This is a genomic window from Sphingobacterium faecium, from assembly GCF_003054045.1.
Lineage (GTDB): Bacteria > Bacteroidota > Bacteroidia > Sphingobacteriales > Sphingobacteriaceae > Sphingobacterium > Sphingobacterium faecium.
On the sequence record NZ_QBKH01000001.1, the window covers coordinates 922,742 to 1,038,084 of the forward strand.

Genomic DNA, 115,343 nt, shown 5'->3' on the forward strand with positions numbered 1-115,343 from the left:
AATCCAACCGTTAAGTTGTACGTATTTTGAGGTGTAGAAGGGTAGGCATAAGGTATATTATCCTTGGAATCGATCAATCCATCGCCATTGTAATCCAGTATGTGATAGTTACCAGGTAGTTTATTCCCGTCATTATTATCATGTATGGTACTGGCATATAATTCATCCCAAGTGTTATAGTATCCACTACCGACATAGGTATAGGTTTGACTTATTTGTTTGTCATCGAGCTTTTGATAATCGGGTAGTAATGCCGGGCTGTCCCCTTCTATCACTTTATCTTTAGCATGTGTAAAGTTCATATCGCCCCATAAACGCCAGTGTTGATTAATTGCTTTACTCACCTTTAATTCTACTTCATATCCTTTATTGGTCACGATTCCCAAGTTAGCTGCTGGTGCTGCCACACCAAAGTAATCGGGAACTGCACGGTTATTTCCCGTGATCAAGACATCGGTCCGCTTGTCGCTGAATACATTGACCTGACCTGAAATCACCCCATTAAAAAAGGAGAAATCAGTACCGAAATTTAGCTTTCTTACTTTTTCCCAGCGTACATTTGGGTTGCCGAGTTCATTTTCTTTATACCAAGTGTAAGTACTGCGTTCTGGTGCTTCTCCAACAGTTCCCATATGCGACTGACCGCCATAAGACCATTGTGTCAAGTATAAATAACGACCATTGACATTGTCATCTCCTATATCACCATAGGAAGCACGAAGTTTCAACATGTCTAAAAAGGAAATATTTTTCATGAAATTTTCTTCAGACAGTAACCATCCTATACCCCCAGAATTGAAAAATCCAAATCGGTAACCGCGAGCAAATTTTTCAGATCCAGTATAAGCTCCACTGTAATCAAGCATATATTTTCCTTTGTAATTGTAGGTCGTACGAAATACCCAGTCTTCACGATAAAAGGGCTGTATACTTCCAGTAGCATATTGATTGCGGTTGAACAAACCCATAGCTGTGATGTTATGATCATTGGCTATTTGAGTTGCATAATCCAATTGCAATTGGTAGAATAGACGTCTATAAGTCAGTCCATTATTTACTGCTCCAGACTGTTGAGCCCAGTTGATCCCTTCCACAAAGTCAAAACGGCTATTATCTATGTTTTGTCCGTAAACGGCCAATCCTGTTTCTGGATCAATCCATTTACTTTGTACACTATTGTACAGATCGTTAACTCCTCTCCCTGCTTCTACAAAAGTATTATCGAGCGATATGCTTCCTCTGACTTTTAAACCATCGACAAACATTTTGAGATCTTGCTCTAATATAAAATCTGACGTTATTTTACTCGTAGTTGTCAATTCTACTCCAGATGTAGCCAGTGCTTGTGCAGAGTTGATACCTACTTGTGAATCAGGTTTGTAAAATCCCCATGTACCGTCTGCATACCTTGGGTAAATAACGTCTGGAGGTACCGTATAAGCTGCTATCCAATAGTTGTAATTATCTCCTCCACCCCAAGGGCTTTTTCTTCTTCCATGCGATCCTGCGAGATTTGCTGAAAATTTGGTGGTTGGTGTGAGCTGAAAATCCAAGTTAGATCGCATGTTTAAGCGGTTAAAACCGTAACCGGCTTTGTAGCCGCGATTGTTATCATTTTCGCGAAACATATCACCTTCGTATAAATAATCGGCACTTGCAAAGTATTTTACAAAATTGGTACCTCCCGCAATATTCAGATTGCTATTTTGCGAGAAAGCATGTCCCTTGAATAGTTCCTCTGCCCAATTGGTGTTGACATAACGCTCTCTTTCTTCTTGATTGGCGGGGAAACGGTATTTGTTGATCAGGTTTTGAGGTTGGTAGGAAACCCAACTATTGGGAGAGAGTGCCAATTCGTTTTCGATGACACGGTTGCGCAGCATCATGGCATCATATGAATCCATTTTTCCCGGCAATTGGGATACTGTTTTTATGATATTATTCACTGTACCGCGCACGGAAGCTCTACCTTCTTTACCTCTTTTAGTGGTGATGAGAATAACTCCGTTGGCTCCACGTACACCATATACGGCAGTAGCGGTTGCATCTTTTAGTACCGATACGGTTTCAATCGAACTGATATCGACACTGCTCAATGGACGTTCTACACCATCCACCATCGTTAGGGGATCTGTATTATTCCATGTACTGCGTCCACGAATCACAATACGTGGATCCTCTTCTCCAGGCATACCTGTACTTGCGGTGGTGACTACTCCAGGAACGTTACCCGTCAGAGCAGCTCCTACACTTGCTACACCTCCCGCTCTTTCTAACACTTTGCCAGTAGTTTGTGTCACTGCTCCCACGACAGTTTCTTTTTTCTGTGTTCCGTAACCAACTACAACAATCTCATCGATATCGATATTGGAACTATTGAGTACAATCTGTAATTCAGTCTTATTATTAATATTTACTTCTGTTTTCGTATATCCTATTTTAGATATCACCAGTGTATTTCGATTTTTAGGTACTTGAATGGAAAACGAACCATTGATATCTGTCGATATTCCAGTGGTTCCGTCTTTGACTTTAACAGAAGCACTTTCAACAGCTTGGTTTTTCTGGTCAACGACCGTACCCCGTACTTGTCTTAATTCTTGTGCATATACTGGAGTTATTCCGAGCAATAGGATAAGAAATGATATAATATGAAGGAGGAGAATACCCCATAGTCTTTTCTCATACCAAATAAGTGTCATGGTATATTTCATCATAATATTTTAATTGATTAGATAAATTGGTTTAAAATCATTAATTGGCTTGCCCTATGTAAGGGCATTGATTAGCGTGGATAGCTACTTTTCATCATGGGGTGCTAAGTACTGTTTTTTGTGCTCATAATCATGCGTTCATCTAAATGGTTTATAAATGCCAAGCATATTGTTTTCAATTGTTTATTAGTTTGGTTAGATCTAATAACATATAGTGAAAATTATCCTTGGGGGTTGGTTTATAATTATTAATCCAAAACTAGCTGATGTAACATTCTTGTTGAGGTAAGAATGTTCAAATGATGAGTAAGTATGTTAAAATTGTACTTAAATGATCAAATAATCTATTTTTTTTGATAGTTTAGGAGTATTGTGATACTTATTAAAAGTGTTGCTGTAAACCTTTAACCAGTTAACTTATTAAACATAAATATGTTGAATTTATTCAAGTGCAAATTTTTAATAATCATTACATTTATTTTTTGCACTGTTTCTAATGCGCAAGAGTTACCTCATTCATTTGAACATTATACAATAAAAGACGGCTTATCTTCTAATACCGTGTTTAGTACCTATAGAGATAGTTATGGTTTTTTATGGATTGGAACTGAAGATGGGTTAAATCGATTTGATGGTTATACGTTTAAAGTTTATCGTTATAACGCAGATGTTGAAGCTGGTTTAAAATCCAATCACATCACGGCATTATGTGAAGATGAGATGGGAAGGGTTTGGATAGGGACTAATGGCGGAAGCTTAAGCTATTATGATCGTAAATTGGACAAAATAGTAAGCTATGATCGGAATGCTAAAGGTGACTGGTTAAGTACGGCGATAACAGCAATTCATACCGATGTCGCAGGTAATATCTGGGTGACCTCATATGGTGGGCTCTTTGTCATTAATGTTCAAGATATTCACAAGCCACTTGGAACACTATATGCAGATATTGAAAAGAAGTTTACAAAGATGACATCCCGCTATGTTTTTAGGGACAGTCAGGGACGGATGTGGGTAGCGGCTGAAAATAAAATCTTTCAGTTTAGCGCTAATCTAAAAGATAGTAAAAGTTATGCTGTGCAACACCTCCTCGCATCTCATGGTCAACTACTGGAATTGACTTGTATGGAGGAGGATGAGCATAAGCGTATTTGGGTTTCTTCTCTGGAAGGCATTGTGTATAAAGGTAATCATGAAGATCAATTTTCTGTATTTCAGCCAACATCAGGTGCTAAATTAGGGAGTAAGCGTATTTATAGTATTGCCAAAGATCTAAAAGGGGGGCTGTGGATCGGGACTGATAATGGTTTAGGGGTATTAAATACCAATAATTTTGAACTTAAATTTTTTAATCGTGATGTCAGAAATGCCAGAAGTATCAGTCATAAATCGATTCGTTCTATCTATCTCGATAAATTTGGAATATATTGGGTAGGTACAGTGCAGGGGGGGCTGAATAAGTTTGATGTCAATTTAAATCAATTTAACCTGAAAACTATAGACAGCTATGGCAATGGAAATAAGGAGATTAATATGATCACTTCATTTCTGCAGTATAAAAACAATGTGGTGGTGGGTACAGATGGTGGTGGATTGTATCTGTACGAACGTACTTCTGATCGATTATCGGCTATTCCGACGGGAGATAAAGAGCTGACCGTTTTGGCATTAAAAAGTGGTGATCATGCTGGAGAAATATGGTTGGGAACTTTTGGTAAGGGGGTGATCAAGTTTGATTTAGAAACTAAATCTCGTACACAATACCTGACCGGCTCAGGTAAAAATCAATTGAATAATAGCGAAGTTTTCAGTTTAGAGAAAGATATTTATGGTGATATATGGGTCGGCACTAATGGTGGTGGAATAAATGTGATACAGGCTAAAGATGGTATTGTCAAAAAATTTCGTCGTTCTGACAATCCGAAAGCAGATGAGATGAGTCCCTCGGCAGATTTTATTCGTGCTTTGCGAAGAGATCATGAGGGACAGATGTGGGTAGGTACGTATGGCGCTGGTATTTGTGTTTATAATCCATATACGCGTAAAACATCATACTATAATAAGAGTGTAAACGCTTTGCCTAATAATTATGTTTTATCGATCTATACGGATCGAGCTGGAAATCTGTATGCTGGTACCAATGGGAATGGAGTAGGATTGTTGCAAAAAGGTGATCAACAATTTAAAACCTTATCTGAACGTGATGGCTTGATCAATGATGTGGTTCAGAGTATCGTAGAGGATCAGGCAGGGAAAATATGGTTTAGTACTAATAAAGGACTAAGCTGTTATGATCCCACGCAAAAAACATTTAAAAATTATGCTTATTCGGTCGGGTTACAAGAAGGGGCTTTCATGTTGGGAGCTGGGCTCACGCTAACCGATGGAGAAGTATATTTTGGTGGTCAAGAAGGATTTAATCATTTTTATCCCAATAATCTGAAAGTTAATAATAACCGATCTAAACCGGTATTAACAGAATTAAAGATTGATAATAAAGTAATAAGTCCTGCTCAAGGTGGTATCCTATCCGAATCATTATTAACTGCTCAAAAGATCTCCCTGAAGTATAAGCAGAACTTTTCGATCGCATTTGCTGCTTTAAACATGACGGTATCCGAGGACAATCAATATGAATATCGATTACTGGGGTTTGATAAAAACTGGATTAAAGCGGGTAAGGAACATATTGCTTATTACACCAATTTGGATCCTGGAACCTATACTTTTGAGGTAAGGGCGAGCAATAATGATGAGGTCTGGGATGAAGAAATTAAATCTATTATTATTTATGTTGCTCCACCAATATGGTTAAAAGGTTATGCCTTTGTATTTTATGCGATCGTGTTTTTAGTTGGATTATATTGGTTGAGGAGTAGAGGCGTGCGTCAACTCAAACAAAAGTTTGCTTTAGAGCAAGAACGTCGAAATGCGGATAATCTCCATCAGCTGGATCAAATGAAAATTAAATTCTTGACAAATTTGAGCCATGAGTTTCGGACTCCAATTTCGTTAATTACAGGACCAATTGATATTTTATTGCTTAAGGAAAAAGATAAGGAAACTTCTCAACAGATTGCGCTTATAAAACGAAATGCGCATCGCCTGCTCAATCTGGTCAACCAATTGCTTGATTTTAGAAAAATGGAGGAGAATGAACTGAAGCTCCATAATACGAAAGGGGATTTAGTGGCATTTGTGAAAGATATGTATGATTCCTTTAGTGACATGGCTATCCAAAAGGAAATCAACTATCGTTTTATGACTTGTGAAGACCATATATTAACCGCTTTTGACCATAATAAAATAGAACGTATCATATTTAACTTATTGTCGAATGCCTTCAAATTTACTGAAAAAGGAGGGAATATTTCTGTCCAAATTCAGTCCGTTGAAGTACAAGAGGTCGGCAATATGATAAAAGTAAAAATTGTAATCAAGGATGATGGAATCGGAATTCCAAAAGATTCTCATCAAGCTATTTTTGATAGTTTTTATCAACACGATACGCAAGCTAATATTTTGAATCAAGGATCTGGTATCGGTTTGTCAATTGCAGATTCATTTGTTAAGATGTATGGCGGCAAGATGTATGTGGAGAGTGAGCCCGGATTTGGGAGTTCCTTTTCTTTTGATCTTCTTTTGGAAAAAATGGAGATTGTGCATGATGAGATTTCGGAGTCTGTTATCCATCAAGAACATGATCTTGCTGATCCCCACATCCGTCTTCGGCCAGTGGTGCTGATTGTAGAGGATGATGACGATTTTCGAGGTTTTCTAAAAAGCCGGCTGGATTCTTTATATCAAATTTTCGAAGCTTCAAATGGGCAAGAGGGATGGCAGAAAGCCCTCTTTCATCATCCCGATCTGATCATTTCGGATGTACAGATGCCCATCATGAATGGTATGGAATTGACTCAGAAATTGGTGCGGGATAAACGGACTAAACATATTCCAATTATATTGTTGACAGCTTCTAGAGTAGAAAATGGATTGGTCTGCGGTTTAGAGTCTGGTGCAGTAGATTATATTTCAAAACCCTTTGATACGGCAGTATTATTGGCAAAAGTTAATAGTTTATTGCTCCTAAATCAAGCTTTTAAAGATGCTTACAGCAAACAGTTATCATTTGTCTCCCCTGAAGTGGAGGTCTTATCGGAGAAAGAAAAGTTTTTGCAGAACGTATTTGAATATGTTCATGAAAATCTGGATAACCCGCAATTGTCTGTGGAACTATTGAGCAACCACTTATCTATAAGCAGAACATCATTGTACAATAGATTACTTGAATTTTCGGGAATGAGTCCTGTGGATTTTATACGTTCCGTCAGGTTAGAGCGCGCTGCTAATTTATTAGAAAAAAGCAGTAATTCGATTTCTGAGATCGCTTATGAAACCGGTTTTTCAAATCCTAATTATTTCACTAAAGTATTTAAGGCGAAGTATAAAATGACACCATCCGAGTATATTCAAGCACAAAAGAATAATGTCATTTAATGCTTTATATACCTTACTGCGGGAGGTTTATTACGGTTGATTAATTACGATTCGGGTCTTTTTTAGATAAATTTTGCGCATGTTAACGCTGGATTTGACTTCATTGTTTGTTGTGGTCAAATCAATGGGAGATTCTGGTTGTAACAGCTTTATAAGTGATTTGAACTGTTTTTAATAATTTTTACGTTTAAGTGTTATTTGTTTTTTTAGATTTACCTCCCAATTTATGTGCCATATAGGAGGGGATTTTGAAGACATTAAAAATAAAAGATAATCAACAAAAAAAGGAAGATCAAGATTTGTCATTTAGAGTTTTTGATTTGACTTCCGAAAATTTGAACGTATATACAGTTCCTCATAAAAAAGATCATTTTTGCCTATTCGTGATTGAAGAAGGGACTATGCAAGTGAGTATAGAAGATAAAATACATAACCTTAAAGCGGGGAAAATCGCGGTTATTTTTCCCGAACAGGTTAGCTTGGTTTCCACTATAAGTGTTGATTTAAAGGGTAAAATCATTCTTTTTGAAGAAATATTATTTTGCTCTGATATTCTGAAAAATGAATTGAGCACTTATAATGTTCACCTTTCGACTCAGTTGAACTGTATTGTTCTGTCTGCAATCGATTTTCAGCATAGTATCGGGATGATCAATACCATTCAAGATATTTATCAGTATCCAAGTCTAGTTAAAAAAGAACAAGCTAGATTTTACATCAAAATTCTGCTACTTGGATTGATCGAGTCTGTACATGGCCTTCATCCTGTATTATATCAAGAAACGGTCGATAAGCCTATTTATATCAAGTATAAAAAGCTTTTGAATATACATTACAAGCAGCATCGGACCGTTCAGTATTATGCAGAACAATTGATGGTCAGCAGTAAAAAGCTAAATTCAATCACCAAACGCCATTGTGGAAAAACAGCAATAGAAACCATCCATCATCGTATTTTAATGGAAATTAAACGGCAATTGACGTTTTCTGATTTATCACATAAAGAGATTGCTTTTGATCTGGGTTTCAATTCGCCTTCAGCATTAAACAAATTTGTGCGCTCCAAATTGAAAGAAACACCTACTCAACTCCAGCAGGAACTGTCTCAAATGTATAACGGATAGTCCCATTTGTATAACAGTAATGCCTCCTTCTCCTGTACTTTTGTTGAGTACAAAAAATAGAAAAATGAGTAAATTATTTATTGCAGGAGAGGTGTTCCATGGCGCTGGAAGTCTTGAAGAATTGAAAAATATCCAAGGTAAGAAGGCTTTAATTGTAACTGGAGGAGGTTCTATGAAAAAAAGTGGAACCTTGGATAGAGCAATTTCATTTCTTATCGAAGCAGGAATAGAAGTTCGTGTATTTGAAGGAGTAGAAGAAGATCCCTCTTCTACAACTTGTCTAAAAGGAGCAGAACAGATTAAAGCGTTTGAACCAGATTGGATTATCGGATTAGGGGGATGTTCGGCTATCGATGCTGCAAAGATCATGTGGGTTTTCTATGAATATCCAGATATAGATTTTGATACTATAATCAAACCTTTTACTGTTCCTGTATTACGTCAAAAAGCCAAATTTATAGCGATTCCTTCTACAAGTGGCACTGGAACTGAAACAACTGGGCTGGCTGTAATTACTGATCGTGAAAAGGGAGTTAAATATCCGGTGGTTTCATATGAACTTACGCCTGATATTGCCATTGTTGATGGAGAAATTTGTGCCTCTATGCCTGCCCACGTGACATCCAATACTGGTCTTGATGTATTGACACATTGTGTGGAAGCATATGTATCCAATATCGAAAACAATTATGCTGATGCATTATCAAAAGGTGGTTTAGCATTGGTTTTCGATAATCTAAAAGAAGTGGTCGCCCATCCTGACAACATTAAAGCTCGTCAAAATATGCACGATGCTTCATTTATGGCAGGTCTGGCTTTTAATAATGCTTGGTTAGGAATTGTCCACTCTTTATCTCATCAAGTTGGGGCATTATATGGTATTCCACATGGAGCGTCAAACGCGATTTTTCTGCCGAATGTGATTCGTTACAATGCACAGGAAACAGCACGTTATCCCGAATTAGCAAAGGTAATCGGTCAGGAAACAGCCGAAGATCTGGCACAGGCTATTGAAGTTTTACGTTCAGAAGTAAATAACAAATCTTCGATCAAAGATTTTGGAATAACCCAAGAGGTCTGGGATAAAAATCTGGACTTTATTGCAAATAATGCGCTTATAGATCCATGTACAGGTTTCAATCCCCGAGTACCTTCACTTGAAGATTTAAAAGCAATTTATAATGCCTGCTATGAAGGTGTTGTGTTTTCTGAAGACGTAGTCTCTTTATAAATTTTCAAATCGAAAGTATTCAGCAGTGAGTTTAGATAATGAGCAAGATGCAATTTGTTAAACGCCTATAAAGAAAACTAGGAGTCAATTAACTCCTAGTTTTCTTTATATCATGTTGAACTATGATCGACTTAAATAAGGAACAACTTTCATAGAAGTCTAGCGCTGCCCATAATGTTAATGGATTAACAAAGAAAGGAGATGATTGCTTGATTTTCTTGCGTTGCTACTTGTAAAAATGCTTTCAATTTTTTGAATTCCTCTATCAAATAATTTAATGCTTCAGGATCTTCCCAAAAATCAGGGTAGACACCTTCTTCGTTCATTTTGTTTGCGTCAAACCTATCTGATAATGACTGTTCGGCGATTACTTTGACCGCTTCAAATAATTCTTGAGTTTGCGTAGGAGTGAGATATGTTGCTGGACCATATCCCATATCCTGCTCCAAGTCCAAGATATTTGGTCCGTATATCAGCCACTTTAAAGGTGGGGTAACTGCTTTGTGATTGGTTAGAGGTTCACCTGTTATCACATAAAACAAACCATCCCAACTTTTCCCTATATCTAGAAGATAGTTCTTTTCAGAATGCGGTGTAGAGAAAAGATCGTCTTGAAGAAGTTGGCTATTTTCAACATAACGATCTAAAGTATCCTGATCTATGCGTACGTATTGTTGTATTATTCCCATAAATTGAATTTAGGGAAAAATTTAATTTTATGCAATTTAAGTGAACGTATTATTATTCTTTATCTGACGATCTCTCATTCTAGAGATACTATTTGAATACGTGGTAAAATATTAAAATAGCTGCTTTAAAAATTGTGTGTGAATGAGTAGTCATCAGCTCCGTATTTCACCCCTTGTAAAACATCCTAAAAAACGGAGTGTCCATGTCGGCAGAATAATTTTTTTCTTTTTCTGTAATATTAATATGATAAATTTATGATCTATAATAGCTATTTTTGAAGCCACAGCCAATAGTTATGAAATATATTACCGTATTGTTTTTAATTTTTATTTCAATCGCATCTTATTCAAATTTCTGCTATGCCAAAAAAGGTGAAAATCTCGGCTTACATGAACATGATCTGGATACCTCTTATACTTACTATAATAGTAATGGAGAAATTATAGATTCTAAGATCGGATCGTATTCCTATCAACAGATAATTCCATACGGAAGTGATTCATTAGATTTATATAATATTGTTCATTATTATAGCGAAACAGATTCTTTAAAATCAAATGGCTATAGCTATAAATTTAATCATCCATTTGAATTTGGTATGAAATATACGGGCGAATTTGTATCTTATTTTCCTAATGGGAACTTAGAAAGTTTGCAACATTTTGATGAATACTCGGAACCGATTGATTCCTCTTACTATTATTATCCAAATGGTAAATTAAAAATGATCGTTGTCCATCAGGAAATTGGCAAAAAAATGTTTTCTGGAACGACAGATACCCATCCTTTTTATTTATTGTATCTCGACTCTGTTGGTAATTATCTGGTAAAGAGAGGAAATGGATTTTTAAGAATTTCGGGTCCAGGAGATTCTTATATAGAAGGTGAATTGAAGAATAATAAGAGAGAAGGTAAATGGTCAGGATGGAATATGGGTACTTTTTATGAAGAATTGTACCATGATGATATATTGTTTCAAGGAAAGAGGTTTAAAAAAAATGGAGATATTGTGCTATACTTTCAAGAAGATATGCAAAGTATAGCGACATATCCTAGGGGTATGCAGGTATTCATGAAGGGGCTCTATAAAAATCTGATCATTTCTCACGATCTCATAAAGGGTATATCAAGTGAATCTATTTCGGTTACCTTTACGATTGATCGGGATGGGCGAACGAAAAATTTTCGGACGACTGAAAAAGTTGCTCTAAAATTAAGAGAGCAGATTGTCAATGCGATACAAAAAATGGGGAATTGGATTCCAGCTAAGTTACAAGGAATGGAAGTAAATGTTAATTATACAATACCCATTCGCATCAAGTAAAAGATGGATTGATGGTTCGAGCGCAGAATTTATTATTGTTCGGAATAAAGGGTAATCCGTGGAAAAACTAATATCCTTGCAGATATAACAATAAACTATTAGAAATGAAAATATGCACGCACAACTTATCGAACTGATTACACAACATGTTCCGCTTTCTGCTCAGCACCAAGAGCTGTGCAGACGTTTTATGGAACCGGTGTTTTATCCTAAAAACAGCATCATAGAAGAAGAAGGGAAGGTTCCTGCTTATCTCTATTATGTGGTGTCAGGTTTTTTGCGTTTGTTCCACTATAATGATAGGGGTGATGAAGTGACGACACATATCAACTGTCCCCCAGGATTTATTACCTCCTATACCCATTTTAACAATGGCTCTTGTTCTGAAGAAAATCTTGAATGTATTACTGAATGTGAACTTTTGCGTATAACCAAAGTAGATCTTGATCTATTAATAAAGCAAATACCATCGTTTAAAGATTTCAGCATCTATGTGTTTCAGCAATCCCTTTCTTATAATGAAAAGCGTTCCAAAGGGTTGGCTACATTCACCGCTGAACAAAGGTATTTGAGACTGATGGATGTACAGCCGGAGTTGCTGCAAAACGTTCCGATGCAATATATCGCTTCTTTTCTGGGGATGAATCCTAAAAGTTTGAGCCGTATCCGTAAACAGATCATTAGGTAACATTTGTGAAGTGGTTTGACATGTATAAGGTTGAACTTTGACCTATCATTTAAAATCAACGAACATGACAACTAAAAAATTGGTATTGGTATCCGGAGCCAACGGGCATTTGGGCAATAACTTAGTACGATTATTAATAAAAAAAGGTTTTGTAGTACGGGCATCTGTCCGTAATATGAAAAATAAAGCGTATTTCAAGGATCTGAATTGTGAGGTCGTTCAGGCAGATATCACCGATAAGGAATCTTTTAAGAGTGCGCTGCAAGGTGTGGAAACGTTCTATGCAGTAGGGGCGGCTTTCAAATTATGGGCTAAAGATCCACAAAAGGAGATTTACGATGTGAATATGCTGGGAACTCGCCAAACTATAGAAGCTGCCGCAGAAGCTGGAGTCAAAAAAATTGTCTATGTAAGTTCTATAGCAGCATTAGACTATAGCCATCTACCAACAAAAGAAAGCAACGGCTACAATCCTGATCGGCGGGATACCTATTACAACTCCAAAAATGATGGCGAAAAATTAGCTTTTCAACTGGCAAAGGAATTGGGTATAGAATTGGTTTCGGTGATGCCTGGAGCAATGATTGGTAGCGAAGCCATTCAACCTCTGAATGTTTCCTATCGTATTTTAAGATTGATTTTAAACAAACAGATTCCAGTAGACACCCGTATCGCACTTAATTGGGTAGATGTCAAAGATGTCGCAGAAGGTTGCTATCTAGCGGCAGAGAAAGGAAGATCGGGAGAGCGTTATATCCTTGCCAATGAAAGGTGTATGAGCATAACTGATACCACCAAACTGGCACAAAAACTTTATCCCGAACTTAAACTCCATATTCCAGCATCTGTCCCAAAGTTTGTGCTCTATAGTATTGCTGGATTGATGCAGTTTTCGGCAAAATTAAAGGGCGAAGCCCCCATTATTACCACCAAAGATATCGCTATGTTCTCTGGTCTTCAACAGGACTTTGATATTTCCAAGGCAAGAAACGAATTAGGTTTCTATCCGAAAAGTAGTGAACAAGCAGTCAAAGAGGCTTTGGCTTACCTGATGGAACATCAGGATCTGCTGTAGCTCTTTGATATGGAAGATGCCAAGCTTAGATAAAAGTAATAAAACGTTTATAACATGCTTCAATACGTGGCTATATTAGCATTTCTCTTTTCAATTTGAAACAATTTATTGCATCAAAGGCATAGTATTTGTTATCTAATTGTTTAAAACTGAAAATTATCACATATGAAAAAGACTCTTTTACTTTTTGTATTGCTCTTTACTGCTTTCTTTTCAAGAGCAGACCAACTCCAAGCTTTATCACAGAAACAAGCAGAGAAAGCAGTTGCTTATCTTAAAAAAGAACCTATAGTTATTTTGTGGTGTAGCTGTTGCGATAATGAGATACCCATGAAAGTTACTGTCAATGAGGTGTTTTACAAAAAAGATAGTGATGGGAAATATTATTCTGTCATATTAAAAGGCAGAGACGAAAGCGGAAAGGAAGTTGAAGAATATTTGGATTTGGCTTATGTTTTTGTGAAAAAAGGTCAAAAAGCGAAAAGTTTAGGTAAGGTGTTGAAATTTGAGTGCGACCCTTGTACACAACCCTTTAACTGGTCTAGGTAAGTGCCATCAACCTTTTAACTATAAAAGAAAAGTTTGTTGCAGCCGAAAATGTAAAGTGATCTGCAACTCTATCACTTCTTCTTTGGTGGGCGGTCAATGAACATCCACCTGAGAAGAAGTTTTATTTTTCAAGTATTTTTCTGATCGTCTCTCTTTCCTTATCTGATAGCGCAATTGCATTCTCAAATAGAGGAAGTATATCCTGTTTACGCTCTGTTTGTAGGATCAGGTCTAGAAGCCCGAGGTATGTGCGTATCAGATCAGCTTTAATACCTACAAAAGCTCGCGGATCGGCAATATATAGTTCCTGTATGAGGGTCAATAAAACCTTTTTCCGTTTCAAATCTATATCTGAAGAATGATAATGGGGTAGGAGGTTTTTCTTTTCCAGCTCTTCTAATTTTACCGTAACGGCTTGTTCGCGGATATACTTTTTCTGTTTGCGATCCAAGAAATCGCGCAATTCGGCCAATAGCTTACGGTATATGATCTGCTGCTCCTTTTCACTGAAAAGGTTGCTGTCTGAAGATACAGCGATATCATCTTGTTCGAAATGATCGAAAAAAGCCGACTCGATATATACCGAGTGGTGAAAGTCTATCGCATTATTATTAAAGCTACTCAGTAGTTTAGCGACTTCGGTTTTGTTGCTGTTTAAGAAATAGTAATAGTATCGGTCCCCGATCTGTTGTTTCCAGCGGATATAATTGACCTGAAAACGATAAGAATTTTCTTGAATACTGTAAAGGGTAAACGTGGTGCTATCCGTTTCTTGGATCAAGTTATCATAATTGAGCAGCTTTCCATTTAAGAGGATGCGGTAACCCCAGTCCCGATTGAGATGTAAATACCATCCAAATTCCTGCGCTAGGAAATCTGTGAACTCTCCAGAGTCGAGTGTTGCAGCTGTCAAACCAAATATGCCTTCCAATGTTACGGTTGTACCTGTTCCTTTGTCCTTAGCAGATGATTTGATGTCGCCGATATCGTATTGTTCTTTAGTATCACGATCTATGCGTATGCGGTAAGAAATCAGTTGATCATCTACTTTTACAATAGTATTCCACGTTGCCCGGGTGGCAAATAGAGAAAAAGAAAAACGACCTTTCCCTTTTTTTCCTCGTGTATAGGAACTGCGTTTTAACTTGTTTTTTTTCAGAGAATCTAGGAAATTACCGAATGAATAGTCCAATGTTTCCTGTTGTATTCCTTCTCCGTTATCACGGATGCTGATACTCGTTATAAATCCGAGTTGGTTACTTGCTATCTCTACTGATACTGTTGTGGCTTTCGCATCAAATCCATTCCAGATATACTCCGCTATAACATGTTTAGCATCTTTTGGCAAACCGGCGGATTCTATACTCGCGTTGGTGATCTTGGTGTTATTCTTCATAATGGTTTGATCTAGTTAAAAGTACAACAATAAATGAGTAAATCAAAACTTTGAACTAATAATATTAGTATTGTGTCTGGTTTTTTTTAATTCTCCTACAAACAATTTTTGGTGGGTCAAGCCTTGTTTATAACGATCTGCTATCTACTTCAAGCTTACAGTATAACGTTAACCTGCCTATTTTAAGTTAGATATTTTCATTGTTGCCTCTATGTTGTCAATTTGTTTTAAATGCCTGATGATATGATTCAGGTAAAACTGAAAAGTGTCACCCAATTTTAATTTGATCAAACTTGAAATTGACGTTTCAATTTTCACTTTATTTAAGCTTACATTTCTCGATTGATTGAGTAAGTCTAACAATTTGATTTGTTGATCTATGAATTTGTCAATAACAGTTTTATCTAGATTTGCATTTAATGGATTTTTGCTTTTAAAGGTTTTTATTTTGTTCAGTTTTTCGGTGGGCAGCATACTTTTTGCAAAGTAATTTCCTAAAAGCCCGCTTCTAAATTCAAGTTCATTTTTACTACTCGAATTTTTTATTTTACTTTCTATTTGCGCTAAGTAAAAGTTGCCGTACAAATTTAAATGCTCTAAACATTCTAACATATTCCACGAAAATTCATGTTCTCTCCACATTAGCTTATCAGTATCATAAGACTTAAGTCTTTCTACTTGATTTATAATGTGTCTAGTCTGCTCTAGAAGTGTTTGTATTAATTTTTCTGATTGCATAGTTTTATTTTTATGCGAAGTTCAAAAAAGCATTTTTCATAAATCTTGATTGAAATCAAGATTTTTTTAGTCTTGATAATGTTTCAGCACTCATTCTTAAATAATTTGCGATGTGTCTATTCGGGATTTCCTGAAAAAGTTGCGGACTTCGTTTTAAAACCCTATCGTATCGTTCTTTTGGGGAATTGGTTAGGAGGTCAATTTCACGTTCCATTTGCTGAATGATCAAGGTTTCTAAAATTTTTGTCCAGATAGCTCTGTTTTTTTCTGTTTCCAGAAATTGTTCAATTTGGGGTTTGGTTATAACTTTTACGACCGTTTTTTTAATTGCTTGAATAAATAAGTTAGAAGGTTTATTTGTTAAAAATGAATCTAACGAAACAACTAGATTTTCTTTGTAACCCAATCTAATGGTTTGTTCTTCGTATTCGTCTAAAACAAAAATTCGCAAACTTCCACTTGCTATATAATACAAATTTGTATCTATGCTACCTTTTACTTTCAGAAATTCGTTTCTGTTGATGGTTATTTCTTTGGCTGAAAGTTCAATTAATTCTTTCATTTTCTGTGTGATGATGAGTTTTGCTATGGTTATAACCTACTGAAATTCGCCTAACATATAGATAAACTAAATTAAACATTTAATTTAGTCATATTTATCGATATGATTAGAAAGTATAGGTAATTTATACTTCTGCTCAAGATCTAATAATCAATTTTTATGAAATAGGAGAGTGCTTAATCCCTGTGTCTATTCAAAAAGCAATTGAAAATTAATTTATCAGTCTAAAATATAGCTGATAACTGGGATAGTATTCATCTTTGATTTTCACTACTATTGATTTATAAAACGAATAAAATTTTAAGCACGAAAATAATAGCCTATACATCCATTAATTCGGATGGATTAGTGCATGTTAAAATTAATTCGGAGCAAAGTATTTAGTAGTATATTCATATTTATTCTGGTACAGAATACATAGAGAATTAAATCATTCATTAAAAATACGATAACTATGGTTTTCAGAATTCTATTACCTGTTGTTGCTTGTCTGTTAAGTTTATCGTCTTTTGCACAGATACAAACAGCAGCATATTTTTCTTCAGATCGAAAATTCGATGAAATTATTGAAGATCTGGGGAATCCATTGCCAGGAAATCCGGTGATGATTGTTCAATCATTTGTTCCCAACTACGGAAGTTATGTTTGGTTTTTGAACGAAAGCAAAGCGGCACAACCCGCTTATCTTGACGATAATCCAAAGGATCTACACGCGGGTATTTTTCTGGAAGATCATGGCGGATTAATTTCAAAAATAACTTTTAAAGACTTTGCAAAAGGACTGGCACAACCAAAATATCTAATAAACTACTGTGAAGTTGATGATGCCAATATGGATGGCTTTCCTGAGTTTTACCTCACTTATTTTGAAGAATCAGACGGATTAGATGCTAAGCCACTGAAAGTGATTGTTTATACCAATAGGGGTGGTAAAACATTTTCAAAATCAAAAATTACTTGTTGGATTCCGTTTCAGGAAGAAGATCAATATCGGGAAGTAAAAGATGCGAATTTCAATCTATTGCCAAAACAGATCAGATTGAAGGCCGAAAAATTGTTGCAAGATGCCAAAAATCAAATGAACTAAAAGACATATGAAACGACCCGATAATTGGTTAAGCTGGATAAAAACATTTCGGAATAAATTTGATTTAATAATCTAAAGCTTATCACTCAACAGACTTTTAATTTCTTTGCAAAAACTAAATATCTGAAAATAAAACTATGAACTTATTGAGTCAACATCTACAGTTTATTACCAAGAAATCGGATCATGAAACTTTAAATAAAATATTTCAGACACGATACTCGCACCTGCCTGATGATTATCTAGCTTTTTTAAAAACATATTCCCTGCTTACGAATCAATCGGATACAACATGGTTTAACAGTATTGCAGATTTTAATGAGACAAACGATGAAAATGATTTTAAATGGAATGAATTTGAAATTCAATCCTTAGACGCCTTTGATGGAGATGTTGAAAATCAACAAGAGGTAAAAAATTTCTGGAATAAACATATACCAATTATTCTATCTGTTAAAAAAGGTTATAGCTATTTTGCGATCAATGTTTCAGAAGAAAATTTTGGAAAAATCTATTATGGTGATGAACCTGAATTTGAAGAAGCAGTACTTGTATCGAACAGTTTTACTTCTTTCATTGAAGCGATACAAAATAAATCATTGAAGAAAGAATATCTTGATTTGTTCTAGGGATAAAAAAATTTATCCTGCGTAGGCAGCTTAGTTGATAAACATTGGCCTGAATGCAATTAATGATTTTGATGAAAGGCTTTTGTTGAAGAATTTTATGTTATAAATAGGAGTAAAAAACCTTCGTAAAGTAGAAGCTATAAAAATAATCGTTGATCTTGATCAGATTGTGGTTTAATTCGATAAAATAAAAAGTAATTTGGTGCAAAATATGCATCAAAAGTCATGTCATTTGATATGGTGAAAACAGGTGATCTACTACAGCTAATTAGAAAATAGTGTTTCTAAAACAGGTATTTCGATTCTATTGCCAGGACTGCCAGTTGTTGTAGTATAATGTACAGAAAATTCGTTTTTATTATAGTGATTGATGGCTATTAGCTCCTAAAACAGACAACAAAATCACGGTTATTGGGGATTTTATAATCTATATAATGGCGTAAATTCAATCCATGGCACATCGAATATATTTATACAATTACGATCAAAAAACCAATCAAAATTTTGATACATATCTTGGTGAGTGGAATTACGAAATTCCATTATTGCTCTATCCACTTCTGGCCGAAGATGTAAAAGTGCAGGGTGTTGAGCTGATCGCAAACAAAGAACAAGGCATTGTGCAGTTGCGTTACTTTTTTAACTTGCTTGCAGACTCTTATCAGTTGCATTATAAAAAAAACTACTACGAATCGGTCAACCGTATGTTCGAATTTTTGGAAGCTTTACCTTATGATTCTTTTGTCTTAAATGCGACAGATGTTTTTAATATGAACGAAGAAAAGCATAAAGTGCAAGCGAAAGAGTGGTTGCTGGACATACAACAGAAAGGTAAATTATACAAAAAGGCGATAAAGACTCAAAACCTTTCTATGTTGGACAGTTTGTTTTCAGCATGTGGTTACGCCTCATTTCTCGATATTTTACAAACCGATTGGATCAATTACGGACTTGGTTATTTTGAGGAATTGGCTTATCAGAAAGCTACATCCTTCATTTTTGAAGAAGAGGGTAAATTTGGCTTACGCGATGCAAAGGGTGTTATTTTGGCTCCAGCCCGGTATGATGAAATTTTTGAATCAGATGTTAACTATCAGATAGCGCTTGTTGAAAAGGAGGGTTTGTACGGTTACTTGCAGGGTGATGGGAAAGAATTAGTTGCTCCAATTTATGAGGAAGCCCTGGATGTGTTTGATTTTGCACTTGAACCTTTAGGTGAAGTGAAAGTGGATGGGAAATGGGGGATTTTAAAAGTATATTCTAATACTTGGTTGGTTCCTCCTGATTATGATGCTATTGAAAGAGTGGCTTATGGATTTATAGGTGTCGAGTCAGCTGGAAGATTTGGAGTTTATCAGGATGGAAATGGGCTTATTCTTCCTGTTGAGAGCGCAACACCTTACGTGTATGACTATGATACGGATCTTTTTTTTAACGAACTAAACGGAACTCATAAACGTAGATATTATACAAAAGAAGGATATTATCTGGGAGACTATCTAGAAGGGGATCTGGTCAGAGTATCTAATTGCTTTTGGATCAAACCGAATAAATTGAACAAGCAAGGTAGATTAATAGATCAAAAGGGCAGTCTTATACTGGCGGATGCAGATCAACTTATCTGCTTGGACAATTTTGATGCATTGGCTGTCCGTAAAGAAAAAAGCTGGAAAATCTATCATACTTCAAATCATCAGTTCTTACTGGAAAATGAGTGTATCACTCAGGTTAAAGCAGAAACTAATAGTGGAACTAAAAAGAACGTTTTTGTACTTGAATCTAAGACCGGATTGGGACTTTTTGATGCCGATCATGATATTTGGTTGATTGCGCCCCAAGCAGCAATTACTCAGATTCATTATTTGGAATATGGCTTTTTAGCTATTCAAAAAAAAGATGTTTATCAACTTTTTGATTTCGAAAATGGGCTTTCAGTCGAGTTGTATGACTATATTTCTAATCCTTTAAATTATAGAACAGACGAAGGTTTATTATTTCTATATCAAGGAACAAACTTGTTTCGGGTGCAGGAAGATAAAAGCATCCATCAAGTGGAAGTTAAGGAATACGGTAACATCTATGTGAATCGCTATTCGTTTAGGGGAAAAGATTTAGAATACTTTATTTTCTTTTATAATCGTTGGAATGCGCAAGCTGGGAACAAGGGTGAGCAATTGATGGATGTTGAAACCATTAACAATATGGCTTTCGCAGCAAAAGAGAATCAAAATTATCAAGAGGCACTTCGTCTATTTGAAATATCTGCTCATAAAAATGATGTAGACAGTTGGACAGAAATAGGGTTATTGCTCACCGATCCTGAAATTGAGTCCCTGTTTGATCCGCAAAGAGGTATCAGGTATTACGAAAAAGCAGCACAACAAAATCATCCCGTAGCATGGAATAATATTGGGTTCTTATACCAAAATGGGATCGGGTATCTTGTTAATATAAAGAAAGCAATTCAAGCCTACGAAAAAGCAGCAAAGCTAGGGGATGGAATGGCACTTAGCAATTTGGGTGACTTGTACTACTTTGGGGTATATGTCAAGCAGCATTATGGTAAGTCTTTGGATTTTTATCAGCAAGCTGAAAAAAAATACTACTACAACTACGATAAAATTTCAGAAATCTATTATCAATTAAGAGATTATCAAAATCTGTTGATTTACCTCAAGAATGATTATGATCGTTCTTATTCGGGGATCTATTATGGTATCTTATACGAAAATAGTTTGGGAGTAAAAGCAGATTTAAAGAAAGCTATCAAGTATTTTGAACAAGCTAACGCATATAGTGCTTACGAATATGCCACACAACGTTTGTTGTATTACTATGGGGAAGATCCAACCTTTAAAAACGAACAGAAATTCCAGAAATGGAAATCATTTGCCGAAGAACAGGGCTTTGAAATCGGTTAGCACATCGGGTATTTGCATGCTATCATATCTTACAGAAATGAATAAACCCCTGGTTGTAGGGGTTTATCTTACCATAACAAACCATAATGCTCTTTACTCAAGTAGATTAGCCTTCAATTGAATTTTTATGTAAGCTGCCTTTTGTTTTTTTCCCTTTGAAGGAGCTGAATTTGTAGGATAAACTTCGGTATAAAAAGTCTCGTTCTCTGTCCAAAAAGCTTTTGTCTGATCTGCAATTTTGAAGTTGGTAAAGTTAATATACAACAGATTTTCTTGATCAGCAACTTGCTCCGCGTATTTGCTGATAGCAAAATCACTTCCTACATCATGGTTCGAATTGACATAAGAAATCCATTTTTTACTCGGGATAATTTGCGGATACCCACCAGTAAAGGTTTTAAATTTAACTTCGGGTTTGACACTATAAAACGAATAGTACAAATCGTATACTTCTGGCGAGTTTTCTTTGAAAACTTCTAAATTCAGGTAAGGTGACTGTCCAATATATTCATTTGATAAAATTCCGTCTTCTGTCGTGACATTCTCATGCTGCACGATCATGATTTCTTTTGCATTTTCCGTATATATCCAGTTACCATCTTTGAGTTTAACTTGTGGATTTTTCACTAAAACTTCATCGATCCGATTTTTAGTAGCTTTTTTAAATTCCTGCTCAGACACTTCTGTTATTGTCCCGAATTTACGGAATGATTTATTTTTAAAATCTTGTGACTTCTTCAATAAACTGCTTCTGATCTCATCCAGATTTACACCTTTTAAAGTCATGTCAAATGAGGCTGTGAATTCTGACTTCAGAACAAAAGCTTCAATGCTATTTGAAATATTGTTATTTATGCTAAAATGAATGGCGTAGAAGTCATCAAACTCTTCAAAGCCGTAGTAATTATCCAGGTTCTTGCAAGCTACTTTCAGGTGATCTGCATCTTTACTCGGAGCTACAAAAAAATGGATAGAATCGAGCTTGGTGAATAATTGAAAGGGTACATCTTGTACATTATCTACACCTTTTATCTTTTTGAAATGATCAAATGTTATGATTTTCTGCGTAACTTCAGCTTGGTGTTGCTTCGTTTCCGTGGTTTTATTTTGCGGATTGCATCCTACAAAAGTAACAACTATGGATGAAAGCAAGAATGGATATAAAGTTTTCATTTTTTATCTTTTAACAAAGATATCACTATTCCAAGTGGCTGAATATGGCTGAAAGTAGGGATTTATTGTCGCTCATATTTTACACAATTTTAAAAACGATAAATTGAGGACTAAAAATTATTATATACATATGAAAAATGTAATGATCAACTTTTCCGTGATGCTGGCTTTGCTCACTTCCTGTTCACCTGTTCCAGAAAAGAACGCAGATAAAGGAGTGGTCCCAGATGCCCAAGCGGATACAGTTTCTAGATCTCTATCAGAAAAGAGTATGAGAACAAAAATAAAGCTGCCGAATGATCTTTCTGCATTGATACCTATTGATCTACTGGATAGTATCAGTACGAATGTGCATGAAAAATACGGAATAGAGTTCTCTGGTAATTGCTATGCCTGCGACTTAGCGCGTTTATCGATGACGGAGAATAAAATGATATGGACCAATGTCTGTGATGAAAAAGATACTTTTGAAATTGATGCTTTCTCAACCGCTATTGAAGAAAATAAAACCATTTTCAAAACAGCAGAGCACACTTATATTTTAACCAAGATCGATCCAGCTCCTGTCTATGAATTGGTGATTGGTGGTCAAAAACTAGCATTAAAAAATAAAAGAATAGCGAGATATTTTACTACTAAAGAAGCTTTACCTCTTTTTAAAGAACATGACTGTGGTGATTTTGACGGATAATCTCGTCATATTCATGGATTTTAACAGATTAGGAGTTGATGAGGTATGCATGCACCGATAGAAATTTAAGTGCCGCAATATAAACGAACAACGTTTTACTTCACCTGTTGTTGATACCTAATAGATACCAATTTTATAGCAAATAACCTTTCTTGACCGCGTTGATCAACGTGTTTCCTGCTCTGTCTTACGAGCGTTTTCTCTATGCTCTTTTAAGTGTAAAATTCTTACTTTTATTATCTCATTAGGGATTATAGTTTTACAAGATAGATTTATTTCTAGCCTTGTTCTTTTTCCAATAGCTCTAATCAAATCAATATCATAAACATTCGTCTCCCATTTGCTTTTCTTTAATGCGAGAAGAGCCGTGAACTATAGGGGCCTTTATTTGTAATATATATACATGATACCAAATTTTAGATTTATGGCTAACAGTGAAAAACATTCCATTACACTTCAAGTAAATGGTCATCCTTATCAGCTGGAACTTTTACCTTGGGTTTCACTTTTAGATGCACTTCGGGAAAATATCTCCCTGACAGGAACTAAAAAAGGATGTGATCATGGCCAGTGCGGCGCATGCACCGTTTTGATTGATGGTAAACGCAAGTTGAGTTGTCTTACACTAGCGGTGATGCAGGAAGATGTAGCAATAACAACAATAGAGGGTATCGCAGCAGAAGGAAATTTACATCCTCTACAACAAGCTTTTATTGATAAGGATGCTTTTCAATGTGGATATTGTACTCCTGGTCAGATCTGCAGTGCTATTGGACTGTTAAATGAAAATAAAGCTAACACCCGTGAGGAGGTACAGGATCTCATGAGTGGAAATCTCTGTCGCTGTGGCGCTAATAAAGGAATTATAAATGCTGTAATGGCCGTAAAACAAAGCATATCTCATGAATAATTTCTCCTTTACCAAAGCCTTAGATATGGATACTGCCATTTCCCTGACAAGTGGAAATGATCATAATAAACTTATTGCAGGAGGAACGAATATTATTGATCTTTTGAAATATTTTATAACTGAGGCAGATACTTTGGTGGATATCAATTCCATTCCAGGAATTAGTAAGATTGCTGAAAATGAAACTGGTGGCATTCGTATTGGTGCGTTAGTTACCAATGCTGATACTGCCTATCACGCGATTATTGAAGAAAAATATCCCTTATTATCAAAAGCAATTCTGGCAGGTGCGTCTGCGCAAATTCGAAATATGGCGACCAATGGAGGGAATTTACTGCAACGTACTCGCTGTTATTATTTTTATGATATTCACACGCCATGCAATAAAAGAGAACCTGGCTCAGGTTGTTCTGCGATCCAAGGATATAATCGTATCCATGCGATTTTAGGACATAGTGAAAGCTGCATTGCTGTTTTCCCCTCTGATATGTGCGTTGCACTTTCGGTATTGGATGCAGTAGTTCATATATCTGGACCGGAAGAAGAGAGAAATGTGGCGTTTTCAGATTTTCACAGATTACCTGGAGATACTCCCGAAAGCGACAATAATCTTAAAAGAGGAGAGCTCATAACGGCTATCGATTTGCCAGAGAAAGGGTTTTCAAAATATTACTCTTATCTCAAACTCAGAGATCGAGCGTCCTATTCTTTTGCCTTGGTTTCAGTAGCAACAGGTTTGGATCTTGAAAATGGCCTGATTAAAGAGGCTAGAATTGCACTTGGGGGTGTCTCGCCCAAACCTTGGCGTGTAAAAGAAGCGGAAGATTTTCTGAAGGGAAAAGAACCCAAAATAGCCAACTTTGAAGCAACTGCCCAAATGATTTTAAAGGGAGCAAAAGGATTTGAACATAACCGTTTTAAAATTGAGCTTGCTAAAAAAGCAATTGTCAGAAACTGTATGATGGCACTGGATCCCACATCTCAACGAGCTGGAGCAAAACCTTCTTTATAATTTTTTATTAATGCCAAATCAACAGTCTATGAGTAATGAACCATCAATCGGACAACCGATCAGTCGTTTGGAAGGATATCATAAGGTAACCGGAACAGCTAAATATGCAGGAGAATATAATGCCCCTGATTTGTTATACGGTTATATTGTCAACAGCAGTATCACAAAAGGTAAAATCAAATCAATTGATACGACAGAAGCAAAGAAAATGAGCGGAGTGGTTGAAGTGTTTACCCACGAAAATAGACCTTCAACAGCTTGGTTTGATTTTCAATATGCTGATATGGATGCACCTCCAGGTACGGTTTTTAAACCATTAAAGGACAATGATATTCAATATAACGGCCAGCCCATCGCTCTGGTCATAGCAGAGACTTTTGAAATGGCCCGCTATGCAGCGACAAAGATGCAGATCGTTTATGAAGAGGAAGAATTTGAAACTGATTTAAACGCTAGTTTGGACCTTGTACGTAAACCTAAAAAGGGCTTAGCTTCGCTGCTGAAGCCACCACCGCCAAAACCAACTGGTGATTTTGAGAAAGTATATCAGGATTCATTTGTTCGGGTAGACAATCATTTTAGCCACGGAACTGAGCACCACAATCCATTGGAAATGTATGCATCGACCGTCATTTATGAAGGAAATGGCAAATTGAAGATCTACGATAAAACCCAAGGGACGATTAACTCTCAGCTCTATGTGGCCAATGTGTTTGGCCTTAAAATGAAAAATGTGCAGGTCATCTCACCTTTTGTGGGAGGTGCTTTTGGTTCTGGCTTACGTCCACAGCATCAGCTTTTCATGGCGGTGATGGCTTCTTTGGCGTTAAAGCGTCATGTACGGGTGACTCTAGACCGCGCTCAGATGTATCTGATAGGACATCGACCGCCAACATTGCAACATCTTAAATTTGGGGCGGATCAAAGGGGTAAACTAAATGCTATTTATCATAAAGCAATCGGCGAGACTTCACAGTTTGAAGATTATGTCGAAATTGTTGTCAACTGGTCTAACATGCTTTATCCTGCTGAAAATGTACGATTAGAACATGAAATTGTTCCCCTTGATGTATACAGTCCTTTGGACATGAGGGCACCTGGCGGTAGTACCGGAATGCATGCCATAGAAGTCACGATGGACGAAATTGCTTATAAGCTCCAGATCGATCCTTTAGAACTCAGGCTTATCAATTATTCAGAGATTGATAAAAGCAGCGATAAAACATATTCCAGCAAAGAACTTCGAAGCTGCTACCTTCAAGGTGCCGAAAAATTCGGTTGGGATAAAAGAAATCCAGCCCCCCGAAGTATGAGGCGAGGGCATAAACTAGTCGGTTATGGGATGGCAACAGGGATATGGGATGCCAATCGAATTTTTGGCCGCGCTCAAGCGATCATGACACCTGATGGAAAAGTCGAAATAAAAAGTGCAGTTACAGACATCGGTACGGGAACGTTAACGATTATGACCCAGATTGCAGCAGACACACTGGGAATGTCGATTGAGGATATTACCTTTTCATATGCAGACAGTAAAATGCCATTTGCACCCATTCAAGGAGGATCATTTACCACAGCCACTATTGGTCCTGCAGTACAGAATGCCTGTCATGCCTTAAATAAAAAATTGTTTAAACTTGCGAAAAATATAAAAGGTTCTGTTTTAAGCAGTAGTAAATTACAAGATGTTATTTTTAAAGATGGCTTTATCAGTCTTAAAAATAATCTGGATCAGAAAATAAGTATTCTAGAAATATTTCAGGAGCATGGGGGAGAAGCAATCAAAACGACTAATTCTGCTATGCCCAATCCGCTAACTTATGGAAAAAAAGCAAAAGCAGTCCATAGTGCCGTTTTTGTAGAGGTTGAAGTCGACGAAGAACTGGGGACTATAGAAGTTAAAAGGGCTGTTACAGCAGTTGCTGCTGGTAAGATCATCAATCCTAAAACTGCAGAAAGCCAGATCCTCGGGGGAATGATTTGGGGTATCAGTAAAGCTCTTCACGAAGAAACGATTTTGGATCATCAGTTTGGTCGGTACATGAACGCCAATTTAGCAGAATATCACATTCCAGTGCATGCAGATATTCAAGATCTGGAAGTACTTTTTGTCGATGAAGAAGATCATTTTGTTAATGATCTTGGGGTGAAAGGAGTAGGGGAAATCGGAGGAGTAGGAATACCTCCAGCTATTACGAACGCCATTTTTCATGCAACCGGTAGGCGGATTTATGAGCTCCCCATTCATTTTGACAAGCTGCTGTAAAGATCATTTATTCCGATCGTAAATAGAATACCGATGGACTGTGCTTATGTCACTGCATTTGTCTTTTTGATAAATAGTGATGTAAAGCATTTGGAAACCCATTTAAAACAAGTATCATTGTATTCTATTTATTTTCCGTTATTTAAATGATCAGTACCTTAACATGAAACGAATTATTTTGCTCTTATGCTGTGTGTTTATTTCCCAGTTTATATATGGACAGACGACCTCCATTTATTCTAAAGCATACGGCGAAAGTAAAAATCCAACCCTTATTTTCATTCATGGAGGTCCAAGAGGAAATTCAACACTGTTTGAAGGAACAACTGCTTGTAAAATAGCAGATAGAGGATTTTATGTTATTGTTTATGACAGGCGTGGAGAAGGGCGTTCTATTGATACAACTGCAACTTTTACGTTTCAAGAGGCGATTACCGATTTAAATAATCTGTACCAAAAGTACCACATCAAAAAAGCTACTCTTATTGCACACAGTTTTGGCGGTTTAGTAGGAACGCTTTTTACAGAGCAAAATCCGGAAAAAGTAACATCGCTTATACTTGCCGGAGCTTTATTTTCTCAACAAGAAACGTATGACCATATTTTAGGAACTACCCAAAAATATTATCTAGCAAAAAAAGACAGTTTGATGCTTTTAAAAATTTCAGAAATAGAGAAATTGCCTAAAAATTCTGCTGAGTATAGGAAGCAATGTTATGAAATTGCAAGTAAGAATAATTATTTCAAAATGCAATTTCCAACAAAAGAAGCAAATGAAATTAGAGAAGCATATGAACTAAGTGAGTATGGTAGAAATAACATCAGAAATGATCGTGCACCCATTTTATTCTATCGAAATGAGAACAAAAATAATATGGATACAAAATCCATTTTAAAGAAGCTAAAAAAACAGGTTCCGTTATTTGCGATTTACGGACAGCAGGATCATATATTCTCAGAAAAACAGTTCAGTGATATGAAACAAATCGTACAGGATCAGCATTTCAAAATTATTGATAATTGTTCTCATTATTTGTTTGTTGACCAACAAGAAGAATTTATAGACACGGTTGTTAAGTGGATCAAATAATAAGTACTAACAACACGCATTTTTCTTTGACCAATCTTAATGATACAACCCAAAGACTATTTTTTCTATTAAACTAAGATCATAAAATCGACATAGCCACTCGGATTCTAAGTGCGCATGCACAGTTTGAAGACATTCATGACTACATTATTGGCCATAACCCTCATATAGACATTAAAATTAAATAATTTCCAAAACCTAAAATGAATCAAATTTTTAAACTTATCCTAGCTATATTCACCATCATCTTTTCGGGATGCAATTCTTTCGGACAGCAAAAAGATGACTATTCTGCTAAAATTGACAGCTTAATCGGCGCTAAAAGCCCAAGAGATTTTAACGGGGTTGTTTTTATACAGCAAAATGGAAAAACAAAGTATGCTAAAGCTTATGGATTTGCCGATTTAAGCAAAAAGACACCTTTGAAAATCGATGATAAATTCTCGACCATGTCAATAGCAAAGCAGTTTACAGCAGTGCTGGTTTTACAGGAAGTGGAGAAAAGACTCTTCTATTTATTCCACGCTAAAAACAACTGCGACATTAAATAATAAACTGTAGCGGCAAATACTGTTAAACCGATCACTTTTAGGTACTTCATCCTTTGGCTGTTATTATTTCGAAGGATCTCTAAGTTTGAAATCGAGATCGCGACAGCAATTCCTATGCTTATGCTGTTTCCTTTAAAAATAAAGACTAAGCAAAAGGGGAGCAGTGCGATAGCAAAATCATACCACTTCAGTCTTTCTACAATACGATATTGGATACTATCGATTACTAAAGCTCTTACAATATTCGGAAAGCCAGCTTTTGGATATGCCTTTAGTATTTCTCCTGTGTGAGATGGAATTAAAAATGGTTTACCTTTTTCATTAGATCGTTCTAAAGGTAGATCGTCCATGTATAAAGTTTGCTCACCAAACCAAGTTGAATATTTCATTTCAAAATTAGAGTTCGGAAAGTCGGGTAATGTAAATTGGCTATTCATATCTAGTGGTTAGTTTTTTTATAATCATTTCTGATTATCATCTCTCTTCTTTTTCATAATAAATACAATGCCTGATGTACCGCCATCGCCAGAAGACACATAGTTGTAGTCTACTGTTTCGATTAATTCAAACCCATTTTCCACCATGTGATTGAGAATAGCTGCATATGACCTCTTATTCGTTAGAAAATCGGAGTATTCTTTACCCGCTTTCATCTGCTCTTCAGTTTCACCAAGATCAACATCGACCTTGAGTTTTTTAGATAGAAATTTCCCTTTAATTACGATATATGCGTAAGTATATTTCTGAGTAACGGTATTATTCTCAGTTGCGAATTTTGTCTCACTAACGCTCTGTCCAAAAACGAATGACGTTATTGATAGTAAGCATACAAGTAGGATTAGTTTTTTCATACATGATTTGGTTTTAGTAGCAGAACAATAATTTTATTTACCTTGCTGTTGTTTTCATAATTTAAAAACAGGAATTAGTCCGTTGATAAAATAGCGTATCCGTAGTTATCAGACCAACCCGATTTTAGTGGTAATAATTTTCTGGTATGTGCTTCTCGCAACATTCCAGCCTTCTCTAATACCTGTATAGAACCTGTATTCGCCACAGCACAACCTGCTTCTATTCTATGAAGATTTAAATCGTTAAAACCAAAAGCGATTATTCTTTTTAAACTTTCTGTTGCATAGCCCTTATTCCAAAATTTGGAATCCAATTTGAACCATACTTCAGCATTTTTATATTTTTCTTTTCCTAAATTGATTCCGATCAACCCAATGAATTCGTGCTCATTTTTTAGTTCAATCGCAAATGTGTGTCTTTTGTTATTTTCTAAAATCCAGCTCTCAACAATTTTCCTTGTTTCATGTATATCTTTTGGAATTCCTAAAGTGTTAAATTCATCGGTTTCTGCTAAACTGTGTAAATGGTGAACATTTTCAATATCATGTTCTGAAATTGGTCGTATATATAATCTTTCCGTTTTAAAATTTAATTCCATTATTTTTTAATATCTATTTTATTATTATCAATGTTTATCTGGGCTTCATTATTCATTTTCCTATTCAATAACTGATAGTTCTAGAAGATTAATTTTGCCATCAGCCCCAAAAACTATAATTTCTTTTGACTTTAGCATATTTTACAATATCTAAGAGCGTTTCCGGCACGCTTGGAGTAGAAGCATCTGCTAAAATATAAAGCTCAGCTTTCAGCCTTTTTGATTCAGGCATATAGATGGATGTATCAGTACAAGTTCTTTTCGGTTTGATCCCATAATGTGATAACTCAGTAGGCAATTTGTTCAATTTATTTAGCTAAAGATTGTACTATCAGCGATTCGTGTATTCCAAAATTCATAAACTCAAATATTCACGTACGATCGGCCGGTCAGCATCCGCCCAGTCGTAGTTGATTAATTTCGACGGTTCTACCCATATTGCCTGTCTATGTTCCGTTGCGAGTATAGCGCCAGATTCCCATTTGCAAATAAAAGGATAGAGGCATATGGCAAATTCAGGGTACTGATATTCTACCGCTGTCAGTGTTCTGACAGGAGAAATTGTCATTCCCAGTTCTTCTTTGATCTCCCTTTTTAGGCAGTCTTCTTGCGATTCATCCAGTTCGATCTTGCCACCAGGAAACTCCCATTTCATCGGGAGCTTCATTTTAGCAGAACGTTGACAGATCAACACTTTATTATTATGTTCAATTATAGCACAGGTTACATGTAACATCGTAGTTTAAAGGTACACAATCTTATCAATTTAATATAGTATATCGCTTTCTTAACCATATGTAGATGCTTTTATACTCCAACGCTCTTCAGGATTAGGTCAACTATACTTTACTTGCGTCTTAGTTTTACCGAATTTTAAAAAGCATGATACTGATATCAAAACTGATAGGGATAAATGGATGTATCTATTGAAACATATGAGCGAGCTGAACAAAATACCTGATTTTTTGGATAAGCTGGTATTTAGTCTTATGTTTCACCCGATAGTTTGTTTTTAGTTGTGGGTGAGACAGCATACGAAGCAAGTTTAAACCATAAGGTAGATGCGGAGAATATCTATTTTACCGCGCAGAGACTTGGAAATGATAAAGTTTTCAAAAAAGGCTAAAGAAAGGTAAGAACGGTCAGAGCTTACCGATCTTCAAAAATAGGAATTCAAAAATACGATCAAATCACGCTCAAGTGATATTTCATTGTTAATGACAGAAATGAATCTAAATGAGGTTGTTTCTTTTAACATGATGATCGTTTAATATGATCACATCAGACTAAAAATCATTTGTATCAGGGATATTTTCATCTCCACAGTTTTGTTATCTTTAATTCGAATAATCATTAAAAGTAAGGCGGTGAAATAGCTGGTGGTTTAATTTGGTTAAAAAAATGGATAATGAAATTGAAGAAATAGCGTTTTACTTAAGTATTAGGGGAGAGCCGAAGATTGAACACGACAGCGCCTCGGTGGCGATCAATAATGCCAGAATTATAAAAATAAATGAACTATTATTGAAGTCATTAACGTTTAAAATATGAAAAAGAAAAGTCCATGAATCCCTTCCACATATTAACGACTATGGAAATAGAAACCGTGTTTTCGGAATCCGAAAGCTGTGTTCAGAATTTTCCTAAAACACTGCAATTCCCGTTTCCTGAAAAATATAGAAAATGGGTTACGCAATTTAAAACCATTGAAATTTCAGGAGATTTTATATTATTCAATTCCGTAGAAGCGGTGAACGAAAATAAAGAATTTGCAACGAAAGAATTTTGGGTTTTTGCAGGAACAGGACAAGGTGATCGATGGTTGTTTGACAAAAAAGGAATGGTTTTCTTTTACGACCATGACTATGATGAAGGATTTGAATCCATGGGAATTAATTTTGTTCAAAGTGTGCAAATGGCTTTTTTGCTTCGCGATTTAGAAGCAATGATGGACGAGCAGGGTAGAACTTCTGAGGAGACAAAAGTTCAGTTCACTACAGTATTTAACCAAATTCACCATCAATTAAGTGAAAAATATCCGTTTCAGATATGAGCAAAGAGCTAGCAGATCCGTACCAACAACAATATTTGGCTTGGATGGACATGAGGATGTTCAAACCATCAAGAAATATGGCTTCCGAGCTTACAAATGATGGAGAACAATTCAAACTCACTAGAATATTAAGAGATATGTTCAGATACATCATGACCCTATTGCTTTTGACATGTAGCACGGCAATACTTTGCGCTCAGGATCATTCAAAAGAAACATCACACAAATGGAAAGAAATGAAACAAGTGAATCCTAATTTAAAGGAAACCAATACCATCAGGATTTTTGACGATCAAAAACATGTCTATCAATTAGAACTCAAGGACGGTAGACCGTTTAATGGCTATGAGATTAGTGATGAACAACTATTGGGAGAGTTGAATTATGTCAATTACTACCAAAACGGTCAATTGGTCGCCAAATATGCGATAGATTACCTCAACATGGATACGCAAACTGCACCAGTCAATTACACACTAAAAACGACTTACCACAATGGGAAAGCGTTGGATGGTCCTGTGTATCATGAATTGCCTCATGGTGTCGTACGAATCGATCAGTATCAAAATGGCCAGCTCATAGGTTTTATGATTGATCTATTTGCGATGCATTATTTTAATCGATTGGATTTTCAGTTGAAAGATAATAAGGTGATGATCCATGATATGCAGTCAAATAACGAACTGCATATCTATAAAAAAGACGGTTTTCTGCAAGCTGATTTTTATAAAGGAAAAAAGCGAGTAGCTACTTCCCAAAAGAGTGTCCAACAAATAGATCAAATAGCACCTCATGCTACGACAGCTTATTATCTGGACGAAGATGGCATATTGCGCGAATTTCATTTTATCAAGACAACATTTCCCGATATGGACGATCTAGAGAATGACTTCTTAAGCCCTCTATTTTCACAATTTTCGTTTGAGTTTGACGGAGATCTAAACCAGTTTTTTGACCAACTCCACAACAAACTTGGTGATTTAGGCAATATGGATAAAAGAAATTTCGCAACTATATTTCATTCCTACAGCTTTCCTTACGATGAAAAAAACTATTTGGGAGCGGTATCCTACAATGCTAAAAGTAAGCCCGACTATGGTATCACGATTAAACGTCTAGATTCTGGAACATACCAAGTGCAGAGGTATGTTGATGGAAAAGTAACATCTACAAAGACCACTGATGATCTGCATCAATGGAAAGAAGAGGATTGATATCCGTAGTAAATTAGCTAATAAAAAAAATAGAACAATGCATAGAAAAGAAATTTGGATAGACGGCGATACGCTTTTTTACAAAGATCATGGCCATCTCGAAAAGGCCAATCTTCAGACTTTAAAATACGCTTATGTACAGATTTTGGGCAATGTGCCCTTTCTGTTCCTTTTTGCAGATCATCAACACTATATCTCTACGGAATTAAATGGGTTTGACGAAATATATCCGGAACTCTCAAACCGTTTTCATTTTGACAATACAACCTTTTTTGTTGTCAGTAAGGCCAAAAAGGAAGATGATAAAGTAAAAATTTGGACCAAGAAAATGCCTCAAAATTACCAGATTCTGGATACCTATCCAGGTGACGAAGATTTTGGCTACGAAGTAAATACAGCACCTAAGCAGATGGTATCTTGGGATACGACATATGAGCAATTGGAAGCATTAGGTTGTGTAGAAACCTATTTCAGCGATTTTGGCGTAAAATATTTAAGATTCAAGTATCCCGTCAGGATCGGTGCACTTTTGATTCTCCAATTGGAAATATATGCAGAAAATACAAGATCAAATGCACCCGTTCAAGAGTTTTTTGTGCAGCTCTATGATGAAACCAATACCGATCAAAGTTACCAACAACTTCGGGAGCTTTGGATCGATGAAGATATCGACATCGATCAGTATGGCTATGAAAGAAATGATCAATGCCATTTAAGGTTCGCATTGAGCAAAGGCATTGAAGCCTCCATTTGTTATACCTACGATGCAGATTATTGTTACGATGATGGCAGTACTTCGTTGCATTTTTACAACCAACGACAATACCATCATCTTTTAGAAAACCAGGCATATGAAACCGTGATGCAGGTTACTGAAATCATTTCCTTTCATAAAAAATTGGATATGAGCATCAGTTATACAAAAAGTAGTGCGATTAAAAATGTGCCCTCCAAGATACATCAACTACTGAAAAACCAAAGTGGTGTCTGGGTAGACGATGTTAATCAAAAAATAGGATTTGCAGGGATAGATACTGCACTGATTCTAGATTTTGATGAGATCAAATATTTTACTTTTCAGAATATCCTTCCCGCCAAAGGACCTGGATATGCAGATTTTATGGTGCATCTTAGCACCGAAGAATATCTGCATGTTTTTACAGCAGATACGTATTTCTTCGATCAGTTTGCTCAGCGATTGGAGCAAATGACAAAAATAGCAGTTGAGATTCCTCAAGCATATTACAACTGTTAGGGGATATATTATGTATTGACCTTGATCGAGCTTTTAATCGTGGCTTGGTGGCTGTAGATCAAGATTATCGTATTTTAGTTTCAAATTATATACGAGAGCTTAGAGAAGCATCCTTACAGTCTTCAAAAATTAGAAGGTACCAAGTGCTTTCGTAGAAGAAATTTATAAATAATACACATATGGATATTGTAATTAATTTTAATAAAAAAAGAAAATGGATATTTGCTTGTATCAATATTGTATTTATAATCGGCGGATTATGGATGGTTTTATATCCTGGTAAATTTACTCATGATGTAGTGTAGCTGTCATTGTATTGCATCCGACTATGCCCCACAAGTTGAAATTAATTATTTTATTGATGGAAAGTACTTATAAAATAGCATATATTCGAGTAAAAAAAGGGAATGATTCTACCTGACCCTGTTACCTCAATTAATGCAGGTATATAAGATGTGACACCCAAAGGGTTTTAGGGACGGGCATAAAGCTATTATCAATTATAATGGTGCAGGTGCTTCACAATATGGACAGGATATGATACGTAATTCTTTAAAACCAACTTCACAAAATTAGTAGAACTATGAACAAGCTTTTAATTTTTTCAATTTTGCTTTGTTTGTCTTGCGCAGGACTCTCTCAAGACAAAGAAGATGTTGTTTTGCTTGTTTTATCCAAAAGCGTTATTGGTCAGATTTTTACATTTAATCTTAGTGACAAGAAGGATTACATCAATGAAGCCGCTATAACTTATCTAGGCGAGATCGAGACCAAAACCAAGGAAAAATATTACATAGTTACATGGGGTAGAGTATGGGGACCTCATAAACATACTACAGGTGCTGTTTTGTTGTATGATCATAATAAAAACTACTTTGGGAAATATGTATTAGGGGGAATGAGTGATTTGCCGATAAAGTTAGATAAAAACGAGCTATTATTTTATAATACAGACAAAAATGACTGTGATCAATCTTTAGTCACCAAAATTGATTTTTCCGAAATCCCTAAAAATATTTTTATAAAATGTAACGGGTACTTGGGGGATGTTTATGAATTCAGTTTGGACTCCTTAGAAAATCAATAGTCATAGGGTGTGAGATATTACTGTGTCAACTATCTAGTTATCATGGTATTTTGCTTTTTTTTTTATTTGAGTATCTCCTGTGCATCATGGATAGTGGATCGTGTTTAAGAATAAATTATTCTATCTTTAATTTATGAAAAATGAAATAAGAATTACCTTCAATTCAAAACGTAAAATAGGTATTATTATAATTTTTTTGTTGTTTAGTTTATTAGGTTTATTTTTTATATTTCAATCAAATATATTGATTACAATTTGGATCATTAAAAATAAACTATTTATCCAGTTTTTAGGATTGATAACGTTTTTATTATCGACAATTTTTTTAGCTTTATTTGTAAACATGTACTCTCGTAAAACAGCCTTAATATTAGACTCAGAGGGTATAATTGACACTTCAAGTCCGATTCGTAATACAAGGCGAATAAGATGGCAGAATATAGTAGATATTCAAAAATTAGAACTTAGTGGATCTACATTTATTTTAGTTTTTGTTGACAACCCACAGCAATATATTAATGAAGAAAATAAATTGTCAAAATGGATTAATAAAAATAATTATAAATTTTATCGTACTCCAATTTCTATTTCATTAGTATCTCTAAATACATATGTGGATACGCTTGAGAAACAATTAAAGGAAAATTGGAAAAAATATAAGATATAGATTTAGAAGTAAACTTTTATCTTAGAGCTATATCCAGAAGATAGTAATTGATGTTTAAAAAAAACTAGTAATGTATAAAGTAGTTATTTTAAAGGTAAGTTTTTTAATATAAATACGACATAATTCCCCATAAACAAAAACATTTAATACATATCATGGCGTGTTATTATGGGCACTACTTTCCATTTACTGCAATTTTGACTTCATTTCCTTTTTGTAGACCACTTACTCCTCCGCCAATGTAATTAACCGTATATTTTCCCGGTTTGATCGTATAGTTTTTTGCTAAGTTAAACACGGTACTGACGCAATCATGTGGTTGAACCTGAATATAGCTTTCTGTAGGAGGAGGCATGACTCTTTTAGCCATCGGACCAGTAAACTGCGCTTCTATTCCCTGTTCATCGATAATCTCCATATATTTTCCTAATAACGGCTCAAAGGGTGTTTCCCATTTACAAAATCGCTGCACAGTGTCCGAGTTGTTGAGCACCGTGAACGATAATTGTACTGAATCTGTGGAAAAATGAGTGTCAATCACTCGTAATTGTGTTTCAAGAGGAATTAACGTGGACGTATCAGCTTTAGCTTCAGTTGTTTCAGAAACATTTTTTTGATTTTGACAGCCTGCAAATAGTAGAGCAGCAAGGATAAAGAAAGAGAATGGACGAATCATATATATATATTATGGATAATTACTGTTAATGAATGAGTTGGTTTTTAAAGATGGATATGATCTTGCCCACTTTTTTAAGCAAAATAGACAATCTCCAATTTGGATCATTCCAAGCAGTCTGCAGTAGGTTTAAATCGGTATTTTGTCAATATGTGGTATGGCTTTAATACAATTTCTGCCGACTGGCAATTAACATCCCGGTTAGGGATTGATTCCGGGTCAGGATTAGAGGATGCTTTTGAGTGTATGGTGAATTTTTTTTCCAGACATTTGATCGGCTTCTCCGCAATCAGATAAGTCCGATTTTCTTTGATGTTATCTTTCGTCGAGCCTTCTGGACCATTTTCAAAAGACCAAGTTACATTCGTATGGTAAGTGAAAAATAAAGTACTATCCTGTACAAAATAACGATCTACAGCAGAATAATGATCATACTCATCATATCTGTGGACAATGAGTTTAAGTTTACCATTTTTTGTAAAATAACTCACCGTCCCATTTTTTTCATCCTTGCACGAATATTTGAATGTTGTGGAATCCAATTGACCGTCGATCAGTTCTTTATTGGTATTCGCATAAGCTTGTTTGATATCCTTGATATCAAGGAGCGGTGTATGCTGTTCTTCTGATTTTTTGAGTTGCAGTGTATCCTCTTTATGAACAGTGGTATTTATTTTACTTTTATCAGAGCCTGATCGTTCTGTACACGCAGTAGCAGCGCACAAAGTGATCAGTGGTAGCACCATATTCATCGATGACAAGATCTTAAGCTTTTTACGAGTGTTCTGCATACTAATGGAGTTCTTATTTGAAATCAATTACATGTTCAAAAATGATAACATAAGTTTATAACAATCCTGATATAGAATAGTTCATCCTCATTTAAGTATGGGACAGACTGTGATAGGGGGTAAAAGACATTCGCTGGCTTATAAAACGATAGCTGTCTTTCACATATTAGGATTGCGAATCCATCCGTGCTATCGAAGATATTCGGAAGTTTATCTTTGATCTGATTGGATAACATAGGACGGGAGAGAGGATAATCATCGCCAATATGGTGATCATTTTTTAGGGAGCTCTGTATCAAAGATGCATATTATACATCAGATAAAAATACTATCTTCGTTTTATTAGTATAATCAAATAGACGATTTCCAAGCATGATCATCAAAAAAACTTTCGGTGTTATTTTGCTCTTACTGGGTTTATTTCTAGCATACGGTCTATTCAAAGATAGCAGATTGATGCTCTTTGGTACTAAGATCAAAGCCGATGTCATTGGGCTAGACAGTGTAAAAAACAAACGCTTTGGATATGTACATTATCCGGTTCTCCAATTTAATTATAAACAACAACAAGTTCGTTTAGTAAATGATTTTAGGAGTGTCGACCCCAAAAATGTACCTGCTCATATGGACATATATTATGCTGAAGGTATTGGTATAAGTGATGGTTTTACCGTTATCTATGCTATTTTTTCCATCATAAGCATGATCATGATCAGTTTTGGCATCATAGTCATTCGCGCCAAACATCTTTTCTAGTGCTAAAAAACCTTTACAAATTTTCCCTATAATCCTAAAATGCAGTCAACGTCCAGGAGATCATTCCTGTAAGAAAGAATTACGGAGATCTATTTTAAGTTTTTATTTATGCTTCTGCGATAGACCTATCATCCAGAGCTAAATTCCATGACTTCCATCCATTCTATCCTTTTTACTTCCAAATCAGTGCCCTTCGAAAAATATATTGGTCTACTCATCCTTTATATTTTCTAACTAAACTAGCCCCAGATCACTGCGCTAATCAAAAAGTAAACTGCAAATGCACTGATAGCAAAACCGATTGCCTTTAAGTATTTAAGGTTTGTGCTTTCATTATTTCTTAATAATTTTATCTTTTATAATCACTCCAATGCCACCACCCAGCGCTCCACCGCCAATAAATACTAATGAGAAGGGAAGTTATAACCAATATTTTCCCAGACCACTTCAGTTTCTCAACGCTATTATATGTATAGTTATCGATTACTAAAACAGGGATCATGTCAGTGTATAAGGTTTAGCATATGCTTTTACGATATCTCCATTACTATATGGTATTTAAAAAAAGGGTTTTCCTTTTTCAGCGGATCATTCAACTAGGGCTTGCGATGTAGCGTCAACTGTATGTTTAAAGCAATAGTTTTGGTATATTTGATAGCATACAGGAGGTTATCATGAGATCAACAATCTTAAAAGACATGCAAAAACTTGAGGAACGTCAACTATTAAGTAAAGTTGCACGAGAAGCTTCAATAGTAGCCAATAGAGAGAATAGAGCTTTAGGGTTACCTATTCAAATAGTAGAGGATGGGTATGTTATTGAAAAATTCGCAGATGGTTCTAAGCGAACGATAAAAAAGCTTGAAAAGGTGAAAAGTAAAGTGCGTCTTAAAAAAGGATCGGTGCTATGCCTAAAGCAAAAAGGCTAAGAGTATTTGCAGGCCCTAATGGTTCTGGAAAATCTACCTTATTTAAGCAGATTGGTAGCCAGTTTAATACTGGCTATTTTGTAAATTCAGATGATATTGAAAAGGAATTCCAATTTTATTAATCTTGATAAGTTCGGACTGCGTCTTACGCAAGAAGATCTGGATACATTTTTATTAAGACCCGAATCGGTTTCCTTACTAGATAAAGCCCATGACTCCGGGCAACCTATCGATATTGCCCTTCTGGAAAACCTGATTGTAGATAAATCAGCAGATACCCATAGCTATGAAGCATCTTTAATTACTTCGTTTATTCGCTATCATTTGCTCGAAAAGGGCACCAGTTATTCTTTTGAAACTGTCATGAGTCATCCATCCAAATTGGACGAAATAACCGAAGCAAAGGAAAAGCACTATAAAACATACCTTTATTTTATATGTATTGATGACCCCAATATCAACGTCTCACGTGTCAATATAAAAGAAGAAAAGGGAGGTCATGGTGTGCCGGAACGGAAAATTACTGCACGTTATCATCGAACATTAAACAATTTACTGCCTGCTATCTACATTGCAGATAAGGCCTATTTGTTCGATAACTCAGGTGAAACAATGGTTATGATTGCACAAGTTATCAAGGGACAGATTGAAATTTTGGTACCGAATGATAAACGACCAAGCTGGTTCATTGAACATGTCGTTAATAAATTATAGAAACAAATCCTCAATCACATTGCGAAATTCAACTAAAATAACTAAAATGCTGAATAATGAGTTGACTTCGGATTTTATAGGTTCAAAACGCTATACTATCCTCCAAAGTTTAAATAATTCCCACATTAATTTTCAATGGCAGATCGGGAAATATTTTATAGATAAAAAGATGCAACATGATGAAGACTTCATCGCTGCGGAATCACGAAGATTAACAGAGAAATGGGGGAATCTGTTCAATGTTGAAAATATCAAACTTGCCATTACATTTGCTACCCTTATTGAGGACGAGATACATGTAGGTATCTTGGGCACAGTAATTACTTGGAAATATCTTAAAGTATTACTCCCTTTAAATGATGCAGAACTCGTCTTTCGTTTTACTAGGCTTTGCATAGATGAAAATTTAAGTATAACAGTACTTCAGAAATCAGTTAATCAGGTTATTGCTGGAGGTGACATCCCAAAGTTACCCAAGGTGAAGAGAAAAAAGACAAAAGTAGATTATTTATACAGTACCGAGATGGTCGAATATGACAAAAATAGCCCTGTACCCTTCAGATCCCATGATATTCTTATTTTTGATAGTAGCAGGCAGTTGGCTCCAGATGGAATAATTAATAATCTATTTCCAGACAACGATCTTGAGTCATTTTTAAAATTAAACATACCAAACAAAGGGTTTACAGAAAATTAAACAACACCCCCAACAGCAGAAAATCTAGAATGGCATAGGAGGGAAGAGTTCCATGACACGGAGTTTGTTGGTGCTAAGAGATGCTAAAAAGAAAGAGTCCCGAAATTGTTGAACCACGGAACTCTTTCTTGAAATCTTGCTTTTTATTATTGCATCAGATCCAATTCCACATAAGTGGGATAATGATCAGATATATAATGGGTAAATTCATTCTTTATAACACCACTTTTGATCACCATCTTAGCAGCGCGGGCATTAGCCCAGATAAAATCGATCCGTTTTGGTACACCTGTTGCACTTTGTTTCATTTGACCATTCCCATCTTTAAATGTTGGTACAGTACTTTCAAAATTTTGATGCAATACGCGGTATGTATCTTGAAATCCGGCTTCTTTTAATTTACCTAACACACTGTAATCAATCTGGCCATTATTGAGATTACGAATGTGGTCATGCTTTTTTTCATTTTCCAGCATACCTGCCAAAACTTTATTATTGTATTGCTCTCGATCAGATGCATCTAGCGAATTGAAATCGCCCATGATCAAGATCGGCTCATGGGCAGGGATTTCCTTTGCTTGAGCCAATACGTCCGTCACTTCTTTTAATCTTTTTTGATAATTAAACGGTGAAAAATGAATAACAAAAAAATGCACTCCCTTTATTTTCGCATATAGGTAGCTATGCCACATATTTTCCGTGACCTTACGAAAATTTACCAATGGATATTTCGATGTTATGGCAACCGGAAAGCCTTCTTCTTTAGATTGCAACACATAATCATGTTTTATCTGTTGTCCCAATTGTTCCAATGTCTTTTGCGTGTATCCATTCATTTCTTCCAATGCAATCACGTCGGGGCTCCAATCCTTCGTAAAATTGACAAATCGATCGATATTGACCGAATCTTTTTTGAGTCCATATAGTACATTATAGGATACGATTTTCAAATGCTCTTGGGCCATTGCAACCTGGGCAGTCGTCACGATACAAAGGATCAGTAATATAGGAAATAATCTATTTTTTTTCATAATATTATTATAAGTAAAATTAAAAAGTTCTATGCTATTTTATTGATATAAAAGATAGGAGTAAGGTCCATCGACCTTACTCATAAGATGTCGATTAAGCCCTTACTAAGTGCCCGATTTATCCCAGCCCTCGTTTTGTTCCAGTTTATTATTCAGTTGAAGCTCTTGGGTAGGAATAGGATAATAATAATCTTTTGATTCTATCCATTTCTTATCAATGTCAGGTAAATTGACAATGCGACCACCATTACTGCCATTTTCTAATACCAGTTCTCCCAGTTTCTGATATTGGACACCCGGTTTTTTTGTTGGCGCAGTTCCTTGGTAAATAACTAAGTCCAACTTACCATCTTGGTCTAGATCATATTCGCCTGCTCCTGAAAAATACATGCCATAAAATGGTTGAGCGAGCTTTGCCCCTTCCTTCCAGCGTAATAGATCTTGATAGCGCAAACCTTCTTTTACTAATTCAATACGACGCTCCCGACGAATCTCTAATATGGCACCAGTCTGTCCACTTTTGGTTACATGAGGATAACTTGCCAATAAATAGGGGTCAGGAGCGGAGTTTGCAGCACTTAATAACAGATTAGGCATTCCCACACGATCGCGTAGTAGTTTGATGCTGCGATCGATATCAGCCTGTGTCAAATTTCCTAATTCAGCTTTCGCTTCTGCATAATTCAATAATACCTCTGCATATCTTATGATCGGCATATCATTGGTCGACTGACCGGCATCAAATGCGGGAGCAAGTATATATTTAATATATTGATATCCTGTAACTGATGTTGCAAAATCAGGGACTGAGGTTGTCGTAGCACCGATCCTTTTATAACCTGGAGTACGGATAGTCTGAGATAGACGCGGATCCCTATTTTGCGTCTCTTCATAGAAACCGATCTTTTCAAAATTAGGCTTATCGGTAAAGCGGGTGCCATCTTTCATTAAATAACTATTGACCAATTGCTTCACCATTCCCGGCCTGCCATAAGATGCAGACAGGATATAAAAATTGGCCGAATGCACATACGGTACTGCAGCACTATATTGTCTGGACAAGATCATCTCCGAAGCTATAGCATCCTCTGCAATAAAAAGTTCGTGATAGGCTCTTTTTTCGTCACTTTTATAGATACTATAGGTATTCGATTTCATCAGCTCATCAGCGGCTTTTACTCCCTCTTCCAAGATGGCTTCCCAATCTCCTAAACCATGGTATTTACGAAAGGTGCCTTCGAATAGACATATTCTCGATTTGTAGGCCAATGCTGTCCATTTGGTTATCAGCTGCGCACTTTTCGTGTCACGACAGTTTGCGATAGCATAATCAAGATCTTCTATAACTTTAGCAAAAACAATTTTTCGTGAATCTCTTGCTTTAAACATGGCAGGGTCATCCAATTCGTTTACTGTTTCGTACAAAGGCACATCACCAAATCGCTGAATCTTGTCAAAATAGAAGTATGCTCTAAAAAATCGAGCTACTCCATCATACTGCAAGCGCGCTCCTTCATCGGCACATTTATGTGAATTGGCCAAATAAAAGTTAATCTTGCGCAGCACCGTCCAACTCCATCCTCCGCCACTAGATGGAGTCGTTCGCGTACCTTGAAATTCGGCTGCTAATGTATTCCGGGCCTCATCATCACCTTGATTGGGATTGTTATAGTGAATCGCTAATGCATCCGGCAGATCACTATAAAAAGCATTGGTATAGGTCTGTAATTCTGATGCTGTACGAAAATAGTTTTCTGGAGCTAATTCAGATAAAGGGTATCGCTCCAGATATTGATCGTTACAGGAATTAAAGAGAAGAACTGCTGCAAATGCCGCAAATTTTATATAAGTATTATTTGTTTTCATGATTTAACTGATTTATACGATTTACAATGAAACTTGTACTCCAAATGAAAACACTCGTCCTACAGGATAACTTCTTCCTGTATTGTCTGTCATCACTTGTTCTGGATCAATGTAATCGGTCTTTAATTTGGTCCAAGTATGGAGGTTTTCTCCACTAAAAAATACACGCAATTTATTGATGTGCACGCGCTCTGTCAGTGACATCGGAAGCGTGTATCCTATGGTCAGGTTTCTTAGTTTCAAATACGCTATATCTTGGATATACATATCATTAGCGACAGATAATTCCGAATTCTGGGCAGTATAACCTCTCAAGAAAGGAAAATAAGCATCCGGATTTTCAGGAGACCATATTTTATCTTGAAAATTGGCCGGGATAAAGGAATCATACGGTCTTGCGTACACAGACCAAAATGCCTGCGCTTCCAGATTAGGGTACCAATTTTGGCGCCCCACTCCCTGTAGGAATACCGAAGCATCAATACCGTTCCAGTTGGCCGATAAATTGAGCCCGTAGGAATAGCGAGGCTGATCATTACCGATGACGGTCCGGTCTCCAGGATTGTTCAAGGTATTATCTCCAGCGTTAATAATTCCATCGTCATTCAAGTCCAAAATCTTGATATCTCCAGCTTGCAACATCCGAAGATCAGCAGTAGGAGCTTGCACACGTCTTCTGTTGATTTGATCTTGATTGACAAGCTTAGCGTAGGCCTGAGCTTCTTCGGTCGTTTTGAAAAGGCCATCGTATTTGTATCCCCAGATTTCACCCAATTTTTGTCCTGTATAGTAGTTATTTAACAGACCCGCATCATTGGCAAATTTTGTGATCTCAGCTTGGTAATCGGACAGCATCGCGCGAACAGAGTAATGAAATGCTTTACCTGCTACAGCAAATTGATCTTTCCAAAGCAAAGAAACTTCAAATCCTTTTGTCTTCAGATCGGCCGCATTTTCTTGAGGTTCTGCTGCTCCAAAAACTGCGGGTTGCGTTTTTCCTCTGCTCAGCATACCTTTTGTCTGCCGTACGTATAGATCTGATTGAAAATCCAACCGATTGTTGAACATGCTGAAGTCTAGACCAATATTACTCGTTGTGATCTCTTCCCAGGTCAAAGTAGGGGCAACAGGCGCAGGATTATTGGCCACATTCAATTTCTGTCCATTGACAAGATAGGAAATCTGTCCAGTACCCATTGATGAGATATACGCATACGTACTGACCTCCTGGTTTCCTAACGATCCGTAAGAATAACGCAATTTCAAATTATTGACGGTATTTTTCAACGGTTGGAAAAACTTTTCCTCACTGATGCGCCAACCTGCAGAAAAAGAGGGGAAAAATCCAAAACGACTATGTTTAGGAAAACGAGAAGTGCCATCATATCTTCCACTCACCTCAAACAGATATTTTCCTAAATAATCGTAGTTTAATCTATAAAACCCACCTCTTAGCGCCCATTCATCTGCACCAGCTTCAAATTGTTTTTCACCGATGACCAAGTCTAGATCATTTAAACTTTCAGAAAGCAAATCTTGTCCGATTCCGCCGATTCTTTTGTACATACGATCTTCTTGATTGAAGCCCGCCATGGCTGTAAAATGATGATCAGCAAAATCTTTTTTATAAGTGGCAAATACATTGATAAAATGCCAGACATATTTACTCATACTTTCTCTCAGCTTGTCTTGATTTAACTGCGAAAGAGAAGATAGTTCCATCACCCCTGGATACTTGGAATATAGTTGTTTGGTCTGTCTGTAAGAATAATCAGATCGATACTCCCGGTAGGAATAATTCCCCGTTACGCTCAAACCTTTACCCAGTTTAACAACCGCTTCTGTCATATTGGTAAACTCAGTACCACGTGTATACCCCCTCATATTGCCACTTTCTAGGGCATTGTGCAGGCCATAGCCGATCGGGTAACTGTTGATGCCTGAATATCCTGTTAATGTCCCATCTGGATTGCGAGGGACGTACATGGCATGATAATGATAGGTTGGACTGTTGCTCACGTTATTAGCTACCGTACTAAAATTATTTTCCAATCCTGCCCAATCATAAGATGATTTGAAAAAGTGCGTACTATTGCTTACCGTTAACCATTCTCTAACATCACTGGCGATGTTAGCCCGTAAATTGTATCTCCCAAACCGATCAGGATCAATATTGAAGATACCCTGTTCGTTGGCCTTCGATCCGGACAGCGCATATCGGGTATTTCCTGTAGATCCAGAGAACGACAGGTTATGTTCACTCTTGGGCCTGCTATCATCATACAGATAATTGAACCAATCAAAATTACCATAGTAGCGATAGATATCTCGACCACTTGCATCTTTTTTGACCACTACCCACGGACGGTCGGGATTTTCAACTTGATCATTGACCCTGGCGAATAGCTCTTCGTAATCCTCATCGGTATAACGGGTAGTCCGATAACCCAATGCATTGTACATCGCATCATCATTGAGTTTTGCGTTCCAATATCCACTCGTTATAAAATCCGTATTAGTGGCATGTTTCGTAAAACCGATGTTATTACTATAATCAATAGTCGATTTGCCGTTTTTACTTCCTTTTTTAGTGGTTACCAATACCACTCCAAAAGCTCCACGCGCACCATATACAGCAGCTGCAGAAGCATCTTTTAAGACCGTCACAGACTCCACATCATTTGGATTGACCCGGTCCAATGTGCCCAGTATACCATCGATCAAGATCAATGGCCCCCCGCCATTGATAGATGTATTACCACGTATATTTACAGTTCCGCTATTTCCAGGTTTTCCAGATCCAAATACGATATTTAAATTGGGAATTGTTCCCTGCAGGGCCTGCGTTAATTGGGTGACAGGTCTGTCCTCAAATTCTTTACCCGATATCTGACTAACCGCTCCAGTCAGATTGACACGTTTTTGCTCACCATAGCCCACCACAACCACTTCGTCCATGGCCGTAATCGCTGGTTTCATATACACAATCACATCCGACTGACCTGCTATAGCGAGTTCCTGTGGCTGGAAACCAACTATTGAAAATTGCAACGTTACATTGTTACCAGACAGTTGGATCTCAAACTGCCCATTTTCAGCGCTACCAGTTTTATTTGACGTCCCCTTTTCCGTGACTGTTACATTGCTTAGCGGTAGACCAGCAGCATCTAAAATTTTTCCTTTAATTTTCCGTTGCTGTACGAGTGCTACAGGAGTGTGGGTTTCGATCGCAGGGGCAGTTCTTGGCAGTGCTTTGCTCAGCACCACGTTATTATCAACCATCCTATAAGTGATCTGATATGGAGCAAGAATATCTTTCAGAACAGTTTCAAATGGAGCGTTACGATAATTGATATTTATTCTTTTTGTATTGGACACCAGCGATTCCTTATACAAAATATTGAAACCACTTTGCTTTTGCAGATCCTTGATCACGGTCTCCAGTTTAACATTTTGTTTCTTCAAATTTATACCCTGACCATAGGTGAGGGCGCTTACTTGTAAAGCTGTGGCAAATAATAAAGGTAGTGCGATTGACAATTTCATAGTCAATGGGTTAAAGGTGTAGGTTTGCCTAAAATTCATAGGCATTCCACACCGAATTTTTTTGTACTTTTGCATACGGTTGATCAGTGTTTTTATAAGTTAAGATTTGTTCGGCCTACTGTCTTTTCTAAAGACATAACTTCAGGGGCGGTCGCAACGCTCCTGAAATTTTTCACATGGGTAGATATTATTTCATTACATAAATTCTCCTTCCTTTTAATTGGAAATGTATGCCTCCCACCAGTTCAATTGTTTGAAGCAGTTTATTAATATCTTCATATTTGGATATTGTTCCCGAAAACTGAAAATCTTTCAATTCATTCTTAAAGATAACTTCCACATCATACCATCGACTTATTGCTTCCATTACCTCCTCAATAGCTGTCTTTTCAAATGCAAATTTTCCGTCTTTCCATGCCGAAAAATAGAAAGGATCTACTTGTACCTTCTTGACCCGATTACTAGCCATATCAAATGTTGCTTGTTCATCGGGCGATAAATATTGTCCATCAGGACCACTGCCCGCAAAGTTTAATTTCACTTTACCTTCCAGCAGTGTGGTGACAATCTTTTGTCCATAATGCTGCACATTGAAGACCGTTCCTAATACCTCCAATTTTTGAGATCCTGTGTGGATGATAAATGGCACCCGTTTATCTGCCTTCACCACTTTCGCAACCTCAAAATAGGCTTCACCAGTCATCTCAATCTCTCGAATATCTTTATTAAATTGAACTGGATATCGAAGAGTCGTCATGGCATTTAACCAGACCTTTGTCCCATCCGGCAAGATCAATTTATACTCTCCACCTCCAGGTGTCACGATGGTATTATGGACCAATTTTGATGATTCTTTACCCGGGTATTTTGGACGATAAGATATCGAGCCATCCGCTGTTTTCACAATATCAAAATCACCATTAGCGATCACCGTATCACCTTTAATTTTTTCCAGGTCAATACGTGATCCATTCTCTAAAATAATTTGTGCTTTATTCGTTCCAGGCAAAACCTTTATTTCGGCATCTACATTTTGGAGATGAGCTATTTGGTTGATTTCCTTTTCATTTTGGTTCCAAATTAGATAAGCCGCTGTGCCAAGCAATAACACTATTGCAGCAGTCGCTATACTTTTGAAGATTTTTATTTTTGATGCTGAGCGATCAGGTATGCCGGTTAAACTATTTTTAACACGGTCGTCGGATTGTATTCTGGCAAATAATTGTGATGCGTCAGGCTCTCTAAGCGAAGTATTTTCATCCGTATCTTGTTCCATCAACTCTTCCCAAGCCTCCAAAAACTCTGGATCTTCAATATATTTGATAAAATTTTCTTTCGCAGTTCCCTGAAGGGATCCTGCATAGAACTGGCGGATAAGTTTTTTATATGCTTCTACTTTAGACATCTTCTATTTATTGTGCGCTATTAGATTAATCGCGCCACAAACTAAGATGGACTAGTTAAAAGATATTTTTTATGAAAAATATAAGAAATAAGATGTTCTCTAACCTTAAACGGACAAAATGATAGGCAGCCACAAGGTGATTCCTGACCGTATTTTTTGAGATCCCGATTTGATCTGATATTTCCGAATAACTCAGTTCATCGATCTTATTCATTCGAAAAATGACTTGCTGTTGTTTAGGCAGTTGATTAACAACTGCATTTAAAAACACGATCAGATCCTTGTCTTCAATCTGTTTTCCTAACCGGTCATGTGTTTCGTCCCATTGCGAATACTGCGTTAATTCAAAGCGTTGACGAACGGCTTCCTTTCTAAATGCAGAAATAGCCATTCTTTTTGCAACAATATATAAGAAAGGATAAATTGCTGCAACATCAGGGATATCCTGGCGTTTTAAAAATAACTGGATAAAGATCTCCTGCAGGATCTCTTCAGCATCAACCTGAGAAGGACATAGTCGACTTATGCGTTGGAACAAGATTGGCTTATAATATTCAAATATCTTATAGAAGGCACGTTCATCCCCTAATTTAAAGCGATTAAACTCATCTAAACTACATGAAAATCCTTTCACATCCATTATAATATGACCCCTAGGTTATTTTGGTTAAAGTAACGAAACTGATATTAAATATATATAAATATAAGGTTATTTCAAAATGAAATTATATCAAGATTTTATTTGATTGTGCGCTTTGTAAAATGCTGAATCCATGTAATCCCCACCACTCTATGCAGATGTATAAGCTGTTATTATCAGTAAAATCCAGTTGCTACAAGTTGTCCGTGGTATCGATTTTCGACAAGAGAAATCCTTGCGCTTATAAATTCACAGAAAATACAAAAAACTGAATCTGACCAAAAAAGCCAATAAATTTCGTAATTCCTGAAACACTTGTCGATAAAGTGGTCGAACTGGATCATATTGATACAGATATTGTTTAAATCAGTGCTATGTTACCAAAGTATTAATGAGACGAATTCACTAAAACGACTTGATCTTTATCCGTTGTTAAGTACGGAATGGCCTATGTTTGTATGTCTTGAATCAAGTCATATTGATTTCTTTTTGAGCTATTAGGAAATAGAGAATAACGCATAGCTTGATACAACGGTTCGGCATCAGAGATTATCATATCATTAGATAGTGGGAAAAGAGCTGACATGTTGGACAGTTCCCCAAAAGCTTCATTAGTTTTAGAGAAAGTTACAATATCTTCCAGCTGATGCTTCTATTTAAATATCCTAGTAATGGTAAAAATCAGTATATTTATTAAAATTGAAATCAAGAGGATATTAATTTACAGGATTGTTCTTGCTGCGAAATAGTTGGTCAGGAAGAATGAGATCTACAAAAGACGAATACTGCGATAGGTTAAAATTTAATAGGGTTTATTTTATCATCCCATTGTTTAAATTTAATGAAGTGCAAAAATTCGGTTTTAAATGGCGGAATTTCGACCTCATCGTTTTGTGGATGGAATTTTAAAGATGCTTATCTAGTTTAGATCTATAAACTAATTTAATATGAGCATAAGAAGAATTTCCTTCGTATTATTTTTTTCACTGACATCTGTTTTACTATTAAAAGGGGGCTCCATAAAAAAAGTAGAAAATGTAATACCGCAGAGAATTGGATTAGATAGCGTTATATTCTATGGGAAAATTTTAGAACAAGCAACAGAGAAAGTCATCCCGTCTGCGACTATTCAAGTAATCTCCATTAATAATGGAGAAATTGTCGACAAATTGTCATCTGATCAGGCGGGAAGATTTCAGATCCGCAAAGTTCTCAGGGATTCACTATTACTTAAAATTTCACACATTGGTTACGATAGTTTGGATTTGCTATTAACTGCGTCACGCTCAAAAGAGCCTTTAATAATTAAGCTTTTTCAAAAGAGCCGAACCATTGGCGAGGTGTCTGTGCAAATAAAAGTTCCATTAGTGGAAGAAAATGATGGTAAATTAATTTATAACGTTGATGGAGGGAATAATTCTGATACTTTTACTGCAGACGAATTATTAAGAAAAGTACCATATGTCAGCGTTGATTTTAATGGGGAGGTCAAATTACGTGGAAGTTCTAGCGTAAAAGTATTCATTAATGACAAGCCTTCTACTCTGATTGCTGGATCAGTTTCGGACGCGTTGAAATTAGTTCCAGCAAGTATGATTAAGCGTGTAGAAGTCATTACAAATCCAGGTGCCAAATATGATGCAGAGGGTACTGTCGGCATCATAAATATAATAACAAAAAAAGATCTTAAAGGGATAAATGCATTTGTTAATATTTCGGCGGGATCCATTGGAAATACGAATATAGCAGCAGGAGGGGGTATTAGTACGACAAAGTTTTCTTCAAGTGTTTCTTTAACTTCCAATTATTACAGGAATAAAATTCATTCTACATTAGAGAGAAATAGCTATGGAGATCAAACACAGCATTTATTTCAAGAAAGTGATATAAAGGCCATTGGGCGTTCTTATGGAGCCAATCTGTCATCAAGCTATAGCTTCTCTCAAAAAAATATTTTATCTGCCGGAATTCAGGTGAATGATGTTAATAATGATCGATATGAGGATATAAATTTCTTGACCTCGTCTGATGGAGTGGGAACGGGTGCAAATTCACGCTCTATAGATAATAAGATTAAAAAACCAGGTTATTCTTTACATCTTGATCACAATTTAAAGATGAAGGGTGAAAACCACGTTTTAATTTCATCGATTATATTAAGTTCATCGAAGGATAATAACCATTATTTTCTTAATCAAGCTCGTGCTTACGATGATAGAAGTTTTAATTTACAAAAGCGTAAAGAACTGTCGGCACAAATAGATTATTCGAAACCTCTTTCTAAAAGGATCAATTTTGAATTAGGAATGAAATATATTGGAAGAGCTTTTAATAGCTCTTCGCAGATGTCGGCATTCGATTATGCTAGCCAAAGTTTTGAACTTATGGACAGTTCATTTAATGATATGGATTATGATCAGCAGATTATTTCTGTTTATAACAGTTACAATGTTTCATTAGGAAAAGGTTTCCGATCCTCTACGGGATTGCGTTACGAAAATACAATAAATGATGGAAGAGTTGACCGATTGCATTCTTTCGAAAATGATTTTGGTCATCTTTTGCCAAGTTTGTCTTTCGTAAAGTCTTTCGAGAAGACTAAGCATTCAATACGATTAAGTTATAATCAGAGGTTACAGAGACCGGGTATTACGTTTCTAAACCCATTTATAAATCGAGCAGATGTCAATAATGTCCGTTCTGGAAATCCAAACCTGAAACCTGAAAAAAGTCATCAAATAGAGTTTGCGTATTCAAATTTCTCAGTTGACAAATTGTTTTTTACAGTGTCACCTTTTTTTACAATCGTGAATAATTCTATTCAAGAGAAAAGAGATGTAGGTTCAGATGGCTCAACCTCTGTTACCTTTCAAAATATAGGAAAAAGTAGATCTTTAGGAGGAAATATCTATTTTTCATATCAGAATTCAAAATTTTCTATTTCACCAAATTTAAATATTTTTTATAGAAAACTTTCAAGTGACGCGTATTCCAATAAAGGGCTTATCATGAATGCCAGTATTTTTGCTTCTGCAAGATTCAGTAAAGGTTACTCATTAGACTTATATTCGAACTATAATACGAGAGAAATTAATTTGCAGGGGTATTCAGATGCGCTCTCGTATTCAATGATTGGTGTGAAGAAAAGTATAATAAATAAAAGTTCAAGTATTTCTCTATCGATATTAGAGCCATTCCATAAAAATGTAAAATTACATAATGAAGTTTCAGGACATAATTTTAATCAAAATTCTACAATAGTAGCACAAATACGACAATTACGTCTAAGTTTTCGTTATCAATTTGGAAAAATTAAAAAGAGTGGCAAAAAGGATGATTCGGATGTTATTGAAGACAAGAACGCTGGAGGTACGGCGATCCCAGTTAATTAAAAGAGAGTAATTAGATCATTAAAACTAAAAAAACTATTCCATAATATAAGGATCAATGAAGAAATTTTTGAGTACATATTTTAGGGCTTATCTGTTTGCTTTTTTATTGTTTGCCATTATTCTATCAAGTGAAGTTAAGTTTAGTTCCGACTATGCGTTGGGTTCTATCTCCGACTTCTTTCTATCGATCTTTCCAAGATCTTTAATTTATAGCATTCCAGTGGCATTTTTAATGTGGTACTGTGGACAATTTGATTTTCAAAAGCCTAAACTTAATAGATTAATACAAATTTTAGCATTTCTCTTAATTGGTGTGTTTGTTACAGTGCTCGAAAAGCTGCTGGAGTATTATTTGGGAACCTGGAACGTCAAAGAATCTTTTGGACTCTTTTTAACTAGCCGCTTCTTTCCCACGTGGCTTGGATTAAATATCTATTCTATAATTTATGGTGCAGTAACTGTGTCTATCTCAAATATGCGCAGAAATGTTCTATTACAGGAGCAACTTCAAACGGCCAGTATCAATGCGATAAAAAGCCAGTTAGAACACCATTTCTTATTTAATAATCTTAATACGCTTTATTCTCTGATAGATGATAATAATCCCAAAGCATTGAACTTTTTACATAATCTTTCCGAGCTGTACCGATATCTTTTAAAGAACGCGGACAACCAAACGGTATCATTAGTGGAAGAGCTTTTGATCGTCGAGAAATTCGTCAAGATGACTCAGGAAAGATATGGTACCAATTTAATCGTTTCGATAAATTATTCACACCAACTTGACGATAAGGCTGTTATTCCTCCTTTGTCAATATATAATCTTGTTGAAAATGTAATAAAACACAACATTATTGATGATCGTCATCAAGTGATATGTACGATCAATGTAAACTCCCAGTTTGTGATTGTCTCAAATAATATGTTTGGTAAAAGGAATTCTTTTGCGAAGGAAAACAGTGGGATTGGTCTGGCAAGCTTAAGGAAAATATATTCGATGCTTTCAAAAACAGAAGTGGAAATTGATATCGTTGGCAATTTCTTCATTGTCAAAGTACCAATATTACAATCCCATCAAACCAAAGGAAAAATTAAATTAATGGCATATGAAAATTGTAGTCGTTGAAGACGAAATCGCAGCTTACAATAATATTGAAAGGCTAGTTCGAAAGGCTAAAATGGAATCTCTTTCGATTATAGCATGGCTGAAAAGTATTGAGGAGGCTGAAAAATGGTTCATGCTCAACGGTGAGCCAGATTTATTATTGTTGGATATCCAACTGAGTGATGGCTTAGTATTCGAACTATTTGCCAATTTAGAGGTCAATTGCCCTATTGTATTTACTACAGCGTTTGATCAATATGCTATAAAAGCATTTGATTATAATGCATTGTCCTATCTTTTGAAACCAATTTCACAAATACAGTTTGATGATATGATTAAAAAGGTGTTTCAGAATAGTTCAAATTATAAAATCGATAGTTCTTTACGCCGGATAATTAAACAACTCGATACTTATAATTCTAAAAATATTTTACGTGAACGATTTCTGATTAAAAAAGGTGAAAAGTATTTTGTGGTTAAAACTTCTCATATTTGTTATATATATATAGATCATTCCGTGATATTGGAAACGCTCGAAGGTGAACGGTTTATTTTAGGAAGCACACTTGATGAGCTTGTTAATCAGTTAGATCCCTTGAAGTTTTTTAGATGCAACAGACAAGTAATCGTTCATGTTGATGCCGTCATAACAGTTATTCCTTATTTTAAAAATAGTTTATTATTGAAGCTGAATACGAAGACCGATTTTGAAATTGTAGTTCCTAAAGATAAAGTAAGGGCCTTCAAACTCTGGATGGATAGATAGAATACATGAAAAACATACCTTTTATTTTATAAACAAATTGTGATGAGAACCAGAGCTCTTTCTAATGATTATCCTAATTGCGATGAATATGCAGTGTAGTAAACATCGTACAGGTCATAACATGTATGCAATGAACAGATATATCCTACTTTTTATTTTAGTTTTATCCGGATTAGAGGTCTTTTCCCAGTAACCCACTTATATTTCAAATTTTGATGAATCACAGCTTAGATTCTAAACAAGCTACAATATAACATTGGGATTTAACTCAATAAGTTGATATTATGGACACTACTATTGTGCTGCTTATTTTGTGCGGATATTAAATAGTTTATTCTCCGCTTCTATTGCGGTGAATAATGCTTATATTTACCGCATAAATTTTAGAAGCGATGGCAGTCTATATACACGAACGACATAATTGGACAGATTTCCAATGGAAAGACCAGAAGATACTTAATTTATTAAGCGAAGTTAGACATCTGCAAGGAAAACTTATTGGAAAAGTAGAGTTGCTAGGATTTGAATTACAAGACGAAGCAAACTTAGAAACGCTTATACAAGATGTAGTGAAATCATCAGAAATAGAGGGTGAAATACTTAATCCAGAACAAGTGCGCTTTTCAATAGCTACTCGATTAGGGTTAGATAATTCAGGTTTGATCCAATCTGACCGACATATTGATGGTGTGGTAGAAATGATGATAGATGCTACACAGACTACAGATAAGACCATAAGCATAGAAAGATTATTTGGCTGGCATGGCGCATTATTTCCAATCGGTAGAAGTGGCTTGTACAAGATTGATGTAGCACAATGGAGAAGTGGAGATATGCAAGTGGTTTCGGGAGGAATGGGGAAAGAAGTTGTACACTTTGATGGACCTAAAGCTGAACGTCTCGAGGAGGAAATGAAGAGATTCATAGGCTGGTTTAATATGGATTCTAGTATAGATCCAGTCTTAAAAGCTGCTATTGTACATTTATGGTTTGTGACTGTACATCCATTTGATGATGGAAACGGACGTATTGCTCGTGCATTAACAGATATGCAACTATCGAAAGCGGATGGTGTCAATCAACGCTTTTATAGTATGTCTGCGCAACTTAAACAAGAACGTAAGGAATATTATACGATTCTAGAGAAAACGCAAAAAGGAGATTCTGATATAACCAATTGGGTAGTTTGGTTTTTAAACTGCCTTAGAGAAGCTATTATTGCTTCGAATACGATAATAGATAAAGTCGTGAGAAAACATCACTTTTGGATGCAAAACAATGTTCATATCAGTAACGATAGGCAACGTATGATGTTGAATAAATTGATGGATAATTTTGAAGGAAATCTGACTTCATCAAAATGGGCAAAGATGACCAAGGTATCGGCTGATACCGCATTACGAGATATTACAGATTTAGTTAATAAAGGTATTCTAATTAAAGCAGATTCGGGTGGCAGAAGCACGAATTATGAGCTAAATTGGTAGTCTTTTCATTTTTAACTGCCTATAAGATATATCACCTTTTATCAAGATCATGAAAAGCCATTCTGCCAAGAATGGCTTTTATTTATTTAAAATAACATTAAAATGTTATTTTAAATGTAGATTAATGATAGACCTCCACCATGCGCACAGGTAAAAACCTAGATGTTAACGATGGGAGCAGAGCCGACGATACACAGATTCAGATTTATACAGCTTACACAAGCAATTTCTCAAAAAAATAGAAATTGATTTAGCATTAATTAAAAAGGACGTTGTTCCTATACAACTGAGACAAATAGTAATAAAAATCTGTTTGAGAATTCTCAAACAGATTTTTATTACTATTTGTCTTTGCTTGAAAGTTTTATTTATCTAATTATTTAATAATAAAGCTCTTATAAGCACTCAGCTACTACCGAAAATGATAACTTCTTGTCAAATTCAAATATATTTTATTTTGTATCTGGTGTTTTAATTATATATACCATATAAGTCATTAAATATATTGCTATCGAATTTACATAGGCATAATGTTAATCTGCAAAGTTGTTGTAACTGGACCGCAGTCACTATTCATTTTACAAGTTAGCGTAATCCAATCTCCTTCCATCATATCTTTTACTACATATGAAAAAGGCACGTTGATTTTTACTTCCGTTCCATTTGGAGTAAGAATTATACTATTGTCAGAAATTGACCATTGATGATTTGAATATTGTCCTCCAGTGGTATAGAGAGAGTACTCCCTATCTTTCCAACCTCTTTTTAATGCTAATGGACCATCTATTGCACCATGAAATAGTGGTCCAACATAGATGCTATAATTATAAATCTTTGAACCTATAACAGATTTTAGAGTTACTGAACCTGTACCTTGCCCAATTCTCGTGACCTTCCATTGGTTATTTCCTAAAGCTGTCAGTGTAGCGATACCAGCTGCATTGTCAAGACTAATTGTTCCTGGATTTGTTATTGTGTAAGTCGCTTCAGTACATAAATTATCTGGTCCAGTTATCTCTGTGACAGGAGTAACTACAGGAGGTATATAGTATGCTGTAGTGAAGTTTTTAGAGGAGTACCTCTAGGCTGTCCAGGCACCATTTGTTTTTTCACGAAACTTAAACTTTACAGCTCCTATTTTTACTAAATTAGCTTTAAAAGTAATTGGAATAAATTTTGGCTGACTAATTATAGCATATGAGGGCGAAAAATCTGAATTTGAAAAAGTTACAACATCTGATAATATAAGCTCACTTGAATTTATATCTAAAATAAAATATCCTTCAGCTTCTAATTGTTTACTTTCACTTCCCGCCCAACGTACTAGATTTAGAGCTAAAGTTATAGATTCTTGATTGGTATGAGTTTGTACAATTATTTTGCCATTTTGAAGTGCTGAGTTTGGAGGACTGAAATCAGCATCATTAACAATATTATTTTGGGAAAATGCATTATTGCACATCAAAAGAACAAAAAATGCGATTAAAAAATTTTTCATAATTTACATGATGTACGATTATAGGCCTAAATATTTTATTGGATCTAGCTTGAGATTATCATAATCTACTATGTAAAAATATTTCAAGTTTTCTTCAAACCGTAATTGATCAACCGGAATGGCCGTTGCTTTGCTCATTTCAATAAATAAAAAGTTTCTGTCATAACTTTTTGAATTTAGTAAAGTTATTCTCGAAGTATCGTTTTTTTCGTCTACTTTTTCGACATTCTCCTTACTGCAAGACAGTAGTGCAATAAAGAGAAAAAAAAATGGTAAAATTATTTTTTTCATATTTTTTATAATTGTTTCCAATAAAGATAATAATAATTAGTTGTATTTTCATCTGATTTAATAATTTTTAAATATATCATAGTTTATGAACACAATATTTATGGGAACAAGCCTCATAAACGAAAAAAAGAGGTAGTGCTTTGACATAACTTACATAAAACTCTGAACCATGAAGATTTTTTTTAACTTTTCTGTTTCATAGAAAATTAGGGCTATAAACATTATTACCTGTGTTTGGTCTGGTGCAGAAGAGAACTGGACACTTTTGCTTTTCAGGAGAAAAATGGTGATCTTTTACAGTAAGGATAAAGAGGGGAATATTCATTCGTTAGATCATCTTGAATACCGTTACGATGATCACCAAGCACCAATTTAGGGAAGGAGTGGGTATCATGATTGAATTGCCATATGAATATTTAGTCCGTGTTTATTCAAAATACATAACACATTAATGGAATTAATCCAGAATCGGAATCGCTTTTAAAGTCTTTGGTGGATTATCCGTTAACAATATCTTGCTGATAGCGTTTAGATTGTACATACTAACAGGAGCGAAGCTCAGTGGACTCACATGATATATGCCCTCGTTATCGTAAGATTTCTTGTTCTGACGGTCTAAAGGGTTATCATTGTTAAAGACTTTTACTAGGCCAGATTTTTCCAGTTTATAGACCGCATGTTTCAACTGACTGGTATTTCCCAGCTGCGCTGCAATATCTTTTCTGTCCTTTAATGTTTGACTCCATTTTAGACTATCACCATCTAATCGGTGCTGGTATCTGGGTGTTATTTCCCGCCAACCACCAATAGCATGATTATCTTGATGTGCAACAACTAAGCTGTCTCCAGATACAACTTCGTCGACGTCATATTGTGCTTGTCTGATATAAAACAATGTATCTCGTTTATTTCTTACTTCGATACAAGAATACATGACATAGTCGTCTAAGAATGACAGGTTTTTAAAAAGGCTGTAAACGATCACTGAGCTATCTTTATTAGACCAATCTGCTTGTTTACCCTTTTCCCAATCTTTTATGTCAGTGTAAGATACTTGATCATATTCATTTTCATCTCTAGAGCAACTATGGTAAATCATAGCGCCTAAAACTATGACACATAACCTACTTTTCCAATTCCAAAGTTTGTTTTTTTTCAGTTCGTAACCAAGATAAACAATTGTTATGAGCTGCTAATTAGAGCAAGTAGAAAATCTAGCATGGCATAGCAGGGATTGTATAAAGATGTGTAGTTCCTCCTGCTAAGACATCCTAAAAAGAAAGAACCCCAAATTGGTTAACAATGGGATTCTTTCTTTTACACTCATTTTTTGTTATTTCATGAGATTAAACATAAAATAAGTGGAATAATGGGTACAGTAGCAATATAGTTTTTCATCATAAGGTTTCAAAATAACCGCTGGACTGATAGATTTTGTTCGCGGCTTCTGCTGATATTTTAACCTTCCCTTTGCTGGCCATCATAGGTACGGTGAACATGATTTCGTCATTACTAATCGGTATCGGTGTAATTTGGATATCACCAATAAGAATCCTCCGTGCATATTTGATATTTTTACCTTTTACATGGACCACCGAACCCGTGAGACCACTTGCAGGCGCAAAACTATCTAATGTGATTCCAAGTGAATTTATTTCGAGTATTTTGTCGCTTAGTCTACTTTCTCTACTTCCTGTTATGTAACCAACCTTGATTTTATTTGTTTCAAAATTGTTGAGATACCAAGCAAAAGTTATCTCTCCATCTTTTTGGCACATAATTTCAGAAGAGAGGTTATTTTTACCTTGTATGGCGTACATCGCGCCTTTAAAAAAGGTTCCGTAAACGGTAATCGATTCGCCTTCATAGGCACTAGATTTATCACTCGAGATCCAGTCAAAGTTTTTTACTGTAATCTGATTAGGTATCGTGATATCATAGAACGAATCTTTAATATTTAAAGTATAGTTTCCAGGTTTTAGATCACCGATTGTAAAGTCAAAGTTATCCCCATTTACACCATTATGTTTTACAGGTAGACCACCAACAGTAAAATCAAAATACATTCCCGCGTTAAAATCCGATAAACCTGGCCACCGCATGCTGACCAAACTTTCTGGATGGACAAATGGCTGGTCAATCATCACCTTCAATAGATCCGGAACATAAAATTCTATTTCCTCTTTAAAGATTACCGTTTCTACACCATTGGTATACCCAAATTTAAGACGATTTCCCTTTACCCGTAGATCTTGTATTTGGTTAAACTGTAATTCACTGGCAAAGGGTATCCTCATATCACCAAATATTAACATGAAATCTTTTGATTCATGCAAATGATGCGGTACATTGATCCCCTTGATCTCTATGATATCATATGGACTAAATACTGTTTTCGTTGGAGGGAGAACTTCTCCTAGAATAGTTGTTTTAGCCACATCAGCATAAAAAGATCCATATGGAAACTCTTTTCTTTCGAATAAAAAGCCTATTTCCGCACCATGGTATAACCCTGTTGCATGGGGTACTTTAAAGCGGATTGTTTTTTTATCCGCAGCTAACATATAAGGTATTTCATTACTTTCTATACTTTTTGTGTTGGGGTTTTGGAAGTATGCTTTAAACTTATAATTGGCGTCTATCTTTTCAAAATCACCTTTTACGACCAGTTCGTCTCCAGATTTTGACTTTTCAAATGCTTGTGTCTGGCTTTTGAATCCATCCAGTTTAAAGGAGTTGAATTCGCCCCTATAGTATCCTTTTGCCGTACGTACGTAAAAGCTATATGCGTACGTGATATCCAAAGAGAACGGTTCGGTCGGTTTATATTGAAATGTGATCGTAGGGCCTGTGTTTTCTTTACCCGCCTCGATTTCCTTTTCCTTGCGCTCTGTTCCGGATTGATCTATCGTTTTCACAATAAAACCATAACTTAAGATTTTTTGGTTCTGTATCGTATCGATAGATCCAAAGAGCGTAACACCAGTTTTACTCAGCTGTTCCATATGTCGAGTTTGTACGACAATCTTGTCTTCGGTCGTTTGCACATATTCGACTTCCTGTACTTTCTTACACGATATAGATAGCATCACGCTACTCATCGTTAGTACAAGGAGGATATATTGCAGTTTTTTATGTAGGAGCATATTAATATTCAGCTATTAGATTAATTCAAATGTTTCTTTACCTTTCACCCATTTATCTCCAAAAAGAAGGTTGATTTCGATCTTTCCTTTAAATTGTATATCCCGTGGTATAGTAAATTTAATTTCATCATAACCCGACTCGCGCCATACTAGTCGACCGCCAAAATAAATCATACCATAATATATCCCTTTGCCTACCAGTGTGATTTGGTCACCAGCCTTGCCTTTTTTAGGATAGAAATCCCTAAATTCAGGAGCGAGTACTTCCACATTGAAGTTAGTTTTACTTATATATTCTTGATCATCATTGCCACGGTAACCGACAGAAACAGGATACGTACCTGCAGGAATAGGCGGAATCACAACATCAATTTGACCATCACGTAAAGATTGTGACGATATACCAGCATCATGATTGCCAAGTTTGACCAAGTAGGGGATGCCTGCTCTAAAATTACCGGTTATCTTTACTAGATGATCATAATAACCTCTATTTTGCGTTATAGTAGTTGGGCGCAACTTGCTGACCTTAACTTTAGCTTGACTTGTGTACGTAAAAAAAGGGCTAGCTGCCGATAAGGGATATTCACCTTCAGGAAGGTTATCAATAGTAAATTCATGCACCCCCGTCCAATTTGATCTCACATGTGCGGGTTTATTACCAACCGAATATGTCGTGAGGTCAGGTTGAGCATATTGGGAGAAATCTAGGCCAATAAATGTTCCCGAACTACCAGGGTGGACCTCTGCGACATAAAATTGTAATGCGTTTGCCAGGGGTTGTTTGATTGTAATTTTTTGTTTAAAAAATACCGAGTCTTTTCCGTTGAAATAGCCTAATTTATAACTTTTAGCAGGTTGCTTATAAGTCAAGGTGGATAGGTCCATTTCAGATTGATATGGCAATGAATTGTTGCCAAACAAGATGTAAAAAGGTTCTTTTAGCGTGCCATTTAAGCCTAGGCCCCTCAAAGTTATCTTTTCACTATACATATAGCTGTAATCTGTGGGCTCTTCTAGCTTTCCTACGATCTTGACAGAAGGTAATGTCGCACTTCCATATACACCAGTAGCATGAGACTTATTTAGGAGTATTGGATTCATTGTATTGCCATGTGTTTGATCTGTAGGAATAGTATATGTCAACGTTTTCAGATCATTTCCCACAGTAAAGGGTATTTCCACCTTACTGTCATAGTTAGCATGCAGCGTATATTTGTCTTTTATTTTTGTAAAATCTCCGATTACCGTGATTTTATCATTAGGAGAAGCGATAAAATCATTATTGTATTCGATATCGTACCAATTAAAGGCTACGCTAGTAGATTCTCCTCTATAAAGATCTCGATCTGTTTTGACATAATAGTAATACTTAATAACAGTGGCATTCTCGATTTCAGCGGGGAATTTGATCGTATGGTTAATCTTTCCTGTAATTGCTTTGTTTCCTAGCGAATATCTTATTTCTTTTTTCTCAACGTTGTTCTGGTATTCGTATTCTAAAACAAAACCATGATCAAGAATTGTTTCATCATTGAGGTACAATAAACGGCCAGAGAAAGTAATAGATGATTCATCTGCATGATCATTGATCAGCGTTTCAATTTGTATTGCCTTACTGTCAGGCACTGTTTCTACTATTTTTTCTACCTTTTTACAGGACACAAAAAAGCATAAACAAACCAGGTAAGAAATTAGTATTCCTTTCATTAAATTTGGGTTAATTATGTTGCAAAAGTAGGTTTTGCAAAGAAATAATCAAAATGTTAGAAATTAAATCTTTAATAGTCACTTGAAAATAGATAATCAAGAATCTAAGTCGTACAGCTTTATTTTTTCCTGAGCTAAAAACATCTACGATTGAAAAATCAAGAAGATATAATGAGAAAAGCAAAGTTTTTACTTTAGAGTATTCAAGCTTACACAGAGACATTTTTGATATAAAAGATATAAATTTAGCATAATGGCGGTATTTAAGGTTGCTTATTCACAGTGTACTGGCTGTGGCTTTTGCAGAGAATCGTGTGGTCCAGACGCATTACGCGTAACCGAGGGATATATATATGGAAAATTAAATACAATTAAAGCGTTTATTAAAGAAGCAGATTGTATAGGCTGTGGTCTTTGTGCAGTCATATGTCCGTTTGGTGCTATATACGATGAGGATAATTTTCCAAAGGATGAATTTCCTACTAGATTCCCAGAAGGTTATGATGAAAATTTTCTTAAAATTAAAGAAAAATTTAATATTACTGCATTAAAAGATATTGTTGATAAAGCAGGGTTAGCGAGCGGTCTTCAGTCTTTAAGTCATGCAGCTATTACTAAATTCATCAAATTAACTGGTGGAGTAGATATATCTCCTGTATTTGAAAAAGCGCTGAAATATAATGTGCTTCATAAATTAGCCTTTGCAGGAACAATTGTTAATGGTTATGAAGTAATAGTTGCTCTTTCTGATGGTGAAATTACGGATGATGATATGATAGATGCTACTAAATTTATATTTTTGGATGCTTTGACATATGTCCCTGGTCCTATAGGATTACTTATGACAGGTCTTTCTGTCGGTGTAACTTTTGTCACAAATAGTAAATAATGGAAATTTAATAAAATGGTGAAATCAAAATTGGGTATCGGGTTCTATTGTATTTTGTTTGGAATAATAGCCGCAATTGTGTTATTTATCTGTGTAATATATACTAATTTACAATATGGTGAAGTTTATTTTAGGTCTTTCAAATGGTATTATTATTTGTTAATGCCTGTAGGGCTTTATGCTTTTTATATAGCGTTACAAACACCATATTCTGTCGAGCTCAATGGTCGTGTACTAACTGTAAAATCAGTTTTCAAAAATTATCATTTTGACTTCAACATCCAGTCCGATATACAGGTTTACGAGGAAAAAGAATTTTCTAAATTAGGTACATTTCACAGACTTGTTATTCACGATCCCAGAAGTTCAACCGTAAGCATTACTGAATTTTCTCTTAGAAATTACAAATCATTCTGCGATGAAATTAATCGTTTTCAAGAAATATTAATACGTTAAATCTTTGCGATTTACGATAACTTGTTAATAATTTCATCAAGCAAGATTTCTTACTTGTCTTGTAGTCAATGCCTTATTTAGTAAGTAGATGGGCATTGACTAATTTACGCGTTTCGGCAGATCAGCTTCCGCCCATTCGTAATTTAATAATTCCGATGTGTCTACCCATATTGCTGACTATGTTTTGTGGGCACTACTTTACCAAATTCCCATTTGCAGCTAAAAGGATAGGTGCAAATGGAAAAATCAGATTATTGATGCTCTACAGGATTCAGCGCACGGTCAATGGTAATAATCATACCTAGTTCTTCTTTGATTTCTCTTTGTAGACAATCTTCCTTAGATTCCTCTGGTTCAATCTTGCCACCAGGAAATTCCCATTTCATCGGGTGCTTCATCTTCGCAGAACGTTGACAAATCAACACTTTTTTATTCTTTTCAAACATACCACAGGTTACTTGTAGCATCGTGTTTATAGGTAATGAAACTCTCTCCATATTTTACTTTGCATTTCCTATCTTTGACCAACATGAGCAATCTGAGCCTATATCTAAAAGCATTTGCAAGATTAAAACAAGGGATTACCAAATATGGTAAAGCACCTCATAAACCAGTTTTTCTATTAACTCTGATCGAGTTAATAGAAAAAGGCCTGGATAATGACAATCATTTTCTTGTCAATGCAGATCTTGTAGGTCTTTTTCAGGAGAATTGGCGGCTGTTGGTTACCACAGCACATCAGCCCGATTTTACTCAGCCATTTTATTATCTGCAGAGCGATCAGGTCGATGAACAGTCTTTTTGGTTTATCCATACTCACCATGGAGCTCCTATGCAAGCTCATATCAAAAGCGTTAGTACATTAGCATCCATTGTTGCTTACGGAAGTCTTTCACCTCAATTATACGCATTATTGCAATCGCTTGAAAATAGGAAATTAATCCGAAATTCTATTTTGGCGCATTATTTCCCTAACCAACTTCAATATTATTACGAGCATAAACAAATCGGGGATGGGTATTATCAAGATCTGCAGGCTTTGGTACTCAATGATCCCGAAGTCAAGTATAAACATATGGTGATTCATACCGAGGAAGATGTATTTATACGATCACACCTTTTCAAAAGATATATCCCCCAGTTGTATCAGGATACCTGTGCGATGACAGGTATGCAGTTGCGGTCTACGTACAATCACAATTTTATCGATGCTTGTCATATCGTACCTTTTTCCATTTCGCACGATGACAAGGTCACGAATGGATTAGCACTATGTCCAAATCTCCACCGAGCTTTTGATCGTGGCTTGGTTTCCGTAGATCAAGATTATCGTATTTTGGTTTCCAGACATATACGCGAACTTGGAGAGCATCCCTATAGTCTCAAAAAATTAGAAGGAACTAAAATTATAATACCAAAAACTGAGCAATACTATCCAGCACCAGAAAATCTGGCATGGCATAGGAGTGAAGTGTTTAAAGAAAAGTAGACTTTTATTTTTAAAAGACTAAATCAAGGAAATGCATGGATCTGATCCTCATCATTCGTTAAAAAATAATCTTCATTACAAATTGTATCGATGTCAAAATCATAGAGTCTAAATCCTGGAATGGTCAAAGGTTATACGCATTCTAGTTTTTTTTTTGTTCAAAACATGTTTTTCGCGAAATTTCATCCATATTCTTCCTCAAACGTTCATCCCTGCAAGATCACCATTTCCCATGTTCTTGAAGCCCAATATTGATCTCTATGAGAAAGTTCAATTGCTCTATCTTTTAAAATAGCTATTTCCAAAGAGCTTCTTCTTCCCACTTTTCTTTTAAACCTAATGCATTTGGATCAACATTTGGGTATTTATCTAATAGCATTCTTAATTGGAGGGTAAATGAGTTTTCCGGTTGAACGACATTTAATAGATATTTCATGCAGCATAAATGGATATAAAGAAATTGAAATTCATGTGGCTTCGGCACATTCTGAATCCATGAATGGGGCGGATTACTCAAAAGTTTTGGACTTCCAGGTAAATTTCTATTCCATAGTCTACTGTGATGAGCACAATAATTTCTTATTTGAGCGATAGACTGAAGCCAGCTTGGCAGATAAGTATGGTTAACAGTACCGAATTCTTTAGCAATGATATCTTTAGAAACAACATCATTCTTTAAGTTTCCATATAATTTTGATAAAGCGCCAAAACTTGTTTGTTCTAAAGATTTCCAAGAAGGGGGGAATCGTCCATCATCTTTATGTTTCTTTTTGTGTTCCTTTATAAATATATCTTTTGATCTATCAATTTCTCCTTCTAGAACAGCTAAAGTTTTCACAAGATCACTAGCATTCTGAAAAATATTGAAATTTTGAAACCACCAAGGGTCAAACTCATGAGAAAGATGATAGATCAATTTGGTTCTTAAGCTTATTTCAAGTTTTTCAATAACATCAAATAATAATATTCTCAATTGTCTATCAAAATTATATAATGCCAGTACATCACTAAATTTAGCATTTGATTTGAACTTGTGAGCAATCTTATCTTCCTGCATGGGCCACCAGTAGCCAGCAAGTCTGTAATAACTTATATGAGATAAATAATGTTGTATATTGTCCGATTCAGAGATAAATAATCCGCGATCTTTTAATTGTTGAACTTGATCATCTATCGTGAAAGGTTTCTTTTCATACATAGAATGTGGCTTAAAAAAGGTCTATAAAACAAAAGACACGCCCTGGGACGCTGTTCTTATGGGTAGCGTGGCGTGTACTGTTAGTACAAAGATAAGCAACCATTAACTATTTTACAAATTAAAATTAAATTATTTTGGCCAAAAGGCATAAGATCAATTGATTATAGTGTTATTAAGAATAATAGTGCTTTCCAATAAGTATTTATTCACAGTTGTTTCTTAAGAAAGAGGAAAAAAAATAAATTATATTTGAGCATATAAACTAAATATTCAACACATTATTTAAGTTGGATTAATAAACTTGAAAAGGGGAATATGACCTATTTGAATACACTAAAATATTGGCGCAACTCATTAGCAGACGCCAGTCGACCAGCTATTAAATTGAATGAGGGCAAAGTTTCCTATTACTTTGCAGAGTTACCTGATTTAAATTTACAGTTGGGACGTTTAGATGATAAGTTGGCTGCACAAATAATTTTTGTAGAGAGTCACAAAGTAAATAATCAGAAGGGTATAAAAGATGAAAAAGATGCGGATTGGATTCAGTTAAAACAAGTCTCTGTTCTTATCAGTCCACTTCTTATCAACAGTAAATTTGCACATAATAAAAGCATTCAGGATTGATACACATACGATACAGTTTGGATATCAGCCTAAGTATGATCAGTTTGGTATTACACACATAAATGGAAATTCTGTGAAAATAGTTTATAATTCACCAATTCACAGACATAAATTTGTCATCAAAGTATATGAACAGGAAGAGTTTTTTGAGACTAGTCTAGATAAAACTATTCAATTTATTATAGATTATTATTTTTCTTAGCGTATAATTCGCTATAAAGCGCATTGTAGATCATTCCAGATCATTGACAGGATATGTCGATACTCTGGAATTTTATATACGTTAAGATTCAAACTATGTAATCTATTTATTCCATCCCTAATTGTATTTCAAACAATATTTCAGATATTTGGGTAGTACCCAACAGTAGTTAAAAGATTTTATCATGTCCGACATTCAACAGTTATTACAGCAGATCCGTCAGTTTAGAGATGTCCGAGATTGGGAGCAATTTCACAATTCCAAAGATCTAGCTTTGGCATTAAGTATTGAGGCATCCGAACTTCTGGAGCTTTTCTTATGGAAAGGCAATGAAGATGCTGATCCCGATAAACTCAAAAAAGAATTAGCCGATGTTTTGATGTACGCGCTGTTGCTTGCCGATAAGCATGGCTTAGATGTGAAAGAGATCGTGGAGGAAAAGATGAAACTGAATAACGAAAAATACCCGGTGGAGAAAGCCAAAGGAACGGCAAAGAAATATAACGAATTATAGCATGTCGCCATTCGATATTAACGAAGTACATATTATCCCAGTACGACCAACAGGGGAGGTGCAAGGCGAGTTTGATGACGAACTTGATCTCTACAACAGCGCGCTGGTATACCTGCTCAATGATAAAAAATCCATTTATATCGGTGAATCTATCAATATCAAGAATCGTTTTTCCAATCACAATGGACATTTGGTCAAGAAAGATTTATTGAGCAGGCATGTTATATTTTCTCACCTGTTTAATAAATCAGTTACCCTTCATCTAGAAGCATTTCTGATCAATCATTTTTCCGCAGAGAAAGGGTTGACGCTTGTCAATGCCAATCTCGGTAATAACGGACACTATTATCACCGTAAGAAAGAGTATGAACTGTTGTTTCCGCAGATCTGGAATCAACTTGAAGAACTGCATATCGCCCGTACCTCATTCGAGGAAATCATCAATAGCAATGTCTTTAAATATTCACCCTATAAGAGTCTCAACCTTGATCAGCAGCAAGCCGTACTTGCCTGTTTAGAGACTTTAGTGGAGGATAAAAAAGGAATATTTATCCAAGGGAATGCCGGCACAGGTAAGACCATTATAGCCATTTATGTACTCAAGCTCCTGGTGACACCGATACGCTATTTTGAGCAGTTTGAGATGGAAGATGAGTTCTCTGTAGCAGCTTTCACCCTGCTGAAGCGATACCGTGAGCAGCATGGCATTACAGAAGCAAATGAAGACCAGCTTAAAGATCAGATCGCTATCGTTGTATCGATGACTTCGCTGCGCAGTACCCTGCAAAAAGTTTTTAGAGCCATCGATCAGCTAAGTGCCAATATGGTCATATCACCTACCGATATTTCCAAGCGGAGCTATAAAGTAGTTCTGGTAGACGAAGCACACCGTCTCCGTCGACGTAAGAACATATCCGGATATGGGGATTTTGATAAAAGTAATAAACGACTAGATTTAGATGTCCACACCGGAACGGAGTTGGACTGGATCGTGAAGCAATCCGAAAATCAGATATTCTTTTACGACAGCAACCAGTCTATACGACCGACAGACCTACCTCCATCATATTTTGATGATTTAAAAAACTCTGCAGCCTACAAAACCGTCCGTCTGCATACACAGATCCGTTCCGAAGGCGGCGATCTGTTTACCGATTTTGTCCATCGCTTATTTGACTTGGATCTATTGCCTCAAGAGCGGTTCGAATCCAAAGATTTTGAACTGAAGCTCTATGAAAGCTTTGTCGATATGCGTGAGCAGATATTTCAACGGGAAGCAGAAGTAGGTATATCCAGATTAGTAGCCGGATTTAGCTGGGAATACAAGACCAAAAACAAAAAGAATAGGCATCTCTATGATATGACTATCGAAGGCGTTGACCTACGTTGGAATTCCACAGCAAAAGACTGGATAAATTCAAAAGATGCCATACATGAAGTCGGGAGTATCCATACCGTCTTTGGCAATGATCTCAATTATATCGCTATTGTCTTTGGTAAAGAAATAGACTATGACCCGATCAATCATAAGATCACAGTCGATCGTGACCAGTACAAGGATACCAACGGGAAGAATAATACCAGTGAACTTGATTTACTGTTTTATGTCAAAAATGTATATAAAACTTTAATGTTTCGCGGGATCCGTGGAGTCTATCTCTATGCCATCAATCCTAATCTCAAAGATTATTTAAGTCAGTATATGGACTTTGTCAAGCGCTCAAATGATAGCGATTCAACTGTTGCTCCCGCTTATGTTATTAGCGATTTCCAGACAGCAGGTAGCATCCCATATTACGATCTTGAGATTGCGGCAGGTAGTTTTTCTGAGCTACAACAGGCCGAAGAGGTTAATTATATCCAGATTGAAGGGACGACAATGGACCCAGATCGTTATTTTGCCTGTAAAGTAGTAGGGGAGTCTATGAACCAGATGATCCCCAATGGCTCTATCTGTCTCTTTGAGAAGTATCAAGGAGGTTCTCGCAATGGATTGATCTGTCTAGTCGAGTCCAATGATTTTATAGATAGCGAATTTGGAGCTCATTATACCATTAAGAAGTATAGCAGTAAGAAAAGGGTTAGTGAAGAAGGGTGGGAGCACCAAGAGATTACACTTTTACCTATGTCCAATGACGATTCTTTTCAAGCTATTGCACTTCGCGATGAGGAGTTGTCGGATTTAAAAGTGGTGGGTGTGTTTAAGAGGGTGTTGAAATAATTAAATTGAAACTAAATCCTCCATTTGAAAACGTTTACCGCCACAATCTTCTAGTTTCCAAGAATAGATCAATTTGGTTCAACACCACGGGAAGGTTTTTTAGAATATCTTGCGTCCAGAAGCGGAATACCGTATAGTCCATTTCCCTTAATGCGCGATTTGCTCTTTCATCCTTCTGCATATTGCGTTCGATCTTAGGTATCCAAAATAAGCGATTAGATTTAATGCGATTGCGGTTGTTTTTCCAGTCGAACCCATGCCAGAACTCACCGTCGACAAATATGGCAAGCTTATACTTTTTGATAATAATATCAGGAGTGCCTGGTAGAGATTTATCGTGCACCCGAAAGCGTAAATTCTTTGCCCACAGTGCTTTCCTTAAGATCACTTCAGGTTTGGAATTTTTTGATCTAATTTTAGACATATTTCTGCTGCGTATCACGCTGGTATAAAAGCCGGCCTTTTCTTCGAAGCGGGGAACATTAATTTTTTCTGAATCATCATACATTCCCATATTTAGAAATATTAAGATTATATAATTATTGCTTTTTTAATACAATACCAAACATATTAAATATTTACTTTTTTCCTTGCTAAGGACGTTAATGCATTGCTAGTTCATCGCGTAATTTATAAACTTCTGTTTGTAATTCTTTATAAGAATATAATATTTCATTAAAATGCTTCTCTTGAATATTATCAAATTTAAAATGATCAATTTCAAAAAAATTCTCAGCAATGTAGGATTTAAGATATTTTGAGATTTTTAATTTGTATTTTGATTTATAATAAAATGTATTCACAATACAGAGCTCGGGAAAAGGGTTGTTACTGAGAACTATATCTAGAGTTTTTTCTTTAAGAAAATTAGAAAAATATTTAGAGCCAATAAATTTTTTACTTTTCATTTCAAAAATTATTGAAGAAAAATTAAAAAAGCAGCTTTCAATTAAGGAGTATTCAATAAAAAAAGATTGATTCATACGTGCTTCTGTGAGAGCCCAAGTACTTTTTATATCCCAAATATCAATCGTTAATTCATTTATTTTTATTTTATATCCTCCAAAACGATTTTTAGTATAATTTAAATCTTGAATGGAGTATAAGATGTTTTCTAATTCTTTAAAATCATTACGCACCACAAGATCTAAATCTCTTAAAGGCCCTGAATGTTCTAGAAAATAATCTCTTATAACACCACTAAATATTAAAAGATCTAATCTCTCATTCAGAATGTTAAAAAAAACTTGAACTTCACTATCTAGACCTGACTTTAGATACTCCAAAAATTGCTGTGAATCAATTTTATTATGCATTTTAGACAAGTGTTTAATTTTTCTTGTATATGAATATACAAATATAATTCCAAAATTTATTATTATGTGATTTAAAATAAAATTTTTAAATCACATAATAAATGTTTAAATATATTATTTTCTGCAGATGCCCCTTTCAGCATGAGGGACATTAAGCAATTTTTTGACCACTTATTTTTTGAAAATGAGATAAAGCATATTTATCGGTCATCCCCGATATAAAATCGACTATGACTCTAAGTTTATAATAATCACTTAAATCTTGAAAATTTATTTGATTTCCTAAATCATTAAAAGCTTTGTAAATTTCAGTCCTCAATTTTTTGATGGGATCGTAAGTGATTTCTACGTCATTTTCACTTTTTAATATTAAAGATAAATAACTATCAATTTTTTCTTTTAGGTCGTCCATTTTCGTTACATATTCCTTCTCTGTTAATTTCTTTTTGATAATTATCTCTCCTTTTTCACTCTTTAATTTATCATATTTAAGAGCTATAAAATTTAACATATCTTCTTCGAGAGCTACATTTATAATGGAAGAAGATATTAAAGCAGTTGCTCTATTGATGAACTTTTTATCAGTATTGAATAATTGATTTATATAATGGTTGAGTAATCCTTTAATAACGGAATATCCTGTAGTTTCTAAATGATTAACTTCTCTAGTAGAAAAAATTTTAACCTTACAAATATCACTTAATATTTGATGAATATTGTTGTCGTCATGTTCAACTAATTCATTATGATATTTCCCTTTCTCAATATGATCAATATTATTTTCAAAATTTTTGAATGCTAAGGTTACTAAATAATCAATCAGAGCAATTCGTACAAAAATCATTCTAGCTTCATCATTAACATTAGGTTCATCGCATTTTTGAACAATAGTTTTGGCAATTTCTGAAGTGTTCTTAGAAAAAGCTTCTTTAATACAATTGATAGTTATATACCCCTTGCTAAACCCATCCTCAATATCCATGACACGGTATGCAATTGTATCTGCTGCTTCCATTAAAAAACATAGTGGATGGCGTATAATCCTTCCCTCACTATCAGTTAGACCGCATTCTTTAATTATTTTTTTAAAGTATTTATCTTCTGAATGAAATACACCATGTTTTCCTTCAGCAATATTTGCTTTTTTTTGTTTTTTTAACTCCTTAAGTTCGTCTTTTTTAGATTTGTCAATCTCTTTGGTATAAGAATTTGGGTACTTCAAATATGAACCTAAAATGGAATACGTCAAATTCATTCCGAAAACATCATCTAAATACTGCAGCTTTGTTATCATACGGAGCCCTTGGGCATTACCATCGTAAAATTTGAAATCATTTTTTTGATGGGGAGTTAATTTTTTAAATTTTTGTTTAACCTCATTATGAATTAGTGGATTACAATCGATTTTATCAAAATAGTTGGCTATGACTTCTTCAGCAAAATGACCAAAAGGCGGATTACCTATATCGTGAATAAAACTAATTCCTTGTAAAATAATTGGTATAATTCTCAATAAATCAGCTTCATTCATACCTGTTTTATGTTGAATTATTGATGATTTAGCGCACTTTAAACCGAAAGTGTAACTTAATGACATTACTTCATTAGAGTGTGTTAATCTTGTATGGATATTATCATCATCTGTCAAAGGAAATACTTGGGTTTTATCATGCATTCTTCTCAAAGCAGGACTAAATATTATTCTTCCTAAATCACTCTCGTAGTTGTTTCTTATATCACGTTTATGTTTTATACTTGATTTCCTAATCCGTTTTTCGGATAATAAATTGTTCCAGTTCATTTTCTATATTTTGTTTTAAAATTGATTTTGCCAACAATGACTTTCGAAGTTCCTATTTATTTTTTTGTATAAAATACGGTAAACCGTAATGTTGGAACTTAATTTTGATTTTGTATACCATAGAATAGACCGTTTCAATTGATCTTATCTTTCTTCATAAAGCAAAATAAATCTCAAAAGTTCACTTATATCCGATTGACTTATAGTCCGATTTTGCCGACTTTGCACTATGGATATCCGAATTAAAATAGGTTTAAGAATCAAGGAGTTGCGTAAGAATTTAAGTTTGACACAGGAGGCACTTGCCTTTAAGGCTGATCTAGATAAAACATACGTCAACGAAGTTGAAAATGGTAAAAGGAATATATCTGTTGTCAATCTTGAGAAAGTCATTCTTGCATTGGAAACAGATATTAAAGATTTCTTTCAGGCTACCCAATTTTCAAGTACCAATTAATTACAGATTCCAATTTTATTAAAATGTTGAAAGGATATAGCGTGGTAGAACAGACCCAGAATAAAAGTCCCAAAAAAGTGGTTAAGGGAGAAAAAGTAAATTCCAACAAATATAAAGAGTTTAATTTTATTGATCTTTTTGCTGGAATAGGAGGATTTCATATCGCGATGCATCATATTGGAGGTAAATGTGTTTTTGCATCTGAAATAGACAAGTTTGCGAGGATTACATATGAGCATAATTATAAAAAATGGTCTCCTGAATTATTTGAAAATGGAAATTTCAATCAAGATATAACAGATCCTGCTTTAGACTATAATAAAATACCGGCCTTTGATCTGTTATGTGCAGGATTCCCATGTCAACCATTTTCACATGCAGGATTGAAAAAAGGATTTGGAGATACAAGAGGAACTTTGTTTTTCAATATTGAAGAGATCGTAAGAACTAAAATTGAAGCTGCAACAAAAGAAAATAACAATCATCTTATTCCTAAGGTTCTTTTCCTCGAAAATGTCAAAGGATTAAGAAACCACGATAAAGGTAGAACATTTGAAACAATCAAAAGTCGCCTGGAAGAACTGGGATATGAAGTAAGAGCTGAAGTATTGAACAGTAAAAATTTTGGAATACCTCAAAACCGGGAACGTATTTTTATTGTCGCATGGTATAAAGACTTAATTAAGGTAAATGATTTTAAATTCCCTTACGGCTTAGATCAAGAAGGCAACGCAATTTATGATCGTGCTATTAGAGATACAGAAAGTGTAAATACCACGGTAGGACAAATCTTATTAGACGAAAAAGAACTGGAAGCTTTTGAAGCTAAAAACAGTCGAACTTATACAATTTCTGAAAAATTATGGGATGGTCATCAGCGACGTAAAAAAGAGCATGGAGAGAAAGGCAATGGGTTTGGCTATTCATTGTTTCAAGATGATTCTCAATATACCAGTACTATTTCGGCACGGTACTATAAAGATGGTTCTGAAATATTGATCGATCAAAGTCTTCTTGAAAAAAGACCTCGTAAATTACATCCTGTGGAAGCAGCGCGCTTGCAAGGTTATCCAATCGATGAAAAAAATGCGAATGAAAAATTTGAAATACCAGTTTCTGATGCGCAGGCATATAAACAATTTGGTAATTCAGTTTCTGTACCTGTGATCAAAACATTAGCCAAAGAAATTATTAACCAATTGCTGAAGTAGTATGCTTAAAGATTATAGAAGTCTTGTAGAAAATCTTGAGGATAAATTTTTATCAATAAAGAGATGGAAAGATGTCCAAATTGATAATGAAACTAAAAGTAGGTTAGAGTCATTAGAACGAGTTGAATTTGTAAATGATTATTCTATTCAAGTAAAAACAGATACGTTTAATCATACAATATTACCAAGTCAATATATATTGTATGCTGTCTGCATGAAAGAAATGGCATTAGAAGTCTATGATTTTCTACAACATTTTGAAAAAATTAGAGAAGGAAAATCACCTAATGATATTGGGATGTTAATCACTTCAAAATCATTGGATTATTCCTCTTTAGATTTAGATGAGTACAGTGAGAGTTTAGGACCAAAGATTTTTTACGACAAAGATTTAAACCTTGATGCAAAAGAAATAGTTAATGGCACCCCTGGTAAATATAAATTACGTGGGGTCACAGATTTTTTCGCATCCGTTATATTAAAGCCAATAAATATTCCGAATGCTAGTTCCTCTATATTAGGCAAATTTATATGGGATTTATGTTGTAATAAAGATTTATATAACTATATCGAGCAAAAATATATTCCGGAGATTCCATTTATCACTAAATCTTCAAGAGTTAAGGATTTTTGTTACTTTACTATTAACTTCTTACTTAATTTTGATGGGTTAAGTAGGCTTAAACCATTTTTCACAGATAATGAAGTGTTGGGTAATGTATCAGTTAGATATGAGAATCTGTCATTAATTACTATTTTTAAAGCATCTGCAACTCTACTAACACATGAGGATTTAACCCAAGGAGAAAAGATAAGATTTTATGCGGCACCTATATTTAGATATGATAGTAAATACTTCTATTTCTCAACTGAGTGGTCGAATAGTGGTGTCGGAAGATTAGACCTTGTAAATTTTAAATCAATTATCGAAACCTTATATCCTGAATTTAGGATAATTGAAAAGGATTCTAATTATTTTTTAGAGCCTGTTAATTATGATAGCCAATGGGCAGAGAATTTTTCAGCAGGTTGTATTGGATATAATAAAATATTTTTCGGATCGCCAGGGACAGGAAAATCTTATTCTGTTGCAAATAGCCTAATAGGTACACCAGAATCTCAAATTGAACGCGTTACTTTTCATCCTGATTATGATTATTCTTCATTTGTAGGAGGCTATAAACCCGTGAGTGAGGTAGATGAAGATGGAAGAGATAGTATCAAGTATAAATTCGTTCCGCAGGTTTTCGTAAATATATTTGTGAAGGCTCATCAAGACCCGACTCGAAATTATTATTTGGTTATTGAAGAGATTAACAGAGGGAATTGCGCTGAAATCTTTGGAGATGTTTTTCAACTATTAGATCGTAACCCAGATTACGCTATTACACCATCGGAGGAACTGTATAAATTTCTACTTAAATGTGATGAAAGTTCGTCCTCAAATAAGGTACTAAAAAACGCAAAAATGATTATGCCAAACAACTTAATAATTTTGGCTACCATGAATACATCTGATCAATCTCTTTACCCTATGGATAGTGCATTTAAACGTAGGTGGGATTGGGAATATGTTCCAATCAAATATCCAACAAATGTTGATGATAGAACATGTCGTTCATTTAGTTTTGAAATTAAACTAAATGATATCCAATATATGAAATGGATTGATTTCGTAAGAGCAGTGAATAATCAGATTCTTCAAAATCCTAGTTTAGGTCTTGACAAATGCATAGGAAACTTTTTTATAAATGCAGGAGTTGATAATAAAATCTCTGCTGATATATTAATAAATAAAGTGATATTTTATCTCTGGAACGATGTTTTCAAAGATGAAGAGAATGATCTATTTGTAGATCACACTTATCTAGATTATTTTCCAATAGAGACCAACGGAAATAAAAAACTTATTGAATTAGCTGAGAGACTTAATGTGGTGACCAATTATGAAGTGGAAGTACCACAAACTAGTTTATTTTAAATGAAGATACTAATAGAAGGTGAGAGATACCCCATTGACTATCTAGTTCAAATCTTTAGATCGGACCAGTTTTATGAACCTTATGGTAATGATGGGAAAATTAAATTCGTCGGTTATTATCACGATTTAAGTAACAATGAGCTTGTCTTTATGTTGCCGAAAGTATTTATGTCAGATTGCCGTCAAACAGTATTTGGTCATACTATAGATGAATTAATAGACTATGTTGGAAATGAATCTGTAATTAGAGATAAACGTCTAATTTGGATGAGAGATCTTTCTGTATATTTCTATAAGAGTCTCATGAAATTCAGACATAAATTCCCAGATTCAACCTTGATTAATTATTCTCCAATTTTTCAATTAAAGGGAATAAATAAGACGTTACAATATTCGTACTTGGATATTCTTCTAAGCTTTTTGACGTATTATAAAAAAAATGGTAATCAAATCCTCTATAAGCATATAGACGCAGTCCAAACAAACCCTAAAAAACCAAAATGGGAAAAGACAGTAAGAAAAGGTAAACCAATATTAAGTGGTGATAGTATTATTTATGATCGGATTCGTGCTAAAAATAAAATTGCAAATAATGAGGAACAATTAATTGTTTGTTTTTTCTCAATATTAAACTATTTAAATGAACAGCATAATTTAGGTTTGCAAATCGATAAAGTCTATCCCGTTGTGAAAGGAATTCGGTTTAGAGAATTGATGAAACGCGGTGTGTCCAAGTTGAAGAAAATAAAATATCGTTATTATACAGATTCTCTTAAGGAGATGCATACATTATGTTTGTTATTTTTTGATGCCCATGATCAAGGCAGTGGTAAAGCAAGGGAAGATTTTATGACTATTAGCGAGTACAATATTGTATTTGAAGATATGGTTGACAATCTTTTTTCTGATGATCTTGACGATATTTCGACAAATGGGCGCAATTTATATAGTTTAAAATACCATAAGGACGGAAAGATTTTAGATCATATTTTTGATCACACATCACTTTTTGATGATTCAAGTATTTTTTATATTGGTGATTCAAAATATTATAAATCAGGAGCAGAAGCAAAACAGGAATCTCGTTTTAAACAATTTGCTTATGCAAAAAATGTGATTCAATATAACATAGACCTGCTGAATGAGAAAAATAGACCATATAAAGCTAATCAACAATATCGTGATGAATTAACTGAGGGGTATAATATTACTCCTAATTTCTTTATTTATGGTTATATTGATAAACCAGATGATTACAGTTTAAACGAACTTAAACCAAATGGAGAAGTACAGACATCTCATCATTTCAAACATCGTTTATTCGACAGAGATACATTGTTTGTTCATCAGTACAAAATAAATTTTTTATTTGTTTTGAAATCCTACGTAAATTTAAGAACGGCTGCTATAGATGAATTTCGTAAACATGCACGAATGTTGTTTAGAGAAGAATTTCTTAAATATTTTGCTGAAGGTGGTAAATCTGGTTATACCTTGTACAGGTATAATGGCACAGAAGACCAGACTGATTTTGTCAATAATAATTTTAAATTATTGAACGGGAAAATATATCAGACTATTGAAAATGACCTACTATTAGCAGTACATAAAGATGATGATGATGAAAAACTCCGCGCATTATTACTTATATTTAAAGAAATAGAGATTCAATAGTTATGAGTGTAAAAATATCAGACCATTTTATTGGAATAGCTGCAAAACGTTTGAGTCGTGTTGAAATATTTTCACATCAGCATGAGTTCAATGGTATAAATGCTTTTAGAAATATCTTAGGGAATGATAGATTAAATTTCAAAGGAAATGTGATTTATTTTGCTGATGATGAGGAAAAAATGATTGATAATGCATCAGATTTCACTTGGTATGATGCACGTGAAAATAATCCTAAGCGATCAGCAGAATTTCGACTTTATTTTTCTGATCCAGAAGTTGTTCCAAATGCCTTAGTTGGAGATTTAGTTATTATGGGAAAAACAATTCATAATGAATTGACCATTATCGTTGCTGAACAAGATTCTACTGCAGAAAAGCAATTACTATTTCTATTTGGGCTTGAGGAAGTTGAAAATAGATTTATTGTGAGGGATTTTCGTGAAGATTATACCGATATTGGATTTGCTGGTAAATATATTTTAGAATCCATAGGGATTGAAATTGAGATAGAAGATGAAGTTGATTACCTTCAGATAATGCAGGATCAATTTGGAATGACTTTTCCAACAACAGCGATTTTCTCGCAATTCGCGCGTTCCACAGTTTCAGATGTTAGTATTCTTGATGATCCTGACCATGCTTTAATTTCTTGGTGGGACAGAGAAGGTGAACTATTGCGGATTTTTGAAAGAGCTGTGGTAGGAGAGAGAATTAGAGAGGGGTTTGGGGATGATGTTGATGGATTTATTCAATTTGCTTTAACAGTGATTAATCGACGTAAATCCCGTGCAGGACATAGTTTTGAAAATCATCTACAGACTATTTTTGACAGTTATAAAATAAAATACTCTAAAGGAGCAAAAACTGAAAGAAAGAATAGGCCAGATTTTATTTTCCCATCAGTAGATGCATACCGTGATTCTACATACCCAGAAGAAAGCTTGCATATGCTTGGTGTGAAAACAACTGCTAAAGACAGGTGGCGACAAGTTTTATCTGAAGCGGACCGTGTTTCAAGAAAACATTTAATTACACTAGAGCCAGCTATCAGTAAAAGTCAAACAGACGAAATGGAGGCACAAAACCTTCAATTAATTATACCTGTTTCCTTACATCAAACTTATTTAGCTGAACAGATGATGCAAATAATTGATTTAAAGACTTTTATTAACAAACTAAGTTAGTGTTGTTTCTTTATGGTTTATTTTACTTTAGGAAGATCAAATTCTGTAAAGCAATTAGCTGATAGTGGAACCACAATCTCGAATTGGTTTTCTATTAGTGATGATATGTACTCAGACGATCCATTTTCAGGTGTTTTTAATCCTGAATTTGATTACCATAGCGAAGAGGAGGCTATAATTAAAAGCTCTTATTTAGTTGATATGTTAAATGGTGCGAGCATTTTATTAGGTACAAATATTAACCTACAGCTTGACTTAATTATAAATGAGAATGTAAGAGTTGGTGAGTTTAATGATTATAGTAGCAGGATTAGTATCATTAAGAATAAAGTATTCGATGTTGATTATGATCGGACCATTTTTAAGAATTTTATGAAAAGAGGAAGATTAGACTTAGCACTGGTTTATTTATCAAACTTCGATCATTACTGTCGCTATTTTCTTTATATCCTTTCAAAAAATAAGGTGGATTTCATTTCTCTTTATAAAATATGGGAATCTTTAGAGGATCGGCACAACTATTTTTGTAAATTGTATAAACCAAAAGGAATCTCTCAAATTAAACTAAAAATATGGTTGAATAATTTAATTTTTTTACAGAAGTCGGAGCTATCAATTATTAATGCATTTACAAAATTTGCAAATCACTATGTTTATGTAGGGCAAATTTCGCGTCATGGTATTAAACTCTTTAATTATCCAGCTAAATTAAATATTTCTGAAGAGAGAATGACTAAAGATGAGATTCTTGAATTAGCATCATCTGTAATATTTAGAGCAACTATTAGGTCTTTAACTAAATTAAACTTTGCAATAAAAGAGTCGTCTGCAAAAATTTGTGCATATTATCCAAATGAATTTTATTTATTAAATAAAGATGAAATTCATTTGGATATAGAGAATTTTTTGTTTTAAAATTTTAATCATTAATTTTTAACAGCTTGATTGCAATAAGGATGAGTTAGTTGACAGTTATCAAAACTTCCTAAACCACCTGCAAATTTTTTTTGAATATGGTCATATGAAACAGATTTTTCAGGATCTAAATAACCATCAGTGAATGCAGTTTCTTAATTTTGTTTATTATTCTTTTTTGTGACAAATATAAAATGCCCGTTCAAATAGTTCGTCGTATGTTATTATCTCAATATTCTTTAAACTTTTTCTAAACATTTCGAAAGATGCATACTTTGTTTCATTGATTTTATTTTCAATAACGAATTCTTTTAAATTACCAATTATAACAAATGTTTTGGGGGAATATAAGAAGACAGTTTCTCCTGTTAAATTGTCCTCTTCATCCTTTATTTCAGTTTTAGAGGAAATTTCTTTTAAAGCATTTTGAACGGTGCGCTGAACTTGAGCTATTGCACCGGCTAATTCATCGGATATTTGCCAAGATTCGCCTCGATAAGCATGTTTAATATGCTTTAATAGAGGATCACTATTTAATTTTAATTCACAAAAACATAAAGAGTTTATTGCGCCTCTTGATTTTAAAAACGCATCAATGCGTTTACCTTTTGAGTTGAACGTAAAGCCACTGGTTACCTGTTCAAGTTTATTATTGTCAAGTTCAGAATTGAATACATAGTCTAATCCATAGCCTAATATCCAAGAATTTTTTTCAAAAAAGAATTGCCAGACTACCTCTTCTCCTTGTTTAGTAATATTATTTTCATTTTTATATTTTAATAAGAAGCTATTATCCTTTATGAGCTTTTCAAATATATCCAATTGATTTTTTCTATACCCAAAATTGATAATATCTTTTGTTGTTACGTTATTGTTTAATGCGTGCTGTATAATATCTAAATTTTCTCTCACAACCTTATTAGCTTGATTTTCATCTAAAAGCAATGATTCCAAATTATCATCTTTGATATTGAAAGTTGAATCGTGAGGAAACGATACTTCTTTTATTGATTTTAAAAAAAGATATAGTTTCTCTATTTCTTGTCCTGTAAATGAACTTTCTTTTGGTGCATTTTTTATCGGTTTTCTTGTTGTGCCAAATTGCTGTAGTATAAGTTTTTCAATTGATCGAGTTTCATCTAGTAAGAAAAGAGCTTTTAACTGCCGTAATCCATTAGTTGAATGCCCTAATGTGACTTCATCTTTCATTAGAAACTCATTTCCTTGATAATCTAAAATTTTATGAGCATATTTCTTTTTAAAACTAGAAAAATCATTTGAAAATGATTTAGCAAAGTCGGTTTTATCAGGCTGCCTTTCGTTGGCATACATTTCATCTAAATTTATATCTGCTTCCATTTGTTAAGTGATTTAAATAACGTTTAGGGAAATGATATTCATTTCCAGTGTTATCTTTCCACTGGGATACATCATTTTCTGTAATAACTGTGTATTTCATTTTATATTTCTTCTATATTTCCAAGGGTCAAAAGCACTTTGCTGTGTTCAATAACCTCATTTTATTTATTCCTACTAAGTGCTCTGCGTGAGCAAATTCATATTACTTCTTGAAAATGTTTAAAGCTAATCAAGCCTAGGTTTCAACATTTACAAGTTGTTTCGTAACCCTTAATCTCTTTCTAACTTCCTTTTAGCCTTTCCTATTAAGCGTTCGTCCATAGCTTTGTGGATCAGGTAAAGGGCATCAATAACATCTTCACCCTTCTCATTCTTAAATTTTCTTGATTTCCTTAATTTCTTAAACGCGCCTTTTAGCATTCCACTAACTTGGTAAATTGTTATCCCTTGATTTAATGGAGAGGGGAGACATCTGGTGAGTTCTGATTCTGAAAATATTGTTCCTATCTCTAAATGTTTAATAGCGAGAATTACATAACTGGCGGTATTTGTCAGACCAGCTTCTCCAACATTATCCGCAGCAGTATAAGGTCTGTCTTCAATTAACTTTTTTGTTGCTTCTGGCAGATCATCCCATAAAGGATACGTCGTTTCATCTTTTTGAAATTTGTAACGATCCAAGCCATAGATCAAGGGATATGCCTCTATCAGTTGTAATGTCAGTTCACGATCATTTGATTCAACGCCCTTATAGACCACGTTTTTACCTAACAATAGCAGGTCTATTTCATCTTCAGTTAGCTGAAAATGGAGTCTAAACATCTTACTTTTAGCCACAAATTTCTCTTCGTTGCTCATGGATCGAAATCATTTAGTTTAAAAGGTCGGAAATCTAATTCTATAAATAAATACTTCTCGAATCTTCCTAATTTGGTTATTGATTTTAAACAATCTTATTATTCATTTTGTAAGCCTTGCTGTTATGAGTTCTGTCGAAATTCCTATTTAACCATGCTTCAATATTTGGTTTTAATAAATTAAACTTATACTCATCTATTTTAAACTGCTTTATTGGAGGCCCCCATACATTTATTTTAATAAAATTAGGCACATATGCTAAGTCTTGATTTAAATCATACAGCTCAATTGTATCTTTTTCATGATTACCCTTTAGTAAAAGAAAAGGGCATCTTTCCCAGCGCTTATTTAAGTTGATCGATTTATCACTAATCGCTATAATCACATAAAAAGGAAAATCAGGGTCAAAAAATCTTCGACTATTTTTTATATGCGTTTCGGTTTTTAGTACGATCTTTCTTTCCAGAAGATTGGTTTTCAAGCTATTCGCTAGTTCGTTAATATCAGTTAAGATTAGTCCCTCGAAATCTGCTTTAAATTTCTTGAATTTAGCCCAATAGATTTCATAAGTTAGATGTTCCTTTTGTTTTTTCTCTCTTACTGTTAGCTTCCTCTTAATGCTTTCCCTATCAAGTTCTAAAAGACTTTTTTCTAGTGATTTAATAAGGTTTTCCATATCAGTCTAATATTTTTGACCTCATAAATTAATTTATGCTTTTCAATTGATTAGTAATAAATTTGTTGTGTGTTTATGATTTTTCTTTTTTATCATTTTCTAATGAAATCACCTTATAATATTCTTCGGGGCGACCTAATTCATAATTGTTGACATTATTTCTTTTTCTTTGTTTCCTTAATAGTAGTTTTAGGATTTTTTGAATTATATTCTTTCGTTGTATAGCGACCTGTGTCAGCTCTTCTATATTTTATAGTTGTTTTCGGTTTTTGAGCAAAACAACTAAATACTACAGTTGTCATTATTATCAATGATAATATCTTTTTCATTTTTTTATAGTTTTGAATGAAGCAGCGTAATCCTTTAATGGGCGCACAATTATTAAACCCATTTGATTTGCTATCTTCTTGGTTTGTAGTTTAGCAATAAGGTAATGTAAATTGGTAATTCATCTCTAATTACTATATATAATCTCTTAAAATATTATATTTTGATCTCACCAAATAAATCTTTAAAAGTCTCAAAAAGAGGAAAGTTCATCCCATCACAAAAATTTATTAATTCTGATGCAGTAGCTCTTTTAGTATTGCCACTTGCAAACTTTGACATTTTATTTTTCGGCATACCAATTAATGCTTCTACATCTCGTTTTGGTTGGGTATAAATTGAAAATAATTTGGCAGTTGGTGATAGATTATTAAATTTATCAACGAGTACGCCCTTCTTCCTGTCAGGAAATATTTCAGTTACGGAATCGTCAAATCTGTCTATTGTGACACCTGCATAAAAATTTGCTACATATAGTATTGGGTAAAATTCATCTGCATATAAAATAGCAGTACTTTCATTACTTAGAGCATTCATTCTGTCCTCGGTTAATCCTATTATACTAGCTATTTTTGCTTTGTTGGATTTTTTATTAGATAGGTATTTCCCAAGAGATGTTTTCATTTTTTTAAAATTTATACGATAAATGGTTTCAAAGTTTCTTTTTGTCGTATTTATTTGTATATTTGAATTAGTTAATTAAATAGCGACAAATCAAAGAGATATATTATCTCTGGAACGATGTCACTCATAACAGAAAACCGCTAATTTTCCATATGGGTCGATCGTGAGTTCGCTTTCTATTGGATTTTTGTATATTCGTACATAATTCAATAGGGCGAACTTCATGTCAGTCTCTGTGGAACCTTAACTTTTGTTAAGTTGGTCCTAGCGGTACCTCTGTCAGAGCTTTGGAGTTCGCCTTATTGTTTTTTTTAATAACAAATAGGATATTCCCTTGCCTCAAGAGTGCACATCGTTTTTCATAACCAAAAACAATTATGATAAAACGAATTAAAACCACCAAAAGAACCACCACAGACCAGATCCAGGATCAGCGTCATTGGTTCGTCAATTCCAATTTAAAAAAGAACACATTCTTTGCGCCAGAATGAGGCGTTACATAAAACATAATTACAAAATAGGATAGGGGATTTTGTTCCAAATCTAAAGAGGTGCGTTGTAGTACAAGCATTGGGTCGCAACCATACTTAATATTAAAAATGACGTCCTAATCAGGTTAAAACTAGCTTATTCCCACACTATGATGGATTATGTTTCCGACTTTTATTTTATTGGTACACAATTTATGCTCCAACAAAAAGAGGACCGGACGCCTACTTTTTTACTTGACACTTTAAAAGTACCATCTTTTTTTTAGTAAAGCAAATATTGTTCGTTGCGATTTTATCGTGATACACTAATATTTTAAAAGTCGGTTTTTGTTCTTTAACTACATGATGCAATGATCAAGACCATTATATAACCAATTGACGAAGACGTAAAAGTGCATTTTCCTGATTTATTTTTTTAACCTGGTTTTCCTTAATGCCCATGTTATGTCCAGTCGGGTAGGGTTTAAGGGAACTAATTTAAGCCTTTAAAGCAATGCAAAATACTTGCAAAGGGGACAGCTATGCGCTATCCCGTGAGGAAGAAATGTCTTCGTATTTAAGTAATAATACTGGTCTGATGATTAAAAAACCAAGTATGATAACACCAGTACCAAAACAAAAATCTAAAAAGCCTGCGGCAGTTAGGTCCAGATGTCGCGTACCTCATGTGCCTCTATCCATCGTAGCGCAAAGACCTAAAGAATTGTACTATTCGCTATTGGTTCCGTCAGCAGAAAAGATCGATCCCTATATCACCATTGTGAGCGATGCTCGCAAAGATGTACTTCGGATCACGATGGTCTGCATGGCTGTCTATGAAAGCTACCTATTTGCTTTGGGGCTGCCATCCAATTTTCCTAAAGAACAGATTATCGTGTTTGGACACGACCGAGCCAAATATATTCCTTGCCGATCCTGTGAGTATGGTGAAAAATTGATCTACCACTATGAACTCACCGTACCTGCCGATACCGCTGTAGAACAGTATCAGCAACGGATCTGCAATGATCTGAATGATCACTTTCAATTGGATGTCAAAGTTGAGCAGCTCTCGATAGTCAAAGATAGCAGATCGATCAAAACCAAGAATGGCGAGTCGGTAGAACTCATCTGGGACGAGCAACCGACGATGATCATGAGAGCGAGGCGGATGGTCTAAAAAAAACAAGAATCAAAACAAAGAAAACAAGTAATTAAAATAAATTTTCTACCTGTGAACCCGATTCTGCCGAGGGTACAATAGACTTTTGGGATCGAGTCTCCCTCGGCATGAAAAGGGGATCAGGTAGCTTTATGCCTAAAAAAGCTAAACAAATGAACTCACATATATTATATCAACAAAAACTCTGGGATTACCTCAGGAATATCTTTAAGCCTGAAGGGGAAGGCTTGCTGCTGATCAGCAAATTGCTGTTACTCGTCCTTGTATTGCCATTGCACATGGTAAGTACGGTGCAAGATTTGCATGCTTCGACAAAGGTCGAAGCACAAACGAATTATATACTAAAAGGTACAGTCGTATCTGCTGTAGATAACAAACCATTGGATGGTGTATCGGTCCGAGTTGAAGCCGAAAAGGGTAGAACCTCCACCAAGAAAGACGGTACATTTAACCTGTCTGTCGCGAGCCTGAAAGGACAGATAAAGTTTACTTACGTTGGCTACAAAAGCCAAGAGATCAATTATACCGCAGGAGTATCGATAACGGTAAAATTGATACCTGAGGATAATAAACTTGACGAAGTTGAAGTCGTATCAACAGGATACCAGAAAATACCCAAAGAACGGGCTACGGGAAGCTTCGAGTTTGTCGACAATAAGCTTTTCAATAGAAAAGTGTCGACAGATTTTGTGAGCAGGCTAGAAGATGTAGTACCGAGTATATCATCAATTAAAAATACACAATCTAATAGGGGAGCATTATTAAATATTAATGTGCGGGGGCAGAGTACTATGAGTGCGGAAAAATGGCCTTTAATTGTTGTCGATGGCATACCTTATCCAAGTAAGTATACCGAATTTGGATTAGGAATGTTCAATAATATAAATCCCAATGATATTGAAAATATCACCGTGTTAAAAGATGCTGCAGCTTCCTCGATCTGGGGTGCGCAATCGGGGAATGGTGTTATAGTAATCACAACCAAAAGAGGGAAATTTAATCAGCCCTTTCAGCTGGATTTTAATTCTAATTTAACTGTTTCACAAAAGCCTGATTTTTATTCACTTAAACAGATGAACAGTTCTGATTATATCAATGCAGAGCAATATCTCTTTGAAAAGGGTTATTGGGATAGTCGTATGGAAAATTACAGCTACACCTTGTCGCCTGTCATACAGCTTTTAAAAAGAAAAAAAGAGGGTTCAATATCCGACGCTGAACTCAACGCTGAGTTGGATAGATTAAGGGGATTAGATAGCAGATCTGATTATTTAAAATACATGTACAGACCAGCGGTAAATCAGCAGTATAGTTTGCAGATGAGAGGAGGTGGAGAAAAATTAAATTCATCGATATCCCTCGGGTACGATAATAATAGACAGTCACTGGTCACTTCAAGTTTCAACAGGGTTTCACTTAAAAATAACACGCAATATCGTCCTATTAAAAATTTGACCTTAGATCTAGGGATTTCTTACACGCAATCAAAAAGTAAAGAGAGCTATGTGCCTATGGGATATAATATGATGGTTCAAAATTACCCCTACCTGCAGCTTGCCGATGCTCATGGAAATCCTCTTTTTGTAGATGATATACCTTATAATCCAATTTTTCGGGATACTGTAGCAGGGGGAAGGCTATTGGACTGGAAATACAGACCATTGGAGGAAATGGATCAATCGTATCAGATTAACTCGATTAGGGAATCCATGGCTAATATCTCTGCCAACTATCAATTAGCAAAATCACTAAAAATAAGTGGCCTTTATTCCTATCAGAATGTGTATCAACCTAATGAAATATGGCGTGGTATAGGTACTGTTCAACAGCGTGAACAGATAAACTTTTATACCTCTTGGGATAAAAAGGGTGTCACTTGGGGACTTCCTGTTGGCGATTATATCAACACGTTGCATGGTAATTTCAATACTCATCAAGGCAGGTTTCAAGCTGATTTTAATCAATCCATTGGCAGTGATCATGAAATAAATGCTATCGGTGGGGCTGAGATCAGATCCATGAACATGAATTCTATTTCTTCTGTTTTTTTCGGGTATGATCCAGAAACACTTTCATTTCAGTCTGTCAAATACGGAGCTACAGTACCGGCCTTAAACGGTATTGCTGGCGGAGCGTTTTTGACGGATTACAATCAAATAACGGGTTTTACCAATAGGTTTGTTTCGTATTATATGAATGGAGCTTATTCGTTTAGACAAAAATATACACTCACGAGTAGTTTTCGTAAAGATGCGTCGAATCTTTTTGGTGTAAAAAGCAATAGTAAAGGACAACCGTTTTGGTCAATAGGAGGCTCGTGGTTATTGTCTAAAGAGGAGCTGTTGAAAGATGTTGGATTTTCATTACTGAAATTGAGAGCGACCTATGGCTACAATGGTAATGTGAACAATACAACTGCGGCTTATCCGATTATATATGTGCAATCTTCACCAAACTATACGACTAATCAAAATTATGCGTCAATAGAATCTCCTCCAAACCCGTCCCTGAGATGGGAGAAGGTAGGGATGTTGAATGTCGGATTAGATTTTGCTTTGTCAAGTAATAGATTAAGCGGATCTGTAGAATATTATGTAAAGAGACCAACTGATCTTGTTGCAAATACACAAATAGATCCAACGACAGGTTTTAATGGAATGAACATCAACAGTGCTGACTTAAAGGGAAGAGGGGTCGATATTTCAATAAACAGCAAAAATATAAACTACGATACGTTTAAATGGATGTCTAATCTTGTTTTTGCCTATAGTAGGACAAAAGTAGAAAAATCCTACCTCAGCAATTATAGAGCTAAAAACTACATTAGTGGTCCCGGAGGCTTACTGATGACTCCGATCGAGGGAATGGATCTTTTTAGTCAGTTATCTTATAAATGGGCCGGTCTGGATCCAGTTGACGGTTCTCCTCGAGGTTATGTGAATGGTGAAGTTTCGAAAGACTATGCAACTATGGTGAACAGTTCTTTGGTAACGGATCTGGAAAACCATGGGTCTTTACAGCCTGTGTATTTTGGTTCACTAAGGAATACTTTTCAACTAGGTGATCTTGAGTTTTCCTTTAATATAGCCTATCAGTTGGGGCATGTATTTAGCCGTGAATCTTTCGATAATAATTTCTTTATCGAGTCGGGTAAGGGCCATGCTGATTATGCCAAGAGTTGGCAGAAGCCAGGAGATGAGCTTGTTACTGATGTACCTGCATTTACCTATCCGAATAACAGTTTTGCCAGTCAGTTCTATAAGTATTCTTCTGCTCTTATTGCTTCGGCTGACCAAATTAAATTACGGGATTTGCAGCTCTCATGGCAGATTCCGTCACATTTACTAAGGGGGGTGAAAAGTGTACGAATTTATGGATATGCTCAAAATATCTGTACCATATGGCGTGCAAATAAATTTGGAATTGATCCCGAATATGGTAAGACTGTTAGGGATCCTTTTGCTCTTTCAGTTGGTTTAAATTTTAGTTTATAACGGAAATCTTATGAAACGATCATGATTTATTCAATCACATTGGGGAATGAATAAATCTGATAGTTTCATCACAATTTAAACCGCCGAAGGCAGCATGAATGCTTAAAGGGAAAATTGAATAATGAATAAACAAATTTATACAGATGAAAAATTATATTAGAATACTCGTATATGCTATCTCGATAATAACAATTTCTTGCGACGACTTTTTAGATAGCAAACCTAATCAGAAAATGGCTGTTCCAAAGACTTTGGAACATGCGGATCTACTGTTAAATGATTATAGTACGTTGAATTCGGTTTATCCGACTTTTGGTGAAATTGCCTCTGATGACTATTTTATAAGCACCGCTAATTGGAGTGGGCTTTCGGATATGGACGAGAAATTGACCTACAATTGGAGTGATCCCGATATTGCAAATAGTAAACAATGGCAAGCATCATATCGTGCTATATATCAGGTAAACCAAGTGTTGGAAGTTCTAAAGGATATTGAAAGAAATAAGCAACGATCCTTGTATGACAAAATAAAAGGAGGAGCCTGCTTTTATAGAGCATTTGCCCTACATCAGCTGGCAGTTGTGTTTGCTCCCGTATATGTTCCATCAAATGTAAATGCTTTAGGCTTACCTCTTCGGTTATCTCCAGATATTGATTTTAAGTCAGTAAGGTCCACGCTTAAGGAAAGCTATGACCAGATAATTGCAGATTATCAGATAGCGGTTAGGTTACTGCCAGATCAGGAAATACTGTTGGGTAGACCTACGAAGACCTCAGCATATGCGGGGTTAGCTCGGGTGTTTCTTGATATGTCAGATTATGAGCGTGCATATGCTTATGCCGATTCGGCATTGAATATAAATAATTCAATTGTCGATTTTAATACCATTAATGTAGGTTTGAGTATACCATTTAAACGTTTCAATAGTGAAGTCATTTTTTCAGCCAGTACGCCTTCCGCAGGACCGTTAGGTATTGCATTTTGTAGGGTAGATACTAATTTGTATCAAGCATATGGTGCGCATGATTTGCGTAAAGCCGCTTTTTTTAGGATTGGCTCTGGCACTCCTAATTATTATTCTTTTAAAGGATCTTACGATGGATCAACTTCCGGTATTTTCGTTGGACTGACGGTTCCAGAGTTGCTATTGATAAGGGCCGAAGCAGCAGTCCGCACCAACCGTGCTCCTCAAGCTCTTGCTGACTATAACAAATTATTGCAGAAGAGGATAAGTAATAATTTTTATACCCCAAGTTTGGAAAATGATCCTACGAAACTATTAACGCTAATTCTTGAACAAAGACGATTGGAATTGATTTTTAGGGGTAGAAGGTGGGCTGACCTTAAAAGACTAAATAGAGAACCTCGTTTTGCAAAACAATTAGTACGTGTACTAGATGGGAAAACATATTCACTTGAACCTAATTCTCTAAAATATGCTATTAAAATCCCTCAAATCGTAATCGAACAATCTGGAATAACACAAAATATAAGATAAGGAGTGATGATCAAAAATATAATTTACTTTTTATGCATGTGCATGTGCATGGCATGGAATGCACATGCTCAAAACAAGCATGAAACAAAATTTAGTCAGAGGCTTCATGTTGGGGATAAGGTTCCCCAACTGAACCATAGTCAGGTACTATTTAAATCAGCAAAGGATATACAGCTTCATAGCAATGATCAAGTTGTGCTATTGGATTTTTTTGATACTTTTTGTACAGCATGTATTGCTTCCCTTCCTAAGCTTCAGAAGTTACAGGATGAACTAAAAGAGAACCTGCAAATTGTTATGGTTACATGGCAGGATAAAGCAACAATTGAAAAATTTTGGAAGTCAAATGCTTTTATTAGAGAAAATAAAATTCAATTGCCTGTTATCTATGGAGATACTTTACTCCGTCAGTTCTTTCCTCATATGGGAGTTCCTCATGTAGCATGGTTATTTAGAGGATATGTTCAGGCTGTTACCTTTTCAGAGTTTATTAATCGTGACAATATATTGAAATTATCAAACGAAGGAAGCATAGCTCTGCCACTGAAATGGGATTTTGATGATGTGACTTTCATTAAAGATATTGAGACAAAGAACTTGTTAGGTGAAGTTAAGTTGACAGGATTTCAAGATGGAAGACCTACTCAAAGTTATAAGCACGAATTGGATAGTGTTAGTGGATTATATAGGACGAGTATTATTAATCAATCTATTTTAGGTGCATATATGACAGTCTGGAGTCAGATTAAGAAACCGACTTTTATTTTAAGACCCGACAGGATAGAATGGTTGGTTGTTGATTCGTCAAGATTTGATTATGAAGTTTCTAGTCAAACATCCAATGTGTGGTTAGCAAAACATGGAATTTGTTATGAAAGATTAGATAAACATCCACGAAACCCTATAGAACAGGCCAGATTAGTCTTATGTGACTTGGACAGGTTTTTGAACATAAAAGTTTACTGGGCCAAAAAAATGAGAAAAGTATGGGCCCTGAAGGGAACTTTTCATAAGGCTGATAAAATGGTGACGGGTAATAAAATATCGAGCTCAGATTTTCTTGCATTTGGAATAGATATGCAGAATAAATACCCGATTGTAATTGATTTGGTTAATGTAAAGGAAAGTTTTGTTTTACCAAAATATAAAAACCTTCAAGAGCTTAATAAAGGTCTGTCTAATTATGGATTACAGATTGTAGAGGAACAACGAGAAATTGACGTGCTGGTCTTTGAAGAAGTGAAATAATCAGAAAGGGGCACCGTTTAAAGTGCCCCTTTTTACTAAATATTATTTAAGGGCAATCCTTAGCTCTTCAAGCTTACAGTTGCATTTGAAGTCCTGCTATTAAGGGCCTGAATCATTTGATCTTTTACTGCTTCTGTCAACTCAGGATGGTTGTTACCATCATTTGTTGCTTGAATAGCACAGATTTGATTTGAGCCACTACAAGAAGGTTGACTTGCTTGCAATGTATAGTCTTGAGGATCTACGGGATCACCGCCGGTATTCAATGAAAAATACGCCATTTGGGCCTCCGATCTTTTTACTATATGTATATTAGGTTTATGAATTGATCACAATACGTTATCAGCGTATTGGCCCCCTGCAGCTTCCAAATGGAGGCTGCTTTTTTTGGCTTTAGGACTCCTTATTCGACCAAAAACTTTTTCCCCGTACCATAATCTGGGGAATGTCGTAAATCTACGTCCGTGTGCATCGCGCACCGGACCTCCGCAACAGCAGCTTCCTAATAAAGACCTGCGGTATACCGTGATCTGTACAGCAGTCCTGCAGCTCATAGCTGTAGACCCGTAGCTCATCCTAGAGCTAGCAAAGCGCCGCCCTTTTGGCCGCCTTCCAGATTGTCCTTTACTATTTTGCTGTTGTCGTTTCATGTTTAAAAATCTAGTTTATAATTTTAGATGCTATGGGTGAACTTGGTTCTGCTTGTTTCATATGGGTATCGCTATCGTTGGCGTCCACCCGTTGCATCTTTTATTTTGATCAATCTGCTAACCACCAATGGGAGAGGAGACATCCGTAATTATTGTACCGATCAACTAAAGTAAAGTTAAAGCCAGAAGGGGTGGTTTGAATCTTTAAGATTCGAGATATGCAACATGAAATTTTGAGATTTGCTTCATTAAATTTGATGAAATAAATCTTTAAATTTCTTGCAAGTGATGAATTGATAATCCTTAACGTGAGTCTATTTTGCTATTCAGATTGATGAAATTCGTGGCTGATCAATCTGAATAGCGCTAATAGCTGAGTATCGTTTAAATGTTAATACTGCTATAATATGCCGCAGTCATTCCTAAAAAGGAACTCTTGTCATTGACACTGCAATATTTGTACGCTTCGGGATAATCCTCTTTGAATTTCAAGATCCGTTCCCTTGCTGTGAGGTTAATAAGCTTGCCTCGGTAACTGCGTCTTAACAATACCTCTCCAAAGAAATGTTCGAGATGATGGAGAAATATAGGGTGTTTTTCCAAGAGTTTTGACAGTTTACTGTTCCTGATCAAGATGACGGTCGAGTCGATATCGGCCTCAAAACTGCTATGATCCATCTTTTCAATATGGTAGATCAACTGGTTGGTACTGACAAAATCCACGACCTCTTCGTATGGTTCGCTGGCATTTTCGATACGCTTGATGATCATACCATCCAGTATGAAATGCATATCAAATTGTTCAGCAGTTAAATATCGTTTCTTTTTGATTTTTTTGACCTCTATTATTGCTCGAATATCTTCCCATAATTGTGGTCCTATAGGATTGTGCGTACTTAAAAATGTATAAAACTTCTGCTCATCATTTGGTTTATTCATGAGGATATGTTTTGGTTAAAATGGAATTAATCCTAAATATACTTAAAAATAAACTTAAAATTTAAAAATAATCGTTTATACGTGTTTATTTTATTTATTTCGTATTTTTATTAGATCTTAGGTGATCATTTAATTGAGCTTTTCGGATGGTTGAAAAAGATGTATTGGCAGTCAATTTTTCTTTTATGTGGCTCTATTTTTTTCAAATGATGGTCGGAATAGTTGGATTGCGATAAACCAAATAACGGTTCAATATTAGCGTGACCTGAGCCGATAGAAACAGTCCTCTCCAGCTGTTTCTAATGGAATCAATTAAAGCAGGAGCTTTCTGATTTCTTCTTCGGGCAATCCGGTATAATCGGCAAATATGCTGATGCTGACATACTGATTGGATTTCAGTCCGTAGCAGTCACGGATAGCCTGAAAGATTTTATAGGTGTGCTTTTCGGTGCGTCCCAAGATCGCTGCCGCCTCTTTGGGATAGATACATAAACGATATTTATTTTTCATTGTAAGTTTACTTTGAGGGATAATCTGTTGACCAGATCATCGTGGTGAATGAATATGGATGGTGTGGTACCATAGACAGACATTCCCTATCAAACCATCTGCTAGGCAAGTATCAAGCATTGATACCGTATGGGTAAAGCTTGTTTGCCTATGTGCGGTATTGAAATAGCATAAGTGTATAGTAAGTGCATAGATACAGTATCAAACACCCTGTTTTGATACTGTATCTATGCACTATCTATGCTTTACATATGCATATGCCATGCTTTATCGATGCCTAACATCTACTTGACCGATGTGGTATGGCGCTTTAATTTTGCAAATCAGGTTTAATTCCTCTCCAGAAAAATGCTGTTATTGGTTATTCATGTACTAAAATAAGTTTTTCCTATAGAATTCAGTTTTATTCCTGATGATTTAGATTTTTATCGCCTGAGATGAAGTAAAATGGTATCATTATTCCCCATATTTCCGCTTATCTCCACTTTTGGACCTACTGCTCTTGGATGGATGGCCATCTTCGTAGTGTCAAAACAATAAAGTCATGGCAAGAGTAGAAAGTTTAATCAAGTTAAATGGAACGATCGGGGATCTTTCCTTTTACAAATCAAAAAGTGTGGGTTACCAAGCACGGATGAAAACCGGTGTTTCGGGTGCCCGAATTGCTAACGATCCGGCATTTGCCCGTACCCGTGAGAATGGGAGTGAGTTTGGCAGGTCACAGCAGGAGGGTAAAAAGCTGCGTGAACTGCTGCGCGATGTGCTGTTTGAAAATTCGGATAATAAATTCAGCCAACGTTTAGCAAGCCGCTTGCTCAAAGTTATTCAGATGGATTCGGTGAATATCCGCGGGGAAAGGGTGATCGTCCCTGAAAATCTGGTCCTACTGGATGGCATGGAGTGCAATCAACGATCCAGTTTGCGCGCCATCACCTTAAAACCCTTTACGGTCACGAACGACCGTTTTAGCGGTGATGGCTTTTTTTCATGCTCGCAGCTGATTCCCAACCTGCACATCGCCAAATTGAGTGGTGCTACGCATGTGCAGTATACGCTGGTGCTGCAGGAGTTTTCGGGAGATGAATTGGATCAGCGTCCTGTGATCCGAAGATCTGCTTACATCAAACTGGGAGAAATGCAGCCGATGGATGTGGATCTCATGGCTTCGATTGAAGCTGATCCTGAAAAAAGTGTATTGGTTTTGGTAGGTACTGGCTATTTTCAGATGGTCAACAATGCCTACTATCCGCTGGCCAATGGACAGTATAATGCGCTGACCATTAGTCAGGTGATCATGCCTTAATCTAAGGTGATGCTGTCGTGAAGGATATTTTCGGGAGGCAGGTGGGTTTTTACTAACCGCTGCCTCCCGATATATCCCTTCTGATCAGAACAAATTGTCTATTTAATGATAACGATGAAGTATACAACATGTCAACTAAACAAATCTTGCATCTCCAACGGACTTATGGAGCACAAGGTACAAATGGCGCCCTGACCTATGATGGTGATCTGGTATGCCATACGATAGAACTGCCCTGGCGTAATAATCTGCGTCGGCTCAGCTGTATTCCCGTAGGTACTTATAAACTGGAAAAAAGAACATATACCCGACATGGGGAACAGATCGGTATTCCTGCGGTCTTGGGAAGGGAAGCAATATTGATCCATGCTGCCAATGATGCTCAGAAAGAGCTTTTGGGCTGTATCGCTCCTGTGACAAAATTAACAGCTGAAGGTTGCGGTACCGAGAGCCGAAAAGCGCTGGAAAAGTTAAAAGCTTTGGTGTATTCGCTGTGGGATATGGGGGAAGAAGTGTTTTTACATATTAAGTAACGGAGTTGTCGCTCTAGCCGCGACAGGCTTTTACTTTTTGTCTTGACACAAAAAGTAAACAAAAAACTCAAGGCTGTATTCCTTTATGCTATTTCACCTTGAATTGGCTAAATGAATTTGAACTCGTTTCACTCAAACATAAATTCATTTTTAACGCCTCTTCATCAGTGTAATTACGCAGTCGTAATACAAGGCCTATTGGATAAGCCTGCAGCTTTTGGGGATTGGTATAGTGATGGATTAACAGGTGACAAAGTAACGTAGTAGGGAGTAACGAAATGATGGAGTAACTAGTGACAGAGTAACGTTTTTTAGTATTCTAACTGACTCACCTTCTAACCTCATAACCCTCTAACCATTTAACCTTCAAACATTAAACAAAATGAAAAAAATAATCAATAAAATCGGTCAGGTCTTGCAGGTGATCCTGCTAGCTCCTGTTAAATTGCCAGGCAAGGCACTGCACATCATCAAATATATCGCGCTGGGTCTTGGTATAGTGGAGACGGTACTGGATGATCCGGACAAAAAAGGAGAGGATGAGTCTATTGTGCAGCAGAAAGAAAAGGAGGTATCCGATGAAAGGGAATGATATCCGGATCGGTACGCTCGGTGGTACGCTGTGTTCCATCTACGCGAGCTTTTCTTTTAATGACCTCTTGCAAGCGGCACTTATGGCCGTGGTCGGTACGGCCGTGAGCTATCTGACCAGTAGGCTATTGGGGAGAGTACGGCGACGTAAAAGCGACTAGCTTTTCTCCTTATTAAATGGGCAGAAGATCAATTTTAAAGGTTCTCAAACTAAAGGGGATAGCTTTTTACTATCCCCTTGATTATATGCGGCATATTTCTTTCCGTTATCCATTCAAAAACTTACCCTGAAATTAGGGATGATGGTGAAGAGTAAGATATTCAGCTCATTGTTTATTCTTCAATCAGTGGCAAGGTTACTGAAAAATTATCCTCAATAATTTGATAATGAAATTTATCTATATGATAATACTGATAAATTGATTTTAAGAGTATTAAACTTTTATCTGTATTATCTAGATAAGTTGAAGATTTTGCAACAAAAGTAGATATGATTTTAAGAGTCATGTTTTCATGATCAAAGTCAATCGTAATTTTAAGTGGTGCTTTAGATGAAAATTGACTGCTATTGATTGCATTTTCAAAAAGCATTTGAATGGAAAACCTCGGTAGTTGTAAAGTCAATACATGATCAGGTAAATGATATTGAATTTCACTTATGGAGTCTCCAAAACGTACCTTTTGTAAAAAAATGTAATCTTTAGCCAGTTCTATCTCTTCATGTACAGTAGCCAGTTCTTTTGCATTGGTCTGTATTATTTTTCGGTATAACTTGGTCATCTTGACTATAAATTTTTTGGATAGCTCTATGTCTTTCCCAATTAAATGTGTCAGAGATCCTAATGAATTAAATAAAAAATGAGGATTAAATTGCTCCCGCAGATGAAGGTATTTTATTTTATTATGTTCATTTTCCTTCCCTAGATGTTGCAATTGCAACCGTTCGATTTTCCTTTGTTCCAAAATGAATAAATAAAATAATAGGGAGACAATAAACATGTCGCCTAGTCCAAGTAGCAAACTGTGGTTTGATAGTTTTTGAACATCTTCTTTAAATGTTAATATTGGAACAGAAACGACGATTGTCGCATCTTTGAAAATTATATTTGACGGGTAATTCTTTACAAAAACATCAATACCAATAAAATCTGATTTAATAATTTTTTCATCAATTTCATTGAATTTATACCTATCATAGTATTTTCCAATATCCTTCTTTTCAGGGCTTATTAAACAGATTCCGGATTTGTCGAAAAGCTTGAAGTAACTGCGGTGTCCATATTTTCGATTTGCTAGGTAGTTATTTAATGTGTTAAGGTCAACACTTATGGTTTTTTTGAAGCTATTACTTTCATTTAAATTATATAGATTATTTTCAGATTTTGTGTCAATATGGATATTCGTAAGAAAAATACTGTCATTTTCGGGTAAGTATGTGTAGACTTTATCAAGAATTTCAAGTTCTTGTGTGACAATTTCGTACTTATGATTAGCGACATCGAGCATCTCAGTAGCGTTCAATTCGTCAATGCTCGAATTTATATTTCCGAGTATAAACATTGACGCTACAATTATTAAAACGGCTGATGTAGCAAGTATTATTTTATTTCTTTTATAATTTCTAATTTTTACTTTTTCTTTTCCCATTTCTAATTCAAATATAAATAAATGTGTTCGAATGATTTAATGATAGCTATTATAAATGCTGAAATGTGGATGAAATTTATCCTTTTAATTTAAGAATGATGGATTTGATTTTGTGATTTTATTACTAATAGATTGATGTGTTATTTTTCAATATGTGAATGCCAGTACTTTCGGGTAGTATGTGTAAACCAGTATATTTTAACAGCTGTAGAGATGACTAAAAACAAAAGAAATATGGAATCAGATCGTTCGATTTGATTCCATAAATACATAATTATGTGTCTTAATAATGAATCTTTGTAAAAAATATATTTAGACCGCATTCATTTATATTTTTATCTTCCATTTTATATTCGCATATTTCTTTATAAAATCTTTAGTAAAAGCAATTTTTTCATCCTTTGTGCCGAGGATTTCTATATTTGCAGCAACAATTTCCTTTGTGTTATTGTTTAAAAAGTAAACGCAAATAATTGGAGATGTATCGTCAAAATAATAACCGGCTTGAATTACTGTACTTCTAATAAAGCCAGTCACTCGATCTTCTAAATTTGTGTCTTGAAAATACCAGTCAATATCAGATTTAATAATTTGATCAATGGTTCTATTCTTAGTATTAAGATTTTTATTTGTGATGGATAGAAAGCCTTTATTAATGTATCCATGTAATTTGTAGTCTATTTCAAAATAAGCTGTATTACGCTGTAATGGGCCTATTAGTATTGGATCTTGATCTATTAGGGGACCAAACCAATCTCTATGTATTATTTTTCTAGCGTTGTCAACTTGTTCGGAAGTTGTGTATGCCTTTTTTGCACCAATATATTCTTGGGCATCACACATTGTTACCCCAACAAAAAATGAAATCGCTATAAGAATAATTTTTTTCATCATCATATTTTTTTAATTAACACTCTATAAAACTAGCAACACCGTTTGTGAAAATAAGTGCTTTATTCGTATTGGGTTCTCCTATTTTTTGTTTGCTAATGTTGATTAATTTGCCATATAAATCTAATAAAGAAGCATCCCCACCTTTCTGAACATCCTCTTTGGTTCCATCTGTATTATCAATAAATTTTTTTACTCTGGATTTAAATCTTGTCCTTTCAATTGCACTTCTTGATTGATAACTATTTTGTGCCAAAGCAAAAAAGAAAGGATCTCGAATGGTTATCGTGTAAACATATTCACCACTTACAACTATAGATGTATAGTTTTTAATATATTCCTTAAGCATTTCATAAGACATCGTCTTATCTGAAGCAAAATTTATTAAATCTTGGGCTGGTACAAAGATATCTGATGGACTGGGGGCTCCTCCATTTGGATGGTTATGAATAAAACCTGTTGCATAACCTTTTGATGAATCCCATGAGGGAGTCCCTATACTGATGCTACTCTCATTTGGACTTGAAATATGGGGACCAAGATATTTAGTAGTCATATCTGTATTAGATGTTGTATAAATATATGCTCCATTTTCCAATGTTTTATTTTTTATATCATTTATCTTTGCTATAACTTGGGGATTTGATGTTAGTTCATTTGCTTTTTTTATTGCATCGCAAGGGTCTTTTGGAAACTGATCAAATTCTTCCGATTTATACAAGCTAGCAATCCGTTCCAATGGATTTTCTATATCATTAAAAGATCCACCTCCTCCCCAAGTCGGTTCTTTTTTTGGTGGAATTGGCCATAGTACATCTTGACACTCGATCGTAGTATGTGTTTGTGTTCTTTGCTTCCACTCACCGGCAAAAGTACCATCTCTGCAAAAACCTAGATGATATGGTGGGTTACATGATCCGCCACGACTTGGTGCTAAGGTAACAATCCCGTCAGGGCATATTGTATACCAAGTGCACAAATTTACTATTGCACAAGATCTTAACATAATGTATTCACCATCGTAAAAAGACATTTTTTTACTATCTAATTTTGGTTTTTGAAATTGTGCGTTGCCATTTTTATAAATATATGTAAATTGATGTCGTGATATAATATCAATTAAGATTAATGTTCCATTTTGTAGAAAATTTTCATCTGATGATTGTTTCGTGTTTTCTTCGGGAAAAAAATTACCAAAATAAAAATCATTGTTATTTTTGACAAGTAAAAAAGACTCATTATTAAGAGATTTTCCTACAAGTTCCTTATCTCCTTTCTTAGTAATTATTGATAAAGGAATTATGGTATGATTTGTAGAATCATTTACTTCTGAATATCTTGCATTATCCCACTTTGGAATATAAGTGGTTATTAAATCTGAAGTCAAAGTGTCATACATCCTCTTTTCAATTCCTAATTGATGGTACCAGTTCTTTATTTCTTTGATGTTTGCTGATTTTTGTTTGTTTTCAAGTAATGAAAAATCATATTTACTGTCGTCACTACATGAATTTAAAATAAGGAAAAATAATATTGTAATTATTGATAAATGCTTTAATGTTTTTTTATTTGTTTTTGACATAATAATATTTGTTGTCTATGTTGCACAAAAGCCACAGATAAAAGCACTTTGAGTATATTCTTTTCAACTGTGCTGAGTGCAATTTCTTATCCATTGCTTTATCAGGCAATATGTTATATTGGATTTTCGGGACGCAAGTTGTTATTTTTAAATGTGCGTGTAAAGATTAGATCAGTAAAGTTTATAATACTTTTTCTGATCTAATCCACTATTTTATTATTTTAGAACAAGAAAAATAGTAGCCTCTTTACCAATATTGTAATCAGATAATGTTCTGCCATCTTCTAATTGTTTACCACCAAAAATTATCCTTTGTTGATCAGGTTTAAATCCTTCTTTATCTTGAATTTTAAATTTTACATTTTGTATCGTGGTAAATGAGGTTACTTCTAGGGTAATTGTTTTACCAGTAAGTGTTTTTACAAAAATTTGGAAACTCGCTGCATTAGCTAAAGTACTTGTCTCAATGGACTTATTTGCAAAAATTGAGCATGGATTCATACATAAGTTTAGTAATAGGCCTGTAAATAGGATTTTTTTCATATTTATAATTATTGTTTGAATTGTTTTTTTTTAATATTTAATTCTGCGGCGAATATATTTTAATACTGATGGTGGGTTTTACGGGAAACCGTATTCACTTTGTAAATAGCAGTTAGTCAGTAAAAAAAATAATAAACAAATTAAAAAAGATACTTCAAAAAATAAATCGTGCGCTACAGGTGATCTTGATACCACCTATTAAATTGCCAGGCAAGGCACTTCACATCATCAAATATATCGCTCTGGAGCTTGGTATAGTGGAGAAGGTACTGGATGATCCGGACAAAAAAGGAGAGGAGGAGTCTCCGCCAACGGAGAAGGACACAGCGCAGAAAGAAAAGGAGGTATCCGATGAAAGGGAATGATATCCGAATCGGTACGCTCGGTGGTACGCTGTGTTCCATCTACGCGACGTTTTCTTTTGGTGACCTCTTGCAAACGGCACTTATGGCCGTGGTCGGTACGGTCGTGAGCTATCTGACCAGTAGGCTATTGGGGAAAGTGGGGAAACGCAGGCCGAAGTAACTTTTATGTGGATGTTGATCCAGCATCGATTAAGGAAAGTGAAGCGCTCCACAACGGGGCGCTTACTTGGTATCTCTTATGGTGAGATTATGGAAATAAACCGATGCCAATGACACTAGATGGAAAATAATCAGGATGAACACTTTGATCAAAGATGAAAAGAATATTTTATTTATAGCAACAAAGTTGCATTTGAGATATTGATTATCTATTTTTGGCTCAGCGTATAAAAAATGATTACGATATGGATAAAGTTTTAGAAACATTGATTGTTGATGAAATAGGCGATAGTCACTTGATGACATCAATAGATACCCCGCTGCGCGAAGACGCATTTGAAAAATCTGATGAAGAAAAAATACATTGTATTGCCCGATATTTTAAAGGTATCATGGAAGAACTTGGCCTTGATCTCACTGATGACAGCATCCAAGGGACACCTTATCGTGTGGCAAAAATGTATTTGAAAGAAATATTTCATGGACTGGATCCTAAAAATAAACCTAAAATTTCCATATTCGACAATAAATATGAGTACCACAAAATGCTGGTAGAAAAAGATATCAGCGTTGTATCGTTTTGTGAGCACCACTTTATGCCTATTGTTGGAAAAGCACATGTCGCTTATGTCCCAAAAGATCATGTGATCGGTCTTTCAAAAATAAATCGTATCGTAACGTACTACTGCCGAAGACCTCAAGTACAAGAAAGACTGACCCTACAGATCTACCGTGAACTGACAGCAGTGCTGGGTACAGATGCTGTCATGGTGGTGGTGGAGGCCGAACATATGTGTGTGTCCGCTAGAGGTGTCCAAGATGTTCAAAGCAAAACCATCACCATGGAATATGGAGGCATTTTCCTCGAAAAGGAGCGACGTGATGAGTTTTTAACCCTGATCGGATAGCATTAAATTGATCATCTATTTAGCAGTACTCGTGTTAGAAAATATAAATGCAACAATATTGCTTTTAGAGTTTTCAATTACTACATTTGTGTACATAAGAAATACACATTTAGCATATGAAACGTAGTCAGCGCTTGTTCGCATTAATTTTTTTATCTGTCCTTACCGTGGTTGCAAATACCTCCTGCCGGACGGTCCCAAACAGAAATCTGTCATCAAAAAAAGATGATAGCTCCATACTTCGCTTAAGAGATTCTATTTTGCAGGCAGGACTTGATGGTGAAGCTTTGTACACCATTCTTGGCCATATCAAGCCTATGAGCAGCGTCGTGGCTTTTAACTTTCCAATTGGCAATCGTGATAGTACTAAAAAGTTGGAAGGGAATATTTTAGCCGGTGAAAAACAGTTTCGTGAATTGGACACACTTCATCAGATTCAGCAGGCTTTAAATTTGATTCAGATTCCTGATCTTAAATTTGTTCTTGTTCCTTATCGATCGGGTTACAGCTCTTCACGGGTACTGCAAGTGACCGTGTTACGTATTTCTGCTGTAGACAGTGTGCTCAGTGCAAGAAAATCGTTCTTTGGACAATATGGTTTTGTGCCCGGTACGGATCCTGCAGTGCTCCTTACGGTGAATGAGTACGAAAAACGCTATGAAAGGCTTCGCGGGTATGGCTATTTATTTGGTTATCCGGACTATGCGGTAGATTTTTTTGTTAAAGCTTTTCAACAATCGGATAGCACAGGTATACATGTTGAAAGAAACTTTTTTCAAATTCCGACTTACGCTCGTGAAACCGGCAATTTTGTATATGCGTACCCCAAAGACCAGGTGCCATCAGCTGTCGATTCGGCAATTTATAAAAGTGCGAAACATGTTTTAGAAAATTATAAAGCATTACGTGGGCATTATTTAAACCAAGATAGTACAGTGCGAGCTTATGAGTTAATCCAAGATCATGCTAAAGCACTGAACAAAAAGAAAGGGAATGACTAAAGGTTCCACAAAAGTAGGGTTGTGGGGCGCAATTGCTCTTGTTGTTGCCAATATGATCGGAACAGGAATTTTTACAAGTTTAGGTTTTCAATTAGAGGGTGTCACTTCTGTATTTCCGATTATGCTTTTGTGGTTTATCGGAGGGCTGACTGCTTTCTGCGGAGCGGTCAGTTACAGGCAGTTGATCCGTTATTTTCCTGATTCTGGAGGAGAAACTTACTTTGTGAGCCAGCTCTATGGTAAGCAGGCGTCCTATCTAACAGGGGTTATCACATTAATATTTGGATTTTCTGCACCAATTGCGTTATCTGCGCTCGCGTTTGCAAATTATTTAATACCTACAACGTTATGTAATGCCGCAATTGTGGCCTCAGCACTGGTTGTGGGTATCAGTGTCCTGCATTCCATCGATATTCGTACAAGCAGCCGTTTACAGGCCATCTCTTCAGGTTTTAAGGTGGTTGTGTTACTGATTTTTATAGGTTTTGGGTTGAGTGCCGGTAATCAGGGAGCTGTGCGGATCCAACCGAGTGATCGTGATATGGATGCGATATTTACGGTGCCCTATATGTTATCATTAATGTATGTTCACTATGCCTTTTCGGGATGGAATGCAAGCGTCTATATCTTCCGTGAGATCAGACAAGATACGATCTTATACCGATCTCTATTTTTGTCTGTGGCTCTGGTTACAGTTTTATATATGTTGCTGAATTTCGTGTTTTTGACTTCGTCGGGTATAGCACAACTTAAAGGCGTGGTCGAAGTAGGAGAGGTTGCTGCAAAAAATATTTTTGGCAGCACAATAGGCCGTGTGTTTTCTGTGGTCATCGCGCTATTGCTTGTGTCGGGGATCAGCGCGATGGTCTGGGCTGGTTCTCGTGTTTCGATGAAGGTCGAAGAACTTTTTAAGGGAACTATTTCTGCCGTTGACATCCCTAGGAAGCATATCGTAATCCAGGCGCTTGTTAGTATTTTATTTATCTGGATTGTTAATTTTGAAACAATTCTTGCGCTCACATCGGTCGTCTTATCCTTGTGTTCGGTTTCGGTAGTACTGGGATTGTTTATTCATGATAAAAGGCAGGGAGATCGGGCAAATTTATCATTATTTGTCAAAATCTGTGCGATAGGCTATTGTTTAGTCATCAGCAGTTCCAACCTTTATCTCTTTTATGCTGCTGTTATGGCTTACGTTTAAGAAATTACAAATGGGAGCATGTTTTTTGTATGCTCCCATTTGTAATCCTTGATCTAAAAGTTGATCCCGACGCTCACTTGGTAGGAGGTTCGTTTATCAAATATTTTGCTTGAGGGTTTCATTAAACTTCCCTCAGCTTGAATATAAAGTTGCGATAGCTTATTTTCCTGCAGCTGACGCGAATAGCGGACCGGAATGTGTAAGCATAACGCATCGCTCTGCATCCAGGCTAGATCATTATTTTCGAGCTTCGTTACGGTAGGATATTCAGGGAAGTTTCCTTTATAATGATAGTTTGCACTGATGTTTTGACGGTAAGATGTCTGTAAACCGATCATTAATCCTTGTTCGAGGTGGGAAGATAATAGGATCTGTCTCTCGGTGCCTAATTGATATAAAAATGTTTCTGATTTTTTATTACTACCGGGGATGATATAACGGTCGTCAATCTTTTCATATTGAATACCCCCATTAAATTTCCATTTATAGCCAACATTTTTCTTGTGTAAGAACGTATAGTTCAGACCACTGATTGTCGTGCGGTAAGTGGATCTGACATCTTTTGATAAGATGTCCCAATAATTTTCCTCTTCACGGTTGACACGTTGTAATACATATTCGATGCCGTTCATATCGCGCTGATAAAAGGTTGCATTTATGCGATGGAGCCGTACGTTATCTTCCTTGAATAGGGAAGCGTTTGCGGACAGAATTTTTCGTGATACAGAGCCCACAGGCATAGGACTGCTGTAGGAGCTGTTGACATCTTCCACTTCCCATTTGTAATGACCGCTGAGAAGAACGCGAACCGATCCACTGTATTCATAGTGCAAACCTAGCCCCGTGGAATTGCCCATATAGTTATACAATCCACTTCCTCCAAGTGCAGCTATGGAATGCCCCAGACCCATGACGGTATAGTATTGTTGGTTGACATAGGTATTGACCAAAGATTGAGCAGACTCTTCTTTCGTATCTTGATATGTAAAACTCGTTCCAAGATGGTGTTTCCCTAAATGGTACATGATACTCGGACTCAGGTAGAGGGAGTAATAATAATTTTCGGCTCTAATATCACGCTGTTTTGCTCCGGATGAGGCCTTATATTGGCTTTCTAATCCAAAAGTCCAGCGATCTTTGTATCTCGGGGAAGTTACAGCAAAGTCCAAAGTATAATGTTGGTTGCGCCAATCACTACTGTTGGTATCTGCGACTAAAAAGGGCATTCCTCGGTAGGGATCGATAAGGGAAGCATTAAAATCGACTTCATTCAATTGCTGCCGTTTATATTTAAATCCACCTTCCAAATAGAACTGGCCGAGGTTTAAATTACCGCGAGTGGCGATTGTTTGCTCATTTGATGACCTAGGCTGCTGGGGACGCCTGAAATCTCCTTGATCAGAACGATGTGCAAGGTATAAGGTGGAATAGTGTAGCACTGAATCTAACGTCAATGCCGCTGCAACTCCTGTATGTTGCCAAAGCCGTCTGCTTTCATTTAAGGAAATGGATGATGGTTCCAAAGAGTTAGGGCTTTTTTGTGCACGTAACTGCGTACCGCTTAATGCTGCGATCAGTGTTAAATAGACTATTTTAGAAGATATTTTCATTTTTTATTCATTGCTAGGTGATCGTAATTTTTTAGCTTAATTCGCATGGCTCCAGTTCGGTTTTTTTTCGCCATTTCTTCTGAATTGAGGAGCAGTATTGCGTTCAAAGTCGTCTGTACTATTATTTGTATCCATGTAGAACGGTCGGCCATCTTCTTTTTTCTCCCTGACTTTACGGGCTACCGCCTGTCCGATATATGTTGCTCCGACATATGTCATACCGGCATCCACTTCAGCAGGAACTCTTTTGGCGGTGATCATATTGGCATTGTGTCCTGCTTCCACAGCATCCAAAAGGTAGCTGCGTGGTATTTTGGCAAAAAGTTGGGTACCTGTGGTTCCAAGATTTCTGGTCCGGAGGTTTATATTGTTTACAGGATCCCAGTTTGATGCCTCTGGTATGCGAAAAATAACGTATGCCGCTCCAAAGACCGAGGTCAGGTATTGCGGAACAGATCCTTTGGATGAATTGCCATTATAAAATACGTGCTGCATATCCAATGCTGGCTGATTGGGAAAATTGGGATTGTCCATGTTAAATTCAAATTCAGCTGTCGAACAATCGATTGGTGATGAAGGGTTGTATTGTGCGAGTTTATGGTTTGCTGCAAATTGGGCTATATGAATGGATTCGCCAGGAAGTAGGGGATATTCTTTTCCTGTACCAGGAATTTTCCAAACGCGGTCACCGTAAACATATTTGTCTCCATCTTCAGTCGGCCATACAGGTAGTACTTGGGTGGCTATGGTTGGAGTCAAAGTTGCAAAGTGTAAACCGTCTAAGTAAACCGTTTCCTCTGAATTGTTGTATATTTCATAAAATTGATCCCTAAAATAGAACGGGGCAGATCCTGAGTAATAGATTTGACTGAATACTAAGGGGCTTTGTTTGAGTCCGCTTACAGCTAGATTGAGCTGCTGGTCATTTTTTACAATACCATAATTGACCACACCTGCATTTAAGTAATATGAATCTTCAAGATCATCCTTTCGCAACCCGGCGATGTTGATGCTATATAAGCCCGGGGGAAGGCTATCCATAAGGAGCTGACCGTGAGCAATGGTTCCGGATCTTACGATTCCCTCTTTAAAATTGGTGAACTTGACCGTTAATCCGTCCAAATTTGAAATTGTCGGTATTGTTGATGTTGTTTTGACTTGAATCTTGTAATACTGGACGATCGGTGTATCCAGTGCCGAATTGATTTTTTTACATGAACCAAAGAGTAATAGGATACTCATGGCAAGTCCTATATAGTTTTTAACTGTTGACATGATCTGATTTTTATAAATTATAATTTGAAAGAGAGTTCCATCCCAAAGTAATAGGGAACATTTCTTTTGTAATAATATCCTTTTACACGTTGTGATGATGCGATCTGATAGTGTCTGAACATATTGTTTGCAAAGAATGAAATGCGTCCAAGATCTGCGATCTCTTTACTGATATTGATATGGAAAGAAAGGAGCGGACTGAATGACTCGCGAATGGCATTTAACCGGTTGATATTACGCATTAAGGGTTTAAATTCGGGGTTTTCACTTTGCGCAGGATCGAAATCATGAACTTTCCCGTCGAATTTTGAGATATACTTAATGGGGATAGAATCATTCCCGAACGTGTTCCAGTTACTTTCATTCCAGATGACCTGGGTACGTAGTGTCACGACAAATCCTATTTTGGGGATATTGTGGGTAGTGGTCAGTGTGGAAGTCATAGACTGCTCATAAGAACGGCTTATGTTGGGATCATAAAGGGCAATATGTGTTCGTCCAGCACCACCAGTTGTGCTATTGTCGTCAAAATAATGATAATCATTGGAGTAGCTTTCGTTACGGATCCAAGCACCGTTCAGAGCAAATTCGGTTCGGATATTTTCAAATCTTCCGAGAGAAAAGTCAATTTCAACTCCCTTGGTATTGATCTGCCTGTTGTTGGTGGGCATATTATATTTTGCCAATACAGGGTTGTTTGCTGCTACTTCATAGATGGGCTTACCGTTATCACCTGTCCGCTCATATTCCATATAACTGACGGGTTTAAAAGAGTTTTGAGTCAGTCCCATTGCATAGACATTTCTCAAATGGTCGCGAAAGGCGGTGATTGAAAATTTCTTTTTACCCAAAAACAGATCTGTACCGATTTCGATCCGTTCATTGGAAGCGATGTTAAGGTTCGTGTTTTTCGTCTCAAAACTTCGTGTTGTGGTCATGAAAATACGCTCTTCTTCTGTCAGGTATGAATCTGCCATCTCGTTGATATTGATGTACTCAAAATAAGCAGCTTGCGGGTAGAGGTAAAGTAGGCTAGGGGCCTTTGCTAATTTACCGTATGCAGCTCGAAAATTAAGTGTACGCGGAACCAGTTCATAGTTTAGATTAATACGAGGAGACAAAGCCTGTTTATTGGTCGAAAAAACATCATATCGAATTCCTGCTGCTATCGCTAATTGGCGTTCGCCGAGATCCATGGAAAGCTGATTTTCAGCATAGGCACCAAACTGGTTAAATGCAGGAATGTCTTGGAATGCCCGAGGTCGATAAGTCGAGTTTACGTAAGACAGGTTGCGGTAGGGAGGTGCAGTTGGTGAAAAAACAGTTCCCTTTCCGAAGTTCTTATTGATTCTATAATCGGCACCTATTGACCACTTATTTTGAGTATTTCCGATATTATTGAAAAATGTTGCTTTCGCTTTTAAAAAGGTACTGAATTCTTTGCCGTAAATATGGTACATACCGAGATAAGTACTGGGCAAGTAGTGTGCATAATGATCAATTTGCGTTAAACTTTGAGGGTTTAGAAGATGACCATCGACATCATAAATCGGCATGCCGGGTTTGTTTGTAAGCACGGTCCCATCTTCTTTGGTCATGGAATAGGGGGCTGTCGCTGAAGTCTGCTGGTCCTGTGCAAAGGCGGTTTTGTTGGTGTACGAAATGTTGGCGACATAGTTGATGTTTTTAAGCCACTTTGCAGTGAAAGAGAGGTTTCCTTCTGTATTGAAAGATAACCCCAGATCACGTCCACTGGAAGCTTTCATGGTTACGGCATCATCCGGATTTTGTCTACGCGTATCTTTTCCGAAAAGCACACTTAAAGTTGAGTTTGTACGCAATCTTTTATCAAAAAATGAATTGCTGTATTGGCTATTGGCATTGAACCGCTGGTAACTCAAGTACGATTGAACCGGATCATTGGTATTCTTGGCATAGTCTAACGCGATATTTAATGCACCGGCATCTGTTCCAAGTAAAAGACCTTTTGAGAGGGATAGTTGGTATACATTCGGGTTGGTCTTTGCATTGATTCTCAATGGCGCTTGTCCAGCCTGAGTCTTGACGATGACCAGTCCGTTGGTAATATCACCGTGCTCAACACTTGGTACACCACGTATGATCTCGATCGATTCGATATGATCGACTGCTAGTAGTCGTGTATCAAAACCGCCGCTGGGGTTAGCTCCGCCGGCTAAGGGTGCCGTATTTCCGGCGACTGTAGCGGAAATAGTCTGGAGATTGGCATTGTTGTTCATTGGAGCACCGTTTAACACGATACCGGTGCCAAATGCATTTGCGTTATTATTTGAACCGACCACGTTACGGATATTGATCTGTTTACTACCGGTGAGATCCTGATTGCTGACCGTTCCGCCAGGTAAAAGAGCCATAACGTCAGCCAACGTATTCGCTTGTAGGTGATCCAGTGCGTTGCGGGAGATCAGCGAAGATGTACCGGTGTTGTTGTTATCATTTTTGGCAGTCACGTCCGCTTCTTGGAGTCTGAAATTTGCTGCTTGAAGAATCAATTCAAGATTTGGTATTGCTCCTTTTATATGCATGGTTGTGTCAGCGCTGACTCTTCCAACATAGGATACATTTATTTTCAGCAGTCCTGTAGGAATGGCAGAGAAGCTGAAGCTCCCATTATGATCAGTGGTGGTGGTCAGTCCTATGTTCTGGATGGCGACTGTTGCATTCGCCAGCGGTTTTTTGTTTGCTCCGTAATCTTGCGAAAAGATTGTTCCTTTAATTTGATGGGATTCTTGTGCAAAAACGGAGGTGCAATTTAAACCTACAAGAAATACCGCCACACCAGGTAGATGCTTTAATTTTTTAACATTCATTTTTATTCGGCTAAGTTTTGACAAATATAAAGGTATATATTGTAAATGCAACTAAATTGCTTTTGTAAAATTACTTATTTTATTGATATAGTTTATACAGGGTTCCTGAGTAGAAAAAATATGGAGTTATTAAGGTAATGAAGAAGTTAGTGCAGGAATGACGGAGTAACAAGTGATGGAGTAACGAAGTAGTGACTAGTGACGGAGTAACGATGGAACTGCTCTAACCTCATAACCTTCTAACCTCATAACTATTCTCTAACCCTCTAACATTAACAAAATGAAAAAAATAATCAATAAAATCGGTCAGGTCTTGCAGGTGATCCTGCTGGCACCTGTTAAATTGCCAGGCAAGGCATTGCATATCATCAAATATATCGCGCTGGGGCTTGGTATAGTGGAGAAGGTACTGGATGATCTGGACAAAAAAGGAGAGGATGAGTCTCCGCCGGATGAGTCCATTGTGCAGCAGAAAGAAAAGGAGGTGCCGGATGAAATGGAAAAATTCTATCGGATCAGCCTGATCAATAGTTTGATCGGTTTTAAACCAGTCAATCTTTTGGGTAGTTGTAATGAGCTGTATACCGATGGATTTAAAGCTCCTTTTGTCAGAGAATCTACTGTCAGAATAGGCTTGGAATTGCGAGAAATCATGGATATACCGCTCAATGGAACAACGATTGTCATTGGCGAAATCGTCCAGATTTTACTGGATGATTTGATTGTTGAAGAGGATGGCACTGTCGATCATGTTCAGGCAGGATCAATGGCTGTAGCCGGATTGGACCGTTATCTTATTCCGGAGTTTGCAGGTCGTTTATCTTATGCAAAACCAGGAATTAAGCTGGAGGAAATAAACAAGTAGCAACAAATTTACTCGAGTGAATAGTTTCACATTTCGTTATAATTTCATTCGACCTATCAAGCAAATAGCCGCTTAACAATATCTTAAAAAAAACCTATTATGTAGTCAAAGCTCTAATTGAAAGTTTAGCTAATCATTCTGAGTAAGTTCATCATTCGTGAAGAGCTATTTCATTTGGTCATTTCCGCATTGGGGAGTGATATTGTATTTTACTTATATTTTCCCTTAACCTCATTTGTCGCTGTTTTCATTTAATTGTGCGATAAAATTGCGCAATCGATTGATTTAAAATAATTATTTTTTTGATACATTATTTATTTAACTTCATTTCTAATTGTGTGAGTTATTGTGAATTGTGTAACCCATGATTTAAGTAGCTTGTAAATAAACCTAAAAAGTCCAAAATGGATTTTCTTTTTTCAAGTATTGCGCTCGTCAGGGTGAAATGTATAATTTTTATTAAATATTATTGATGATATGGGTATTCCATCAGCATTAAAATTAAAAAAGGTAAATGTTTTTTCAACAAACGCTTTTCGTTTTTTTAGAAAAATCGGCTTGAGAAAAAGGTTTGATTATCAATCCTTTTTACTTACGTTATTATTGCTTATTGCAATTCCTAAAGTTGGTATATCGCAATCAAGCAATATGTACCTGCATACTGATCGAGACTATTATTTTCCAGGCGATACAGTGTGGTTTAAAGGTTATTTTTTGAGCGAAGGACTATTTGCTAACAATCTTCATAATATGTATATGAAGTTAATCGACACACAAGGAAAGGAATTGTTACAAGCAGTTGCATTTATCAATAATGGAGTTACAGCAAGCCATTTCCGAATTCCTTCTAACTATGCGGCAACCGAGATTTATATCAATGCCAATACGATCTTAGATTCATGTGCAGATAGCAAACCCTATTTTAAGCGACTGCATATATTACAGATCGCTAAAGCAGAGGGAGGAATGGAGCCTCAAGGAAAACCAATATTGAATCAGGGATACCTGTTGAATATCATTCCTGAAGGAGGAGTATTGTTGAGTGGAGTGGAAAATAAAATCATCCTTCAAGTTTTAGATGGTGACGGATACCCTGGTAAGGCTGACGGAAAATTAGTGGATGAAAGAGGTAAAGTGTTGGAACAATTTCAGACCGATTCTGTTGGATTGGCTGCTGTTCAGTTAACAGCAGAGGCTGACCGTGATTACACTATAGAATGGACAGCAACTGATGGTAATAAGCAAAAAAACATATTGCCTAAGGCGGTATTTGCGAGTAAAATTAACTTGGTGGATCAGGATTCAATCGTTCTCGTGCAGTTGCAAACAACTAAAGAATCTGAAAATGTGTTTGTCAGTGTTGGTATAGGAAAGCGTAAATTATTCGATAAGGAGTTGACTTTAAAGAGTGGAAAAAAGATTAATATTCCCCTACAAAAAAGAGATATTGAAATGGGTATCCTACAAGCATCGCTATTCGATACCCAGCAAAAGGTTTTATCAAGACGCAGCATGTTGCTCGAACAGGAAAGAGTTTTTTTAACACCTCAAGTTACTTTTATGGGGGAATTCAGAGATAAATCTGAAGGAAAGATTAATGTTCAACTTCCCGATGGTGAGGAAATTGCAAAGCTGTCTGTATCTGTTACAGATATTGCAATTCCAGTTGACACTACTCAAAGTATATTAACGGATCTCTATTTTCAACCATTAAGCCAGGACGAACTCCGTAATCCCCAAACTTATTGGGAAGGCGCAAAACAAAAAGATTTATTTATTCAGGCTCACAAATGGAATTATACTTATTGTCCTACTGCTGATTCCATGATTATAGATCCTATCTTGACCATCAAGGGGCAAATTAATTTAGAAAAGAAATCGTTCACTAAGTTTTATGAAGAATATCAGAATGAAATAAAGAAGGGTAAGAAAGGAAATATACCCGCTCGCGGAGCTTCTTTCGGCTACCAGGATGAACGTTCCGATCGCATGCAGTATACAGAAGTAATATTTGATAAAAATGGCCAGTTTACGGTGCCCAATTTGATTGTATTCGATTCGCTGGACACCAAATTTGTTCAAGTCTATCGAATCTTGAAGTTTACCCCATTTAAAGTGAAATATCAGTTTTATGATAAAAAGCAGTTTTTAAAACCGATCTATTATCCACAAAGTTTATTAAGTGAAAGCTCAAAACTACTTTCAGGTAATCAAGATGTAGAACGTGATGATTATTTGCGGGATGCCCGCGGTAACCGTATTCTTCAAACAGCGGAAGTGACCAGTACTAGAAAACAGAGAGAAATAGACCGTTTGCAAAGACGTTTTCAGACTGTAGAGCCACATACTGTACATGAACCCGATGTCATCTTGTTGCCTCTTATGGATAGTGTTGTTATCAAACGAAGTCAGTCTCTGCGTGACTATGTAGATCGAAACTTGCAAAATAGTTCTACAATAAAATATCTATTAAATGGTAAGATGGTAATCGATCCTAAAGCTATGAACAAAACAGTAGCGGAAAATCCGTTGCAAAATGTAGGAGTAGCAAGGGCGGTAGAGGAACAAAAAGGTTCAAATATCTCTTTTTTAGATGAAGATGTTTCCAACTATCCTTATTTAAAGTTTTATAAGACCTATAGTTCAGCTGAGTTTACTGGGACAAATGTACTTCTTGTTTTTGAATATTCTCCTGCTGAAGTCGATCGAGATATCGGTAAAGCAGAGTATTACGAAAAAATTATGGGTTATATGCCTATAACAGAATTTAGCAATAAAGTTTACACTACGGCAAAGGAACGTTTAAGTTCTAATTCAGATAATCGAGTCACTTTATATTGGGATCCATATTTTGACTTTGAAGAGGGAACAAAAAACAAAGCATTCACTTTTTACAACAACAGCAAAAATAAAGGAGTTTACGTAACTGTTGAGGGACTAACTTCCTCAGGTAAGGTG

The 115,343-nt window shown here is 35.8% G+C and carries 98 protein-coding genes and 1 pseudogene (2 of these 99 running past the window's edge); 53 read left to right on the plus strand and 46 right to left on the minus strand.

Translation table 11 applies throughout. The annotated features are described in order from the left end of the window. On the minus strand, window positions 1-2,717 hold the 5' portion of the coding sequence (locus tag C8N37_RS03930; protein WP_244914332.1) for a SusC/RagA family TonB-linked outer membrane protein. 448 nt of this gene lie to the left of the window's left edge; only the first 2,717 of its 3,165 coding nucleotides appear in the window; the start codon lies at window positions 2,715-2,717; its stop codon lies beyond the left edge, outside the window. A gap of 429 nt (window positions 2,718-3,146) precedes the next feature. Between C8N37_RS03930 and C8N37_RS03935 the strand changes: the two genes are divergently transcribed. The 3 genes from C8N37_RS03935 to C8N37_RS03945 all read left to right on the plus strand — a co-directional run bounded on the left by C8N37_RS03935 (window position 3,147) and on the right by C8N37_RS03945 (window position 9,566). Continuing rightward, window positions 3,147-7,211, plus strand: a complete 4,065-nt coding sequence (locus tag C8N37_RS03935; protein ID WP_108157639.1) for a hybrid sensor histidine kinase/response regulator transcription factor — start codon at window positions 3,147-3,149, stop codon at window positions 7,209-7,211. 248 nt (window positions 7,212-7,459) lie between these two features. Continuing rightward, complete coding sequence (locus tag C8N37_RS03940) at window positions 7,460-8,335, plus strand: AraC family transcriptional regulator (RefSeq protein WP_211322189.1); 876 nt, start codon at window positions 7,460-7,462, stop codon at window positions 8,333-8,335. 64 nt (window positions 8,336-8,399) lie between these two features. Further along, a complete protein-coding gene (locus C8N37_RS03945; protein WP_108157788.1) occupies window positions 8,400-9,566 on the plus strand; it encodes an iron-containing alcohol dehydrogenase in 1,167 nt (388 codons plus the stop codon). 185 nt (window positions 9,567-9,751) lie between these two features. Here C8N37_RS03945 and C8N37_RS03950 read toward each other — a convergent pair whose 3' ends face one another. Beyond that, window positions 9,752-10,255, minus strand: coding sequence for a YfbM family protein (locus C8N37_RS03950; RefSeq protein ID WP_108157641.1), 504 nt, complete (start codon window positions 10,253-10,255; stop codon window positions 9,752-9,754). 296 nt (window positions 10,256-10,551) lie between these two features. On the opposite strand from C8N37_RS03950, the gene C8N37_RS03955 reads away from it, so the two are divergent. The 4 genes from C8N37_RS03955 to C8N37_RS03970 all read left to right on the plus strand — a co-directional run bounded on the left by C8N37_RS03955 (window position 10,552) and on the right by C8N37_RS03970 (window position 13,892). Beyond that, window positions 10,552-11,580, plus strand: coding sequence for an energy transducer TonB (locus tag C8N37_RS03955; protein ID WP_108157642.1), 1,029 nt, complete (start codon window positions 10,552-10,554; stop codon window positions 11,578-11,580). A 112-nt stretch (window positions 11,581-11,692) separates the two neighbouring features. Beyond that, window positions 11,693-12,268 (plus strand): Crp/Fnr family transcriptional regulator, encoded by a 576-nt coding sequence (locus C8N37_RS03960; protein WP_108157643.1) that lies wholly within the window; start codon window positions 11,693-11,695, stop codon window positions 12,266-12,268. Between the two features lie 64 nt (window positions 12,269-12,332). Beyond that, a complete protein-coding gene (locus tag C8N37_RS03965) occupies window positions 12,333-13,343 on the plus strand; it encodes an NAD-dependent epimerase/dehydratase family protein (protein WP_108157644.1) in 1,011 nt (336 codons plus the stop codon). 165 nt (window positions 13,344-13,508) lie between these two features. Further along, window positions 13,509-13,892 carry a hypothetical protein gene (locus tag C8N37_RS03970; RefSeq protein ID WP_108157645.1) on the plus strand — a complete coding sequence of 128 codons (384 nt, stop codon included), beginning with the start codon at window positions 13,509-13,511 and terminating at the stop codon, window positions 13,890-13,892. A gap of 121 nt (window positions 13,893-14,013) precedes the next feature. On the opposite strand, the gene C8N37_RS03975 is transcribed toward C8N37_RS03970, so the two are convergent. The 3 genes from C8N37_RS03975 to C8N37_RS03985 all read right to left on the minus strand — a co-directional run bounded on the left by C8N37_RS03975 (window position 14,014) and on the right by C8N37_RS03985 (window position 16,588). Further along, window positions 14,014-15,288, minus strand: coding sequence for an ATP-binding protein (locus tag C8N37_RS03975; protein ID WP_108157646.1), 1,275 nt, complete (start codon window positions 15,286-15,288; stop codon window positions 14,014-14,016). A gap of 177 nt (window positions 15,289-15,465) precedes the next feature. Beyond that, window positions 15,466-16,026, minus strand: coding sequence for a DinB family protein (locus C8N37_RS03980; protein ID WP_108157647.1), 561 nt, complete (start codon window positions 16,024-16,026; stop codon window positions 15,466-15,468). 55 nt (window positions 16,027-16,081) lie between these two features. Continuing rightward, on the minus strand, window positions 16,082-16,588 hold the full coding sequence (locus C8N37_RS03985; RefSeq protein WP_108157648.1) for a Crp/Fnr family transcriptional regulator: 507 nt from the start codon (window positions 16,586-16,588) through the stop codon (window positions 16,082-16,084). A 454-nt stretch (window positions 16,589-17,042) separates the two neighbouring features. Between C8N37_RS03985 and C8N37_RS03990 the strand changes: the two genes are divergently transcribed. The 3 genes from C8N37_RS03990 (at window position 17,043) to C8N37_RS04000 (ending at window position 21,225) form a co-directional block, all read left to right on the plus strand. Continuing rightward, window positions 17,043-17,675 (plus strand): hypothetical protein, encoded by a 633-nt coding sequence (locus C8N37_RS03990; RefSeq protein WP_108157649.1) that lies wholly within the window; start codon window positions 17,043-17,045, stop codon window positions 17,673-17,675. 137 nt (window positions 17,676-17,812) lie between these two features. Continuing rightward, the gene (locus C8N37_RS03995; RefSeq protein WP_108157650.1) at window positions 17,813-18,304 is read left to right on the plus strand and encodes an SMI1/KNR4 family protein; all 492 of its coding nucleotides are present in this window, start codon (window positions 17,813-17,815) and stop codon (window positions 18,302-18,304) included. A 452-nt stretch (window positions 18,305-18,756) separates the two neighbouring features. Continuing rightward, entirely contained in the window at window positions 18,757-21,225 is a 2,469-nt protein-coding gene (locus C8N37_RS04000) for a tetratricopeptide repeat protein (protein ID WP_108157651.1), read from the plus strand. A gap of 93 nt (window positions 21,226-21,318) precedes the next feature. On the opposite strand, the gene C8N37_RS04005 is transcribed toward C8N37_RS04000, so the two are convergent. Continuing rightward, complete coding sequence (locus C8N37_RS04005) at window positions 21,319-22,398, minus strand: resolvase (RefSeq protein ID WP_108157652.1); 1,080 nt, start codon at window positions 22,396-22,398, stop codon at window positions 21,319-21,321. Window positions 22,399-22,528: 130 nt separating this feature from the next. Here C8N37_RS04005 and C8N37_RS04010 point away from each other — a divergent pair, with 130 nt between their 5' ends. The 6 genes from C8N37_RS04010 (at window position 22,529) to C8N37_RS04035 (ending at window position 28,918) form a co-directional block, all read left to right on the plus strand. Next, window positions 22,529-23,089: a hypothetical protein gene (locus C8N37_RS04010; protein ID WP_108157653.1), complete on the plus strand. Its 561-nt coding sequence runs from the start codon at window positions 22,529-22,531 to the stop codon at window positions 23,087-23,089. 424 nt (window positions 23,090-23,513) lie between these two features. Further along, complete coding sequence (locus C8N37_RS04015) at window positions 23,514-23,999, plus strand: (2Fe-2S)-binding protein (protein WP_108157654.1); 486 nt, start codon at window positions 23,514-23,516, stop codon at window positions 23,997-23,999. Continuing rightward, a complete protein-coding gene (locus C8N37_RS04020; protein ID WP_108157655.1) occupies window positions 23,992-25,011 on the plus strand; it encodes an FAD binding domain-containing protein in 1,020 nt (339 codons plus the stop codon). Before C8N37_RS04015 ends, C8N37_RS04020 begins: the two co-directional genes overlap by 8 nt. Before the next feature lie 10 nt (window positions 25,012-25,021). Continuing rightward, complete coding sequence (locus tag C8N37_RS04025; protein ID WP_244914333.1) at window positions 25,022-27,277, plus strand: xanthine dehydrogenase family protein molybdopterin-binding subunit; 2,256 nt, start codon at window positions 25,022-25,024, stop codon at window positions 27,275-27,277. Window positions 27,278-27,440: 163 nt separating this feature from the next. Next, entirely contained in the window at window positions 27,441-28,367 is a 927-nt protein-coding gene (locus tag C8N37_RS04030) for an alpha/beta fold hydrolase (RefSeq protein WP_108157656.1), read from the plus strand. 203 nt (window positions 28,368-28,570) lie between these two features. Then, window positions 28,571-28,918: a serine hydrolase gene (locus tag C8N37_RS04035; RefSeq protein ID WP_108157657.1), complete on the plus strand. Its 348-nt coding sequence runs from the start codon at window positions 28,571-28,573 to the stop codon at window positions 28,916-28,918. On the opposite strand, the gene C8N37_RS04040 is transcribed toward C8N37_RS04035, so the two are convergent. The 5 genes from C8N37_RS04040 to C8N37_RS04055 all read right to left on the minus strand — a co-directional run bounded on the left by C8N37_RS04040 (window position 28,879) and on the right by C8N37_RS04055 (window position 31,104). Then, a complete protein-coding gene (locus tag C8N37_RS04040) occupies window positions 28,879-29,355 on the minus strand; it encodes a hypothetical protein (RefSeq protein ID WP_146170988.1) in 477 nt (158 codons plus the stop codon). The two genes, C8N37_RS04035 and C8N37_RS04040, sit on opposite strands and share 40 nt — an antisense overlap. Window positions 29,356-29,379: 24 nt before the next feature. Beyond that, window positions 29,380-29,769 carry a hypothetical protein gene (locus C8N37_RS04045; RefSeq protein WP_108157659.1) on the minus strand — a complete coding sequence of 130 codons (390 nt, stop codon included), beginning with the start codon at window positions 29,767-29,769 and terminating at the stop codon, window positions 29,380-29,382. Between the two features lie 74 nt (window positions 29,770-29,843). Next, window positions 29,844-30,368, minus strand: coding sequence for a GNAT family N-acetyltransferase (locus tag C8N37_RS04050; protein WP_108157660.1), 525 nt, complete (start codon window positions 30,366-30,368; stop codon window positions 29,844-29,846). Window positions 30,369-30,468: 100 nt separating this feature from the next. After that, window positions 30,469-30,600, minus strand: a complete 132-nt coding sequence (locus C8N37_RS23145; RefSeq protein ID WP_262508775.1) for a hypothetical protein — start codon at window positions 30,598-30,600, stop codon at window positions 30,469-30,471. A 123-nt stretch (window positions 30,601-30,723) separates the two neighbouring features. Then, window positions 30,724-31,104 (minus strand): (deoxy)nucleoside triphosphate pyrophosphohydrolase, encoded by a 381-nt coding sequence (locus C8N37_RS04055; RefSeq protein ID WP_108157661.1) that lies wholly within the window; start codon window positions 31,102-31,104, stop codon window positions 30,724-30,726. A gap of 828 nt (window positions 31,105-31,932) precedes the next feature. Here C8N37_RS04055 and C8N37_RS04060 point away from each other — a divergent pair. The 5 genes from C8N37_RS04060 (at window position 31,933) to C8N37_RS04080 (ending at window position 36,644) form a co-directional block, all read left to right on the plus strand. Continuing rightward, window positions 31,933-32,421 carry an SMI1/KNR4 family protein gene (locus tag C8N37_RS04060; RefSeq protein ID WP_108157662.1) on the plus strand — a complete coding sequence of 163 codons (489 nt, stop codon included), beginning with the start codon at window positions 31,933-31,935 and terminating at the stop codon, window positions 32,419-32,421. Then, entirely contained in the window at window positions 32,418-33,635 is a 1,218-nt protein-coding gene (locus C8N37_RS04065) for a hypothetical protein (RefSeq protein WP_108157663.1), read from the plus strand. Before C8N37_RS04060 ends, C8N37_RS04065 begins: the two co-directional genes overlap by 4 nt. A 37-nt stretch (window positions 33,636-33,672) precedes the next feature. Further along, the gene (locus tag C8N37_RS04070) at window positions 33,673-34,890 is read left to right on the plus strand and encodes a hypothetical protein (RefSeq protein WP_108157790.1); all 1,218 of its coding nucleotides are present in this window, start codon (window positions 33,673-33,675) and stop codon (window positions 34,888-34,890) included. 583 nt (window positions 34,891-35,473) lie between these two features. Next, on the plus strand, window positions 35,474-35,977 hold the full coding sequence (locus C8N37_RS04075; RefSeq protein WP_108157664.1) for a hypothetical protein: 504 nt from the start codon (window positions 35,474-35,476) through the stop codon (window positions 35,975-35,977). Window positions 35,978-36,110: 133 nt separating this feature from the next. Beyond that, complete coding sequence (locus tag C8N37_RS04080; protein ID WP_108157665.1) at window positions 36,111-36,644, plus strand: STM3941 family protein; 534 nt, start codon at window positions 36,111-36,113, stop codon at window positions 36,642-36,644. A gap of 175 nt (window positions 36,645-36,819) precedes the next feature. Here the strand turns inward: C8N37_RS04080 and C8N37_RS04085 are convergent, their stop codons facing one another. Both C8N37_RS04085 and C8N37_RS04090 read right to left on the minus strand, forming a co-directional pair. Beyond that, the gene (locus tag C8N37_RS04085) at window positions 36,820-37,320 is read right to left on the minus strand and encodes a protease (protein ID WP_108157666.1); all 501 of its coding nucleotides are present in this window, start codon (window positions 37,318-37,320) and stop codon (window positions 36,820-36,822) included. A gap of 104 nt (window positions 37,321-37,424) precedes the next feature. After that, window positions 37,425-38,111, minus strand: coding sequence for a hypothetical protein (locus C8N37_RS04090; RefSeq protein ID WP_108157667.1), 687 nt, complete (start codon window positions 38,109-38,111; stop codon window positions 37,425-37,427). 372 nt (window positions 38,112-38,483) lie between these two features. Between C8N37_RS04090 and C8N37_RS04095 the strand changes: the two genes are divergently transcribed. The 4 genes from C8N37_RS04095 to C8N37_RS04110 all read left to right on the plus strand — a co-directional run bounded on the left by C8N37_RS04095 (window position 38,484) and on the right by C8N37_RS04110 (window position 41,207). Further along, window positions 38,484-38,867, plus strand: coding sequence for a hypothetical protein (locus C8N37_RS04095; RefSeq protein WP_108157668.1), 384 nt, complete (start codon window positions 38,484-38,486; stop codon window positions 38,865-38,867). A 674-nt stretch (window positions 38,868-39,541) separates the two neighbouring features. Then, window positions 39,542-39,796, plus strand: a complete 255-nt coding sequence (locus C8N37_RS04100; protein WP_108157669.1) for a hypothetical protein — start codon at window positions 39,542-39,544, stop codon at window positions 39,794-39,796. A 96-nt stretch (window positions 39,797-39,892) separates the two neighbouring features. Beyond that, on the plus strand, window positions 39,893-40,510 hold the full coding sequence (locus tag C8N37_RS04105; protein ID WP_146170990.1) for a hypothetical protein: 618 nt from the start codon (window positions 39,893-39,895) through the stop codon (window positions 40,508-40,510). A 46-nt stretch (window positions 40,511-40,556) separates the two neighbouring features. Beyond that, window positions 40,557-41,207, plus strand: coding sequence for a DUF1016 N-terminal domain-containing protein (locus C8N37_RS04110; RefSeq protein WP_170114458.1), 651 nt, complete (start codon window positions 40,557-40,559; stop codon window positions 41,205-41,207). 146 nt (window positions 41,208-41,353) lie between these two features. On the opposite strand, the gene C8N37_RS04115 is transcribed toward C8N37_RS04110, so the two are convergent. The 5 genes from C8N37_RS04115 to C8N37_RS04135 form a co-directional block, all read right to left on the minus strand. Next, the gene (locus tag C8N37_RS04115; RefSeq protein WP_108157672.1) at window positions 41,354-42,238 is read right to left on the minus strand and encodes an endonuclease/exonuclease/phosphatase family protein; all 885 of its coding nucleotides are present in this window, start codon (window positions 42,236-42,238) and stop codon (window positions 41,354-41,356) included. 105 nt (window positions 42,239-42,343) lie between these two features. Further along, window positions 42,344-44,104 carry a RagB/SusD family nutrient uptake outer membrane protein gene (locus C8N37_RS04120; RefSeq protein WP_108157673.1) on the minus strand — a complete coding sequence of 587 codons (1,761 nt, stop codon included), beginning with the start codon at window positions 44,102-44,104 and terminating at the stop codon, window positions 42,344-42,346. A 21-nt stretch (window positions 44,105-44,125) separates the two neighbouring features. Further along, complete coding sequence (locus C8N37_RS04125; RefSeq protein WP_170114459.1) at window positions 44,126-47,650, minus strand: TonB-dependent receptor; 3,525 nt, start codon at window positions 47,648-47,650, stop codon at window positions 44,126-44,128. Window positions 47,651-47,837: 187 nt separating this feature from the next. After that, a complete protein-coding gene (locus C8N37_RS04130; RefSeq protein ID WP_108157675.1) occupies window positions 47,838-49,055 on the minus strand; it encodes a FecR family protein in 1,218 nt (405 codons plus the stop codon). A gap of 55 nt (window positions 49,056-49,110) precedes the next feature. Beyond that, a complete protein-coding gene (locus C8N37_RS04135; protein ID WP_108157676.1) occupies window positions 49,111-49,695 on the minus strand; it encodes an RNA polymerase sigma factor in 585 nt (194 codons plus the stop codon). Window positions 49,696-50,642: 947 nt separating this feature from the next. Here C8N37_RS04135 and C8N37_RS04140 point away from each other — a divergent pair. The 4 genes from C8N37_RS04140 to C8N37_RS04155 all read left to right on the plus strand — a co-directional run bounded on the left by C8N37_RS04140 (window position 50,643) and on the right by C8N37_RS04155 (window position 56,445). Then, window positions 50,643-53,087: a TonB-dependent receptor domain-containing protein gene (locus tag C8N37_RS04140; RefSeq protein ID WP_108157677.1), complete on the plus strand. Its 2,445-nt coding sequence runs from the start codon at window positions 50,643-50,645 to the stop codon at window positions 53,085-53,087. 55 nt (window positions 53,088-53,142) lie between these two features. Next, window positions 53,143-54,213, plus strand: coding sequence for a sensor histidine kinase (locus tag C8N37_RS04145; protein WP_108157678.1), 1,071 nt, complete (start codon window positions 53,143-53,145; stop codon window positions 54,211-54,213). Continuing rightward, window positions 54,194-54,958: a LytR/AlgR family response regulator transcription factor gene (locus tag C8N37_RS04150; RefSeq protein ID WP_108157679.1), complete on the plus strand. Its 765-nt coding sequence runs from the start codon at window positions 54,194-54,196 to the stop codon at window positions 54,956-54,958. The genes C8N37_RS04145 and C8N37_RS04150 overlap by 20 nt, the downstream gene beginning before the upstream one ends. A 392-nt stretch (window positions 54,959-55,350) precedes the next feature. Then, window positions 55,351-56,445: a Fic family protein gene (locus C8N37_RS04155; RefSeq protein WP_108157680.1), complete on the plus strand. Its 1,095-nt coding sequence runs from the start codon at window positions 55,351-55,353 to the stop codon at window positions 56,443-56,445. 1,081 nt (window positions 56,446-57,526) lie between these two features. On the opposite strand, the gene C8N37_RS04160 is transcribed toward C8N37_RS04155, so the two are convergent. The 5 genes from C8N37_RS04160 to C8N37_RS04180 form a co-directional block, all read right to left on the minus strand. Further along, window positions 57,527-57,943, minus strand: a complete 417-nt coding sequence (locus C8N37_RS04160; RefSeq protein ID WP_146170993.1) for a hypothetical protein — start codon at window positions 57,941-57,943, stop codon at window positions 57,527-57,529. An 18-nt stretch (window positions 57,944-57,961) separates the two neighbouring features. After that, window positions 57,962-58,234 (minus strand): hypothetical protein, encoded by a 273-nt coding sequence (locus tag C8N37_RS04165; protein ID WP_108157682.1) that lies wholly within the window; start codon window positions 58,232-58,234, stop codon window positions 57,962-57,964. Window positions 58,235-58,691: 457 nt separating this feature from the next. After that, window positions 58,692-59,333, minus strand: a complete 642-nt coding sequence (locus C8N37_RS04170) for a hypothetical protein (protein WP_108157683.1) — start codon at window positions 59,331-59,333, stop codon at window positions 58,692-58,694. A 298-nt stretch (window positions 59,334-59,631) separates the two neighbouring features. Then, window positions 59,632-61,380 carry an IPT/TIG domain-containing protein gene (locus C8N37_RS04175; RefSeq protein ID WP_108157684.1) on the minus strand — a complete coding sequence of 583 codons (1,749 nt, stop codon included), beginning with the start codon at window positions 61,378-61,380 and terminating at the stop codon, window positions 59,632-59,634. A gap of 15 nt (window positions 61,381-61,395) precedes the next feature. After that, window positions 61,396-63,090, minus strand: a complete 1,695-nt coding sequence (locus C8N37_RS04180) for a hypothetical protein (RefSeq protein WP_108157685.1) — start codon at window positions 63,088-63,090, stop codon at window positions 61,396-61,398. 253 nt (window positions 63,091-63,343) lie between these two features. Here C8N37_RS04180 and C8N37_RS04185 point away from each other — a divergent pair, with 253 nt between their 5' ends. Then, window positions 63,344-63,979, plus strand: coding sequence for a 4Fe-4S binding protein (locus C8N37_RS04185; RefSeq protein WP_108157686.1), 636 nt, complete (start codon window positions 63,344-63,346; stop codon window positions 63,977-63,979). A 15-nt stretch (window positions 63,980-63,994) separates the two neighbouring features. After that, a complete protein-coding gene (locus C8N37_RS04190) occupies window positions 63,995-64,435 on the plus strand; it encodes a hypothetical protein (RefSeq protein WP_108157687.1) in 441 nt (146 codons plus the stop codon). A 251-nt stretch (window positions 64,436-64,686) separates the two neighbouring features. Here C8N37_RS04190 and C8N37_RS23045 read toward each other — a convergent pair whose 3' ends face one another. Continuing rightward, window positions 64,687-64,932 carry an NUDIX domain-containing protein gene (locus tag C8N37_RS23045; protein ID WP_244914334.1) on the minus strand — a complete coding sequence of 82 codons (246 nt, stop codon included), beginning with the start codon at window positions 64,930-64,932 and terminating at the stop codon, window positions 64,687-64,689. A gap of 32 nt (window positions 64,933-64,964) precedes the next feature. On the opposite strand from C8N37_RS23045, the gene C8N37_RS04200 reads away from it, so the two are divergent. Further along, on the plus strand, window positions 64,965-65,924 hold the full coding sequence (locus C8N37_RS04200) for an HNH endonuclease (RefSeq protein WP_170114460.1): 960 nt from the start codon (window positions 64,965-64,967) through the stop codon (window positions 65,922-65,924). A gap of 295 nt (window positions 65,925-66,219) precedes the next feature. On the opposite strand, the gene C8N37_RS04205 is transcribed toward C8N37_RS04200, so the two are convergent. Next, window positions 66,220-67,122: an Abi family protein gene (locus tag C8N37_RS04205; RefSeq protein WP_108157689.1), complete on the minus strand. Its 903-nt coding sequence runs from the start codon at window positions 67,120-67,122 to the stop codon at window positions 66,220-66,222. 315 nt (window positions 67,123-67,437) lie between these two features. Between C8N37_RS04205 and C8N37_RS04210 the strand changes: the two genes are divergently transcribed. The 3 genes from C8N37_RS04210 (at window position 67,438) to C8N37_RS04220 (ending at window position 70,686) form a co-directional block, all read left to right on the plus strand. Beyond that, window positions 67,438-67,749 carry a hypothetical protein gene (locus C8N37_RS04210; protein WP_108157690.1) on the plus strand — a complete coding sequence of 104 codons (312 nt, stop codon included), beginning with the start codon at window positions 67,438-67,440 and terminating at the stop codon, window positions 67,747-67,749. 386 nt (window positions 67,750-68,135) lie between these two features. Further along, window positions 68,136-68,465 carry a nucleotide pyrophosphohydrolase gene (locus C8N37_RS04215; protein WP_108157691.1) on the plus strand — a complete coding sequence of 110 codons (330 nt, stop codon included), beginning with the start codon at window positions 68,136-68,138 and terminating at the stop codon, window positions 68,463-68,465. Between the two features lies 1 nt (window position 68,466). Then, on the plus strand, window positions 68,467-70,686 hold the full coding sequence (locus C8N37_RS04220; RefSeq protein ID WP_108157692.1) for a DNA/RNA helicase domain-containing protein: 2,220 nt from the start codon (window positions 68,467-68,469) through the stop codon (window positions 70,684-70,686). Window positions 70,687-70,720: 34 nt separating this feature from the next. Here C8N37_RS04220 and C8N37_RS04225 read toward each other — a convergent pair whose 3' ends face one another. The 3 genes from C8N37_RS04225 to dgt all read right to left on the minus strand — a co-directional run bounded on the left by C8N37_RS04225 (window position 70,721) and on the right by dgt (window position 73,803). Continuing rightward, window positions 70,721-71,200, minus strand: coding sequence for a very short patch repair endonuclease (locus C8N37_RS04225; protein WP_108157693.1), 480 nt, complete (start codon window positions 71,198-71,200; stop codon window positions 70,721-70,723). Between the two features lie 88 nt (window positions 71,201-71,288). Further along, window positions 71,289-72,002: a hypothetical protein gene (locus C8N37_RS04230; protein WP_108157694.1), complete on the minus strand. Its 714-nt coding sequence runs from the start codon at window positions 72,000-72,002 to the stop codon at window positions 71,289-71,291. A 151-nt stretch (window positions 72,003-72,153) separates the two neighbouring features. Continuing rightward, window positions 72,154-73,803 (minus strand): dGTP triphosphohydrolase, encoded by a 1,650-nt coding sequence (gene dgt / locus C8N37_RS04235; protein ID WP_108157695.1) that lies wholly within the window; start codon window positions 73,801-73,803, stop codon window positions 72,154-72,156. A 229-nt stretch (window positions 73,804-74,032) separates the two neighbouring features. Here dgt and C8N37_RS04240 point away from each other — a divergent pair, with 229 nt between their 5' ends. The 6 genes from C8N37_RS04240 to C8N37_RS04265 are packed head-to-tail and all read left to right on the plus strand — an operon-like array spanning window position 74,033 to window position 81,225. After that, window positions 74,033-74,260, plus strand: coding sequence for a helix-turn-helix domain-containing protein (locus C8N37_RS04240; RefSeq protein ID WP_108157696.1), 228 nt, complete (start codon window positions 74,033-74,035; stop codon window positions 74,258-74,260). 23 nt (window positions 74,261-74,283) lie between these two features. Next, entirely contained in the window at window positions 74,284-75,471 is a 1,188-nt protein-coding gene (locus tag C8N37_RS04245) for a DNA cytosine methyltransferase (protein WP_108157697.1), read from the plus strand. Window position 75,472: 1 nt separating this feature from the next. Continuing rightward, a complete protein-coding gene (locus C8N37_RS04250) occupies window positions 75,473-77,452 on the plus strand; it encodes an McrB family protein (RefSeq protein ID WP_108157698.1) in 1,980 nt (659 codons plus the stop codon). Beyond that, window positions 77,453-79,126 carry a hypothetical protein gene (locus C8N37_RS04255; RefSeq protein ID WP_108157699.1) on the plus strand — a complete coding sequence of 558 codons (1,674 nt, stop codon included), beginning with the start codon at window positions 77,453-77,455 and terminating at the stop codon, window positions 79,124-79,126. It begins immediately after the preceding gene. A gap of 2 nt (window positions 79,127-79,128) precedes the next feature. Further along, window positions 79,129-80,310, plus strand: coding sequence for a type II restriction endonuclease (locus tag C8N37_RS04260; protein ID WP_108157700.1), 1,182 nt, complete (start codon window positions 79,129-79,131; stop codon window positions 80,308-80,310). Between the two features lie 12 nt (window positions 80,311-80,322). Then, entirely contained in the window at window positions 80,323-81,225 is a 903-nt protein-coding gene (locus C8N37_RS04265; protein WP_108157701.1) for a hypothetical protein, read from the plus strand. 11 nt (window positions 81,226-81,236) lie between these two features. Here C8N37_RS04265 and C8N37_RS23255 read toward each other — a convergent pair. The 6 genes and pseudogenes from C8N37_RS23255 to C8N37_RS04290 form a co-directional block, all read right to left on the minus strand. Further along, window positions 81,237-81,326 (minus strand): annotated as a pseudogene (locus C8N37_RS23255) (HNH endonuclease); the annotation flags it as partial. A gap of 67 nt (window positions 81,327-81,393) precedes the next feature. Beyond that, a complete protein-coding gene (locus tag C8N37_RS04275; protein ID WP_108157702.1) occupies window positions 81,394-82,584 on the minus strand; it encodes a Shedu immune nuclease family protein in 1,191 nt (396 codons plus the stop codon). Window positions 82,585-82,854: 270 nt separating this feature from the next. After that, window positions 82,855-83,442, minus strand: coding sequence for a hypothetical protein (locus C8N37_RS04280; RefSeq protein WP_108157703.1), 588 nt, complete (start codon window positions 83,440-83,442; stop codon window positions 82,855-82,857). An 85-nt stretch (window positions 83,443-83,527) separates the two neighbouring features. Further along, window positions 83,528-84,118, minus strand: coding sequence for a hypothetical protein (locus tag C8N37_RS04285; RefSeq protein WP_108157704.1), 591 nt, complete (start codon window positions 84,116-84,118; stop codon window positions 83,528-83,530). Between the two features lie 155 nt (window positions 84,119-84,273). Then, a complete protein-coding gene (locus C8N37_RS22735) occupies window positions 84,274-84,447 on the minus strand; it encodes a hypothetical protein (protein WP_170114442.1) in 174 nt (57 codons plus the stop codon). Between the two features lie 154 nt (window positions 84,448-84,601). Further along, on the minus strand, window positions 84,602-85,069 hold the full coding sequence (locus tag C8N37_RS04290) for a hypothetical protein (RefSeq protein WP_108157705.1): 468 nt from the start codon (window positions 85,067-85,069) through the stop codon (window positions 84,602-84,604). Window positions 85,070-86,053: 984 nt separating this feature from the next. On the opposite strand from C8N37_RS04290, the gene C8N37_RS04295 reads away from it, so the two are divergent. From C8N37_RS04295 to C8N37_RS04310, 4 genes are all read left to right on the plus strand, one after another. Further along, the gene (locus C8N37_RS04295) at window positions 86,054-86,719 is read left to right on the plus strand and encodes a hypothetical protein (RefSeq protein ID WP_108157706.1); all 666 of its coding nucleotides are present in this window, start codon (window positions 86,054-86,056) and stop codon (window positions 86,717-86,719) included. A gap of 155 nt (window positions 86,720-86,874) precedes the next feature. Beyond that, the gene (locus tag C8N37_RS04300) at window positions 86,875-90,216 is read left to right on the plus strand and encodes a SusC/RagA family TonB-linked outer membrane protein (RefSeq protein WP_170114461.1); all 3,342 of its coding nucleotides are present in this window, start codon (window positions 86,875-86,877) and stop codon (window positions 90,214-90,216) included. A 143-nt stretch (window positions 90,217-90,359) separates the two neighbouring features. Continuing rightward, the gene (locus tag C8N37_RS04305; RefSeq protein ID WP_108157708.1) at window positions 90,360-91,715 is read left to right on the plus strand and encodes a RagB/SusD family nutrient uptake outer membrane protein; all 1,356 of its coding nucleotides are present in this window, start codon (window positions 90,360-90,362) and stop codon (window positions 91,713-91,715) included. 48 nt (window positions 91,716-91,763) lie between these two features. Next, complete coding sequence (locus C8N37_RS04310; protein ID WP_170114462.1) at window positions 91,764-92,963, plus strand: TlpA family protein disulfide reductase; 1,200 nt, start codon at window positions 91,764-91,766, stop codon at window positions 92,961-92,963. 59 nt (window positions 92,964-93,022) lie between these two features. Here the strand turns inward: C8N37_RS04310 and C8N37_RS04315 are convergent, their stop codons facing one another. From C8N37_RS04315 to C8N37_RS04325, 4 genes are all read right to left on the minus strand, one after another. Then, on the minus strand, window positions 93,023-93,244 hold the full coding sequence (locus C8N37_RS04315; protein WP_108157710.1) for a hypothetical protein: 222 nt from the start codon (window positions 93,242-93,244) through the stop codon (window positions 93,023-93,025). A 48-nt stretch (window positions 93,245-93,292) separates the two neighbouring features. After that, window positions 93,293-93,613 (minus strand): hypothetical protein, encoded by a 321-nt coding sequence (locus C8N37_RS22640; protein WP_146170995.1) that lies wholly within the window; start codon window positions 93,611-93,613, stop codon window positions 93,293-93,295. 384 nt (window positions 93,614-93,997) lie between these two features. Continuing rightward, on the minus strand, window positions 93,998-94,552 hold the full coding sequence (locus C8N37_RS04320; RefSeq protein ID WP_108157711.1) for a cyclic nucleotide-binding domain-containing protein: 555 nt from the start codon (window positions 94,550-94,552) through the stop codon (window positions 93,998-94,000). Between the two features lie 312 nt (window positions 94,553-94,864). After that, a complete protein-coding gene (locus C8N37_RS04325) occupies window positions 94,865-95,062 on the minus strand; it encodes a hypothetical protein (RefSeq protein WP_108157712.1) in 198 nt (65 codons plus the stop codon). A 544-nt stretch (window positions 95,063-95,606) separates the two neighbouring features. On the opposite strand from C8N37_RS04325, the gene C8N37_RS04330 reads away from it, so the two are divergent. The 3 genes from C8N37_RS04330 to C8N37_RS04340 all read left to right on the plus strand — a co-directional run bounded on the left by C8N37_RS04330 (window position 95,607) and on the right by C8N37_RS04340 (window position 97,490). Beyond that, window positions 95,607-96,365 (plus strand): hypothetical protein, encoded by a 759-nt coding sequence (locus C8N37_RS04330; RefSeq protein WP_108157713.1) that lies wholly within the window; start codon window positions 95,607-95,609, stop codon window positions 96,363-96,365. A 128-nt stretch (window positions 96,366-96,493) separates the two neighbouring features. Continuing rightward, the gene (locus C8N37_RS04335) at window positions 96,494-96,898 is read left to right on the plus strand and encodes a DUF5675 family protein (protein WP_108157714.1); all 405 of its coding nucleotides are present in this window, start codon (window positions 96,494-96,496) and stop codon (window positions 96,896-96,898) included. Between the two features lie 382 nt (window positions 96,899-97,280). Then, window positions 97,281-97,490: a hypothetical protein gene (locus C8N37_RS04340; protein ID WP_108157715.1), complete on the plus strand. Its 210-nt coding sequence runs from the start codon at window positions 97,281-97,283 to the stop codon at window positions 97,488-97,490. A gap of 332 nt (window positions 97,491-97,822) precedes the next feature. On the opposite strand, the gene C8N37_RS04345 is transcribed toward C8N37_RS04340, so the two are convergent. The 5 genes from C8N37_RS04345 to C8N37_RS22645 all read right to left on the minus strand — a co-directional run bounded on the left by C8N37_RS04345 (window position 97,823) and on the right by C8N37_RS22645 (window position 102,590). Next, complete coding sequence (locus C8N37_RS04345) at window positions 97,823-99,136, minus strand: sensor histidine kinase (protein WP_108157716.1); 1,314 nt, start codon at window positions 99,134-99,136, stop codon at window positions 97,823-97,825. 327 nt (window positions 99,137-99,463) lie between these two features. Further along, window positions 99,464-100,033, minus strand: a complete 570-nt coding sequence (locus tag C8N37_RS04350; protein ID WP_108157717.1) for a hypothetical protein — start codon at window positions 100,031-100,033, stop codon at window positions 99,464-99,466. Window positions 100,034-100,043: 10 nt separating this feature from the next. Next, complete coding sequence (locus tag C8N37_RS04355) at window positions 100,044-101,609, minus strand: hypothetical protein (RefSeq protein WP_108157718.1); 1,566 nt, start codon at window positions 101,607-101,609, stop codon at window positions 100,044-100,046. Window positions 101,610-101,825: 216 nt separating this feature from the next. Beyond that, complete coding sequence (locus tag C8N37_RS04360; protein ID WP_211322191.1) at window positions 101,826-102,152, minus strand: ubiquitin-like protein; 327 nt, start codon at window positions 102,150-102,152, stop codon at window positions 101,826-101,828. Between the two features lie 228 nt (window positions 102,153-102,380). Further along, a complete protein-coding gene (locus tag C8N37_RS22645) occupies window positions 102,381-102,590 on the minus strand; it encodes a hypothetical protein (protein WP_146170997.1) in 210 nt (69 codons plus the stop codon). Window positions 102,591-102,891: 301 nt separating this feature from the next. Between C8N37_RS22645 and folE the strand changes: the two genes are divergently transcribed. The 3 genes from folE to C8N37_RS04380 all read left to right on the plus strand — a co-directional run bounded on the left by folE (window position 102,892) and on the right by C8N37_RS04380 (window position 105,786). Beyond that, on the plus strand, window positions 102,892-103,584 hold the full coding sequence (folE, locus tag C8N37_RS04370) for a GTP cyclohydrolase I FolE (RefSeq protein ID WP_244914336.1): 693 nt from the start codon (window positions 102,892-102,894) through the stop codon (window positions 103,582-103,584). Window positions 103,585-103,700: 116 nt separating this feature from the next. Beyond that, window positions 103,701-104,585: a hypothetical protein gene (locus C8N37_RS04375; protein ID WP_108157721.1), complete on the plus strand. Its 885-nt coding sequence runs from the start codon at window positions 103,701-103,703 to the stop codon at window positions 104,583-104,585. Continuing rightward, entirely contained in the window at window positions 104,578-105,786 is a 1,209-nt protein-coding gene (locus tag C8N37_RS04380) for an APC family permease (RefSeq protein WP_108157722.1), read from the plus strand. Before C8N37_RS04375 ends, C8N37_RS04380 begins: the two co-directional genes overlap by 8 nt. A gap of 53 nt (window positions 105,787-105,839) precedes the next feature. On the opposite strand, the gene C8N37_RS04385 is transcribed toward C8N37_RS04380, so the two are convergent. Genes C8N37_RS04385 through C8N37_RS04395 form a run of 3 tightly spaced genes read right to left on the minus strand, consistent with a single transcriptional unit; the run spans window position 105,840 to window position 111,520 of the window. Continuing rightward, window positions 105,840-107,396, minus strand: coding sequence for a DUF6850 family outer membrane beta-barrel protein (locus tag C8N37_RS04385; RefSeq protein ID WP_108157723.1), 1,557 nt, complete (start codon window positions 107,394-107,396; stop codon window positions 105,840-105,842). A gap of 36 nt (window positions 107,397-107,432) precedes the next feature. Continuing rightward, window positions 107,433-108,671, minus strand: coding sequence for a DUF4876 domain-containing protein (locus C8N37_RS04390; RefSeq protein ID WP_186812843.1), 1,239 nt, complete (start codon window positions 108,669-108,671; stop codon window positions 107,433-107,435). Between the two features lie 17 nt (window positions 108,672-108,688). Further along, on the minus strand, window positions 108,689-111,520 hold the full coding sequence (locus C8N37_RS04395) for a TonB-dependent receptor (RefSeq protein WP_108157724.1): 2,832 nt from the start codon (window positions 111,518-111,520) through the stop codon (window positions 108,689-108,691). A gap of 280 nt (window positions 111,521-111,800) precedes the next feature. Here C8N37_RS04395 and C8N37_RS04400 point away from each other — a divergent pair, with 280 nt between their 5' ends. After that, window positions 111,801-112,385, plus strand: coding sequence for a hypothetical protein (locus C8N37_RS04400; protein ID WP_108157725.1), 585 nt, complete (start codon window positions 111,801-111,803; stop codon window positions 112,383-112,385). A gap of 558 nt (window positions 112,386-112,943) precedes the next feature. Further along, window positions 112,944-115,343, plus strand: partial view of a hypothetical protein gene (locus C8N37_RS04405; RefSeq protein ID WP_146170999.1) — the 5' portion only. The gene runs 27 nt beyond the window's last position; the window shows 2,400 of its 2,427 coding nt (coding positions 1-2,400); it begins with the start codon at window positions 112,944-112,946; the stop codon falls past the right edge of the window.

Coding starts and splice junctions, on each gene's coding strand:
- C8N37_RS04345 (WP_108157716.1), bottom strand. CDS start 99,136: ATGGGAAAAGAAAAAGTAAAAATTAGAAATTATAAAAGAAATAAAATA.
- C8N37_RS04035 (WP_108157657.1), top strand. CDS start 28,571: ATGAATCAAATTTTTAAACTTATCCTAGCTATATTCACCATCATCTTT.
- C8N37_RS03935 (WP_108157639.1), top strand. CDS start 3,147: ATGTTGAATTTATTCAAGTGCAAATTTTTAATAATCATTACATTTATT.
- C8N37_RS22640 (WP_146170995.1), bottom strand. CDS start 93,613: ATGAAACGACAACAGCAAAATAGTAAAGGACAATCTGGAAGGCGGCCA.
- C8N37_RS04200 (WP_170114460.1), top strand. CDS start 64,965: ATGAGCAATCTGAGCCTATATCTAAAAGCATTTGCAAGATTAAAACAA.
- C8N37_RS03970 (WP_108157645.1), top strand. CDS start 13,509: ATGAAAAAGACTCTTTTACTTTTTGTATTGCTCTTTACTGCTTTCTTT.
- C8N37_RS04000 (WP_108157651.1), top strand. CDS start 18,757: ATGGCACATCGAATATATTTATACAATTACGATCAAAAAACCAATCAA.
- C8N37_RS04125 (WP_170114459.1), bottom strand. CDS start 47,650: ATGAAATTGTCAATCGCACTACCTTTATTATTTGCCACAGCTTTACAA.
- C8N37_RS04375 (WP_108157721.1), top strand. CDS start 103,701: ATGAAACGTAGTCAGCGCTTGTTCGCATTAATTTTTTTATCTGTCCTT.
- C8N37_RS04330 (WP_108157713.1), top strand. CDS start 95,607: ATGGCAAGAGTAGAAAGTTTAATCAAGTTAAATGGAACGATCGGGGAT.
- C8N37_RS04040 (WP_146170988.1), bottom strand. CDS start 29,355: ATGAATAGCCAATTTACATTACCCGACTTTCCGAACTCTAATTTTGAA.
- C8N37_RS04090 (WP_108157667.1), bottom strand. CDS start 38,111: ATGCAGAACACTCGTAAAAAGCTTAAGATCTTGTCATCGATGAATATG.
- C8N37_RS03980 (WP_108157647.1), bottom strand. CDS start 16,026: ATGCAATCAGAAAAATTAATACAAACACTTCTAGAGCAGACTAGACAC.
- C8N37_RS03990 (WP_108157649.1), top strand. CDS start 17,043: ATGGTTTTCAGAATTCTATTACCTGTTGTTGCTTGTCTGTTAAGTTTA.
- C8N37_RS04240 (WP_108157696.1), top strand. CDS start 74,033: ATGGATATCCGAATTAAAATAGGTTTAAGAATCAAGGAGTTGCGTAAG.
- C8N37_RS04340 (WP_108157715.1), top strand. CDS start 97,281: ATGAAAAAAATAATCAATAAAATCGGTCAGGTCTTGCAGGTGATCCTG.
- C8N37_RS04190 (WP_108157687.1), top strand. CDS start 63,995: ATGGTGAAATCAAAATTGGGTATCGGGTTCTATTGTATTTTGTTTGGA.
- C8N37_RS04165 (WP_108157682.1), bottom strand. CDS start 58,234: ATGAAAAAAATAATTTTACCATTTTTTTTTCTCTTTATTGCACTACTG.
- C8N37_RS04260 (WP_108157700.1), top strand. CDS start 79,129: ATGAGTGTAAAAATATCAGACCATTTTATTGGAATAGCTGCAAAACGT.
- C8N37_RS04015 (WP_108157654.1), top strand. CDS start 23,514: ATGGCTAACAGTGAAAAACATTCCATTACACTTCAAGTAAATGGTCAT.
- C8N37_RS04030 (WP_108157656.1), top strand. CDS start 27,441: ATGAAACGAATTATTTTGCTCTTATGCTGTGTGTTTATTTCCCAGTTT.
- C8N37_RS04110 (WP_170114458.1), top strand. CDS start 40,557: ATGCTGAATAATGAGTTGACTTCGGATTTTATAGGTTCAAAACGCTAT.
- C8N37_RS23045 (WP_244914334.1), bottom strand. CDS start 64,932: ATGGAGAGAGTTTCATTACCTATAAACACGATGCTACAAGTAACCTGT.
- C8N37_RS04100 (WP_108157669.1), top strand. CDS start 39,542: ATGAGATCAACAATCTTAAAAGACATGCAAAAACTTGAGGAACGTCAA.
- C8N37_RS04145 (WP_108157678.1), top strand. CDS start 53,143: ATGAAGAAATTTTTGAGTACATATTTTAGGGCTTATCTGTTTGCTTTT.
- C8N37_RS04010 (WP_108157653.1), top strand. CDS start 22,529: ATGAAAAATGTAATGATCAACTTTTCCGTGATGCTGGCTTTGCTCACT.
- C8N37_RS04180 (WP_108157685.1), bottom strand. CDS start 63,090: ATGAAAGGAATACTAATTTCTTACCTGGTTTGTTTATGCTTTTTTGTG.
- C8N37_RS04160 (WP_146170993.1), bottom strand. CDS start 57,943: ATGAAAAATTTTTTAATCGCATTTTTTGTTCTTTTGATGTGCAATAAT.
- C8N37_RS04130 (WP_108157675.1), bottom strand. CDS start 49,055: ATGTCTAAAGTAGAAGCATATAAAAAACTTATCCGCCAGTTCTATGCA.
- C8N37_RS04335 (WP_108157714.1), top strand. CDS start 96,494: ATGTCAACTAAACAAATCTTGCATCTCCAACGGACTTATGGAGCACAA.
- C8N37_RS04050 (WP_108157660.1), bottom strand. CDS start 30,368: ATGGAATTAAATTTTAAAACGGAAAGATTATATATACGACCAATTTCA.
- C8N37_RS04045 (WP_108157659.1), bottom strand. CDS start 29,769: ATGAAAAAACTAATCCTACTTGTATGCTTACTATCAATAACGTCATTC.
- C8N37_RS04140 (WP_108157677.1), top strand. CDS start 50,643: ATGAGCATAAGAAGAATTTCCTTCGTATTATTTTTTTCACTGACATCT.
- C8N37_RS04205 (WP_108157689.1), bottom strand. CDS start 67,122: ATGTATGAAAAGAAACCTTTCACGATAGATGATCAAGTTCAACAATTA.
- C8N37_RS04275 (WP_108157702.1), bottom strand. CDS start 82,584: ATGGAAGCAGATATAAATTTAGATGAAATGTATGCCAACGAAAGGCAG.
- C8N37_RS04250 (WP_108157698.1), top strand. CDS start 75,473: ATGCTTAAAGATTATAGAAGTCTTGTAGAAAATCTTGAGGATAAATTT.
- C8N37_RS04155 (WP_108157680.1), top strand. CDS start 55,351: ATGGCAGTCTATATACACGAACGACATAATTGGACAGATTTCCAATGG.
- C8N37_RS04295 (WP_108157706.1), top strand. CDS start 86,054: ATGCAAAATACTTGCAAAGGGGACAGCTATGCGCTATCCCGTGAGGAA.
- C8N37_RS04215 (WP_108157691.1), top strand. CDS start 68,136: ATGTCCGACATTCAACAGTTATTACAGCAGATCCGTCAGTTTAGAGAT.
- C8N37_RS03955 (WP_108157642.1), top strand. CDS start 10,552: ATGAAATATATTACCGTATTGTTTTTAATTTTTATTTCAATCGCATCT.
- C8N37_RS04070 (WP_108157790.1), top strand. CDS start 33,673: ATGCATAGAAAAGAAATTTGGATAGACGGCGATACGCTTTTTTACAAA.
- C8N37_RS04355 (WP_108157718.1), bottom strand. CDS start 101,609: ATGTCAAAAACAAATAAAAAAACATTAAAGCATTTATCAATAATTACA.
- C8N37_RS04025 (WP_244914333.1), top strand. CDS start 25,022: ATGCCAAATCAACAGTCTATGAGTAATGAACCATCAATCGGACAACCG.
- C8N37_RS04290 (WP_108157705.1), bottom strand. CDS start 85,069: ATGAAAACATCTCTTGGGAAATACCTATCTAATAAAAAATCCAACAAA.
- C8N37_RS04115 (WP_108157672.1), bottom strand. CDS start 42,238: ATGAAAAAAAATAGATTATTTCCTATATTACTGATCCTTTGTATCGTG.
- C8N37_RS04380 (WP_108157722.1), top strand. CDS start 104,578: ATGACTAAAGGTTCCACAAAAGTAGGGTTGTGGGGCGCAATTGCTCTT.
- C8N37_RS04230 (WP_108157694.1), bottom strand. CDS start 72,002: ATGCATAATAAAATTGATTCACAGCAATTTTTGGAGTATCTAAAGTCA.
- C8N37_RS04075 (WP_108157664.1), top strand. CDS start 35,474: ATGAACAAGCTTTTAATTTTTTCAATTTTGCTTTGTTTGTCTTGCGCA.
- C8N37_RS04400 (WP_108157725.1), top strand. CDS start 111,801: ATGAAAAAAATAATCAATAAAATCGGTCAGGTCTTGCAGGTGATCCTG.
- C8N37_RS04225 (WP_108157693.1), bottom strand. CDS start 71,200: ATGGGAATGTATGATGATTCAGAAAAAATTAATGTTCCCCGCTTCGAA.
- C8N37_RS23145 (WP_262508775.1), bottom strand. CDS start 30,600: ATGCCTGAATCAAAAAGGCTGAAAGCTGAGCTTTATATTTTAGCAGAT.
- C8N37_RS04305 (WP_108157708.1), top strand. CDS start 90,360: ATGAAAAATTATATTAGAATACTCGTATATGCTATCTCGATAATAACA.
- dgt (WP_108157695.1), bottom strand. CDS start 73,803: ATGAACTGGAACAATTTATTATCCGAAAAACGGATTAGGAAATCAAGT.
- C8N37_RS04210 (WP_108157690.1), top strand. CDS start 67,438: ATGACCTATTTGAATACACTAAAATATTGGCGCAACTCATTAGCAGAC.
- C8N37_RS03960 (WP_108157643.1), top strand. CDS start 11,693: ATGCACGCACAACTTATCGAACTGATTACACAACATGTTCCGCTTTCT.
- C8N37_RS04060 (WP_108157662.1), top strand. CDS start 31,933: ATGAATCCCTTCCACATATTAACGACTATGGAAATAGAAACCGTGTTT.
- C8N37_RS04150 (WP_108157679.1), top strand. CDS start 54,194: ATGAAAATTGTAGTCGTTGAAGACGAAATCGCAGCTTACAATAATATT.
- C8N37_RS04300 (WP_170114461.1), top strand. CDS start 86,875: ATGAACTCACATATATTATATCAACAAAAACTCTGGGATTACCTCAGG.
- C8N37_RS04395 (WP_108157724.1), bottom strand. CDS start 111,520: ATGAATGTTAAAAAATTAAAGCATCTACCTGGTGTGGCGGTATTTCTT.
- C8N37_RS03975 (WP_108157646.1), bottom strand. CDS start 15,288: ATGAAGAATAACACCAAGATCACCAACGCGAGTATAGAATCCGCCGGT.
- C8N37_RS04085 (WP_108157666.1), bottom strand. CDS start 37,320: ATGATTCGTCCATTCTCTTTCTTTATCCTTGCTGCTCTACTATTTGCA.
- C8N37_RS04170 (WP_108157683.1), bottom strand. CDS start 59,333: ATGATTTACCATAGTTGCTCTAGAGATGAAAATGAATATGATCAAGTA.
- C8N37_RS04175 (WP_108157684.1), bottom strand. CDS start 61,380: ATGCTCCTACATAAAAAACTGCAATATATCCTCCTTGTACTAACGATG.
- C8N37_RS04095 (WP_108157668.1), top strand. CDS start 38,484: ATGATCATCAAAAAAACTTTCGGTGTTATTTTGCTCTTACTGGGTTTA.
- C8N37_RS04265 (WP_108157701.1), top strand. CDS start 80,323: ATGGTTTATTTTACTTTAGGAAGATCAAATTCTGTAAAGCAATTAGCT.
- C8N37_RS04325 (WP_108157712.1), bottom strand. CDS start 95,062: ATGAAAAATAAATATCGTTTATGTATCTATCCCAAAGAGGCGGCAGCG.
- C8N37_RS04220 (WP_108157692.1), top strand. CDS start 68,467: ATGTCGCCATTCGATATTAACGAAGTACATATTATCCCAGTACGACCA.
- C8N37_RS03950 (WP_108157641.1), bottom strand. CDS start 10,255: ATGGGAATAATACAACAATACGTACGCATAGATCAGGATACTTTAGAT.
- C8N37_RS04315 (WP_108157710.1), bottom strand. CDS start 93,244: ATGGCGTATTTTTCATTGAATACCGGCGGTGATCCCGTAGATCCTCAA.
- C8N37_RS04185 (WP_108157686.1), top strand. CDS start 63,344: ATGGCGGTATTTAAGGTTGCTTATTCACAGTGTACTGGCTGTGGCTTT.
- C8N37_RS04390 (WP_186812843.1), bottom strand. CDS start 108,671: ATGTCAACAGTTAAAAACTATATAGGACTTGCCATGAGTATCCTATTA.
- C8N37_RS03945 (WP_108157788.1), top strand. CDS start 8,400: ATGAGTAAATTATTTATTGCAGGAGAGGTGTTCCATGGCGCTGGAAGT.
- C8N37_RS04245 (WP_108157697.1), top strand. CDS start 74,284: ATGTTGAAAGGATATAGCGTGGTAGAACAGACCCAGAATAAAAGTCCC.
- C8N37_RS04320 (WP_108157711.1), bottom strand. CDS start 94,552: ATGAATAAACCAAATGATGAGCAGAAGTTTTATACATTTTTAAGTACG.
- C8N37_RS04055 (WP_108157661.1), bottom strand. CDS start 31,104: ATGTTACATGTAACCTGTGCTATAATTGAACATAATAATAAAGTGTTG.
- C8N37_RS04360 (WP_211322191.1), bottom strand. CDS start 102,152: ATGAAAAAAATCCTATTTACAGGCCTATTACTAAACTTATGTATGAAT.
- C8N37_RS03995 (WP_108157650.1), top strand. CDS start 17,813: ATGAACTTATTGAGTCAACATCTACAGTTTATTACCAAGAAATCGGAT.
- C8N37_RS04065 (WP_108157663.1), top strand. CDS start 32,418: ATGAGCAAAGAGCTAGCAGATCCGTACCAACAACAATATTTGGCTTGG.
- C8N37_RS03985 (WP_108157648.1), bottom strand. CDS start 16,588: ATGAAAGAATTAATTGAACTTTCAGCCAAAGAAATAACCATCAACAGA.
- C8N37_RS04285 (WP_108157704.1), bottom strand. CDS start 84,118: ATGGAAAACCTTATTAAATCACTAGAAAAAAGTCTTTTAGAACTTGAT.
- C8N37_RS04255 (WP_108157699.1), top strand. CDS start 77,453: ATGAAGATACTAATAGAAGGTGAGAGATACCCCATTGACTATCTAGTT.
- C8N37_RS22735 (WP_170114442.1), bottom strand. CDS start 84,447: ATGAAAAAGATATTATCATTGATAATAATGACAACTGTAGTATTTAGT.
- C8N37_RS04135 (WP_108157676.1), bottom strand. CDS start 49,695: ATGGATGTGAAAGGATTTTCATGTAGTTTAGATGAGTTTAATCGCTTT.
- C8N37_RS04350 (WP_108157717.1), bottom strand. CDS start 100,033: ATGATGATGAAAAAAATTATTCTTATAGCGATTTCATTTTTTGTTGGG.
- C8N37_RS04020 (WP_108157655.1), top strand. CDS start 23,992: ATGAATAATTTCTCCTTTACCAAAGCCTTAGATATGGATACTGCCATT.
- C8N37_RS04385 (WP_108157723.1), bottom strand. CDS start 107,396: ATGAAAATATCTTCTAAAATAGTCTATTTAACACTGATCGCAGCATTA.
- C8N37_RS03965 (WP_108157644.1), top strand. CDS start 12,333: ATGACAACTAAAAAATTGGTATTGGTATCCGGAGCCAACGGGCATTTG.
- C8N37_RS04310 (WP_170114462.1), top strand. CDS start 91,764: ATGGCATGGAATGCACATGCTCAAAACAAGCATGAAACAAAATTTAGT.
- C8N37_RS04005 (WP_108157652.1), bottom strand. CDS start 22,398: ATGAAAACTTTATATCCATTCTTGCTTTCATCCATAGTTGTTACTTTT.
- C8N37_RS04080 (WP_108157665.1), top strand. CDS start 36,111: ATGAAAAATGAAATAAGAATTACCTTCAATTCAAAACGTAAAATAGGT.
- C8N37_RS04280 (WP_108157703.1), bottom strand. CDS start 83,442: ATGAGCAACGAAGAGAAATTTGTGGCTAAAAGTAAGATGTTTAGACTC.
- C8N37_RS04120 (WP_108157673.1), bottom strand. CDS start 44,104: ATGAAAACAAATAATACTTATATAAAATTTGCGGCATTTGCAGCAGTT.